80 protein-coding genes and 22 pseudogenes (1 of these 102 only partly in view) are annotated in these 115,343 nt (G+C 60.3%); 77 read left to right on the top strand and 25 right to left on the bottom strand.

The features are described from left to right. On the top strand, window positions 1–235 hold the end of the coding sequence (locus IVB18_RS42820; protein WP_247986122.1) for a glutamine synthetase. 1,103 nt of this gene lie to the left of the window's left edge; only the last 235 of its 1,338 coding nucleotides appear in the window; its start codon lies off the left edge, out of view; its stop codon occupies window positions 233–235. Window positions 236–1,758: 1,523 nt separating this feature from the next. On the opposite strand, the gene IVB18_RS42815 is transcribed toward IVB18_RS42820, so the two are convergent. Continuing rightward, entirely contained in the window at window positions 1,759–1,920 is a 162-nt protein-coding gene (locus IVB18_RS42815) for a hypothetical protein (RefSeq protein WP_247986121.1), read from the bottom strand. A gap of 43 nt (window positions 1,921–1,963) precedes the next feature. On the opposite strand from IVB18_RS42815, the gene IVB18_RS42810 reads away from it, so the two are divergent. Then, window positions 1,964–2,479: a hypothetical protein gene (locus tag IVB18_RS42810; protein ID WP_247986120.1), complete on the top strand. Its 516-nt coding sequence runs from the start codon at window positions 1,964–1,966 to the stop codon at window positions 2,477–2,479. 81 nt (window positions 2,480–2,560) lie between these two features. Here the strand turns inward: IVB18_RS42810 and IVB18_RS42805 are convergent, their stop codons facing one another. The 3 genes and pseudogenes from IVB18_RS42805 to IVB18_RS42795 all read right to left on the bottom strand — a co-directional run bounded on the left by IVB18_RS42805 (window position 2,561) and on the right by IVB18_RS42795 (window position 5,015). Continuing rightward, window positions 2,561–3,622 (bottom strand): pyridoxal-phosphate dependent enzyme, encoded by a 1,062-nt coding sequence (locus IVB18_RS42805; protein WP_247986119.1) that lies wholly within the window; start codon window positions 3,620–3,622, stop codon window positions 2,561–2,563. A gap of 197 nt (window positions 3,623–3,819) precedes the next feature. Next, a pseudogene (locus IVB18_RS42800) lies at window positions 3,820–4,327 on the bottom strand (aminodeoxychorismate/anthranilate synthase component II). Window positions 4,328–4,475: 148 nt separating this feature from the next. Next, the gene (locus IVB18_RS42795; RefSeq protein WP_247986118.1) at window positions 4,476–5,015 is read right to left on the bottom strand and encodes a GntR family transcriptional regulator; all 540 of its coding nucleotides are present in this window, start codon (window positions 5,013–5,015) and stop codon (window positions 4,476–4,478) included. 45 nt (window positions 5,016–5,060) lie between these two features. On the opposite strand from IVB18_RS42795, the pseudogene bioB reads away from it, so the two are divergent. The 4 genes and pseudogenes from bioB to bioD all read left to right on the top strand — a co-directional run. Continuing rightward, a pseudogene (bioB, locus tag IVB18_RS42790) lies at window positions 5,061–5,625 on the top strand (biotin synthase BioB); the annotation flags it as partial. Window positions 5,626–5,666: 41 nt separating this feature from the next. Then, complete coding sequence (gene panD / locus IVB18_RS42785) at window positions 5,667–6,020, top strand: aspartate 1-decarboxylase (protein ID WP_247986117.1); 354 nt, start codon at window positions 5,667–5,669, stop codon at window positions 6,018–6,020. 83 nt (window positions 6,021–6,103) lie between these two features. Next, window positions 6,104–6,684, top strand: a pseudogene (locus IVB18_RS42780) (hypothetical protein). Between the two features lie 412 nt (window positions 6,685–7,096). Further along, entirely contained in the window at window positions 7,097–7,729 is a 633-nt protein-coding gene (bioD, locus tag IVB18_RS42775; protein WP_247986116.1) for a dethiobiotin synthase, read from the top strand. Between the two features lie 885 nt (window positions 7,730–8,614). On the opposite strand, the pseudogene IVB18_RS42770 reads toward bioD, so the two are convergent. Next, window positions 8,615–8,748, bottom strand: a pseudogene (locus IVB18_RS42770) (integrase); the annotation flags it as partial. Between the two features lie 548 nt (window positions 8,749–9,296). Here IVB18_RS42770 and IVB18_RS42765 point away from each other — a divergent pair. The 20 genes and pseudogenes from IVB18_RS42765 to IVB18_RS42670 form a co-directional block, all read left to right on the top strand. Further along, window positions 9,297–10,395 (top strand): annotated as a pseudogene (locus IVB18_RS42765) (nickel-dependent hydrogenase large subunit); the annotation flags it as partial. A gap of 212 nt (window positions 10,396–10,607) precedes the next feature. After that, window positions 10,608–11,699: a hydrogenase small subunit gene (locus tag IVB18_RS42760; protein ID WP_247986115.1), complete on the top strand. Its 1,092-nt coding sequence runs from the start codon at window positions 10,608–10,610 to the stop codon at window positions 11,697–11,699. 30 nt (window positions 11,700–11,729) lie between these two features. After that, window positions 11,730–13,520, top strand: a complete 1,791-nt coding sequence (locus IVB18_RS42755) for a nickel-dependent hydrogenase large subunit (RefSeq protein ID WP_247986114.1) — start codon at window positions 11,730–11,732, stop codon at window positions 13,518–13,520. Between the two features lie 16 nt (window positions 13,521–13,536). After that, entirely contained in the window at window positions 13,537–14,280 is a 744-nt protein-coding gene (cybH, locus tag IVB18_RS42750; RefSeq protein ID WP_247986113.1) for a Ni/Fe-hydrogenase, b-type cytochrome subunit, read from the top strand. A gap of 7 nt (window positions 14,281–14,287) precedes the next feature. Continuing rightward, window positions 14,288–14,881, top strand: a complete 594-nt coding sequence (locus tag IVB18_RS42745; RefSeq protein WP_247986112.1) for a HyaD/HybD family hydrogenase maturation endopeptidase — start codon at window positions 14,288–14,290, stop codon at window positions 14,879–14,881. Window positions 14,882–14,906: 25 nt separating this feature from the next. Beyond that, window positions 14,907–15,203: a HypC/HybG/HupF family hydrogenase formation chaperone gene (locus tag IVB18_RS42740; RefSeq protein WP_247986111.1), complete on the top strand. Its 297-nt coding sequence runs from the start codon at window positions 14,907–14,909 to the stop codon at window positions 15,201–15,203. A 238-nt stretch (window positions 15,204–15,441) separates the two neighbouring features. Further along, entirely contained in the window at window positions 15,442–15,885 is a 444-nt protein-coding gene (locus tag IVB18_RS42735; protein ID WP_247991868.1) for a hydrogenase accessory protein, read from the top strand. After that, a complete protein-coding gene (locus IVB18_RS42730) occupies window positions 15,882–16,745 on the top strand; it encodes a hydrogenase expression/formation protein (RefSeq protein WP_247986110.1) in 864 nt (287 codons plus the stop codon). Before IVB18_RS42735 ends, IVB18_RS42730 begins: the two co-directional genes overlap by 4 nt. Further along, window positions 16,742–16,951 (top strand): rubredoxin, encoded by a 210-nt coding sequence (locus tag IVB18_RS42725; RefSeq protein WP_247986109.1) that lies wholly within the window; start codon window positions 16,742–16,744, stop codon window positions 16,949–16,951. The genes IVB18_RS42730 and IVB18_RS42725 overlap by 4 nt, the downstream gene beginning before the upstream one ends. Then, complete coding sequence (hybE, locus tag IVB18_RS42720) at window positions 16,948–17,463, top strand: [NiFe]-hydrogenase assembly chaperone HybE (protein ID WP_247986108.1); 516 nt, start codon at window positions 16,948–16,950, stop codon at window positions 17,461–17,463. Before IVB18_RS42725 ends, hybE begins: the two co-directional genes overlap by 4 nt. Further along, window positions 17,460–18,554, top strand: a complete 1,095-nt coding sequence (locus IVB18_RS42715; protein ID WP_247986107.1) for a nickel-dependent hydrogenase large subunit — start codon at window positions 17,460–17,462, stop codon at window positions 18,552–18,554. The genes hybE and IVB18_RS42715 overlap by 4 nt, the downstream gene beginning before the upstream one ends. Then, a complete protein-coding gene (gene hypA / locus IVB18_RS42710) occupies window positions 18,547–18,888 on the top strand; it encodes a hydrogenase maturation nickel metallochaperone HypA (RefSeq protein WP_247986106.1) in 342 nt (113 codons plus the stop codon). The genes IVB18_RS42715 and hypA overlap by 8 nt, the downstream gene beginning before the upstream one ends. Next, window positions 18,888–19,778, top strand: coding sequence for a hydrogenase nickel incorporation protein HypB (gene hypB / locus IVB18_RS42705; RefSeq protein WP_247986105.1), 891 nt, complete (start codon window positions 18,888–18,890; stop codon window positions 19,776–19,778). The genes hypA and hypB overlap by 1 nt, the downstream gene beginning before the upstream one ends. After that, window positions 19,775–22,030 carry a carbamoyltransferase HypF gene (gene hypF, locus IVB18_RS42700; RefSeq protein ID WP_247986104.1) on the top strand — a complete coding sequence of 752 codons (2,256 nt, stop codon included), beginning with the start codon at window positions 19,775–19,777 and terminating at the stop codon, window positions 22,028–22,030. Before hypB ends, hypF begins: the two co-directional genes overlap by 4 nt. Next, window positions 22,030–22,266, top strand: coding sequence for a HypC/HybG/HupF family hydrogenase formation chaperone (locus IVB18_RS42695; protein WP_247320217.1), 237 nt, complete (start codon window positions 22,030–22,032; stop codon window positions 22,264–22,266). Before hypF ends, IVB18_RS42695 begins: the two co-directional genes overlap by 1 nt. After that, entirely contained in the window at window positions 22,263–23,405 is a 1,143-nt protein-coding gene (hypD, locus tag IVB18_RS42690; protein WP_247986103.1) for a hydrogenase formation protein HypD, read from the top strand. Before IVB18_RS42695 ends, hypD begins: the two co-directional genes overlap by 4 nt. Beyond that, window positions 23,402–24,442: a hydrogenase expression/formation protein HypE gene (gene hypE, locus IVB18_RS42685; RefSeq protein ID WP_247986102.1), complete on the top strand. Its 1,041-nt coding sequence runs from the start codon at window positions 23,402–23,404 to the stop codon at window positions 24,440–24,442. The genes hypD and hypE overlap by 4 nt, the downstream gene beginning before the upstream one ends. Before the next feature lie 8 nt (window positions 24,443–24,450). Continuing rightward, the gene (locus IVB18_RS42680; RefSeq protein ID WP_247986101.1) at window positions 24,451–26,154 is read left to right on the top strand and encodes a hydrogenase maturation protein; all 1,704 of its coding nucleotides are present in this window, start codon (window positions 24,451–24,453) and stop codon (window positions 26,152–26,154) included. A gap of 25 nt (window positions 26,155–26,179) precedes the next feature. Next, a pseudogene (locus IVB18_RS42675) lies at window positions 26,180–27,637 on the top strand (sigma-54 dependent transcriptional regulator). Continuing rightward, on the top strand, window positions 27,612–27,809 hold the full coding sequence (locus IVB18_RS42670; protein ID WP_247986100.1) for a hypothetical protein: 198 nt from the start codon (window positions 27,612–27,614) through the stop codon (window positions 27,807–27,809). Before IVB18_RS42675 ends, IVB18_RS42670 begins: the two are co-directional and overlap by 26 nt. 90 nt (window positions 27,810–27,899) lie before the next feature. Here IVB18_RS42670 and IVB18_RS52075 read toward each other — a convergent pair. Together IVB18_RS52075 and IVB18_RS52070 are read right to left on the bottom strand one after the other, a co-directional pair. Beyond that, window positions 27,900–28,159 (bottom strand): annotated as a pseudogene (locus tag IVB18_RS52075) (ATP-binding protein). Continuing rightward, window positions 28,117–28,266 carry a hypothetical protein gene (locus IVB18_RS52070; RefSeq protein ID WP_346732593.1) on the bottom strand — a complete coding sequence of 50 codons (150 nt, stop codon included), beginning with the start codon at window positions 28,264–28,266 and terminating at the stop codon, window positions 28,117–28,119. Before IVB18_RS52070 ends, IVB18_RS52075 begins: the two are co-directional and overlap by 43 nt. A gap of 333 nt (window positions 28,267–28,599) precedes the next feature. Between IVB18_RS52070 and IVB18_RS42660 the strand changes: the two genes are divergently transcribed. From IVB18_RS42660 to IVB18_RS42590, 15 genes and pseudogenes are all read left to right on the top strand, one after another. Then, window positions 28,600–28,824, top strand: a complete 225-nt coding sequence (locus tag IVB18_RS42660; protein ID WP_247986099.1) for a hypothetical protein — start codon at window positions 28,600–28,602, stop codon at window positions 28,822–28,824. Between the two features lie 48 nt (window positions 28,825–28,872). After that, window positions 28,873–29,016 (top strand): annotated as a pseudogene (locus IVB18_RS42655) (transposase domain-containing protein); the annotation flags it as partial. Window positions 29,017–29,876: 860 nt separating this feature from the next. Continuing rightward, window positions 29,877–31,166, top strand: coding sequence for a cytochrome P450 (locus IVB18_RS42650; protein WP_247986098.1), 1,290 nt, complete (start codon window positions 29,877–29,879; stop codon window positions 31,164–31,166). A 1-nt stretch (window position 31,167) separates the two neighbouring features. After that, the gene (locus IVB18_RS42645; RefSeq protein ID WP_247986097.1) at window positions 31,168–31,476 is read left to right on the top strand and encodes a ferredoxin; all 309 of its coding nucleotides are present in this window, start codon (window positions 31,168–31,170) and stop codon (window positions 31,474–31,476) included. Then, a pseudogene (locus IVB18_RS42640) lies at window positions 31,463–32,312 on the top strand (SDR family oxidoreductase). The gene IVB18_RS42645 and the pseudogene IVB18_RS42640 overlap by 14 nt, the downstream one beginning before the upstream one ends. After that, complete coding sequence (locus IVB18_RS42635) at window positions 32,312–33,655, top strand: cytochrome P450 (protein WP_247986096.1); 1,344 nt, start codon at window positions 32,312–32,314, stop codon at window positions 33,653–33,655. Before IVB18_RS42640 ends, IVB18_RS42635 begins: the two are co-directional and overlap by 1 nt. A 148-nt stretch (window positions 33,656–33,803) precedes the next feature. Then, window positions 33,804–34,802, top strand: a complete 999-nt coding sequence (locus IVB18_RS42630) for a polyprenyl synthetase family protein (protein WP_247991867.1) — start codon at window positions 33,804–33,806, stop codon at window positions 34,800–34,802. Between the two features lie 308 nt (window positions 34,803–35,110). Next, window positions 35,111–36,661: a hypothetical protein gene (locus tag IVB18_RS42625; RefSeq protein ID WP_247986095.1), complete on the top strand. Its 1,551-nt coding sequence runs from the start codon at window positions 35,111–35,113 to the stop codon at window positions 36,659–36,661. Further along, window positions 36,658–37,550: pseudogene (locus IVB18_RS42620) on the top strand (hypothetical protein). The gene IVB18_RS42625 and the pseudogene IVB18_RS42620 overlap by 4 nt, the downstream one beginning before the upstream one ends. A gap of 85 nt (window positions 37,551–37,635) precedes the next feature. Then, window positions 37,636–38,685, top strand: coding sequence for a type 2 isopentenyl-diphosphate Delta-isomerase (gene fni / locus IVB18_RS42615; protein WP_247314241.1), 1,050 nt, complete (start codon window positions 37,636–37,638; stop codon window positions 38,683–38,685). A 418-nt stretch (window positions 38,686–39,103) separates the two neighbouring features. Continuing rightward, a complete protein-coding gene (locus IVB18_RS42610) occupies window positions 39,104–39,937 on the top strand; it encodes a hypothetical protein (RefSeq protein ID WP_247986094.1) in 834 nt (277 codons plus the stop codon). 2 nt (window positions 39,938–39,939) lie between these two features. Then, entirely contained in the window at window positions 39,940–40,284 is a 345-nt protein-coding gene (locus tag IVB18_RS42605) for a hypothetical protein (protein ID WP_247986093.1), read from the top strand. Window positions 40,285–41,190: 906 nt separating this feature from the next. Continuing rightward, the gene (locus IVB18_RS42600; protein ID WP_247986092.1) at window positions 41,191–41,493 is read left to right on the top strand and encodes a hypothetical protein; all 303 of its coding nucleotides are present in this window, start codon (window positions 41,191–41,193) and stop codon (window positions 41,491–41,493) included. Next, window positions 41,490–41,936 (top strand): type II toxin-antitoxin system VapC family toxin, encoded by a 447-nt coding sequence (locus IVB18_RS42595; protein ID WP_247986091.1) that lies wholly within the window; start codon window positions 41,490–41,492, stop codon window positions 41,934–41,936. Before IVB18_RS42600 ends, IVB18_RS42595 begins: the two co-directional genes overlap by 4 nt. 65 nt (window positions 41,937–42,001) lie before the next feature. Next, window positions 42,002–42,268, top strand: coding sequence for a hypothetical protein (locus IVB18_RS42590; RefSeq protein ID WP_247986090.1), 267 nt, complete (start codon window positions 42,002–42,004; stop codon window positions 42,266–42,268). A gap of 168 nt (window positions 42,269–42,436) precedes the next feature. Here the strand turns inward: IVB18_RS42590 and IVB18_RS42585 are convergent, their stop codons facing one another. The 4 genes and pseudogenes from IVB18_RS42585 to IVB18_RS42570 form a co-directional block, all read right to left on the bottom strand. Then, window positions 42,437–42,613, bottom strand: coding sequence for a hypothetical protein (locus IVB18_RS42585; RefSeq protein WP_247986089.1), 177 nt, complete (start codon window positions 42,611–42,613; stop codon window positions 42,437–42,439). A gap of 259 nt (window positions 42,614–42,872) precedes the next feature. Then, window positions 42,873–43,936 (bottom strand): annotated as a pseudogene (locus IVB18_RS42580) (IS630 family transposase). 632 nt (window positions 43,937–44,568) lie between these two features. Further along, a complete protein-coding gene (locus tag IVB18_RS42575; RefSeq protein WP_247986088.1) occupies window positions 44,569–44,904 on the bottom strand; it encodes an Mpo1-like protein in 336 nt (111 codons plus the stop codon). A 1,081-nt stretch (window positions 44,905–45,985) separates the two neighbouring features. Then, window positions 45,986–46,267 (bottom strand): helix-turn-helix transcriptional regulator, encoded by a 282-nt coding sequence (locus IVB18_RS42570; protein WP_247986087.1) that lies wholly within the window; start codon window positions 46,265–46,267, stop codon window positions 45,986–45,988. Window positions 46,268–46,367: 100 nt separating this feature from the next. Between IVB18_RS42570 and IVB18_RS42565 the strand changes: the two are divergent. From IVB18_RS42565 to IVB18_RS42495, 15 genes and pseudogenes are all read left to right on the top strand, one after another. Continuing rightward, window positions 46,368–46,523: pseudogene (locus tag IVB18_RS42565) on the top strand (DUF2285 domain-containing protein); the annotation flags it as partial. A gap of 18 nt (window positions 46,524–46,541) precedes the next feature. Beyond that, a pseudogene (locus IVB18_RS42560) lies at window positions 46,542–46,697 on the top strand (IS3 family transposase); the annotation flags it as partial. A gap of 1,000 nt (window positions 46,698–47,697) precedes the next feature. Further along, window positions 47,698–49,041: an NtaA/DmoA family FMN-dependent monooxygenase gene (locus IVB18_RS42555; protein WP_247986086.1), complete on the top strand. Its 1,344-nt coding sequence runs from the start codon at window positions 47,698–47,700 to the stop codon at window positions 49,039–49,041. Window positions 49,042–49,075: 34 nt separating this feature from the next. After that, entirely contained in the window at window positions 49,076–50,773 is a 1,698-nt protein-coding gene (locus IVB18_RS42550) for an ABC transporter substrate-binding protein (RefSeq protein ID WP_247986085.1), read from the top strand. Then, entirely contained in the window at window positions 50,773–51,735 is a 963-nt protein-coding gene (locus tag IVB18_RS42545; protein ID WP_247986084.1) for an ABC transporter permease, read from the top strand. The genes IVB18_RS42550 and IVB18_RS42545 overlap by 1 nt, the downstream gene beginning before the upstream one ends. Next, window positions 51,732–52,595 carry an ABC transporter permease gene (locus IVB18_RS42540; protein ID WP_247986083.1) on the top strand — a complete coding sequence of 288 codons (864 nt, stop codon included), beginning with the start codon at window positions 51,732–51,734 and terminating at the stop codon, window positions 52,593–52,595. The genes IVB18_RS42545 and IVB18_RS42540 overlap by 4 nt, the downstream gene beginning before the upstream one ends. Before the next feature lies 1 nt (window position 52,596). Continuing rightward, the gene (locus tag IVB18_RS42535; RefSeq protein WP_247986082.1) at window positions 52,597–54,306 is read left to right on the top strand and encodes an ABC transporter ATP-binding protein; all 1,710 of its coding nucleotides are present in this window, start codon (window positions 52,597–52,599) and stop codon (window positions 54,304–54,306) included. A gap of 426 nt (window positions 54,307–54,732) precedes the next feature. Further along, window positions 54,733–55,008 (top strand): hypothetical protein, encoded by a 276-nt coding sequence (locus IVB18_RS42530; RefSeq protein WP_247986081.1) that lies wholly within the window; start codon window positions 54,733–54,735, stop codon window positions 55,006–55,008. A 278-nt stretch (window positions 55,009–55,286) separates the two neighbouring features. Further along, window positions 55,287–56,597, top strand: coding sequence for an MATE family efflux transporter (locus IVB18_RS42525; RefSeq protein WP_346732592.1), 1,311 nt, complete (start codon window positions 55,287–55,289; stop codon window positions 56,595–56,597). Window positions 56,598–56,815: 218 nt separating this feature from the next. Then, complete coding sequence (locus IVB18_RS42520; RefSeq protein ID WP_247983193.1) at window positions 56,816–58,612, top strand: IS1634 family transposase; 1,797 nt, start codon at window positions 56,816–56,818, stop codon at window positions 58,610–58,612. Window positions 58,613–59,771: 1,159 nt separating this feature from the next. Beyond that, window positions 59,772–61,259 (top strand): pentapeptide repeat-containing protein, encoded by a 1,488-nt coding sequence (locus IVB18_RS42515; RefSeq protein WP_247986079.1) that lies wholly within the window; start codon window positions 59,772–59,774, stop codon window positions 61,257–61,259. A gap of 208 nt (window positions 61,260–61,467) precedes the next feature. Continuing rightward, window positions 61,468–62,346, top strand: a complete 879-nt coding sequence (locus IVB18_RS42510) for a pantoate--beta-alanine ligase (RefSeq protein ID WP_247991866.1) — start codon at window positions 61,468–61,470, stop codon at window positions 62,344–62,346. A 1,925-nt stretch (window positions 62,347–64,271) separates the two neighbouring features. Continuing rightward, entirely contained in the window at window positions 64,272–65,183 is a 912-nt protein-coding gene (locus IVB18_RS42505) for a TauD/TfdA family dioxygenase (protein ID WP_247986078.1), read from the top strand. A gap of 1,343 nt (window positions 65,184–66,526) precedes the next feature. After that, window positions 66,527–68,200, top strand: coding sequence for a ThiF family adenylyltransferase (locus tag IVB18_RS42500; RefSeq protein ID WP_247986077.1), 1,674 nt, complete (start codon window positions 66,527–66,529; stop codon window positions 68,198–68,200). Then, window positions 68,182–68,682 (top strand): Mov34/MPN/PAD-1 family protein, encoded by a 501-nt coding sequence (locus IVB18_RS42495; protein WP_247986076.1) that lies wholly within the window; start codon window positions 68,182–68,184, stop codon window positions 68,680–68,682. The genes IVB18_RS42500 and IVB18_RS42495 overlap by 19 nt, the downstream gene beginning before the upstream one ends. Before the next feature lie 347 nt (window positions 68,683–69,029). Here the strand turns inward: IVB18_RS42495 and IVB18_RS42490 are convergent, their stop codons facing one another. Together IVB18_RS42490 and IVB18_RS42485 are read right to left on the bottom strand one after the other, a co-directional pair. Then, a complete protein-coding gene (locus IVB18_RS42490) occupies window positions 69,030–69,422 on the bottom strand; it encodes a hypothetical protein (RefSeq protein WP_247986075.1) in 393 nt (130 codons plus the stop codon). A 22-nt stretch (window positions 69,423–69,444) separates the two neighbouring features. Next, window positions 69,445–69,756: pseudogene (locus IVB18_RS42485) on the bottom strand (ATP-binding protein); the annotation flags it as partial. Between the two features lie 306 nt (window positions 69,757–70,062). Between IVB18_RS42485 and IVB18_RS42480 the strand changes: the two are divergent. Beyond that, on the top strand, window positions 70,063–70,245 hold the full coding sequence (locus IVB18_RS42480; RefSeq protein WP_247986074.1) for a hypothetical protein: 183 nt from the start codon (window positions 70,063–70,065) through the stop codon (window positions 70,243–70,245). Beyond that, window positions 70,226–72,295: a recombinase family protein gene (locus tag IVB18_RS42475; RefSeq protein WP_247986073.1), complete on the top strand. Its 2,070-nt coding sequence runs from the start codon at window positions 70,226–70,228 to the stop codon at window positions 72,293–72,295. The genes IVB18_RS42480 and IVB18_RS42475 overlap by 20 nt, the downstream gene beginning before the upstream one ends. Here the strand turns inward: IVB18_RS42475 and IVB18_RS51865 are convergent. The 3 genes from IVB18_RS51865 to IVB18_RS42465 form a co-directional block, all read right to left on the bottom strand. Continuing rightward, complete coding sequence (locus IVB18_RS51865) at window positions 72,189–72,482, bottom strand: ATP-binding protein (RefSeq protein ID WP_276581206.1); 294 nt, start codon at window positions 72,480–72,482, stop codon at window positions 72,189–72,191. The genes IVB18_RS42475 and IVB18_RS51865 overlap by 107 nt on opposite strands. Continuing rightward, on the bottom strand, window positions 72,473–72,679 hold the full coding sequence (locus tag IVB18_RS51860; RefSeq protein ID WP_276581205.1) for a hypothetical protein: 207 nt from the start codon (window positions 72,677–72,679) through the stop codon (window positions 72,473–72,475). Before IVB18_RS51860 ends, IVB18_RS51865 begins: the two co-directional genes overlap by 10 nt. A 653-nt stretch (window positions 72,680–73,332) precedes the next feature. Beyond that, entirely contained in the window at window positions 73,333–73,707 is a 375-nt protein-coding gene (locus IVB18_RS42465) for a DDE-type integrase/transposase/recombinase (RefSeq protein ID WP_247986072.1), read from the bottom strand. Window positions 73,708–74,427: 720 nt separating this feature from the next. On the opposite strand from IVB18_RS42465, the gene IVB18_RS42460 reads away from it, so the two are divergent. From IVB18_RS42460 to IVB18_RS42450, 3 genes and pseudogenes are all read left to right on the top strand, one after another. Continuing rightward, window positions 74,428–76,350 carry a UbiA family prenyltransferase gene (locus IVB18_RS42460; RefSeq protein WP_247986071.1) on the top strand — a complete coding sequence of 641 codons (1,923 nt, stop codon included), beginning with the start codon at window positions 74,428–74,430 and terminating at the stop codon, window positions 76,348–76,350. A gap of 88 nt (window positions 76,351–76,438) precedes the next feature. Further along, window positions 76,439–76,678: an FAD-dependent oxidoreductase gene (locus IVB18_RS42455; protein ID WP_247986070.1), complete on the top strand. Its 240-nt coding sequence runs from the start codon at window positions 76,439–76,441 to the stop codon at window positions 76,676–76,678. A 69-nt stretch (window positions 76,679–76,747) separates the two neighbouring features. Further along, a pseudogene (locus tag IVB18_RS42450) lies at window positions 76,748–77,734 on the top strand (IS3 family transposase); the annotation flags it as partial. 1,143 nt (window positions 77,735–78,877) lie between these two features. On the opposite strand, the gene IVB18_RS42445 reads toward IVB18_RS42450, so the two are convergent. Then, the gene (locus IVB18_RS42445; protein WP_247986069.1) at window positions 78,878–80,704 is read right to left on the bottom strand and encodes a hypothetical protein; all 1,827 of its coding nucleotides are present in this window, start codon (window positions 80,702–80,704) and stop codon (window positions 78,878–78,880) included. Between the two features lie 293 nt (window positions 80,705–80,997). Here IVB18_RS42445 and IVB18_RS42440 point away from each other — a divergent pair. The 3 genes and pseudogenes from IVB18_RS42440 to IVB18_RS42430 all read left to right on the top strand — a co-directional run. Then, window positions 80,998–81,590, top strand: a pseudogene (locus IVB18_RS42440) (transposase); the annotation flags it as partial. Between the two features lie 99 nt (window positions 81,591–81,689). Further along, a complete protein-coding gene (locus IVB18_RS42435; protein WP_247986068.1) occupies window positions 81,690–82,973 on the top strand; it encodes an IS256 family transposase in 1,284 nt (427 codons plus the stop codon). Between the two features lie 46 nt (window positions 82,974–83,019). Continuing rightward, window positions 83,020–83,403, top strand: a pseudogene (locus IVB18_RS42430) (transposase); the annotation flags it as partial. Window positions 83,404–83,562: 159 nt separating this feature from the next. Here the strand turns inward: IVB18_RS42430 and IVB18_RS42425 are convergent. The 5 genes and pseudogenes from IVB18_RS42425 to IVB18_RS42405 all read right to left on the bottom strand — a co-directional run bounded on the left by IVB18_RS42425 (window position 83,563) and on the right by IVB18_RS42405 (window position 90,257). Further along, window positions 83,563–84,108 carry a hypothetical protein gene (locus IVB18_RS42425; RefSeq protein ID WP_247986067.1) on the bottom strand — a complete coding sequence of 182 codons (546 nt, stop codon included), beginning with the start codon at window positions 84,106–84,108 and terminating at the stop codon, window positions 83,563–83,565. A gap of 102 nt (window positions 84,109–84,210) precedes the next feature. Continuing rightward, complete coding sequence (locus IVB18_RS42420) at window positions 84,211–84,573, bottom strand: hypothetical protein (RefSeq protein ID WP_247986066.1); 363 nt, start codon at window positions 84,571–84,573, stop codon at window positions 84,211–84,213. Between the two features lie 1,373 nt (window positions 84,574–85,946). Next, window positions 85,947–86,788: pseudogene (locus IVB18_RS42415) on the bottom strand (IS5 family transposase). A 234-nt stretch (window positions 86,789–87,022) separates the two neighbouring features. Then, a complete protein-coding gene (locus IVB18_RS42410) occupies window positions 87,023–88,258 on the bottom strand; it encodes an IS701 family transposase (RefSeq protein ID WP_247983811.1) in 1,236 nt (411 codons plus the stop codon). 604 nt (window positions 88,259–88,862) lie between these two features. Beyond that, a complete protein-coding gene (locus IVB18_RS42405) occupies window positions 88,863–90,257 on the bottom strand; it encodes an FAD-binding oxidoreductase (RefSeq protein WP_247986065.1) in 1,395 nt (464 codons plus the stop codon). 1,624 nt (window positions 90,258–91,881) lie between these two features. Between IVB18_RS42405 and IVB18_RS42400 the strand changes: the two are divergent. The 10 genes and pseudogenes from IVB18_RS42400 to pimD all read left to right on the top strand — a co-directional run bounded on the left by IVB18_RS42400 (window position 91,882) and on the right by pimD (window position 107,490). Then, a pseudogene (locus IVB18_RS42400) lies at window positions 91,882–93,674 on the top strand (ABC transporter ATP-binding protein). A gap of 1,096 nt (window positions 93,675–94,770) precedes the next feature. After that, window positions 94,771–94,965, top strand: coding sequence for a hypothetical protein (locus IVB18_RS42395; protein WP_247986064.1), 195 nt, complete (start codon window positions 94,771–94,773; stop codon window positions 94,963–94,965). 75 nt (window positions 94,966–95,040) lie between these two features. Continuing rightward, window positions 95,041–95,245 (top strand): annotated as a pseudogene (locus IVB18_RS42390) (acetyl-CoA C-acyltransferase); the annotation flags it as partial. 337 nt (window positions 95,246–95,582) lie between these two features. Further along, window positions 95,583–96,443: a MaoC/PaaZ C-terminal domain-containing protein gene (locus IVB18_RS42385; protein WP_247986063.1), complete on the top strand. Its 861-nt coding sequence runs from the start codon at window positions 95,583–95,585 to the stop codon at window positions 96,441–96,443. Window positions 96,444–97,604: 1,161 nt separating this feature from the next. After that, entirely contained in the window at window positions 97,605–98,453 is an 849-nt protein-coding gene (locus tag IVB18_RS42380) for an acyl-CoA thioesterase II (protein WP_247991865.1), read from the top strand. Between the two features lie 482 nt (window positions 98,454–98,935). Continuing rightward, window positions 98,936–99,808: an acyl-CoA thioesterase II gene (gene tesB, locus IVB18_RS42375; protein WP_247991864.1), complete on the top strand. Its 873-nt coding sequence runs from the start codon at window positions 98,936–98,938 to the stop codon at window positions 99,806–99,808. 763 nt (window positions 99,809–100,571) lie between these two features. Beyond that, window positions 100,572–101,634: pseudogene (locus IVB18_RS52065) on the top strand (phosphotransferase family protein). 1,201 nt (window positions 101,635–102,835) lie between these two features. Then, window positions 102,836–103,969 (top strand): mandelate racemase/muconate lactonizing enzyme family protein, encoded by a 1,134-nt coding sequence (locus IVB18_RS42360; protein WP_247986060.1) that lies wholly within the window; start codon window positions 102,836–102,838, stop codon window positions 103,967–103,969. 1,090 nt (window positions 103,970–105,059) lie between these two features. Continuing rightward, entirely contained in the window at window positions 105,060–106,247 is a 1,188-nt protein-coding gene (gene pimC, locus IVB18_RS42355; RefSeq protein ID WP_247986059.1) for a pimeloyl-CoA dehydrogenase large subunit, read from the top strand. 67 nt (window positions 106,248–106,314) lie between these two features. Next, window positions 106,315–107,490 (top strand): pimeloyl-CoA dehydrogenase small subunit, encoded by a 1,176-nt coding sequence (gene pimD / locus IVB18_RS42350; RefSeq protein WP_247986058.1) that lies wholly within the window; start codon window positions 106,315–106,317, stop codon window positions 107,488–107,490. On the opposite strand, the pseudogene IVB18_RS42345 reads toward pimD, so the two are convergent. Then, a pseudogene (locus IVB18_RS42345) lies at window positions 107,482–107,727 on the bottom strand (IS481 family transposase); the annotation flags it as partial. The gene pimD and the pseudogene IVB18_RS42345 overlap by 9 nt on opposite strands. 338 nt (window positions 107,728–108,065) lie before the next feature. On the opposite strand from IVB18_RS42345, the gene IVB18_RS42340 reads away from it, so the two are divergent. Next, complete coding sequence (locus IVB18_RS42340; RefSeq protein ID WP_247986057.1) at window positions 108,066–109,340, top strand: IS256 family transposase; 1,275 nt, start codon at window positions 108,066–108,068, stop codon at window positions 109,338–109,340. Window positions 109,341–109,513: 173 nt separating this feature from the next. On the opposite strand, the gene IVB18_RS42335 is transcribed toward IVB18_RS42340, so the two are convergent. Next, the gene (locus IVB18_RS42335) at window positions 109,514–111,166 is read right to left on the bottom strand and encodes an MFS transporter (protein ID WP_247986056.1); all 1,653 of its coding nucleotides are present in this window, start codon (window positions 111,164–111,166) and stop codon (window positions 109,514–109,516) included. A gap of 467 nt (window positions 111,167–111,633) precedes the next feature. Beyond that, window positions 111,634–112,110 (bottom strand): Lrp/AsnC family transcriptional regulator, encoded by a 477-nt coding sequence (locus IVB18_RS42330; protein WP_247986055.1) that lies wholly within the window; start codon window positions 112,108–112,110, stop codon window positions 111,634–111,636. A gap of 130 nt (window positions 112,111–112,240) precedes the next feature. Here IVB18_RS42330 and IVB18_RS42325 point away from each other — a divergent pair, with 130 nt between their 5' ends. Further along, window positions 112,241–113,776: an NAD-dependent succinate-semialdehyde dehydrogenase gene (locus tag IVB18_RS42325; RefSeq protein WP_247986054.1), complete on the top strand. Its 1,536-nt coding sequence runs from the start codon at window positions 112,241–112,243 to the stop codon at window positions 113,774–113,776. A gap of 10 nt (window positions 113,777–113,786) precedes the next feature. Further along, window positions 113,787–115,184, top strand: coding sequence for an aminotransferase (locus IVB18_RS42320; protein ID WP_247986053.1), 1,398 nt, complete (start codon window positions 113,787–113,789; stop codon window positions 115,182–115,184). Window positions 115,185–115,343: the final 159 nt, after the last annotated feature.

The following is a 115,343-nucleotide window of genomic DNA, read 5'->3' as shown; positions in this document are numbered from 1 at the left end:
TGTGTTGGCAGCTCCAATTGTTGGTGATGCAAGCGAGGAAAAACAGTCTCCGTTTGAACGGCTTCCCCGAAACTTATCTGAGGCCACATCCCGGTTTGAACAATCTCCAAAGGCGATGGACGTTTTTGGAGAAAGGTTTGTTGAAGCGTTCTCCCGTTCCCGGCGATGGGAGTGGGAAGCCATTCAACATCGAGTCTCCGACTGTGAACGCCAGCGGTACTTCGAAGCTATTTAGCAGGTACGCCGGTCGTCCGTCCGAACCGCGGTTCATGTCGGGGCTATCATGTGACACTCGAGTGAGGCTGGCACTGTGGTTGAATACTATCGCGAGCTAGCGAGGAGTTCGTAGCATTCGAGCGTCGCCATCACTATGACGGCGCATGACCCACGTTGGCCGGATGCCCGGTCGAGTGATTTGAAAGAGGTACGCTTCGCGCGACGGATCCACAACGGTGAAAAAGCGGCTGTTGTCACAAAACAGAACCGATTTGGCCGAGCGCGGTACTGCCTGTCCAGGTTATTTTTATCTATCCAATGGTCCGAGAACAGAAGTATATCGCCTCACCGGAGAGCGTAAGGATGATTGGAAGAAAGCGACGAGAGAAGATCTCGCGTGAGCACGAGGCCTAGGAGGCCGCTTGTCAATCGGCGTTGGATTGGGAGCCGTTATCGGCATCCCATGCCGAAACACAGACACACAGCACAAGCGGTTCGCCGCCGTTCTGCGTGGGCATTATGGCTACTATGGCAGGCCGCACGATTATCCAGCGCTCAACGGCTTCTACCGCGAAGTACGTCGGGCTGGCTGCGTTGTCTGAGACGGCGGAGCCAGAAAAGTCGGCGCATGGGCTGGTCCGAGTTCGAGACCCTGACGGCACGCTTCCGTCTGCCCGTTCCACCATCACTCGCACTTGGGCACAGGCGCGGATATGACGCGGATTACCCCCGGGAAGAGCCCGGGTGCGGGAAAGCCGGCTGCCCGGATCTGTGAGGGCAAAGCCGAATGGCCGAGCTACTCGACCACGATCATAAGACTAGGGCACGTTGACTGGCGGCATGGACGCGGTCAGCCGCGGGACAAAGCCATCTTGGTGCCGGCCGCGTGCTGCCAAGACTATTGTAAGCGCGACAAAAACGATCAGAAGTCCACGCATTCCGAAGAATTCCCCGCCAACTCCATCGCAATTATGAAACGGCTGACACCTGATGCGCTTGCTCTTAGCTCGCCGCGAAAATGCCGCCGCGTTCAATGCAGCCTGTTAGGCTTGCAAAGTCGAAAAGATAAGCCCACTCAGTCGTCAAAAATCAATATTCCTTGTATTTCCGAGTAAGTCTGCGAACTGTCGGGTGGTCACGCTTGAAAAATGCACCGCGTGCGTATGATGTCCTTGTGGCGGTAAGACGTGGCCCGCTACGATGCCGATCTCGCGATGCCAGCCCATGCACCGGTAAATTCCGGCATAGGGAGCCGTGGCTCCTGGCTCATGATCCTGGTCAAATGGCTCGCTGTTAGACTCGCGCAGATAACGCCCGTTCTGATAGATCGCGATTCGTCATCTCTCAATCGGCTAGCTTAACTTTGCCTAAGCCATCCATTCGGGCGCAGAGTTGATCTGAGAAGCTAGCTGAGCCCGCCTTCTGCGAGCGTGCTTGTTTATCTTTCGACAGTGCGCCCCGCAGATTGCCGCCAGTGCGGAGGAGCCCGCGCCATCGCGAGTGTACTTAGAGCTATGGCCGCGATCGTATCGTGCGTTTTTTTCATTGCCTGTGCAGCGTTAATGCGCCGAGTGCCTGTTGGCGCGGTAAAATATCGATTCGTTGAACGAGTAGAGTCGTGTTGGACGCTGAAGCGGCATGATCTTTCCCGATATCTTTCTGCGCATGACCAATTACTTTCGCATGGACGCTCTTGACCGTCATCTACTATCGCGGCAACGAGAGCCATTATAGATCGAGAGAAAGAATGATGGATGTGATTGATCAAGCGAACGGTTCGGAGTTGCCGCCCGTCTTGCAGAAGTCATCAAGACGCCTTCCGTGGGTTTTTGGATTTGTCGCCGTCTTCATCGGGCTATGCGTTGGGGGGGCATTTTACTGGCCCCATATCGACCGAATGATCGAGGCGTCAACGGCACGTGAAGTCGTCCCAATGCCGGCGTTGTCACCTGAAGACAAGGCGGCCCTTTCGGAGATTCGGTCGGGGCAACAGGAGGTGAGCGAGGAGATTTCAGCGCTTAACCGCAACATCGATGCGCAGCAAGCCGATTTGAACCGGATGTTAGATCAAATCGCAGCCCTGACCTCAAGAATTGAGTCTCTGCAGAACATTGCTGCGCCTCTTCCTGCAGATATTCGTCCGCCAGCAGCCCAGGCCGCTTCAAAGCCGACTACAAGAGCCACTCGCCCGCCTAAACCAGAAGGGCCGGTTTCCGTCGGGGGCGCGCCGCTGGTTCCCGAGCCGGAGACGGACCGCCGATGATCCAATCATGAAGCCTCGAGCCTGCCAGACATCGCGTCACTGAGAGGATGCAAGTCGAACTAGGAGCGAAGATCGCGGTGCTCACGTTCGGTCCTCCCAGGCGCGTTCGGTGAGGAGGACGAGAATGCGGCTCGACCGATCGAGTCCGAGATCGCTTGTATGCCTCGGGTCTGCGAGGGCAGCCATGGCACCCGCCAGGCCCGCTGCACCGGACGGCGTGGTGGCGAGGCCAACATGGGCGGAGAGTACGCGAACAGCATCCACCAATTCCGCCTCGGGCACGGTGATGGCCCGAGCGCCGTGACGCCTGAGCACCGCAACGGCGGGCGCACTCGCCTGGCCGCAGGAGAGCATCTCCGCGGATGTTCGGAGATCGCCCATCACCCGAATCGGGCGACCGGCCGCGAGCGCGGGTGCAAGACACGCGGCGGTTTCCGGCTCGACCGTCACGATGCATCCCGGAGGTGCCAGCCAGCCCGAGAGGCCCTCGGCGATGGCAGCGGCGAGTCCGCCGACACCAGCTTGTATAAAGGCGTGTGTCGGACGCCCATGGCCGGCGAAATCTACTTGATCGCGGATTTCCGCCGCCGTGACGCCGTATCCCGCCATGACGTCGCAAACGATGGGGTCGTACGGATCGTCGGTCGTGTCGGCGACAAGAATGCCGGCGCCTTGGCAGGCCGCGGCTGCGGCCGCATCAACTGCATTGTCGTAGGTGCCCGGCACCCACACGATCTCGGCACCCTGATTCTCGATGCGGCGCGCGCGCGCGTTCGGCACGCCCTCGTGCAGGAACACGCGGGCGGCCGCCCCGGCAAAGCGCGCGGCGGCAGCTACCGCGAGCCCGTGATTACCGTCACTGGCGCAGACCAGGGTCGGCTGCCCCTTAGGTCGGGCCGCGAGAAGGTCGGCCACCTGCATGCGCGAGGCCCGGGCGAGCGCGCGCAACCCGGCATAGGTGCCACCAAGCGACTTGAAGCTGCCGAGCATGCGGCGGCCCTCGTCTTTCGCTAGCACCTGCGCCACTCCGAGCCGCTCCGCCAGCGCCGGAAGGTTCAGGAGTGGCGTCGGCGCGTATGCGGGATCGAGGCCGCCAAGCTCGGCTGCGATCGCATTGACTGGTGAAGAAGAGGTGCTGTTCATGCGTTGATCTTGCCCGCTACAGGTGACGGCTGCTGCCGGAGCGTTGCACAGCAACTGTTTCCGCCGATCATAACCAGCTGTACCTGCGAGCACCACCCTCGACGGCTTCGATCGCGCGCTTCTCGCGGAGGCCCTTTTCGCGCTCGCGTCCGCCTTCGCAAGTTTAAATTGTGCATCTGCGCAATGATCTGAGAGTTTTATCGGCAGGAAGTCTCTGCGAGCCGTAAGAAGTGTGTGAGCAGCACGTGCCCTCGTTGCGTAAGTATCGATTCGGGGTGAAACGGCAGGCCGTAAGTTGGTTGATAACGATGTGCGAGAGCCATGACCTCGCCCTCTTCCGAACGCGCTGTCACCATGAGATCCCGCGAGCAGACCTCGTCGAACTCGACGACAAGAGAATGGTAGCGGCCGACGCAAAGTGGGGACGGGAGTCCTGTGAAGAGCCCCCGGCCGTCATGGCTAATATGCGAGGCCCGTCCATGCAGACCTGCGCGCACGACGCGTCCGCCGAAAACGCTCCCAATACACTGATGTCCGAGGCAGATGCCGAGAATTGGGATGCGACCCATAAGCTCGCGGAAGCTCAACAAGGTCACTGACGTTGACCACATCGTTACGAATCACCTGGGCTGATTCGCCAAGGTTCTTGAAATAGCGGGCAATGTTGAAGACGAAGGAATCATAATTATCGATGATGACTATCAAGTTGCGATGTGGGCTTTGTCGTTGGCGGTGAACAAGACGATGTGACGAATCATGGCTGGCCGTAGGGTCATATCGAAATTGGATGCATGACTATCTTGGGACGCAGCCCGCCGCAATGCCGACGCCACGTATCGATGGTCATCATTGGTCAGGACGCAGGCAGGGCAAGGCGCTCGATCGTCTGAATGTGACGCGCGAGCAGGTTGCAGGCTTGATCGATGTTGCGCGCACGCAGTGATTGCAGAATGAGGCGGTGATCCTGACTAGGCCGCGGTCGCCAGCCGGCGCTGCGCGCGGCGCGGTTGGCCGTTTCAAAATCCTGAAGCGTCTCGGCATTATCTGCTTCAATCGGCGCGAGCTCGATCCGTGCCAAATGGGCTGATGTGAGCCTTGGAGCTGCATTGCGTAATGCGACCACTTCGAGCGCGGCACGCATCTCGGCGATCTCCTTTACCGAATTGATATCGAGCGGCGCAACCCGTGCCCCGCGACGAGGCGCAGCAACGACAAGATGTTGAGCCTCGAGTTGCCGAAATGCCTCGCGCAACGTGACGTGACTCGCGTGGAATTCTCGCGCGACATGATCCTGGCGGAGTGGGACATCCGGCTGCAGTGCGCCGGTGATAATGCGCTCGCCGATTGACGCGGCGATGCGGTCAGCTGTCGTTAAGTTTTCGTCATCAGCCATTATAGATTATGTATCGAAAAAGCGAGTGCACTCGCGGGAGACTTCTGCGTCACTCTCGGCATGCTGATGCCGATGCAGGCTGCAAGGCTCTACGAGGCGGGGCTCGATTTTTACAATCACAACGTCGATACCTCGCCGGAGTTCTACGGCAGGATCATCACCACCCGCACCTTGCAGGATCGCATCGACACGCTCGCGCATGTGCGCGATGCGGGCATCAAGGTCTGCTGCGGTGGCATTCTCGGCATGGGCGAGCGTGTCGAAGACCGCCTCCTGATGCTCGTTCTGCTCGCTAATCTCGCATCCGGAGAGCGTGCCGATCAACGTGTGGAACGAAGTTCAGGGCGTTCCGGTGAATGACACCGCGGAACTGCCCGATCCGATTGCGACGGTGCGCCTGGTGGCGACGGCCCGGATCATGATGCCGAAGAGCGTGGTGCGGTTATCCGCGGGACGGCAGTACATGACGGATGAGCTGCAGGCGTTTTGCTTTTTGGCCGGTGCGAATTCGATCTTCATCGGCGATGTGCTGTTGACCACCAAAAATCCGCAACGTGAGCGGGACGCGAGTTTGTTGAACCGGCTTGGCGTCACATCTGGCCTTGCCTGATTGAAAAAAAGCCGGCGCGCAAGCTGCAGTGTAGGTAAAGAATGCAAATTACCTTGATGAAGGGAAAAATCCATCGCGCCTCGGTCACCGAAGCCGATCTGCACTATGAAGGCTCGGTCTCGATTGATCGTGCCCTGCTGGACGCTGCAGGATTTTTGATCAACGAACGCGTCGAGATCTACAACGTCGAAACCGGAGCGCGCTTCGCAACCTATGTCATCGAGGCGCCCCGAGGCTCCGGTATAATAAGCTTGAACGGCGCGGCAGCGCGACTCGCGATGCCCGGTGACAAAGTTGTCATGGTTGCATACGCCTCATTTGACGAGGCGGAAGCAAAAACGTTCAGGCCACGCGTTGTGCTGGTTGACCGAGACAATCGCATCTTGCCGGGCTGAAAGCTGCATGCCCAATCCTCCAGTTTCGTTCTCGCGACCATCAAAAATGGTTCGTGGCTGTTGGGCTTGCCCCGGAGTGAGCGATGAATCTAATCCACCTCATGAAGCTTGACGCCTACGTCACGGCCTTGCATGCCCTGAAAGAAGACGACCGGCTGCGCGGCCTCAAGCCGCGCACGGGCATCGATTTCGCCTCGAACGATTATCTCGCGCTCGCAAGCGCGCCGCGTATGAAGAAGGCTCTTCTGGCCGCGCTCGAGGCTGGCACGCCGATCGGAGCCGGCGGGTCGCGCCTTCTGCGCGGCAATGCGAGGAGCACGAAAGTCTCGAAGCAGAAGCTGTCAGTGTTTTGGAGCAAGAACGGCACTCTTCTTTGGCGGCGCTTATGTCGCAAATTTCGCACGCATCGGCAGATGCGCAAACGCGGCTGGCAAAGTCCTTCGGGCTCGCAGATTGTGCCCTATTCGTTAGCGACAATGCGCGCGCAATGCGGCTTGCCTCTGCACTGCAGGCTCGCGGCTTCGATATCCGCGGAATCCGGCCGCCAACGGTGCCAGTTGGCACGGCTCGTCTACGAATTTCACTGACGCTCAACGTCGCCGAGGAGGATGTGCTTGCAATGCTCGATGCTCTTATCGAGGAGACGACAAATGAGGCTCGATGAGCCAGCAGATCGTGTTGACCGGTACGGATACCAAATCCGAAGAGCGGTTTTTTCCGCAGTGTCGGTCGATCTCATGCGCGCGAAGTTGGAAACCTATTCAGCCTGGCCGCGAAGGAGAGACCAGCGAGCTCGTTGCACGGCTGGGCGATCTCTAGCTTTGATCGTTCCAAACCTCAGATCGCCTCGCGTGCTTTGCTTGAGCAAGCTCGAGATCCGCCTCGCATGAAAAGCTTTGTATACGACTGATCGGGTGCCGAAATTCGGCAACAAGCGGCCAACAATTAGGCAAATTAGGCTCATGGCTCAGGCAATAAAGAGTGCGAATATGGATACTTTCCGTCGATTAGGGTCGAGCAAAATGACAGCATTCAATGCTCGATGCGCTCACTGACAGGACGAGAGGAGGCGCTCGATGAGTCAGCGGATCGTGGTGACCGGTACCGGTACCGGCATCGGAAAAACGGTGTTTTCCGCGGGGCTCGCCGATCTCCTCGGCGCCAACTACTGGAAGCCAATTCAGGCCGGCCTCGAAGGAGAGACCGATACTCAGATCGTCGCACGACTGGGCGGTCTGTCGGCCGATCGCATCGTGCCGGAGCGTTACCGCCTGACAACGCCTGCTTCGCCCCATCATTCCGCAGAACTTGACAGAGTTCGCATCGACGCGGACTCGCTCAATGTGCCGGACACTGCGGAGCGGCCGCTCGTGATCGAGGGCGCCGGCGGGCTAATGGTGCCGCTGAGTGGCGATACACTCTACATTGATGTCTTTGAGCGATGGCGGCTACCAGTCGTTCTCTGTGCGAGCACAGCGCTTGGCACCATCAATCACACACTGCTCTCGATAGAGGCACTGCGAAAGCGCGAGATCTGCATTCTTGGGATTGCCTTCATTGGCGAAAAAAATGCTGAGGCGCAGATTGCTATTCGCGAGATTGGGCGGGTGCGTTGGCTCGGGCGATTGCCCTGGCTTTCTTCCCTAACCACGGACACGCTGCAGACCGCGTTCAAAGCGTCATTCCGCTGCGATGATTTCAAACAATAATGGCCGTTGGCAATCTCCCCATCTTGCCTCTGTCTCATCGAACGCAGACGGGGGCTCCCAAGGCGGGATTCGATCTGCTCCGCATGCTTTTCTGACGAAGGCAGCCGCTTCGGCTTCGCCAAAGCAGCCCTCAAATCTACATCTCACCGACCTCCTGGCCAGGGGATATCGGATTTCGCCACTTAAGAAAGACGGGCGCACACTGGCGCCAGGCAGCTATACGCGCCCTATTGGGCTCGATCTGCTGATTTGCGTCGAGAATGCGGGTCAGAGCGCAGGATTTCGCAGTTAAGGCCCTGTTTGTTGCATCAATTAAGCTTCAGGTATCGTTAGGTTCAGGCAGTCACGGCGAAGCACTCAAATTGAATGTTCGGGTCGCAAGGAGGGCGCATCGGATTCAGGCTCTTGCGCCAATCGTACGCCGCGAGGCTTGGCATCGTCGTCCCGTAGTTCAGTGCTGCGGTGAAGAAAATGCAGGAGGCACCCACGTAACGCCGACAGGAGGCGAGAATGCACGATAGCTCTTATCGTTCCCAGCACAGTTCAGTAAAGTGCTGCGCATTGTGCGGTCGAAGGTTTGGGCTCGTACGCTACTACAGCTGGCGAACGGCACTTTGCTCCAAGAAATGCGTCGACCGGTTCAGGGAGCGGCGGGAAGCCGACCATAATGGCTTCGTCGGTTGCGGACGGCTTGAGACTGTCGAGATCAGTCCACAAATCGATGATATGCAGTCGGCCCGTAGGTTCCGTCGCAATCCAGAAGATCGGCGGCATCATAAGCCGGGCCTCGGAAATCTCATCGGCGATCGCGTCTGCAGTTGAGAGCAGCGGGTACGCTAACGAACGTTTGGCGATTGGCCATGAGTCAAAACGACTGAGCGACTCTTCCCTGTGTCCGGCATCCTCCGCTTTGGTCGCGAACCAGCGTCTGAAGCTATGGAAGTTGACTTTTGAGCGCCGCGCACCGGTCTCTTATCATCGACGCCGAGCTTTTTGCGATAGTAGGTGAACCGTTTGGAGAGTGCCATCGTACGGTTACCCGAGAACGCGCTGCCTCCGATCCTGCAGATGATGATTGGGGAAGACATTGTGCCACAACGTAGGGGGCGGCGCTGAGGGCAGGCCTTGCCAAGGGGCGTTCAATGCCCGGGGCCGCACGCGTTCCGCAGTTTTCGGAAGCTCGAAAACTGATTCGGTAAGCGTAGTCCATGCTTCTGTCCGAAACCACACGTGCCGAATGTAAGTAAATTGCCCAGGTGTCTGCACACGAGACATTCGGCCGAGAAATTGCGACCAGATTCCTCTGGTTCGCACACTGGCCCAAAACATGCAGTGGCTACCGGCGAGAACGCAGAATGGGAGGCGCCTTAGTTGCAACCAGCCATCGAGATGACGTCGTGCCGCTGAGAATGCGGGCAAAATTTAAGTCGTGATCCGAAATCCGACCTCGACCGGGACGGGGCGACCTGATGGTCTTGGAAGCTCCGTCTTAGGTCCGATCTGGCTGAGGTGCGCATCCGCAACCTAGATGCGCACGCTCACGCGAGGCAGGCATCTGGTACTCGGATCTGCGTGGGATGCCGCCGATCATCTCACGCACTTCTACATCTTCTTCATGCCGGACTTCGCTCGCGAGGCCTTTGCCGCGCACGCCTGACATGAGGAGACACGGGACCGTTTCGCAGCGACGCGCGGACTGCGGCACGCGATGCCTTTCCGGCGCGGGCGCGGCTGCTCGAAACCATGGGCATCAGCGCCGGAAAATGGCCGCATAGTCTGGCCTTCCAGCCGGGCGGCACCACGCGCTCGATCGATCTCGGCGAGCGCGTCCGGCTGCTGTCGATCGTGACCTCCTTCCGATCCTTCCTGGAGCGCGTCGTTTTTGCCGATGCGCTGGAGAACGTGCTGGCGATTTCGACGGCGGAAGAGCTCGATCGCTGGCGCGACGGCCACAACGGCGATTTCGCGCATTTCCTGCGGCTCGCAGACAGCCTCGCCCTGGCCGAACTCGGAAGGGCCGGGACTTCTGATGAGCTACGGCGCCCATCAGCCGCGCGCGGCGATCGAACCTCTGCCGCTGGACGTCTCGCACGCCTGGATGCGGGGAGTCCTCCGCCGATCCGGCCCACAACAGCACGGTTCCAGATCCCGACAAGCGGAAGGCCTATAGCTGGTGCAAGGCGCCGCGGCTTTCGGGACAGCCGATCGAGGTCGGGGCGATCGCGCGCCAGACGGTGGCAGGGCAGGCGTTGATCGCGGACCTGGTGTCGGCCGGCAGCACCAATGTGCGCAACCGCGTGATCGCGCGGCTGATCGAGACGGCCCGCATCGCGCTCGCCATGGAGCAGTGGACGCGGGCGCTGCGGCTATCGGAACCGTTCTGCCACAACTCGCGCGACATGCCCGATGGCGGCTATGTCGGCCTGGTCGAAGCCGCCCGCGGCAGCGTTGGGCATTGGATAGCGGTGCGCGGCGGCAAGATCGAGCGCTACCAGATCATCGCGCCGACCACCTGGAATTTCTCGCCGCGCGATTCCTTCGATGTCGGCGGCCCGCTGGAGCAGGCGCTGATCGGCACCGATGTCGGCAACGCCGGCGCACGCTCGGTCGCCATCCAGCACGTCGTGCGCTCGTTCGATCCCTGCATGGTGTGCACCGCGCATTGAGTGCTCTCTCGCGCGGGGGCGGAAACTTCGTTCGCTTGAAAATCGAATTGTTTCCGCTTTTCTCGGTCGGGGCATGCGCGCGCACCGCAATTCGAGCAATTCAAATCTGCAACAATTTGGAAACACTCTACTTTCCTTACGCTCCCAGTGCTTGGCCTGCTTCTTGCTGTCCTTGGCGTCATAGACAAGTCAAAGCCGAGGCGGGAGGATTCATGGGCGCGGCGACGGAAACGTTTTACGGCGTGATCAGACGACAAGGTATCACGCGTCGGAGCTTTCACAAATTTTGCAGCCTGAGTGCGACGAGTCTCGGCCTCGGGCCGCTGGCGGCGAGCCGCATCGCGAACGCGCTCGAGACCAAGCCGCGCGTGCCGGTGATCTGGATGCACGGCCTCGAATGCACCTGCTGTTCCGAGAGCTTCATTCGTTCCGCGCACCCGCTGGTGAAGGATGCCGTGCTCTCGATGATCTCGCTCGACTATGACGACACCATCATGGCGGCCGCAGGCTACCAGGCGGAGGCGATCCTCGAAGAGACCCGCGCCAAGCACAAAGGGCAATACATTCTCGCGGTGGAAGGCAATCCGCCGCTGAACGAAGGCGGCATGTTCTGCATCCACGGCGGCAAGCCGTTCGTCGAGAAGCTGAAGATGATGGCTGAGGATGCGATGGCGATCATCGCCTGGGGCGCTTGCGCCTCGTGGGGCTGCGTGCAGGCGGCCAAGCCCAATCCGACGCAGGCGACGCCCATCGACAAGGTCGTCGCCAACAAGCCGATCATCAAGGTGCCGGGATGCCCCCCGATCGCCGAAGTGATGACCGGCGTCGTCACCTTCATCATCGCTTTCGGCAAATTGCCCGAGCTCGACCGTCAGGGCCGGCCGAAGATGTTTTACTCGCAGCGCATCCACGACAAGTGCTACCGGCGGCCGCATTTCGACGCCGGCCAGTTCGTCGAGGAGTGGGACGACGAGGCGGCGCGCAAGGGCTATTGCCTCTACAAGATGGGCTGCAAGGGCCCGACCACCTACAACGCCTGCTCGACCGTGCGTTGGAATGGCGGCGTCTCCTTCCCGATCCAGTCGGGCCATGGCTGCATCGGCTGCTCGGAAGACGGATTCTGGGACAAGGGTTCGTTCTACGACCGTCTCACCAACATCAAGCAGTTCGGCATCGAGAAGAACGCCGACCAGATCGGCATGGTGGCGGCCGGAGCCGTCGGTGCGGCAGTCGCCGCGCATGCAGCGGTGACCGCGGTGAAGCGGCTCGCCGGCAAGCGCGAAGACGCGGACCACACCAGCTAAGCGCCAAAGAGATCCAAGGGCAGGAAAATCATGGGTATCCAGACTCCCAACGGCTTCAATCTCGACAATTCCGGCAAGCGCATCGTCGTCGATCCGGTGACCCGTATCGAAGGTCACATGCGGGTCGAGGTCAATGTAGACGCCGACAACGTCATCCGAAACGCGGTCTCCACCGGCACGATGTGGCGCGGGATCGAGGTGATCCTGAAGAACCGCGATCCGCGCGACGCCTGGGCGTTCACGGAACGGATCTGCGGCGTCTGCACCGGCACGCACGCGCTGACGTCGGTGCGCGCGGTCGAGAACGCGCTCGGGATCGCCATTCCGGAGAACGCCAATTCGATCCGCAATCTGATGCAGCTTGCCTTGCAGGTGCACGACCACGTCGTTCACTTCTATCACCTGCACGCGTTGGATTGGGTCGATGTGGTCTCGGCGCTTTCGGCCGACCCGCGGGCAACCTCGACGCTCGCGCAGTCGATCTCGAGCTGGCCGCTGTCGTCGCCAGGTTACTTCAAGGACCTGCAAACCCGTCTCAAGAAGTTCGTCGAGTCGGGGCAGTTGGGGCCCTTCAAGAACGGCTATTGGGGCAGCAAGGCCTACAAGCTGCCGCCCGAGGCCAATCTGATGGCGGTCGCGCACTATCTGGAGGCGCTCGATTTCCAGAAGGAGATCGTCAAGATCCACACCATCTTCGGCGGCAAGAATCCGCATCCGAACTGGCTCGTGGGCGGCGTGCCCTGTCCGATCAACGTCGACGGCACGGGCGCGGTCGGTGCCATCAACATCGAGCGCCTGAACCTGATCTCGTCGATCATCGATCGCCTGATCGAGTTCAACGAGCAGGTCTACCTGCCCGACGTGGCGGCGATCGGTTCGTTCTACAAGGACTGGCTCTACGGCGGCGGTCTTTCCGGCAAGAGCGTACTCTCTTATGGCGACGTGCCGGAACACGCCAACGACTACTCCTCCAAGAGCCTGAAGCTGCCGCGGGGCGCCATCATCAACGGCAATCTCTCGGAGGTGCTTCCCGTCGATCATGCCAACCCCGATGAAATCCAGGAGTTCGTGGTTCACTCCTGGTACAAATATCCCGACGAAACCAAGGGACTGCATCCCTGGGACGGCGTGACCGAGCCGAACTACGTGCTGGGGCCCAATGCGAAAGGCACCAAGACCGCGATCGAGCAGCTCGATGAGGGCGGAAAATATTCATGGATCAAGGCGCCGCGCTGGCGGGGTCACGCGATGGAGGTCGGCCCGCTGGCGCGTTGGGTGGTGGGCTATGCGCAGAACAAGGCCGAGTTCAAGGATCCTGTCGACAAGTTCCTGAAGGATATGGACCTTCCGCTGTCGGCGCTATTCTCGACGCTCGGCCGCACGGCGGCGCGCGCGCTGGAGTCGGTCTGGGCCGGACGACAAATGCGCTACTTCCAGGACAAGCTCGTCGCCAACATCAAGGCCGGCGACAGCTCGACCGCGAACGTCGACAAGTGGAAGCCGGAGAGCTGGCCGAAGGAGGCCAAGGGTTTTGGCTTCACCGAGGCGCCGCGCGGCGCGCTCGCGCACTGGATCAAGATCAAGGAAACCAAGATCGACAACTACCAGTGCGTGGTGCCGACCACCTGGAACGGCTCGCCGCGCGATCCGCAAGGGAACATCGGTGCATTCGAGGCCTCGCTGATGAACACCCCGATGGTCAATCCCGAGCAGCCTTTGGAGATCCTGCGCACGATCCATTCCTTCGATCCGTGCCTGGCCTGCTCCACGCATATCATGAGTCAGGACGGCCAGGAAATGGCCAGCGTCAAGGTCAGGTGAAGCAGGGGGAAACGCCATGATGGATGTAGCTGAACGTCCGGCGGAAGCCGAGCCGGACCTCTCCGCGATCGCGGACGATGCGGTCGGCGAACATGGGGTCGGCCGTCCCACCGTCTATGTCTACGAAGCGCCGGTGCGGATCTGCCATTGGGTGAACGCGTTCTCGATCATCGTGCTGATGGTGACCGGTTATCTGATCGGAACGCCATTGCCGTCGGTCGAGGGCGAGGCCTCGGCGAACTTCGTGATGGGCTATATCCGCTTTGCCCATTTCGCGGCGGGGCAAGTGCTGGCGGTGTTCTTGCTTGCCCGCATTCTGTGGGCCTTCGTCGGAAATCACCATTCCCGGCAGATTTTCTATCTGCCGGTGCATCGTAAGCAGTTCTGGAAGGAAGTGCTGCATGAAATCCGCTGGTATGCGTTCCTGGAGCGCGAGCCGAAGATGTATGTCGGCCACAACCCGCTGGCGCAGACCGCGATGTTCACGGGCTTCACGCTGTTCGTGGCGTTCATGATCGTTAGCGGCTTTGCGCTCTATTCGGAAGGTGCGGGCATCGACAGTTGGCAGCACAAGCTGTTCGGCTGGGTGTTCGCGATCTGGCCGAACAGCCAGGACGTTCACACCTGGCATCATCTCGGCATGTGGGCCCTGGTCGTGTTCGTGATGGTGCACATCTACGCCGCGGTCCGTGAGGACATCATGTCGCGCCAGAGCATCATCTCCTCGATGATCTCCGGCGAGCGGCAATTCCGCGACTGAAACTGGAATGATACCGACGCCGACATCTTCGCAAGCAAACCGCATCCTGGTGCTCGGCATCGGCAACATCCTGTGGGCCGACGAAGGCTTTGGCGTGCGCGCGGTGGAGGAATTCCACCGCCGCTACGCCGTGCCCGACAACGTCACCATTCTCGATGGCGGCACGCAGGGGCTCTACCTCGTGAACTACCTGGAGGATGCGGATCGTTTGATCGTGTTCGACGCGATCGACTATGGGCTCGAGCCCGGGCAGTTGAAGCTCGTTCGCGACGACGAGGTGCCGCGTTTCACCGGCGCCAAGAAGATGAGCTTGCACCAGACCGGCTTCCAGGAGGTCATCAGCGCGGTCGACCTGCTTGGCCGTTGTCCGCGACATCTCGTATTGATCGGCTGCCAGCCGCTCGATCTCGAGGATTGGGGTGGGCCGCTGACGAAGCCGGTGTGCGATCAGATCGCGCCGGCGCTCGAGCTTGGTTGCGAGATCCTGGCCGAATGGGGCGTCGAGGTGATGCCGCGCACCGCGCCGTTGGCAGAATCGGAGCGGCTGCTCGCCAACGACATCGATCATCAGCATTACGAGATGAGGGGGCGGCCGGCCTGACCGGCTGCACCGTCGGAGATCCGCCATGTGCCTCGGCTTGCCGATGACGATCGTTGAGACTGACGGGATATCGGCGCTGTGCGAGTTCCGAGGCGAGCAGCGGCGCGTTTCGATGCTGCTGCTCTCGAACCCGCCGGCCGGTGCCAAGGTGCTGGTCTTTATCGAAACCGCGGTTCGGCTTCTGCATGAGGCCGAGGCGCGCCTGATCGGCGCCGCGATCGACGGTCTGGGCGCAGCGATCAATGGCGAGGACTGCGATCGCTTCTTCGCCGACCTCATCGACCGCGAGCCGCAACTGCCCGAGCATCTCCGGCTTGATTAGGGCGGCAGCCCGCTCCGCGAGAGCCCGCGTCCTCGCTGGAAGATAAATTTCTATCTGCTGAGTTCATTTTCATCCGATATGGAAATTAGCTTTCCGTCTTGGAATTGATGCATCTCCTGTCGTGGAAATATATGATTCAAATCAATTAGATAAATCAGGAAAGGTGATAACCGATCTTGGCACGTACCTTGCTGATCCCTATTCCCAGCAGAATCATAAGCTTGTCAGGGGAGGTCTGATGAAATTCCAGCAGGGAAGGCAGAATCTGGCGCGGCGTGGCTTGCCGGAGGTGGATGCTGCGAGGGTCGATCGCTTTCTAAATACGACCGACGAGGCCGGCGCCATCGCCGTGTTGCTGTCGGCGGGAGACCCCGCGCGTTTTCCGGAGGCGATCGACGTCGCGGTCGTGCTGCCGGAGCTGATTGAGGCATTCAAGGGTCGGTTGCGTGCCGCGGTGATCGCCCGCGGTGCCGAGAGCGAACTCGGCCAGCGTTTTGGCGTGCGCGTGCAGCCGACGCTGATCTTCGTCGCCAAGGGCGAAACACTCGGGCTGATCGCGAAGATCCAGGACTGGTCGATCTATGTCGACCGCATCACCAAGCTGATCGACCGTCCGCGCGGCACGAGCGCCGTTGTCGTGACAACCATCGTTTCCCAGCACCGCCAAGGTGTCGAACTATGAAAGCGGGTTTCTGGACTGCGCCCGAGGGCGCGGAGCAGCCGATCAACGTGTTTCCGATCGGCGATGAGAGCCTGAACGCGACGAGCGGCAGCCTGACCGCGGCTGGTGCCTTGGCCAAGCTTGCCATGCTCGACAGCGCGGAACTCGCCAGGATCTGTCCGAACGCCATCGAGCTGTTGTCCAAGGTGGCCGCGGCGATCGCGAGCCAGAAGGCCGACATACCGACGCAACTGTTCCGGCTCGGCAATCTCAACGATCTCGAGCGCAAGCTGATCGCCGACGTGATGGGCGAGGGCGAAGTGGCCGGCGTCGTTGCGCTGCCCGATGGATCGTTGGCGCAGATCCAGGAATCTGTGCTGGCCGGGATCTGGCGCGTGCGGCTCGAGAGCGACGCCAATCACGAATATCTCGAGGTCGGGCCGATCCCGGAGATCGTGAAGCGCGCCGCTGCCGATCTCACGGCTGCGGATTTCGAGATCGGGCAGGCCCCCGAAGGTGCCATGAACGTGCTGCCGATGCTTGCGGAAATCCGCGAGCGGGCGCTCGCATGGCGGCCGGGCATCCGCTCGCAGATCATCAATTTTACGCTGCTGCCGATGAGCCCGGTCGACATGAGCTTTCTCCAAGACACGATCAAGAACGGGCCGATCCAACTGGTTTCTCGCGGCTATGGTACCTGCCGGGTGCTCTCCACGGGCATCCGCAATGTCTGGTCGGTGCAGTTCTTCAACGCCATGGACACCATCATCCTCGATACGCTGGAGGTCGGCGGCGTGCCGACGGTGGCGATTGCGGCTGACGAGGACTTCGAGGACTCGGCTGAGCGGCTTCAGGAGATCATCGAGGCCTATTTCAAATGAGCGGGTTCGAGAATTTTGGCGTGCGCCAGGACGTCGCCGATGTCACGCGGCTGGAATGCGGCATCTGCTGGACGGTCTATGATCCCGCCGATGGCGACGGGGTGGCACAGATCGCGCCCGGCACTCCGTTCGCGGCGTTGCCGGAAGACTGGCGCTGCCCGAACTGCGACGCTCCAAAATCCAAGTTCATGGCGATCGGACCATGACAGCTGATGCGCAAATTCCTGCCAGCGACGCCGACGCCGAAGTGTGGGGCGAGCTCTTGGCAGGAAGCTATCGGGAGATCGGCGAGCGCGCGATGCGCGATCTGCCGATCTACAACGACGCGCTCGGCGTCGAAGCGGTCGGTTTCCGCTGGTTCAACGGCACGACCATCGGCATCATGGTCACGCCCTGGTTCATGAACGTGGTGATGCCGGCGAGTGCGATCGCGCGGGATACGTCGGGCCCGAGCCTGCGAATCCGCTTCCCTGCGGGCGATATCGAATTCACTCTCAGCGAGGTCGAACAAATGGGCCTGATCGCGAGCTGCTCGCTGTTCTCGCCGATGTTCCAGTTCGCGGACATGGTCGCCGCGCGGGCGACCGCCGAAGCGACCCTCGCCGAGCTGATGCTGCCGGCCGACAGCGAGGAGGCGGTCCGTCGTCGCGAGCCCGCAACAAGCCCGATCGATCGGCGTAACTTCCTGCGCGGTGTTCTGACGGAGCGGTGCGGATGAGCCTGACCTTCCGCAACGAGATCGACATCACGGTGTGGCTCGCCGGCGGCACGATCGCCCACGTCGCGATCCGGCCGCGCAGCCGGCCGCCGTTGACGCGCTTGTTCGCGGGAAAGCCGGCCTCGTCACTGCCGTCGGTGCTGCCGCGTCTGTTCTCCCTGTGCTCGATGGCGCATCAGGTAGCTTTCCTGTCCGCGGTCGAGGCGGCGCGGGGCGAGGATGCCAGTCTCGAGATCGAGCACGGTCGCGTCGTCGCTGTCGTCGCCGAACGCCTGACCGAATTGTTACGCGGCCTGTTCGTTGGCCGTCTCACGCTTGACGGCGCCGGCGCCGCAGCCGTTCGTGCCATGATGGAGGCCACGGCCGTTCTGGGTGGCAGCATCGCCGAGCGCGGGGAGGCGGTCTCGCGCCGCGAGGCGGTGGCGAAGATCAGGGCATCGCTCGCCGCGCTCGGGATCGCGAGCGAGGAGCAAACCCCCGGGGCCGGCAGCGCGCTGGCGGTACATCTTGCGAATTTCGATGGCGATGCCTTGCTGCCGCCGGTGGTCGAACAGTCATTCCTGTCGGCAGCCGACGATCTCGAAATCGTCACGCGGCTGCTTGCCGATGGCGCGATATTCTCCGATGCGCCTGATCTCCTTGGCCGGATTCCGGAGACCGGCGTCTGGGCGCGGCGGGTTGGGCGTGAGCCGATCCTGCCGCCGGGCGCGGGGCCCGCCGAGCGTCTGAAGGCGCGAATCGCGGAAGTGGCGCGGCTCTGCGCCTTCCTCGAGGCGGACGATGGGACAGTCGAGGACGGTGTCCTCCAGAGCTACCGGCTGGGGACCGGCAGAGGCGCGGGTGCCGTCGAATGCGCGCGGGGCCGGCTCTATCATGCCGTCGAGCTCGACGATGAAGATCGCATCGTCCGCTTCGAATTCTTGGCGCCGACGGAGTGGAATTTCCATGCCCGCGGGCCGTTGGTTCGCAGCCTCCAGGGCTCCGTTCTTGCCGGGGGCCGGCAGGGGCTGGATGCGGTCCGCACGCTCGTCGGCTCGTTCGATCCGTGCGTCGGCTTCAGCCTCAGCTTCCGCGAGATCGGCCATGCATGAGATGGCGCTGTGCGAGGGAATCATCGAGATTGTCCAGGAGGAATCGCGCAAGCGCGCCTTCGCTAGGGTGAAAGTCGTGTTCCTGGAGATCGGTGCGCTCAGCCATGTTGCGCCTGAGGCGATAAAGTTCTGCTTCGAGGCCGTCGCCGCGCGCACCATTGCGCAAGGAGCAAGGCTCGAGATCGTCGAGACACCGGGAGCGGCCTGGTGCATGGCCTGCTCCAAAGGCGTCGAGATCAAGCAGCGCTATGAGCCGTGTCCGTCCTGCGGCAGCTATCAGTTGCAGATGACCGGCGGCGAAGAGATGCGCGTGAGGGAACTGGAGGTCGACTGATGTGCACGGTATGCGGTTGCAGCGATGCCAAAGCGTCCATCCAACACACCCATGATCATTCCCATGATCATTCCCATGGGCACGATCATTCGCATCATCATGGGCACAGCCACGACCATCACCATCATCATGATCACGCGCCCGGCGATGCCGGGCTGGTCGATTGCAGCGCCAACCCGGCAGGCCAGCAGATCGCCGGCATGAGCAGCGACCGCATCATCCAGGTCGAGCGCGACATACTCGGCAAGAACAATCGGCTTGCCGCCGACAACCGCGCGCGCTTCCGCACCGACGACGTGCTCGTCTTCAACCTGGTCTCGAGCCCCGGCGCCGGAAAAACCTCGCTTCTGGTTCGCGCCGTGTCCGAGCTGAAGGACAGCTTTCCGATTGGCGTGATCGAAGGCGATCAACAGACCTCCAACGATGCCGAACGGATCCGCTCGACCGGCGTGCCGGCGATCCAGGTCAATACCGGCAAGGGCTGCCATCTCGATGCCGCCATGGTCGGCGAAGCCTATGACCGCTTGCCCTGGCTTAACGGCGGCATCCTCTTCATCGAGAACGTCGGTAATCTCGTCTGTCCCGCGGCGTTCGATCTCGGCGAGGCCTGCAAGATCGTGGTGTTCTCGACCACGGAAGGCGAGGACAAGCCGCTGAAATATCCGGACATGTTCGCAGCCTCCTCTCTGATGCTGATCAACAAGATCGATCTTGCGCCCGTACTCGACTTCGATCTTGCAAGGACGATCGAATATGCGCGCCGGGTCAGTCCGAAGATCGAGGTCTTGACGGTGTCGGCGTGCACCGGTGAGGGTTTTGCTGCATTCTATGCCTGGATTCGCAAGCGGGTTGCACAGATGAAGCCGACCGAGATGGCCGTGTCGGGATGAGCATGAGCGGCGAGGTCATGGCGCGAGACCGAAGACGGCTGCGCCTGCATGTGCGCGGCGCCGTGCAGGGCGTGGGCTTTCGTCCCTACGTCTACGGCCTCGCCGCGCGCTATCGGCTCGGCGGCTTCGTTGCCAATGATCCCGATGGCGTGGTGATCGAGGTCGAGGGCGACCGCGCCGCCGATTTTGTCGATGCGCTGCCGCTGGAAAAACCGCCACTGGCTCGGATCGACGAGATTTCCGTGCAACCGGTCGGCATCACCGAAAGCGACGAGTTCCACATCCGCGCCAGCGAGCAGGGCAAGGTCTCGACCCGGATCGCCGCCGATGCCGCGACCTGTCCGCAGTGCCTGAGCGAGCTGTTTGATCCGGCGAGCCGCTTCCATCTCTATCCCTTCGTCAACTGCACCCATTGCGGCCCGCGCTACACCATCGCCGAGCGGCTGCCCTATGACCGCCGTACCACCGCGATGAGGCGCTTCGCGATGTGCACGGCCTGCGCAGCAGACTATGCCGATCCGGCGAGCCGTCGCTTCCACGCCGAAGCAATTGCCTGCCCGCGATGTGGGCCAAGGATCAGTCATGGTACCGAGCAGATCGCCACTGCGATCGCCGACGGAAGGATCGTCGCGATCAAGGGGCTCGGCGGATATCAATTGCTGTGCAATGCCCGTGAAGATGCGGCCGTGTGGCGTCTGCGGCACCGGAAGCATCGCGATCAGAAGCCGTTCGCCGTGATGGTCGGCTCGACGGAAGTGGTCGGCGAGATCGCTGAAATCGACGCGGTCGGGCTCGCGCTGCTGGAATCCTCGCCGCGGCCCATCGTGCTGATGAGATCCCGCAATATGCTCGCGCCCGCGATTGCGCCGGAGCTGTCGCGGATCGGCGTCATGCTGCCCGTCGCGCCGCTGCATCATCTGGTGCTGAAGGCGCTCAATTCGGCGCATCCGCGAGCGGACGGCGCAAGTTGGGCGATCGTTGCAACCAGCGCCAATCCTGGCGGCGAGCCGCTGGTGATCGTCAATGACGAGGCCGAACGGCGGCTTGCCGGCATCGCCGACCTGATCGTCATGCATGACCGCGACATCGTCACCCGCGCGGACGACTCTGTCGTGTCGGTGGTCGCGGGCCGGGCGCAGTTCATCCGCCGCGCCCGCGGCTATATTCCCGAGCCGATTAGGCTCGCGAAGTCCGTCCCGTCGGTGCTTGCGGTCGGCGGCGCGCTGAAGTCGACGGTCACCGTCATCCGCGGCAACGAAGCCTTCGTCTCCCAGCACATCGGCGATCTCGACACCGCGGAAGGCATTCGCTTTTTCGAGGAGACGGTGGGTCACCTGCTCTCGACGCTGGACATCGAGCCGGTCGTCATCGCCCACGACCTGCATCCGAACATGGCCTCGACCCGTTTCGCCGAAGCCAGCGGGAGGCGGCTGATCGCGGTCCAGCATCACCATGCCCATGCGGCATCCGTGATGGCGGAACATGGCGTTGCAGGGCCGGCGTTGGCGCTGGTGCTCGACGGCTTCGGCCATGGCAGCGACGGTGGCAATTGGGGCGGCGAGTTGCTCTCGTGCGATGGTGCACGCTTCCGGCGGCTCGGACATCTGGCGCCGATGAAGATGCCGGGTGGCGATCGCGCGACGCGCGAGCCGTGGCGCATGGCCGCGAGCGTGCTGCACGCCTTGCGGCGCGGCGACGCGATTGCGAAGCGCTTTGCGATGCAGCCGCAGGCTGCGCGTCTCTGCGCTATGCTCGACCAGCCCGGCGTGCCGACGACGACCAGCGCCGGCCGGCTGTTTGACGCGGCGGCGGGGCTGCTTGGTCTCTGTCCGGTGCAGAGTTACGAGGGCGAAGCCGCAATGAAGCTGGAAGCGCGTGTCCGCACACCGCGCCTCGTGGAGGACGGCTGGACGATCGAGAATGGCGTGCTGTCTCTTTTCCCCTTGCTCGAGCGCCTTGCGGTCGATCCGGTCGATGGGGCCGAGCTCTTCCATGGCACCTTCGCCGCCGCCTGCATCGACTGGATCGCGCGCGCGGCACTGGAGACCAGCGTCACGACCGTCATCCTGAGCGGTGGCTGCTTCCTCAACGCGATCCTCGCAGACGAGATCGGGCGCGGCTGCGTCGCCGCCGGGCTCTCGCCGTTGCTGCCTCGCCAGGTGCCGTCCAATGACGGCGGCCTCAGCCTCGGGCAGGCTTGGGTCGCCGCGCTCCAACTCCTCGAACAGCAAGGCCCGGAAGGAAACGCCTGATGTGTCTCGCGATACCTGCTGAGGTCACAAAGCTCCTGCCCGACGACATGGCCGTCGTCTCGATCGATGGCGTCAGCAAGGAGATCTCGGTGGCGCTGATCGAAAACCTCGCCGTCGGCGACTACGTGATCATCCATGTCGGCTACGCCTTGACCAAGATCGATCCGGAGGAGGCGCAGCGGACGCTGGAGCTGTTGCGTGAAATCGGCGCCGAAAGCCGGGAAGCCGCGCAATGAAATATGCCGACGAGTTTCGCGACAAGGAGATCGCGCTGGGATTGGCGAAGGCGATTCGCTCGGAGGCCGATCCGGAAAAATCCTATCGTTTCATGGAATTTTGCGGCGGCCACACGCATGCAATCTCCCGCTACGGGCTGGAGGATATGCTGCCGAAGAACGTGCGGATGATCCACGGTCCCGGCTGCCCGGTCTGCGTCTTGCCAGCGGGACGCATCGACATGGCGATCCGGCTCGCCGAGCGGCCGGACGTGATCCTTTGCGTCTACGGCGACCTGATGCGGGTGCCGGGCTCGCAGGGTGCCTCGCTGCTGAAAGCGAAGGCGCGCGGCGCCGACGTCCGCATGGTTTATTCCACGATTGATGCAATCCGTGTTGCGGAAGAAAATCCCGGCCGCGCGGTCGTGTTCTTCGCCATCGGCTTCGAGACCACGACGCCGCCGACCGCCGTGATGATCCGGCTCGCCGAGAAGAAACAGCTCAAGAACTTCAGCGTGTTCTGCAATCATGTGCTGACGCCGCCGGCGATGCAGAACACCCTGGAAAGCCCCGATATCCGCAATATCGGCCGCGTCGAGATCGACGGCTTCGTCGGGCCGGCCCATGTCTCGACCATCATCGGCACCGAGCCTTACGAGTTCTTTGCCGAAGAATTCGGCAAGCCGGTGGTGATCGCGGGCTTCGAGCCGCTCGACATGATGCAGGCGATCCTGATGCTGGTGCGGCAGGTCAACGAGCACCGACATGAGGTGGAGAACCAGTATAGCCGCGCAGTGACCCGTGACGGCAATCTGCGCGCCAAGGAGGAGGTCTCCGACATCTTCGAGCTGCGCGACCAGTTCGAGTGGCGCGGTCTCGGCCTAGTGCCTTATAGCGGGCTCAAGCTGAAGCGGGCCTACGCCAAATACGACGCCGAGGTCCGCTTCGACATGAACGAACTTCGCGTTGCCGACAATCCGGCCTGTGAATGCGGCGCCATCCTGCGCGGCGTGAAGAAGCCGGTTGACTGCAAGCTGTTCGGCACGGTGTGCACGCCGGAGACGCCGATGGGGTCCTGCATGGTCTCGTCCGAGGGTGCATGTGCGGCACACTGGACTTACGGCCGCTTCCGCGATCATCAGCAACGGCGGGCGTCATGAAAGCCCATCAGCGCAAGCTCGACATAAGGAACGGCTGCGTCGACCTGTCCCACGGATCCGGTGGCCGCGCGATGTCGCAACTGATCTCGGGCCTGTTCCACGAGGCCTTCGGCAATGAATGGCTGGCGTGCGGCAACGACCAGTCTGCGTTCGATGTCAGCGCCGGGCGCATGGTGATGACGACCGACGGCTATGTGGTCTCGCCGCTGTTCTTTCCGGGCGGCAATATCGGCTCGCTCGCCGTGCATGGCACGGTCAACGACATCGCCATGGCCGGCGCGCGGCCGCTCTATCTCTCGGCGAGCTTCATCATCGAGGAAGGTTTTCGTTTCTCCGACCTGAAGATGATTGCGGATTCCATGGGCGAGGCCGCGCGAGCCGCGGGCGTCTACATCATCACCGGTGACACGAAGGTCGTCGAGCGCGGCAAGGCCGACGGCCTGTTCATCTCGACAGCCGGGGTCGGTGTCGTGCCTGCCGGGCTCGACCTCTCTGCCGGGAATGCCCGCGTCGGCGATCGTGTCCTGATCTCTGGAACGCTCGGGGATCATGGCGTCGCGATCATGTCCAAACGGCAGAACCTCGCTTTTGACACCGAGATCGTCTCGGATTCCGCGTCGTTGCATGATTTCGTAGCGAGCATGCTGGCGGCCGGCGGCAAGGGCATCCGTTTGATGCGCGATCCCACCCGCGGTGGGCTCGCCGCGACGCTGAACGAGATCGCCCAGCAGTCCGGCCTTGGCTTCCGACTTCAGGAGGCGGCGATCCCGGTGAAGCCCGGTGTTGCTGCGGCCTGCGAACTGCTCGGGCTCGATCCGCTCTACGTCGCCAACGAAGGCAAGCTGGCAGCGATCGTGGCGCCCGAGGTTGCAGCAGCCGTGCTTGCGGCGATGCGGGCGCATCCGCTCGGCCGTGATGCCGCCGAGATCGGCGAGGCCGTGGCGGACGACCACCATTTCGTGCAGATGGCGACGAGCTTTGGCGGCGGAAGGATCGTCGACTGGCTGTCGGGCGAACAATTACCCCGGATCTGTTGAGGCTCAGGATGCGCATTCTGCTTTTGTCGCATTCCTTCAACAACCTGACGCAGCGGCTGCATGTCGAACTCTGCGAGCGTAGCCATGAGGTCTCGGTCGAGCTCGATATCCATCCCGACGTGACCCGCGAAAGTGTTGCGCTGTGTCGGCCCGACCTCGTTATCGCGCCGTTCTTGAAACGGGCGATCCCGGACGATGTCTGGCGTGGCGTGCGTTGCCTCGTCGTGCACCCCGGCCCGCCCGGTGACCGCGGTCCTGCGGCTCTCGACTGGGCCATTCTCGAGGGCGTCGCGGAGTGGGGTGTCACGGTGCTGCAGGCGGATGGCGAGTTCGACGCCGGTCCGATCTGGGTCCATCGCACGTTCCCGATGCGGCGTGCCGCGAAGTCCAGCATCTACCGCAACGAGGTCACCTCCTGCGCGGTGGAGGCGGTGCTCGAGGCCATTGCCGCGATCGAGGCCGGACACGAGGCGGCGCCCGCGCCAATGGCGAGCGACGATCCGCGCATTCGCGTGCGGGGGCCCTGCCGGCAAGCGGATCGCGCGATCGACTGGCAGCACGACCCAACCGTCGAGGTGCTTCGCAAGATCGACAGCGCCGACGGCATGCCCGGCCTGACCGACAGTCTGTTCTGGCAGGACGTCCGGCTGTTCGATGCGCATGAGGCCCATGGCATCTCCGGCGTGCCCGGCACCGTGGTGGCGCAGTGCGACGGTGCGCTGGCCCGGGCGACCGTCGACGGCGCGGTCTGGATCGGCCACGTCCGGAGTGTCGCGCCGAAGAGCTTGAAGCTTCCGGCGACGAAGATCTTCGCGTCGGAAGCCGCGCATCTGCCGCACAGGCCAGGATGCGGCTACGGTCCGATCGAATATCGCGAGCATTGCGAGGTTGGCGAGCTGCAATTCAACTTCTACAACGGCGCCATGAGCTCCGACGACTGCAATGCACTGCTCAGCGCCTATCGAACCGCGCTTGCGCGCGCAACCAAGGTGCTGCTGCTGACCGGCGGCCGTGATTATTGGTCGAACGGCATTCATCTTGCCGAGATCGAGGCCGCCGACAGCGCGGCGGATGAGTCCTGGCGCAACATCAACGCGATCGACGATCTCGCGCGGGCCATCATCGAGACCACCGATCGGCTGGTGGTTTCCGTCGTTCGCGGCAATGCCGGCGCAGGCGGCGTGTTCCTCAGCCTCGCCGCCGACGAGGTCTGGGCCAGCGATCGGATCGTGCTCAATCCGCATTACAAGGACATGGGCAATCTCTACGGTTCGGAATACTGGACCTATCTTCTGCCGCGGCGCGCGGGTGCCGCGAATGCGGCCAAGATCACTCAATGCCGGCTGCCCATGGGCGTGGCTGAGGCCGGGCGCCTCGGCATCGTCGATCGCGTGCTGACGGCCAGGGGCGCGGCAACGGACGATCTCGTGAAGCTCGCCGCCGCGCTTGCATCGGATCCCGACTATGCCGCGCGCCTTGTCGACAAGCAAAGGCGCCGCGCCGCCGACGAAGCCGAGAAGCCGCTCGACGCGTACCGCAACGAGGAGCTGCGCCGCATGCGGCTCAACTTCTACGGCTTCGATCCAAGCTACCACGTGGCGCGTTACAACTTCATTCACAAGGTCCCGAAGTCGCGTACGCCGCTGACCATCGCTAATCACCGGTCGCGGCGTGAGCGCGCACGACCCACCTGCATGGCGGTGCGATCATGAGCATGCCAGAAAACCCGCAGGAAACGTGCCAGGAAACGTCCAAGGAACCATTCTCGTCGTCGACGACGAGATTCGCTCGCAGGAGGCTCTGCGGCGCGTCCTCGACCAGGATTTCGAGGTATTGTGCGCCGGCAATGCGGCCGATGCGGAGAAGCTCCTGGAAGGCGATATCGTCCACGCCATTCTCTGCGACCAGCGGATGCCGCACGAATCGGGCGTCAGCTTCCTGAAGCGCGTCCGCGAGATATGGCCGGATCCGGTGCGGATGATCATCTCCGGCTATTCTGACTGCGAAGACATCATCGCTGGCCTCAACGAGGCCGGCATCTATCAATACATCACGAAGCCATGGCAGCCGGACCGGTTGGTCGACATCGTCAAGGAAGCAGTTCAGCTCTAGCGGCTTCAGAAGGAAACGGAAACGGCGGGGGTCGACGTCAAGGCGACGCCCGGGCACGTCAAGAAGGTCGTCTCGGTCAAGCGCGGCGCCGCAAAGCAGCTTTACGACTTCAACCGTATCGTGCATTCGCCCCATAGCCCGATGCATGACGTGATCGAGCTCGGCAGACGCGCCGCCGACTACGATATCTCCGTGCTGGTCACCGGGGAGTCCGGCACCGGCAAGGAGCTGCTCGCCCGCGCCATTCATTATGGCTCGGCCCGCGCCAACAAGGCGTTCGTGGTCGAGAATTGCGGCGCGCTGCCCGATGAACTGCTCGAAAGCGAATTGTTCGGCTGCAAGAAGGGCGCCTTCACCGGCGCCTATCAGGACCGCATCGGCCTGTTCGAGGTGGCGGACGGCGGCACCATCTTCCTCGATGAGATCGGCGAGACCTCGCCGGCGTTCCAGGTCAAGCTGTTGCGCGTGCTGCAGGAGAGCGAGATCCGTCCGCTCGGCGCGCAGCGGGTGCGCAAGGTCGACGTGCGCGTGGTGGCCGCGACCAATCGCGATCTCGAAGCCGAGGTCGAGGCCGGCCGGTTCCGTCGCGACCTCTCCTGCCGCCTGGCGGCGTTTCCGGTTCACATGCCGGCACTGCGCGAGTGGCCCATGGACGTCCCGTTGATCGCCGAGGGCGTGCTGTCGGCGGTGAAGACGTCCTTCAACCGGCCGAGCCTGCGCTTTGCCGCGTCCGCGCTGGAGGAGTTCGCCAGATATCACTGGCCGGGCAACGTGCGCGAGCTTCAGAACGAGCTCCAGCGCATGGCGGTGCTGGCCGACGAGTACGAGCTGCGTGTGCCGCCGCTGCTCGGCCGCCGCAACGGAAGGCGGCCGGTCGCGATGCCTGCTCATGGCAAGCTTAACGGCTCGGCCACGCTGAAAGACAAGGTGGAAGATCTCGAGAAGTCCGTTATCATCAACTATCTGGAGAAGTATGAGGGTAATATCAGCCGGATTGCGAGCGAGCTTGGGCTATCGCGCGTGGGCCTCAAACTGTCCAGATACGATTTGAGAAAAAATGCCAAAGGCGACGCATTCTCCTGAGATCGGCGAAACGGAGACGCTGCTCAAGCTGATCACCGATCGCGGCGAGTTCGAGTTCGATCGCGAGCGCGAGGGCGCCTGGATCGAAGTCATCCGTAAGATAGCGACCTGGAACATGGGTATGCCAGAGCAGGAGAGGGCGGGTGAACTGCCCCCACATTCGCGTTCATAATGTCGGTTGAAGGTTGGCTCCGCCGGTGACGGGACGGAGGAGGCGGAGCCGACCGGTGGGCCGTCATCGGCGGCGGCTTGATGAGGCTGCTCATCCGCTTGGCGCGGAGCGGTAGCTGACGACGCGGATAGTCAGCACGTGGCTGTGGTGCAGGAGCCAGTCGAGGATCGCGGTGGCGACCACGGTGCCCCATTCGGCAACGCTGCGCTTCGACGTGATCAGCATAGCGCCAACCGCCGGCTGACCAGCTGGAAGAACAGGTGCGCAGCGTCGGGCGCCAGCGGCAGGTAGCCGAGTTCGTCGACGATCAGCAGCTTTGGCTTCGCCAGCGCGAGCAGTTTCTCGTCCAAGCGTCGCTCGCCGTACGCCTTGACGAGCTCAGCGACCAGCGTCGTCGCCGTGGTGGACGCATCGTATATCCGGCCAGGATCGCCTCTCGCCCGAGTGCGATCGACAAATACGTCTTGCCGACGCCCGGCGGACCAGCGTCATAATGCCGGGTGTCTGGGATCTGAGGTGGAGATCCTTTACCCGTTCCATCCGCGATGCGGGGTGTCAGTCGTCGTTGTCGCCTGCAAGCGACTTGGGGGTGAGACGCATTTTGTTATCAGATAACCTGACGCCACGTTAACGCTGCTGCCGGCATGGATGGCGGCTCCCGCCGCCGCTTCCTTCCATCTCAAAGCTGAACCGCGGCTTCCGGTGGATCGTCTACTGGAGGCGCGTCTTCTTGTCGACGCGCTCTTAGCCTCCTCTTCCAGGGAATCGTCCCATTCGCGAGGAGGCGGTCATGGCGGACGCATCACGTCGTCAGGGGGATCTGTTCGAGAGCCCTCCGACATACAGCAGCATTCCAATCGAAGCCCATCAGCAAATGCTGGAGCTCTTAAAGGAGCTTCTGACCGAAGCGCTCGCCGACAGCGCAGTCGAGGCACACGACGTGAACCGGGAGGACAGCGGTGAGCAAGATCACAAGACAAACTATGCCGAGCCAATTACACGCCGCTCACAGTGAATCTCAGGGAAAACAAGCTCGTTCGGCATAGTTCGGCAGTCGGCATAAACCGCGAAGATGAAGGACGTAGACCCTCAAGCCTGGCTCGCCGACGTCCTGGCGCGCATCGCCGCACATTCAGCCCAAAAGCTCGACGAACTGCTTCCGTGGAATTGGCGTGACCGAAACAAGCGAGCCGAAAAAGCTGCCTGAGTGACCGCTACGCGGTCTTCACCGGCTTCACCGGACGCTTGAGAGTGGCGACGCACATGGATTAACTCCTGTCCAGTTTTTCGAGCGAAGATCAAGTCCCCGGAACGTACCCGGGGCAGGTCAGTACCACCCAAGTCACTCTTGTCGATCCCCAGCACTTTTGCCTCGTTATTTGTAGATGGTCGTAATTGTGAACCTCGATGCGAGATCGTAGTGCTTGCTCATCTCAATCAGAGTTCGATGTTGATTTAGATGTGGGGCTTCGACCTCTCTATGCAGGTCACAGATGGATACGCATCGATGTCGCGAACCTGACAAAATGTTGCGACCATTCCAGCGGACATGTTGGCGCGCATGCGTGTTTCACTCTCGCTATGCGGGCGAGCACGGTATTCGACGTGGCACGCGGATTGCTGGGATGATGAGCAAAGAACCTAGCGGCAAAAGCGGCTGTAGCGACTGCATCCTCATTTCGTGGATGACACCGCGATCGATGGAACGAAGAAAGAAAAGCAAAATGTCAAATCCGCATCAGATAGCATTCTATGGGAAGGGGCCTCGGCGAAACCGCCCCCTACCAAACAGGCTCGCCGCCCTTGTCGACCCTTGCGCAGGAAATCTTGATGGCCGGCTGCGACTCAAAGGCCCACCACACTCGCCCCTGAACTCGAAGGCGCAGGATAAAGTTCTGCATCTCGCCGCGCGGTATGCCTAGACAGTTACACGTTGGCCGATCTTGATAATCGAGTAGGGCTACGCCGCGGAGGACGTCGTCTACATGCCGTCTTACGTCATTCGCTGCCCGCAGCGCCTGCCGGTCACCTTCCGCCCTTCCATCGCTTAGAGAGTGAAGTGCCACCATGTCCGAACAACCCTTGCCGACAGCATGCCGGGACGCTTTCGCCGAACTGGCGTCGCCAGCGCGCATCCACGACCCGTATCCGTTTATGCGGTGGTTGCGCGAGCACGATCCGGTGCATCGCGCGGCGTCGGGCCTCTTTCTGTTGAGCCGCCACGCCGACATCTACTGGGCGCTCAAGGCCACGGGCGATGCGTTTCGGGCACCGGCGCCGGGCGAACTGGCGCGCTATTTTCCGCGTGCGGCGACCAGCCTGTCACTCAATCTGCTGGCGTCTACACTAGCGATGAAGGACCCACCGACGCATACGCGTCTGCGCCGGCTGATCTCCCGCGATTTCACCATGCGCCAGATCGACAACCTGCGGCCGAGCATCGCGCGCATCGTCGCAGCGCGCCTGGACGGCATGGCGCCCGCGCTGGAGCGCGGGGAGCCGGTGGACCTGCATCAGGAATTCGCGCTGGCCTTGCCCATGCTGGTCTTGGCCGAACTGTTCGGCATGCCCCAGGACGACATGTTCGGGCTCGCCGCCGTCATCGGCCCCATTCTGAAAGGCCTGGGCCCGCACGCCAGCGACCCCCAGCTCGCCGCGGCGGACGCGGCCAGCGCCAGGGTGCAGGCCTACTTCGGCGACCTCATACAGCGTAAGCGCACCGATCCCCGCCACGACATCGTGTCGATGCTGGTCGGCGCACACGACGACGATGCCGACACGCTGTCGGATGCGGAGTTGATCAGCATGCTTTGGGGCATGCTGCTGGGCGGCTTCTCAACCACTGCTGCGACCATCGACCATGCGGTCTTGGCGATGCTGGCGTATCCCGAACAGCGGCACTGGCTTCAGGGAGACGCCGTGGGGGTGAAGGCATTCGTCGAAGAAGTCCTGCGCCGCGATTCGCCCGTCATGTTCAGCACCACTATGCGTATCGCCCAGCGCGACATCGAATTGGGCGGCGTGGTGATCCCGAAGAACGCGGACGTGCGCGTGCTGATCGCGGCCGGCAATCGCGACCCGGACGCCTTCGCCGATCCCGACCGCTTCGATCCCGCGCGGTTCTACGGCACCAGTCCTGGCATGTCGACCGACGGGAAGATCATGCTGAGCTTCGGCCACGGCATCCGCTTCTGCGTCGGTGCGCAACTGGCCAGGGTGCAGTTGGCCGAGAGCCTGCCGCGGATCCAGGCGCGCTTCCCCACGCTGGCATTGGCCGAGCCGCCGACCCGGGAGCCCTCCGAGTTCCTTAGGACGTTCCGCGCGCTGCCGGTGCGGCTGCATGCGCAGGGGGGCTGAGATGCGCGTCGTGGTCGACCAGGATCTGTGCGCAACCAGCGGACAGTGCGTGCTGACGCTGCCGGGCACCTTTCGCCAGCGCGAACCGGACGGCGTGGCCGAAGTGTGCGTGGCGACGGTCCCGCAGGCGCTACACGCCGCCGTGCGGCTCGCGGCCAGCCAATGCCCGGTCGCCGCCATTCGGGTCATCGAAAGCGACGTTGGCGATGACGAGCGCGCCAGCGCCGACCCTGCGCCTTCTCCGGCGGAGGCCGAGCGGCATGCCGCGAAAGACCAACGCGATCCAGGAGGACACGATGGCACGGTTTGAAGGCAAGGTGGCCGTGGTGACCGGCGCTGGCGCCGGCATCGGCAAGGCAGCCCCTCGCCATCGCGCGCGAGGGCGGCAGAGTGGTGGTGGCCGACATTGATGGCTCGGCGGCCATTGCCTGCACCGCGCAGATCGCGGCCGAAGCGGGCCACGCGCTGGCCCTGGCCATGGACAACGCCGATGCGCAGGCGCTGGCAGCGCTGTTCGAGACGGCGGAGCGGCACTTCGGTGGAGTCGACCTGCTGGTGAACAACGCGAGCGACATGCATCTGACCCCGCGCGACCGCGCGATCCTCGACCTGGACCTGGACCTGGCGGTCTGGGATCAGACCATGGCGACCAATCTGCGCGGCACGCTGCTCTGCTGCCGGCAGCCCATCCCACGGATGATCGCCCGCGGCGGTGGCGCGATCGTCAACATGTCGTCGTGCCAGGGGCTCAGCGGTGACACCGCGCAGACGTCCTACGCCGCGTCGAAGGCGGCGATGAACATGCTGTCGGCCTCGCTCGCCACCCAGTACGGTCATGCGCAGATCCGCTGCAACGCGATTGCGCCGGGTCTCGTCATGACCGAGCGTCTCCTCGCCAAGCTGGACGAGTGCATGCAACGGCATCTGCGCCGGCACCAGCTCCTGCCGCGCGTCGGCCGCCCCGAGGACGTGGCCGCGCTGGTGGCGTTCCTGCTCTCCGACGATGCTGCGTTCATCACCGGCCAGGTCGTGTGCATCGACGGCGGCATGCTGGCGCATGTGCCGACGTACGCCGACGGTGGCAACAGCCGCGCCGCGCGGCCTACCGGCGACACCGCCGAAGCGGCCACGGCGCCGCGCTGCTGATGGACATGCTGCTCAACCCGCTGAACCGTCGGCACCGGCTGCGGTACGACATCCCGGTCGTGCCCGGCGCTTTCCCCCTGGTCGGGCATCTTCCCGCCATCGTCTGCGACCTGCCGCGCCTGCTGCGGCGCGCGGAACGGACGCTGGGCAGCCACTTCTGGCTGGATTTCGGCCCTGCCGGGCACCTGATGACCTGCGTGGATCCGGATGCGTTCGCACTGCTCCGGCACAAGGACGTGTCCTCGGCGCTGATCGAAGAGATCTCGCCCGAATTGCTTGGCGGAACGTTGGTTGCCCAGGACGGCGGCGCGCACCGGCAGGCGCGCGATGCGATCAAGGCGGCGTTCCTGCCCAAGGGGCTAACCCAGGCCGGCATCGGCGACCTGTTCGTGCCCGTCATCCGGGCGCGGGTGCAGGCGTGGCGCGACCGCGGCGACGTAACCATCCTGCGCGAAACCGGCGACCTGATGCTCAAGCTCATCTTCAGCCTCATGGGAATCCCCGCGCAGGACCTGCCGGGATGGCATCGCAAGTACCGGCAACTGGTGCAGTTGATCGTCGCGCCCCCGGTCGACCTGCCCGGACTGCCCTTGCGGCGCGGCCGCGCCGCCCGCGATTGGATCGACGCGCAGTTGCACCAATTCGTCCGCGACGCGCGCGCGCATGCCGCGCGCACCGGGTTGATCAACGACATGGTGAGCGCCTTCGATCGCAGCGACGATGCGCTCTCCGATGACGTCCTGGTCGCCAATATCCGCTTGCTGCTGCTTGCCGGTCACGACACCACTGCCTCGACGATGGCCTGGATGGTGATCGAGCTGGCGCGGCAGCCTGTGCTGTGGGACGCCCTAGTCGAGGAGGCGCAACGCTTGGGCGCGGTGCCGACCCGGCACGCGGACCTGGCGCAGTGTCCGGTCGCCGAGGCGCTGTTCCGCGAGACGCTGCGCGTGCATCCGGCGACCACGCTCCTGCCGCGTCGCGCGCTGCAGGAATTGCAACTCGGCCAACGGCGCATTCCCGCGGGCACCCATCTGTGCATCCCGCTGCTGCATTTCTCGACCTCGGCGCTGCTGCACGAGGCGCCTGATCAGTTCCGCTTGGCGCGGTGGCTGCAACGCACGGTGCCGATCCGGCCGGTGGACATGCTGCAGTTCGGTACCGGCCCACACGTCTGCATCGGCTACCACTTGGTATGGCTGGAACTGGTGCAGTTCTGCATCGCCTTGGCGCTGACCATGCACAAGGCCGGGGTGCGGCCGCGGTTGCTGAGCGGCGTCGAAAAAGGCCGGCGCTATTACCCGACCGCACATCCGTCCATGACAATCCGCATCGGATTCTCATGAGCTGGCATCGCATCCCCGTGTGGCGAGGCAGCGGCGCCGGCGACGCGCGGCATTGCTGCACTCGGCGCGTGCGCTCGGTGCGACGCCGGCAACACCGCGGCGGCTCGGCGCTCGCCGTGGCCGTGTCAGGTACAAGGACATGAACAACATGCAGACCGGTTCCACGCTACACGACGACCGAACTGGCGTTTCCGCGCTCGGCGGATTGGGCGCACAGGCGCGCGGCGCATCCGGCAGGCTGGTGCCGGAGATCTGGATGCAGGACGGCGCAAAGCGGGTCGAACAGGCGCTGGCGCGTCTTCTCTGCGCCGAAGACGACGGTGAGACCGAGCTGATGGCGGCGATGCGCTACGCCACCTTGAATGGCGGGAAGCGCACCCGCGCCTTGCTCTGTCTGGCTGCCGGCGCACTGGCCGACACGCCGGCGCACATGCTCGACGAGGTCGGCGCCGCCATCGAGATGATACACGCCTGTACCCTGGTCCACGACGATCTGCCCGCGATGGACGACGACGTGCTTCGCCGCGGCCTTCCGACCGTGCACGTCAAGTTCGGCGAAGCCACTGCGATCCTGGTCGGCGATGCGCTGCAGGCGCACGCCTTCCTGACCCTGGCGAGCCTGGATGCGCCGGGCGACAACCGTATCGCGCTCGTGCGCGAACTAGCGCAGGCGGTGTCCGCCGAGGGTGCCGCAGGCGGGCAGGCCATGGATCTGTCGCTGGTCGGAAAGCACGTCGAGCTGGACAGGATCGTGGCGATGCACCGGATGAAGAGCGGAGCGCTAGTGCGCGCGTCCGTTCGCATGGGCGCGCTATGCGCCATCGCGGAGGATGCCGCGCACGCTGCGCTGTACTGTGCGCTCGATCGCTATACCGCCTGTTTCGGCCTGGCGTTGCAGGTGGTCGACGACATTCTCGACGCGACAGCGGATACCGCGACGCTGGGCAAGACCCCCGGCAAGGACGCGGCGGCGCAGAAGCCGACCTGCGCGTCGATCATGGGGCTGCAGCCAGCGCGCCAGTTCGCGCTGGATTTGTTGCGCGACGCCGGGGAGGCCATCGCCCCGCTGGGGCCACGTGCGGAACGGTTGGCGCAGATGCTGCAGCGGGCCAACGCGTATCTGTTCAAGCACGCGCCATGCGCATGAGCGCGCTCGTCCGCATGGAGTCACCCCCTGTACCGCTGCGATCGGCCGGCGGCAGCGGTGCATGCTGCACTGTGTCCGAGTCCGCGGCGCCGATCGCAGCGGTTGCCCAGCACGGCCGCGGCGCACGCGGCGCGCTGCGCGCAAGCCTATGCGGCGGACCGGCGCCAGCATCGGGGCGCGTCGCCGCGCCGGAGCAGGGCGGCCGTCCGGCGCTGCCCATGCGCCGGGCCGCGACGGGGCTGCGGCGACGTGCGCGGCGTCTGCCCGATCCTGGTTCTCGTCGACCGTCTGCAGAAGGAACATCCCGCGTGAACGCGCTGTCCGAACAGATCCTTTCCGAATTGCGCCACCTGCTGAGCGAGATGAGCGACGGCGGCAGCGTTGGTCCGTCCGTCTACGACACGGCGCGAGCTCTGCAGTTCCACGGCAACGTCACCGGTCGGCAGGACGCATACGCGTGGCTCATCGCGCAGCAACAGGCCGATGGCGGATGGGGAAGCGCGGACTTCCCGCTGTTCCGCCATGCGCCCACGTGGGCGGCGTTGCTGGCATTGCAGCGTGCCGATCCTCTTCCCGGCGCTGCCGACGCAGTCCAGGCTGCAACCCGGTTCTTCGAGCGCCAGCCCGATCCCTACGCGCATGCGGTGCCGGAAGACGCGCCGATCGGCGCGGAGCTGATCCTGCCGCAGTTGTGCGGCGAGGCCGCATCCTTGCTGGGCGGCGTGGCGTTTCCGCGCCACCCGGCGCTGTTGCCGTTGCGGCAAGCGTGCCTGGTCAAGCTGGGGGCGGTGGCGACGTTGCCGAGCGGCCATCCGTTGCTGCACTCCTGGGAAGCCTGGGGGACGTCGCCGACCACCGCATGCCCGGATGACGACGGCAGCATCGGCATCAGTCCGGCGGCCACCGCCGCGTGGCATGCGCACGCCGTGACACAGGGGAGCACGCCGCAGGTCGGGCGCGCCGACGCGTATCTGCAGGCGGCATCGCGGGCGACGCGCAGCGGCATCGAAGGTGTCGTTCCCAACGTCTGGCCGATCAATGTGTTCGAGCCATGCTGGTCGCTGTACACCCTGCATCTGGCCGGGCTGTTCGCGCATCCCGCGCTCGCCGAGGCGGTGCGCGTGATCGTCGCGCAGCTCGACGCCCGCCTGGGTGTGCGCGGTCTGGGCCCGGCCTTGCACTTCGCGGCCGATGCGGACGACACCGCCGTTGCGTTGTGCGTCCTGCGCCTTGCAGGCCGCGACCCGGCGGTCGATGCGTTGCGCCATTTCGAAATCGGCGAGCTGTTCGTCACCTTCCCCGGCGAGCGCAATGCCTCGGTGTCGACCAACATCCATGCCCTGCATGCGTTGCGACTGTTGGGAAAGCCCGCCACCGGCACCAGCGCCTACGTCGAGGCCAATCGCAACCCGCACGGCCTATGGGACAACGAAAAATGGCACGTTTCGTGGCTGTATCCCACCGCGCATGCGGTCGCTGCGCTGGCGCAAGGCAAGTCCCAGTGGCGCGACGAGCGCGCGCTGGCGGCGCTGCTGCAGGCGCAGCGCGACGACGGCGGCTGGGGCGCTGGTCGCGCGTCCACATTCGAGGAAACCGCCTATGCGCTGTTCGCGTTGTACGTGATGGACGGGAGCGAAGAGCCGACAGGGCGCCGGCGCATCGCGCAGGCGGTGGCGCGTGCGCTGGAGTGGATGCTCGCCCGCCATGCGGCGCATGCATTGCCGCAGACGCCGCTGTGGATCGGCAAGGAACTGTATTGCCCCACCCGGGTCGTGCGCGTGGCCGAACTCGCCGGGTTGTGGCTGGCGCTTCGTTGGGGGCGGCGCGCCCTGGCCGAGGGAGCAGGAGCGGCGCCATGATCCAGACCGAACGCGCGCTGCAGCAGGTGCTGGAGTGGGGGCGTTCCCTGACCGGGTTCGCCGACGAGCATGCCGTGGAAGCGGTCAGGGGCGGCCAGTACATCCTGCAGCGCATCCACCCGAGCCTGCGCGACACCAGCGCCCGCACCGGCCGCGATCCGCAGGACGAAACGCTGATCGTGGCGTTCTATCGCGAACTGGCGCTGCTGTTCTGGCTCGACGATTGCAACGACCTTGGCCTGATCGCGCCGGAGCAGCTCGCCGCAGTGGAGCAGGCGCTGGGGCAGGGCGTGCCGTGCGCGCTCCCCGGATTCGAGGGCTGCGCTGTGCTGCGCGCTTCGCTGGCCGCGCTCGCCTACGATCGTCGCGACTATGCTCAGCTTCTCGACGATACCCGGTGCTACTGCGCGGCGCTGCGCGCCGGACACGCGCAGGCGGAACGCTGGTCCTACGCCGAGTACCTGCACAACGGCATCGATTCGATCGCCTACACGAACGTGTTCTGTTGCCTGTCGTTGCTGTGGGGGCTGGACATGGCGACCTTGCGCGCGCGTCCGGCGTTTCGCCAGGTCCTGCGGCTCATCTCCGCGATAGGGCGCCTGCAGAACGATCTGCATGGACGCGACAAGGACAGGTCGGCCGGCGAGGCCGACAACGCGGCGATCCTGCTGCTGCAGCGCTATCCGGCTATGCCTGCGGTGGAGTTCCTCAACGACGAGCTGGCCGGCCATACTCGCATGCTGCACCGGGTGATGGCGGAAGAACGCTTTCCCGCGCCGTGGGGACCGTTGATCGAGGCCATGGCGGCCATCCGCGCGCAGTACTACCAGACCTCGACCAGCCGCTACCGAAGCGACGCTGCGGGGGAGGCCAGCGTGCGCCGGCCTGAACGCGCGGGAGGCGGCGGTGTGCGCGCGCTGCCGTCGGTCCGATCCGACGCAACGCCGTCGCGCGATGCGACGGATGGAGCGAGCATGAGCGACACCGCCCTGAGCCGGCGCAAGGACGACCATCTGGACATCGTGCTGGATCGGCGAACGGCGCCGGCCACGGTCGCCGCCGGCTGGGAGTACATCCGTTTCGAACACTGCGCATTGCCCGAGTTGGACCTGACGCAGATCGACCTGCGCGCCTCGCTGCTGGGTAAGACCATGCGCGCGCCGCTGCTGATCAGCTCCATGACCGGCGGCATGCCACGAGCCGATGCCATCAACCGGCATCTGAGCGAGGCAGCGCAAGCCTTGGGGATCGCCATGTGCGTCGGTTCGCAGCGCGTGAGCCTGCAATCCCGCAACTCCCAGGGGCTGACGCGCGCGCTGCGCCGCCTGGCCCCAGACATTCCCTTGCTGGCCAATATCGGCGCTGCGCAACTGCGCGAGGCCGACGGCCTGGACCTGGCGCGCCGGGCGGTGGATGCGCTGGAGGCCGATGGACTCATCGTCCATCTCAATCCGCTGCAGGAAGCGGTACAGCCGGAGGGCGACCGCGACTGGCGCGGCGTCCTGGCGCAGATCGCTCGCGCCGCGCGCAGCGTGGGCGTGCCGATCGTGGCCAAGGAAGTGGGGTCGGGCCTGTCCGCCTCGGTGGCCTGTGCGCTCGTCGAGGCGGGCGTGGCGGTGATCGATGTCGCCGGCGCCGGCGGCACCAGTTGGGCCGCGGTGGAGGGCGAGCGCGCCCGCGATGCCGCCGACCGTGCAGTGGCGATGGCGTTCGCCGATTGGGGGATTCCGACCCCGGCCAGCGTGCAGGCGGTACGTCGGGCGCTGCCAACGGTGAAGCTGATCGCGTCGAGCGGGATCCGCGACGGCGTCGACGTGGCCAAGGCCATCCGCCTGGGCGCGGACATCGCCGGGCAGGCGGCCGGCGTGCTGCGCGCGGCTACGGTATCCACCGAGGCGGTTGTCGCGCATTTCGAGATCGTCATCCGCCAGTTGGCCGTCGCCTGCTTCTGCACCGGCTCGGCTGATCTGGCGGCGTTGCGTCAGGCGCGCTTGTTGCCCTCGGCGCATCTGCCCGCCGGTTGATGCCGGCGTCGCCCGCACGTGGCGGCGGGCGCCTAGTCCTACTGAGTCAGAAAGTCGCGGATGCGGGGGGATTCGCGCTGGTCGCGGATTTGTTAGGGGGCTGCTTCGTGATCAGGGAAGCGCCCCGCCATGCCCGACTGGACAGCCGAGAGTGAAGCCGCATTCGACGCCTATGTCGATGCTTTGATCGGGGTGATCGGCCACGCCGAATGAGCTGAGCCCCTGAATGGGTCGGAACAAGGTGCGCCGGGAGACCGGCAAGGAGTAGATGGTGCAAGTCCATTGCAATGAAAGAGTAGCGATCCACATTGACCCCGAGTCATGCGCGGTCGGTCGTGAGGAGACCGGTAACTTCTCTGGGGTCAAACACGGGTTGTTAGGCTCGAGCAGTCCATCAGCATCGTTTTGAGACAAAGCGATGGCGGTGGAATGGACGGTTACGATCGAGGGCCGGAACGAATTTGGCGACACATGCCGGAAGGAGGTCCGCATAGACAATAGCTGGGAGAGCCTGTTCGACGGCGACATCGGCTTGTCGATCGGCGATAGCAAGAAGATCATGGCAGCGCTGCAGAACGCGGTCGTGAATCATGAGGCGGAGACGTATGCCCTTCTTCGCCGGGTTTGCCCGGATTGCCATACGTTCCGACCGGTCAAGGACTACACGACACGCCGGATCCGAACCGTCTTCGGCACCGTTGAGGTTCGCAGTCCCCGATGGATGCTGTGCCGGGAATGCCATCCAGGGATGGTCGGTGCCTTCGCGCCGCTGAAGGAAATTTGTCCCGATCGAGCGACACCGGAGCTGATGGAACTGACGGCGCGGCTAGGAAGCATGCTGCCCTACCGGCAGGCGGCGAAGGTGCTGGCCGATTTCCTGCCCACTGAACCGACTGAGACGCATGCGACCGTGCGCAAGCGTACCATCAGGATCGGCAAGCGGCTCGACGACCAGGTCATGCAGCAAACTTGGCGCGCGAGGTCCCAAACGGATGACCGATGCCAGCTTGAGATGCAGCTTCCCGGAGATCGGCGCAAAGAGTTCGTCATCAGCATTGATACGGCGCACGTTCGTAGCGCTATCAACATTCGGCGCGAAATTTCGAGCTCGTCGTGGCCAGATGCGGCCGCGGGGGACGGGGAGAAAGGGACGGTCGCTATTTCGTCACCGGCAGCACCGACCAGCAGGCAATCCGCGATCGTGCTCTTCACTCTCTCCAGGAAGTCGGATATCGCGGCATTGGGGATCTGACGGTGATCTCGGACGGGGCCGAAATCCTAAAGCGGCTGCCCCGCGCCATGCCGAAACCAACGACCCACATCATCGACTGGTTTCATATTGCCATGAAGATCCAGCCCATGCAGCAGATCGCCGATCACATCGTACGATCCCGATCAGGCCCCTTTGAAGCGCTTCCAACCATCGACAGGGACATCAGAGCCGTGAAGTGGCGTCTGTGGCACATGGGCGGGTCGGCCGCGCGATCCGCGCCTGGAGCAACTTCTAGCACTACTTTGGCAGAATCGTTTTGTGCTGAAGTCCTTCACGGATGCGCTTCCGACAATTTGGGCACCGTTGAGACGGCGGCCAAAGGATGAGATCGACGATGGCGTAACGTACGGCGGGCATGGTTGGCTGAGGCGGAGGTCCGTTGAACTAATGCAGCCACCAAAAATCAAGCGGCCAAGCGTTGCCCGGCCCAGGCTCGCGGGAATATTCCGAATTCGGTGTTCTCCGGACAAAGTGGTTGGTAGATTCGATACGCCGAGCGCGTTGCGCAGGAAGTGCACGTAGGGGTCGTTGAAGAAGTGGCCCGCAGAGTCCGCGCTAGCAGCAATCAGCCCCATTGTAGAGTTCATGTGAAGGCCGCCAAAGCCGCAACTGGTCCTCGATGGAGGCATCTCGCTGATTCTCTGATGAATAGCGGGCGTAGAGCGCGACCTTCACGAGGCGACGTCCTTACTCCGGAGGGCGGTCTCGCGTCCGGCTATCAGTTTGGGCTCGAACGAAATCCCTTGCGGCCTGTCGCGACAGCAGTCGGACCAGATTGACGAGGCGAGGATCGGGCTTCGATGAGGCGAGCGCAGCCGGTTCGTGGGTCGCGTCGGCGACCACGCAAAGCTTTTGGGCTGTTGTGCGTCTCGGTCGCGCCACGATCGCGTCCTTGTCCTCGCGCGGGATATCCTGCTGCGCGACAATGATGCCAAGGGACGGTGTATTGGTAAGGCAAAGATGCGTTGTAAATCAATGCCTTGTGGCGCATATGAGCAAATGTAGGCGAGGGGCAGAGTAGTGCCGGGGCACGGGTCGACCGTTGTCGTAGCAATAATGTTTTTGTGATCGCCCCCCTTTGAACAGGGGGAATCTCATCACGGTGGCAACCCCCCGGCACCTAAATGCCCTGGAGAGGCCGTCTCTATCTGCCGGGATCGATATCAACTCCATCAGCCTTGTGCTCCAAAGAAAACGCGGCTATATATCTGGATATAGCACGGAGGCACGCGATGAGCAACAGTGCGCAGAAAAGAGCCCTCGAGAATTATCGGTCCCGCCTGACTAAGCGTGGCATCGCGCGGTTCGAGATCCAGGCGCTCGACGCTGACCGCGATCTACTCCGATCCCTTGCCCGAAAACTGACGGAGGAAAGTCCGGAAGCCGGGCAGCTTCGCCGAACCATACAGCAGGCAGTGGCGGGTGAGCGTCCGAAAGCGGGCGGCATTCTCGCCGCGCTACGTCGCTCACCTATGGTCGGTGCGGATCTCGACCTTAGCCGTTCGCGAGAAGAGGGGCGTAAGATCGAACTGTGACGCGCTACCTCCTTGATACCAATATCATCAGCAACGTCATAAAGCCGGAGCCGTCGGCCTCGCTGCTGGCTTGGATGGGGGCTCAGAAAGACGACGACCTCTTCATTGCTTCGCTTACCGTCGCCGAAATCCGCCGAGGCATCTTAGAGAAACCGAAGGGCAAGAAGCGCAGCAGCCTTGAAACGTGGTTCGCCGGCTCCGAAGGTCCGCAAGTGCTGTTCGCTGGCCGCGTCCTATCGTTCGACGAGAAAGCTGCCCTCGTGTGGGCGCGGCTGATGGCCAACGGCAAAGCTAAAGGCCGTTCGCGAAGCGCGTTAGACACAATCATTGCTGCTGTAGCCGAAGCCAACGAGTGCGTCGTCGTGACCGACAATGAAAAGGACTTCGAGGACGTTCAGATCATCAACCCGCTCCGTAGCTCGGGGAGCCAGGTAGGCAGGTGACGATAGCGCGAACCGTCCGGCCCATTCGTTTCGAGGATTTTAGCGGGACCGAGTTTGAGCGCCTTGTGCTCGCCTTTCACCTTTGTGACGGCTGGGCCGATCTCGCGTGGTTCGGCCAGACGGGAAGCGACCAAGGGCGTGACATCATCGGCACACGTCCGTTCGACGACCAACCGGACGAGCGCACCGTAATTCAGTGCGTCAATCGTGGCAGCCTGACCCAAGCAAAGGCGGAGAAGGATATGGCCGCGGCGGTGAACGCGGTGACCGGCAAACCTGACGGCCTTCAAGTTCGTATGCCGCGGCAGTGTCTCGGCCCAACGTCGCGATGAGGTTCGATCGGCCGCCGTGAAACTGGGCGTCCCTAACGTGGTGATATGGTCCGGCGCGGAGTTCGAGGAGCATCTCCGGCTTCGGGCCGAATTTCTGCTGCGGCGCCTCGTCGACGGAGTTCCGTTCCCAGACAGTGAAGTCGAGCTGCGCAATTTCGTCGATACGTTTCAGGACGTTGATGACGGGCAGGCCCTGCAATGTTCGCCCGGGCATTCGATCGCCCAGCGTTTCGGACGCCATTTCAGCAGGAGAGCAATCTCCACGCGTTCCAACAGGCCATCGACGACACTATCAGAGTGCTCAGCATAGGCATTTGGCAAACGCGAGAATGTGTCGAAATCCACCGACTTCCCTCGTTACACCATATCCGCGATGCGGGTATCCGCAGCGCTCTGGAGCTGACGGTCCGTAAACTGGATCAGCTTCGCCGCCGATTAAAAGAGCTGCTGTCCCGGAGAAATCAGGCTCTGCGGCTGCGGCAATCCCACTTGCCCGACCTTCGTGCTTACCGACGCTGCGGCTCGCGAGATGGACCTAGCGCGCGATCGCTTGCTGCTTTCCGACGACCGTTTCCTTCCTTCAATGTCGTCCTAGTACCCGGAATCAGAGCTGAGTGATACGGCGGCCTTTGAAATGGCGTTGACGGACCTTTTTCTTGGTCCAGACGAAGGGCTCGGCTTTGTCGTTGTACGCGTTGACGTAGGCATCGATGTGTTCCTGAAGCTGCTTGAGGCTTGTGAAGGAGGTGCCGCTAAGCGACTGCCCCTGCAAGATCGAAAACCATACCTCGACCTGATTGAGCCAGGGACGTACTTGTCGGCGTGAAATGAAATTGCACGTTGGGGTGGGCCTTGAGCCAGGGCTCGTTCTTCTTGTGGGTGTTGAGGTTGTCGAGGATGACGTGAAGCTTTCGGCCCGGAAAGGCCGCGGTGACGCTGTTCATGAAGTCGAGAAACTCGACGCGGCGACGCCGTTTTGAATGAGCCGCGATGATCTTTCCAGTGGCGACCTCGAGCGCCGCAAACAGTGTTGTTGTGCCATGCCGCTTGTAATCGTGGCTCTGGCCGGTCAAGGCGCGGCCATTGGGCAACTTCAGATAGCTCTGCGCTCGCTCCAAAGCCTGGATCGAGGGCTTCTCGTCCACGCACAGTACAATGGCCTTCGCGGGCGGGGCGACGTAGAGGCCAACAACATCGGCAGCTTTGGCCGTAAAGTTCGGGTCGTTGCTCTCGCACCAGGACTTGCGAGCCGCGAGGTCAATCTTGTGGCTGCGCAGGAACCGCCAGACATATTGGTTGTCAACATCGCCCAGCGCCTCGGCCAGCAGAGGGCCGGTCCAGCGCGCAGACCCTTGCGGGGGCGGCTTATCCAGCAGCTTCAGAATCCGCTTGTCGGTGACCTTCGTATAAATCGGCTGCTTGCCAGCCGCGGCTTGTCTTGCAGCCTTCAAGGCCTTGGTCGGCATAGCGATGCCGCCAAAGGCTGACAATCCGCGGCTGGACCCCAACTTCCTTGGCTATCAAGCGGGTGCTGCGCCCGTCCGCCGCCAACAGAACGATCCGCGCCCGCTTGAAATCGCGCTGCAACGTCACCGGCGAGCGACAACACGCCTCAAGCACCTTGCGATCTTTCCGCGAAAGGTGGACTTCTCTTGCTTCGGGGATCATCCATATCTTGAATCACGACTCACGATCCAAGAAAAGTGGGTACTAGCGCCCCTAAACGTTGATGTGGTGCCACACCCATTTTGCGAGCAGTGGAGCTTGCGGAGCGTGAAGCGAATTGCCAACTCAACAGGATATCAGGCTAGAACGCGGCCCGGTTTGGAAGTGGTCAAGGGCCATTCGTGCGCGGCGCCTTGGGGTCAATTCCAGCAAAAATCGGACAGCGCGGCCGAATCTTCCTCGGTACCTCCATCGCTTAACGCCAACCTGTTCGACGAAACCGGCGAAGGCTATACGCTCCTCTGGTCGCGGCCACGCAAGACCGGCGAGAAGCCTCGCTCCGCTAACGCCCCTCCCGATCTCATCGGGCGGGGCGGCTCTTGAGGCGTTTCCATGACAGCAATCCATAATGTGTAAGCGGTCAAGACTGATAGTGAGTTTCACATATCGCTCTCCATGAGACTGCAAGGAGAAGGATATCCGGATCTTTTCACCCCTGATTTCGAATGGACCTTGGACTGGGTGCGGGTAGCCCACAAGCTGATCGAGACCTTCGCACCGACCTCAGTTCTCGCTCACAAGCTCTCGGAGGTCCTATCGATTGAACCCTTGCTGCGGGAACAAGAAAGCATGGTTTACCGGGAAGATACCTGGCGAGGCTTCCCGACGAGGATGCCGAGATCGTGCCGAAATCCGAGCGCGACAACCAACTTCGCTGCGACGAACATCGGTCCGACCAACAGATCGGCAGGATTGTCGATCATCGCGGGCCGCCGGCGCTCGAACACCAAGTGATCAATGGTCAGCAATGCAGCGCCGGTGACCATCAGGATGGCAGTAAGCGACCACATCCCGGCGGTCGTAAAATGGTTTAGGATCACGTCCGCAACCTCAAGCAATGCGATCGCCGCGCCAAGAATAGCAAAACCAAGCGCGAAGTCGAGCACGAGCCAAAAGATCAGCGCCGGCACGAGTGCGCTGGTTGCCACGCGGATATTGATCCCGAATACTGTGAGGACCACAGGCTAAGAGGAAGAAGGGTAGCCAGGAACAAGAACAGGGTGCGAAAGACGTGCATCGCGCAATTCCAGGGGGCGCGATGATACTCCGGCGTGGTCCGCAAGCCAGCGCCGGAAAATAGGAGTTCATGCGATGCTTGCCTCGTCCATCGTGTCGGCAGGCACGGCACAATTACCATCTACCAAGCGCATATGCTGGCGCCCCCGTCGAACACATACCGGTGCTTAACCGGGAGAGCCTCGCGTCAAATCTCCCAAAAACAGCATGTGTTAGATTCGTGTACCTGATTCCTCAACTAAGCCGAACCTGTTTGACGGCGAAGGACACGCACTCGTTCTGTCGTGGCGTGCAAGGTCGGTGAGTACGCCTCGTGCGTGACCCCCGCTCGATCTACTCAGGAGGAGCGTTCTTGAAGCCGACAGCAAGGCCCGCAGCTCAGTTTCTCTTGTTTCGATCGGCGCGGCAGGACGACTAGAACTCGTCCGATTGGAGAACGCAGCCGTCGGACTGCCAGCAAAGGCGTCATGACGGACCGTCGGCAAGCCTGCAATTAGCACAAATTGAGGAGCTTGGCGGTAATCCAGGGGCGAACACGCCCGCGTCCCGCCCTACGGCAATTCAAAGTCTGGCATTGGCGCACCTGCGGCTGCGCCGGGTGGCACGGCGAGCGCGGCCTTGTACGGTAGAGCGCCGGCAATTCCGCCATAAGTTGCCTCAGCCATCGGTGGGCGGCGGAATGATGGGGCGATGACGATTGCTGCCGTTGGGAGGTCCTGAAAACCAGATTGTCCGTTGGCTACCCTGGCGATGCCCGGATCCCAACTGAGCCCACGCGAACCGCCTTGCCTAGCGTTGCTTGCGAGCGCGAACAGATTCACACAGTGGGATTGCGTCGACACTCCAACCCGCTGATGTATTGTTGCCGGAGGCCTATGCGAATCTCTCCTGCGTGAAGCCTTTGCGCTTCCGCAGCTTTCGAAATTCCCGTCCAGCAAATTACAATATTTTCAGCGAACTCACGCGAGCAGAGCGCTATTTCTTCTTGTGATGTGGACGAGCCGGCTTGCGACCTTTGCGCAATGTCTTATGGGACGTTGCTCCTTTGGGCGGTTGGAGAAAGAACTCAGATAGATGGACGCCAAGCGATTTACCGATCCGATCGAGCAGATCGATTGTTGGATTCGCATCTTGCCTCTCAACAGCGCCCATATATGAGCGGTCAATGTCCGCATCGTAAGCCAATTGCTCCTGCGGAATACCGAGATCCACGCGGATTCGCCGCACATTCCAGGCCACAAGCGCACGAGATTTCATGCGCCAAAGCAGCCATTCTGCAGGCCATCAAACCACTGGCTATAACCGGTCTATTGTCTCAAGTTTCGCAAAAGATAGCGAACTCGCCGCGTGAGCTTACATGAAAGAGCCGGCGTTAGACCCAGATGTCGGGCACGCGGCGCCGAATGAGTTGGTGCTGACTTCCTATGACGAACAGCATCTGTTGACGTATTGGCGACTGCTCGATGCGCAGGCCGACGGCGCCAACTGGGAAGAAGTCGCCCGGATCGTATTGCTTCTCGCTCTGCAGCCCCGGTTCACCTTCCGCGGCAGCAACGTCGTGGCGATCCTGGAAAGCGCCTGCAAGGAAGTGGGATTCCCGGCGACGATCCGCGTCGACCAGGGCAGTGAGGTCGTGTCGCGCGATTTTGCCCTTGACCTGTGGGTCTGGCAGCGCGGCGTCACGCTGGCTTTCATGGGTGGTCAGCGCACTCGGCTATGAGGCTGTGGGCATCACGCGCTCTCTGGCCTGCACGGAGCATGTCGGCACCTCTGGGCGGGCAAAAACGTGGCGACGTCAGACACCGCGGTGTGCAGGACCGAATAAAGATCCGGAACGCATTGCGAGCCACGAGGGTCCGATAGTGCTGCCAGTTCTCACACAATACATCGCAAAAAGAAGCGCATTCAATCGCATTATTTGATGTTGCCGTCGGATCCATACTGCCCACGCTTGCAACTATTCGCCAGCGTCAAAGTTCTGCTCCACACTGTCGACTCAAATGCACGTCTCACCATCAGAAGTTTGTGCATCGATCCTGCCGTTACGTTTCGAAGTAAGGATGCGAAAGAACGAAGGTCACAGCATCAGCGGAGTTCGCGCAACTTGACGGTGCGGCCAATGCGTTCAAATGAATCGAACAAGAGCTCGTCTTAGAAAAGGATACCAACTGGCGGCAGTAGATTGAAATACTCAACTATTGCGTTCAAGTGCTCGTCACAGCTACACGTTGTCCTATAACGAGCTACCTTTCGTTGGCTGCCGAATCCAAGGACACTGTTTGTTATGATGCAATTTGCGATGCAATTGGGAAGCACGGCCTTGCGCACGCAGTTGGTCATCGTCTTCTCGTGCGGCATGTGCGTCCCGCAGACTGTTGCTGCGGGCGCTTGAGTGGAAATCCGAATGGAGTGCGCCGCTGCAGAGCCAGATCAGCACCACAATCAGGTCTGGCTTCACTTGATGCCTGTCCGCCGTGCCAAGCGGCTGAGTATTGGCCAGCGCAATGCCCAAAGTCTTACCTTTGAGGTTATTGTCTCGAAACGTGGTCGCTCGCGGCCCTTCTTCGGGCGCACTCTGGCCAAGCCTCCGCCAGGGGCGAGGTCAGTAGCCGAACAGCGTGATCAACATCAATTTGTCATTGAAGGCGTTGCCGGCAGCTTCGAGGTCGCCGCATTTGGGAGTGTCTATGTCTTCCGTCATCCGCACGCTTCGTCTTGGCCTCAACCTTCACGGCGCGGGCGGTCACTCCGCAGCGTGGCGTTGGCCGGGTACCAACCCAAGCGCCTTCTTCGACATCGGCCATTACGTTCGTGCTGCGAAGATTGCCGAGCGCGGCCAGTTGGATGCGGTGTTTCTAGCGGATACCCCCGCGGTGCCCTTCGACATCACTCGGCAGCCGCCACTCAATGGGCTTGAGCCTACGCTTGTGCTTTCCGTAATCGCGCGCGAGACAACGCGCATCGGGCTGATCGCAACGGCGTCGACGACCTACAATGAGCCATACAATCTGGCGCGCCGTTTCCAGTCGCTCGATGTCATTAGTGGCGGCCGAGCCGCCTGGAATGCGGTTACGACATCCAGCCCAGCGACGGTAGCAAACTTTGGTGGTCGCCAGATCGGACGCGAAGAGCGCTACAAGCGCGCCGAGGAGTTCGTTGAAGCCGTCCGTGCTCTCTGGCTGAGCTGGGGGGATGAGACCATCATTGCTGATCAGGCATCTGGAGTTTACGCCAATAACGATCATTTCCGGCTGCTCAATCCCAGCAAGAATGCGTTCGCAATCCGAGGCCCGCTCACCCATCCCGGCTCGCGCCAAGGCTATCCCGTTATCGTTCAGGCTGGAGGTTCGGATCCTGGCGTGCGCCTCGCCGCGCGCAGCGCCGATGTCGTTTTTTCCGCAGCCGGCGACTTGACGACGGCTATCCGGGAATCCGAGCGCGTGCGTGCGCTCTCGCGACAATTTGGCCGCGTTGCAACTCCACTCATCCTTCCCGGTCTTGTCACCTTCATCGGCGACACGGAAGAAGAGGCACAGCGCCGAAAGAAGGAAATTGACGCGCTCCTTGATCTGAAGCGCGCCATGATCGCTCTCGCACGGGACATGGAAGTGCCGGTCGAGAAACTCAGTCTCGACCAGCCCATTCCCGAAAAACTCTTGCCCGACCCGCAGAATGTTCCGTTTTCGGTCGGTCATCACCGCACGATGGAAGCTCTGGCACGCGAAGGCCGCACGGTCCGCGAGATCATCGGCAGCGTTCAAGCCTTTGGTCATCGCCTGGTCGTGGGCGCACCCGAACAGATCGCCGATTCGATCGAGTCATGGTTCCGCGCTGGTGCAGTTGATGGCTTCAACATCATTCCAGACGTCCTGGAAGACGGCGCGGCGGCCTTTGTCGACCATGTCGTGCCGATTCTACAGAGCCGCGGGCTGTTCCGCACTGAATACCAGGGTGAGACGCTGCGCGAGCATCTTGGAATCCCTCATCACGGCGTTCCTGCGGAGAAGTTGGCGACTCCGTCGTCGGTGTGACGCACGGTTTGTCCATATTCACTGGAGTTTGAATATGTCTGTTATCGCACGCACGAGCATTGGGCGTCTCGCCATCCAACCGAACGGTCGAAAAAGGCAAAAGGCGACGGCTATGCTGTTCGCGCTCTCAAGCCTGTCGCAGATCGCGACTATGACGAGCGGCTATGCCCAAGACGCTTCAGCCGGCAGCTTGAAGCGAGGAGGCGTTATTCGTTATGGGCATTTTCAAGAGCCGCCATGCCTGTTCGGAGGATGGGTGCAGCAATGGTATCTTCAACGGCAGTATAGCGACAATTTGGTCGCTCGGAGTGAAGATGGAAACATTGTGCCCTGGCTGGCCACCTCGTGGACAATCTCCGGCGACAAAAAAGTATACACGTTTGAGATCAAGCCGGATGTGAAGTTTACCGACGGGACGCCCCTCGATGCACGAGCCGTTGCCGAGAACATCAACGGATGGCTCGGCAATGATCCGGATCGTCGCAACCCTACTGCCGCTCCTTACCTCGAAGACAGCTTTGAATCGGCGACAGCAGTTGCGCCGCTCACGTTGCGGATAACGCTGAAGACCCCGTTTCAGCCGCTGCTCAACGTTCTCGCACAGTCCTCCCAAGGCATCTTGTCACCAACTGCGCTCAAGCGCGGACTTGCTGTGAACTGCAACAGCCCGGTCGGATCAGGTCCGTTCATAGTTGAGAAGTGGAATCACGGGCGAAACGTTGTGTTCCGCCGCAACCCGAATTACAATTCGGCGCCGGTCAACGCAAAGCATCAGGGGCCGGCTTACGTTGATGGCATCGACTGGCGGTTTCTTTCGGATCAGACGGTTCGTTATGGCTCGCTGCTTACGGGCGAATCTGACGTCGTCTATGATATTCCGGCGGTTGCTTGGAAGGACGCCAATTCCCGCTTCACCGTCTTGCGACATATTACGGGCGGCACCCCTTTACGCTTGGCGTTGTATACGGCACGGCCCCCGTTTGACGATGTGCTCGTCCGGCAGGCTTTTGCACACTCTGCCGACCGAAGAGCCGCTGTTGAATTGTCCTTCCTGGGCGCTTTGCCATTCGAGGCCAATGGTGCGCTGAGTCAGAGTTCGCCGGAATATATCAGCGGGCTCGGGCGGTCCTATGCGTATGACGTTGGAAAGGCCAATCAGCTCCTGGATCAGGCGGGTTGGACTGAGCACAATAATGCCGGCATTCGCCTCAAGAATGGCAAGCCCCTTGTCGTGCGTATCTCCTATTCAAGTGCGTTTCTAAAGCCCGATGGCGAGCAGGCATTGCAGGTCATCCAGCAGCAGGCAAAAGCTGCCGGATTCGACGTGCGCCTTCAGCCGACAAATCAGGCGGATTTCTTTGCCGGGAAGAATCTTGGTCCGAACGACTACGAGGTTGTGCTCCTCTATTGGGTTGCACCCGGCGCAGAGATCTTCCGCATTTCTTGGAAGCCTGACCAGAACGGCGAGCGTAATCGCTTCAATCCGTCACGCTACCAGGATGAGGCGTTATGGGATGTCATCCGGAAAGCAGAACAGGAATTCAACGATGGCGGGCGGACTGCTCTCTATCAGCAGGCGGAACGCAAAATAGTAGAGAAAGCCGCCGTACTTGGCTTCACAGTGCTGGATGTCACCTTGGCGACCAGCCCAAAGTTGAAAGATGTCTGGCTGGACCGTGGGTCGGTCGGCGAACCGGTCTTTTATGACGCTCATTTCGCCGACAAGAAATGATGCCCGTCAATATCCCATCTCATAATTGGATAGGTTGGCTTGCGGGCCGGCTCGTGTCCGCTGCGTGCGTCGTGTGGCTTGCTGCGACTTTCACGTTCCTTGTTCAGTGCCTGCTGCCCGGCGATCGCGCCCAGATCATCATCAACATGACCAGTGGCAACGTTGGAGACGCCCCTCCCGGAGAGCTTGCGGCGGTCAACGCAAAATACGGCTTTGATCAGCCACTTGTTCTTCAATACGCGAGATACATCTGGGGTATCCTGCACGGAGATCTTGGCCAGTCGTACCAGCAGCATCGGCCCGTCGTTGACATCATCGCAGAACAGATTGGCCCTACGATTATTCTGGCGCTTGCGGCGCTGATTGCGGCATGGGTCATTTCCATCCTCACAACCGTGCTTATAGCCGGCAGAGACAACATATCGTCGACCTTGCTCAGCGGAATGCAGGTGTTCTTGGCAACTGTGCCGCCCTACTGGCTAGCTACAATTCTGCTCGTTGTCTTTGCGGTACAGCTTCGCATTTTCCCCGTCATCGGAGGGAATTCCCCGATCGGTCTCGTTCTTCCAACGACTGCGTTGGCGCTGGAATTGTCGGGATTCCTGGGGCAAATCGTTCGCAGCGAATTCACGCGTGTCCTCGAGCAGCCATTTGTCATCTCCTCTCGGGCGCGAGGTATGGGTGAGGTCGGCGTCAGGTTTCGCCATGTCCTGCGTCATGCAGCGTTGCCCGGTATTACTTTGTCAGGTTGGGCTATCGGAAAGCTTCTTTCCGGTGCGATCCTAATTGAGGCCGTTTTTGCGCGTCAAGGCCTTGGCGGAGTCCTTGTCGCTGCGACGTCCTCTCGAGACGTTCCAGTCGTCTCGGGGGCTATTTTGATTTCCGCCGGCCTGTTCGCCATCTCCAGCATGGTCGTCGATCTCACCTACCGGATCGTAGATCCAAGGATCAAAATGACATGAGCAGGGTCGGCGACTTGAGCGTGTCTTCGCAGCTAGGAGAGGCACCGCAGATCGTTCGTCATGCTCCTCTACGAGTTTACGTCGCTCTGATCATCACTGGAGTCTTTATAGTCGCGGCGACTGCGCCGGGTCTGCTGCAGACGCACGACCCGCTCGCTATTGATTTGACGGCACCATTGCAAGCTCCCTCGTTAGCGCACTGGTTCGGAACGGACCAATCGGGCCGGGATCTTTACTCCCGAATTGTGGAGGGAGCAGGCGAGTCTCTCACGATCGGTTTTGGCGCAACCGCGCTGAGCATCGCTATTGCGTTGGCTTTCGGCCTGGTCGCCGGACTTTTGGGCGGCGCGCTCGACAACGTTCTCAGCCGCCTTTTGGACGTACTGTTCGCACTTCCCACGCTTTTCCTCGCGCTTCTGTTGGTGAGCGTATTCGGACCGTCAGTGCTGACCGAGGTCATAGCGGTCGGAATCGGCACAGCACCGGGCTATGCTCGCATGATCAGAGGCCAGATCCTCTCGGTAAAAGGGGCGGCCTATGTGGAGGCTGCCAAGGCACTTGGTCATCCTTATTCGCGTATCCTGTGGAGGCATATCATTCCCAACGCGATGAGCCCGCTCACTGCGATGATGACGCTTGGTGTTGGGCAAGCCATCATCTGGGCCGCAGGTCTTGCGTTTCTCGGCCTCGGCGTTGCTCCCCCGGCGCCTGAATGGGGCGCGCTGCTGAATGCTGGGCGCAACTATGTGATCTATGCATGGTGGCTTGAGATCATGCCGGGCGTTGCCGTTGTGGTTTTTGCTCTCAGCCTGACCATCCTCGGACGCTATTTCCAGGACCTGTTAGAAGGAAAGATCTGAAATGCTCCACGTTCCCCCTCGGCAGGTCCCCCCGCAGGCGGACCTCCTTACTGTCGATTCGCTCTGTGTCTCATTCGGGCGGGATCTTCCTGAGGGAACAGCCGTGCGCGGTGTCTCTTTCTCTCTCCAGGCTGGCCGCTGCCTCGCAATCGTCGGCGGGTCCGGCTCCGGCAAGAGCGTGACCTCGCGCGCCATTGTCGGTCTTGCCGGCCGCCGGGCTCATGTCCATGCGCGTCAACTGAACTTCGCAGGCACCGATCTCATAGGTCTTGATGACCGCAGCTGGCAGCGCGTCCGTGGCAAGGAGATCGGGTTCGTTCTGCAAGATGCGCTCGTGGCGCTCGACCCGCTACGCCCGGTGGGCAAGGAGATCGGCGAAGCATTGTGTCTCCATCATGCGATTACCTCCCGTGAGGAGCTCGAAAGGCGCGTCATGGCACTCCTTGAGCTCGTCGGGCTCCCTGAAGCCGAGATTAAGGCCCGGCAACTGCCGCATCAGCTATCTGGTGGCCAGCGCCAACGCGCGCTCATCGCCGCCGCTCTGGCGCTAGATCCACGCATCCTGATCGCCGACGAGCCGACCACGGCTCTCGACGTCACCGTGCAGGCACAAGTGCTGGGACTACTGGAAGAGACCAAGGTTCGGGGCAAGGCGCTCATCTTGATCAGCCATGATCTGGCGGTGGTCTCCCGGATAGCCGACGAGGTCTTGGTCATGCATGAAGGCGAGGTCGTCGAGCGCGGATCGGCAGACCAGGTTTTCCAGGACCCGCAGCACGCCTATACGCGCCAGCTTCTGGATGCTGTGCCCTCTGCTCGCCCGCGCGGCCCTGGTCTGTCGTTATTGGCCGCTGCACGGCCGCCGCAGCCGCAGTCACACTCTCTGGAGCAATTACCATCGACATTCCCTCCCATCGTGCTCAGCGCGGCAAATCTTGTGAAGCGGTTCAAAGGGCCCGACGGCGTGCTGCGGACTGTCGTCGACGATGTCTCGTTTGAGCTGCGATCTGGCGAGACTCTGGGCGTCGTCGGCGAGTCCGGATCTGGCAAGTCGACGATGGCACGAATGGCGCTGGCGCTCGACCTGCCCGACGATGGGGCCGTTCTGTTTCAAGGACAGGCCTGGACCACGCTCACTGATCGCGAGCGCAGAGCGCGGCGCCGGGCAATCTCCGTCATTTACCAGGATCCCCTCAGTTCCTTTGATCCTCGCTGGACTGTGGGACGCATCATATCCGATAGCCTCACCAGTGACGTGTTGACCAGAGGCGAGCGCGATCAGCGCGTTATCCAGCTCCTTGATTTGGTCGGACTATCGCCAGCCTTCCTGAATCGCCGACCTCTCGAACTCTCGGGCGGTCAGCGCCAGCGCGTTGCGATCGCCCGCGCGATCGCTCCAAGGCCCGCCGTGATCGTCTGTGATGAACCGGTCTCCGCGCTCGACGTCTTAATCCAGGCACAAGTGCTGGTCCTCCTTGCCGATCTGAAGGCGCATCTTAACATGAGCTACATCTTCATTTCGCATGATCTCGGTGTGGTCCGCCATCTCAGCGACCGCGTCATGGTCATGCGGCAAGGGCGCGTCGTCGAGACCGGCACCAGGGACGAGATATTCGTCAATCCGCGTACCGACTACACCAAGCGCTTGATCGCCGCAGTCCCAAGTCTTGCGCGCGGCGGGGCCGTCAATCGTTCATTCAGACGCCTCTAAAGACGATCGCATAAGTGCGCTCATTCCCAATCCTGTGATGAAGGCCGTTTCGACGATCGGGCCAAGACCTTTGGCGATTGAAACGCGTAGAGGCCACATCCTCTTCAGCAAGCGAGGCCCTTGTCATTGCGTGCAGCGTTACTGCCATTCGAGTCGAGAGTTCAGTCTAGCCGATTTGCGGCGCTGGTGAGCTCGGAGGGGTTGTCATATCGGCGTCCGTCTATTGGGATTCCTGCGGTGCAGAAATTGCAGGATGTCTGCGGGCTTTGGGCTCGTCTTTGATGCCGACTGTGGGATTTGCGACATGTTGTCGGACGAGGACACGCCCGCTAAGGCAAAATAGCCCTACAAATCAAGCTATCGCAGTTGGCACGAGCCTTGAAAAGTAGCTGTCATCCAGCATGGCATGCTCAAGGAATCGTAGTGATGGCTCATAAGATCATAGCCTCTCAGTTCACGTATGCGTCGCGTGCGATTGCGACTCCCGAACGCCACTGTCCGACTCAGTGCGCGCTCGCGCACGCTTTCGCCAAGGTGATCGACCAAGCCTCGATTGCCGTCCACGCCCGCACCCATCGCGATGCCCCAGCCACCTGCCGCGTCTTCTTTGCGCTTAAAATGCGCCAAAAAGTCGATGCGCTGGCGGAGGCCCTGATCAAGCCGCGCATCAGCGGGCGAGTAGTCGCCAAACCCCAGGCTTAACGGTAAGCCCAGGCCGATGCGCGCCTCCTCTGTGAGGCGCAGCTGCCCAAGCGGGCCGATTCCGCATCGGCAGGCAATCGCGACTTCAGGGCGGCAAAGAGCATCATCTCGGCGGAACAAGAGTCGTTTGCGGCCGGGGCAAACCGAGTAGATAGATTTCCATGGACAAAATAGTCGAAGCAAAACCAGTATCAGTTTTGCGGCAGGGGGGCACGAGACGGGCGGCTGGCCGACACCTCACGATCGAGCTCAGCGAAACTGTGAAGCTCGCGTGGCCGATGGTGTTGACACAGCTTGCGCAGGTCGCGATGCTGACGACAGATCTTGCCTTTATCGGGCACATCGGGCCTGAGGCACTCGCCGCGGCCGCCCTGGCCGTCACGCTCTATCTCGTCAGCTTCACCTTTGGGGCGGGCCTGCTGGCGCCGATCGCACCTTTGGCGGCGCAGGCCTATGGGGCCGGGAATCTTGCTATGGTACAGCGCGCACTGCGCACGGGGCTGTGGGCGGCGCTGATGCTATCGTTCCCGATCATCGCGTTTGCGTTTCGCGGAGAGCAAATATTGCTCGCTTTCGGTCAGGCGCCAGACGCGGCGCGGCTCGCCCAGCAATATCTGTTCGGACTGGCCTTGGGCGTGTTGCCGGCGCTATGGCTTCAAGCCATCCGTAATTTCATGAGTGCGGTCAACCGGCCGGAGCCGATCTTGTGGATCACGCTGGCGGCAATCCCCCTCAACGCCCTGCTCGTGTATCTGCTGGTCTATGGGAAGTGCGGGCTGCCGCGGCTTGAGCTGTTCGGGGCGGCGCTTGCGAGCACGCTGGTGAACTGTGCGATGTTCCTGGCCGGTTTGTGGTTTGCCACAACGCGTCGTCCTTTCCGTAACTACCACGTGCTTGCAGATCTCTGGCAATTCGATTGGCCCTTCTTGCGACAGCTGATCGTGATCGGAACTCCGATCTCAATCGCCTCCCTGATGCAGTACGGAGTTTTGTCGGCTGCCGCGCTCCTAGCGGGCCTGATCAGCACCAGTGCACTCGCTGCTCATCAGATCGCGCTTCAGATCACCGTGATTACATCCATGATCGCTTTCGGCATCAGCATGGCGGCGGCCGTACGCGTTGGCCATGCGGTTGGCCGCAACGACGATCCCGGCATCAAGCGGGCAGGCCTGGTCGCGATGCTGCTCGGTACCCTCATCGCTGCCTTGCTGACAGTTGCGGTGATCGTCGCTCGTTTTGAGATCGCCGAGCTGTTTTTAGACAAATCGGCCGAAGATGCCGACGCAACGATCGGACTGACTGCAGAGCTCCTTGTGGTCGCCGCGAGCCTTTTTGTCACTGATGCCGCGCAGAGCATTGCGGCGGGAGGTCTCCGCGGACTGAAGGACACTCGGGTGCCACTTCTGTTCGTCGGCATTGCTTATTGGCTGATCGGCTTCTCACTTGGCTACGTGCTTGGTTTGAAGATCGGGCTTGGTGCGACTGGTGTCTGGATCGGCTTGTCAATCGGGACGACCATGTACGCGGGGCTCCTCGTCATGCGTTTCCATCGGCTGGCGAGCAGGCGTGCTCTCAGAGCGTTCACTTGATTGCGCAAAATCACAATTATCGGCGTGAGAATCAGGAATGCGAAGCGACTTAACCCGACTTCGCGGATTCGCGCTCGAAATCGCGGATTTTGAGATTTTTTGCTCGGCTAAGTGATTGATTTGCAAGGAGCGAGGTCGTCGGATTCGGCCGAAAATGGCTGTAGTGAAGACCTACCCGATTCCCAAGGGCGGGATGATGCGGATAGATTCTGCGCGTCATGTTCCTGCGACGCACCGAGCGAAAGAAGAACGGCAAGGCGCACCATTACTGGAACGTCGTCGAGAGCAAGCGGCTCGACGACGGACGCGTGGTACAGCGGCATGTGCTGTATCTCGGCGAGATCAACTCTTCGCAGGCGGCGGCCTGGCGCAAGGCGATCGAGGTGTTCGACGAGGATGCCGGCCGCCCGCGGACACTGGCGCTATTCCCGGAGGATCGATGCGATGCGGTCGCAGGCGATGCGTCTGTCGTTCAGCTTCGCCTGTCCGAGATGCAGCTTCGTCGCCCACGCCAATGGGGCGCGTGCTGGCTGGCCGGGCAGTTGTGGCAGGAACTTCAGCTTGATCGGTTCTGGGCCGATCGGTTGCCCCCGAGCCGCAAGAAGACGAGGTGGGATCAAATCCTGCAAGTGCTCGCGACCTATCGGCTGATCGCGCCGGGCAGCGAATGGCGGCTACATCGGCAATGGTTCGGCAACAGCGCGATGGCCGATCTCTTGGGGACTGACTTCGGCCTGGCTGAAGAGCACAAGCTCTATGCCTGCCATGACCTGTTGCTCGAGCATAAGGAGGCGCTGTTCTCGCATCTGGTCGGGCGTTGGCGCGATCTGTTCAACGCCGACTTCGACGTGCTGCTGTACGATCTGACCAGCACCTACTTCGAGGTCAACGCCTCGGACTTGCCGCAAGGCAGCAAGCGCCGCCACGGCTACAGCCGCGACAAGCGGCCGGACTGCCCGCAAGTCGTGATCGCGCTGGTGGTGACGCCGGACGGCTTGCCGCTGGCTTACGAGGTGCTGCCCGGCAACACCGCCGACAGCAAGACGCTGCGGATGTTCCTGGGCAAGATCGAACTGCAATATGGCAAGGCGCGGCGGGTCTGGGTGATGGATCGCGGCGTGCCGACCGAGGCGGTGCTGGCCGAGATGCGCAACAGCGATCCGCCGGTGCAGTATCTGGTGGGAACGCCGAAGGGACGCCTGAACCGGCTGGAGAAGCACCTGCTGCAAAAGCCATGGCAGGAGGCGCGGGAGGGCGTGAAGGTGAAGCTGTTGGCCGAGGACGGCGAGCTTTATGTCTTCGCGCAAAGCGCCGATCGGGTCACCAAGGAACGCGCGATGCGGCGGCGGCAGTTGAAGTGGCTGTGGAGGCGGCTCCGGCAAATCGACGCGATGGAGGTCACGCGCGAAGAGCTGCTGATGAAACTCGGCGGCGCGCGTTCGAAGGCGCCGGCCGCCTGGCGTCTGGTTGATATCGAGATCGACAAGGAGCGCCCGAGCTTCACCTTCGCGCTCAATCGCAAGAAGCTGCGAACGACACGGCGGCGCGAAGGCCGCTACCTGCTGCGCACCAATCTCAGCGACAACGATCCCGCCCAACTATGGCAATACTACACCCAGCTCGTCGCCGTCGAAGAGGCCTTCCGCAATCTCAAAGGCGACCTGGCGATCCGTCCGGTCTTCCATCAGGACGAGAAGCGGATCGAAGCCCACATCTTCATCGCCTTCCTGGCCTACTGCATGCAGATCACGCTGACCCGTCGCCTTCATGCGCTGGCGCCCGGGCTGACCGCGCGCAGCGCGCTCGAAAAGTTCGCCGCCGTCCAGATGATCGACGTCCATCTGCCGACCACCGACGGGCGCGAGATCCTGCTCACTCGCTATACCCACCCAGAACCCGAACTGCAGCTCCTGATCGACCGGCTGAAACTCCGCCTGCCACCGCAGCCGCCGCCCAGGATCACCACAGCCGCCGTCACCCAAGCCAACCGCCGTAGTGAAGACCTTTTGACATAAGCCTTTGATTTACAACGACCGGGTATCTTCAAAACCCGCCAATCCGCGAAGACGGGTTAAGGGTTCGCTTCGCCTTCATACCAAGGCAAGCCGTTCGATTCGGAAGAAGATGCTAAACCGCGCAGTCACCAGGAGTTGCGTGCCTTTCTAAGGCACATCGAGACTAATTTGCCGGCCCGCCTGACATCCATCTCGTCTGGCAACCACGCCACCCACAAGCATCCAAGATCAGGACTTGGCTCGCCCGACGTCCGCGCTGGCACATTCACTTCACACCAGCCTATGCTTCCTGCCTCGACCAGGTCGAACGCTTCTTCACGCTCATCACCCGTCACGTCCATCCGGCACCTCCGACGTCGTAAAAAAAGCGACAGCCTATCCGCGCCTACAATACAATTGCGCGCCCCTTCATGTGACTCCTGACCCGAACTCCGCCCCCAGAACCTCGCGCGACGTTGTCGGCGAATTTCCGGGACGGAACTGCGTCGCCGGGACGAAAACTGAGGAACGCAGGCGGCGAATTGTGGCTCAATAGTACGACATCTGGAGAATGCGCCAACGTGCATTGAAGGCAACGTCACTCGACGGTCATGGAGAGGGACATCGCACTTGTGGTCGAAGCGATAGAGAACAAGCAGGACCCGCCGTTACGAGCGTTGTGAATGATTGTCCGGTTTGTGACAGGACGCAAGTCCTTGTCAGTTACCAAAGCCCAGACGGCTTCCGCCGAGCGCTGTTTTTAGACAATAATTCAACGTCTATCAGGATAGATGAGGGACTGGCACAGACGTTGCTATTGAAGTGCATCGTGAGGCCAACTGTTAGAAGCACGAACTCGGGGGTAGCCGAAGTTGCGGCGTTTTTCGCTCGACTGTCGACAGACTGATTAAGTACCCAAGGGTGACGTCCTGGGAGATCAACTCCGTCTGCTGCAACTTGCTCAGGCTTTTCGTGCGTGTCGGTTCGTGATCGCACAATTCAAGAGGCCCGGTCAGGTAAGTTAGATCCTGATGAGGGATGATGCTTAAGTCGCAGAAAGAAATCCCAAAAGGCGCTCGCGGCAAACCTTGGCTACTTCAAACCGGCGGGCCATGCAAAAAGCGCCCGGCAAACGAGGCTGAGAAAGTGCGCTCTCATCGAGAATGGAAGAACGCCGGCAATGACGCAAGCTATCGACGCCACTAGCCATTTCAGCGTGCCTGAGGAGTTGGGAATCCGTGCAACGGCGATAAGCCAATCTTCGGCAGATGGCGACTTTGTTCGCTACTGGAGCCGAAACGGTGATCGGGCGTCTGCGTTGGCTGCGGTGGGAAGGCGAACCGAGGACGCGATCAAGAAGACCGGCATCGGCCTGCGGCTATCTTGCGAGAACTTCACCGGTCACGATCTATCCGGATTTCCGTTGCGGCGATGCATCCTCAATCGTGCACAACTTCACGGAGCGAAGCTGGATGGTGCAGATCTGTCCGAGGCCAACCTTGTTTGCCCGGGATTAGAGCGAGCAAGTTTCCGCGGAGCCAAGCTCGACTTTGCGTATATGCATGCTATTGCCGCGCAGGTCTGCAATTTCGATGATGCAAGTTTGCGCAATCTCATCGATGCAACCGGTAGCCTGTTCCACGGGTGCAGCATGCGAAGGACCCGTCTCGACAACGCAGTTCTAAGTGGCGTCCTCTTCTATCAATGTGACGCGAGCCAGGCTGTCTTTGATGGCGCCGAACTGCAAGGATCGGCCATCAATGAATGCTACCTGCCTTGCTCGTCCTTTCGTTTTGCCAAGTTAAACCAAGTTACGATGACGAAGGCGCATCTGACCGGCAGCTCGCTCTCGCAGTCAAGGGGTGAGTTTCTATCAATCGTGCGCCCCACTTCGATCGATAATCTTGTACTAGAAAATGCTCATCTTCCTTATCTCAGGCTTTCAAAGGCGAGCGGCCGCATTCTGGCCAAAGCGCTGAGCGCCCCCTTTGCGGATTTCAGCCTCTCGAATCTTGCGAAGGCGGAGCTTGAAGAGGCAGACCTATCGGAGGCGCGACTTCTGTCCGTAAACCTCGCCAATGCCAACCTCGTCGGCGCGGTGTTGAACGGAGTATCCGTTCGTTCTTGTCAGCTCGATGGAGCTGATCTATCTCGCGCATCAGGGGAAGCCATTTCGATCTTCGAGAGCACGATGCGATCCGCCCTATTGCGTGGCTTTCGTGCGCGCTGTGCGTTTATACGCGATTGCGATATCGATGATTCAGATTTTTCGCAGGCGTACCTATATCGCTCAATGATTACCGGTGATCCTCCGCAGTCCATGGCATTGAAGCGCGCAAATTTCGAGGGAGCCAACCTTGTTCAGTCATATATTGCGGCAGGAATGACTGGCAGCAACCTGGAAGCCGCCCGTACCGCATACGTTCGAATGAATCAATCCTCGCTCTGCAAGACTAACTTGAGTGGAATTGTGCCTTTCCAGGCAAGCTTTGTAAAAACCGACTTCTCGGACGCAATGATAACCACGTTTGAACCGCCGTTTTTTGCAGACAGATGTCCTGGGCTCAAGGATGCTTTGAAGGGCGTGGAAGATCAGAAATGCGAACCTTCAGAGTATCTGGCTGAATTCTTATCGCTAATGAGGCGCGGTCGAGAAGGATCGAGCTGATTGGGCTAAAGGACGCATGCCGATCTGGGGCAGCTGTCATCTCAGAGAAGGAAAATGAAGAAGCGGGATGCGTCCCCGCCTTGGCCGGACTCCAGGCGCTCATGAGCTCATTCGCCGCGCGGCACGATCTGGCGGGCGGCGCTCACAATGCGTCATGTCTGATCGGGCAGCAGGGCTACTGGGCGATCAACAAGACGGATCAGGAAATATGCATCTAGCGTCTCTTTCAGCTGGCAAGACCTTCATTACGGACGTAGCAAGAAGAGGTCAAACTATCGGCACAGTACACACTTTAGGTGCGTTGCATCTAGGGCACGCTGAGTTAATCAGAAGGGCCGCAGTCGAGAACGATGTGGCCATTGTCACAGTCTATCCGAACAAGATTCAGCTTAGGCCAGGTGCTGACTACGAGTTCAATTTGGAGGATGACATAGCGCTTGCGCTAGGGGCGGGCGCTTCTGCCGTGATTTCGACGAGCGACGCGGAGATGTTTCCGCCAGGATTTCGAACGTTTGTGTCTCAAGGGGAGTATCCGCTGCGTTTGAACGGGCCTCATGGGCTCCTAAAGGAAGCTGTCACCGGATGCATCCGCTGGATCTGTTTCGCGCGACCATTTCGTAGTTATTTCGGTTTGAAGGATATCGGACAGGCCCTGCTAGTGAAGCGAGCGGTCGCAGACCTGCTTCTTGATTGCGAGATACGATTTGTGCCGACGGTACGATACAAGAACGGGGTGCCTATTTCGTCGCGTTTGCGACACTTCAATCCTTCCGAGCTCGACGAGCTTTCGTCCCTCTTCATGGCGCTGAACCATTTGAGAAAAGAGGTCGCGAGGGGAGTGTCGTGCGCCCAAGATCTGATAGATTCGGCAAAACCACTGATCACGTTCCGACAGTTTGAATTGGAATCTCTTCGAATTGTTAGCGCGGACAGCTTCGAAGATCAGGAGCAGATCGAACTTCCCTTCATAATCAGTGGCGTTGCCCTTGGTCACGGCCTCAGAGTGTTTGATAATATCTTTGTGCCGGATCAAGATACACTTCTGAATGGTCCTGCAGATGTATGGATCGATTTGCCCGAAAGGTAGGATTCTGATGTCCATGCACAATCGCAAGCTTGGAGAGACCGGCTGCGGTTCGCGCATTGGCTCTGAATCAGGAAAGACTCTTTTAGGGAAACTCCTCGGGCCGAGTCGCAATGGGCCTTCAACATCTTCCGAAATCGATCCTTATCGTCCCGGAGTTGCTTCAAGAAATAGGAGCTCTCGTTTGAACGATTTGTTCAGACCCGGACGGGATCAGGCACAGGTGCTGCTGGACGGGTTCCTGCGGCGTGTTGGTATCTCAACCGTGATCCCGCTGCAGTCCGATGCTTGGAATGGGTCTGGGCTTTCGGTAGCCTGATGCGAGGTGAGGACAAACTAGGGGACATCGACGTCGCGCTCGAAACAACGTGGCGTCCAGAAGATTTGGCCGCTTATGCTGGAATGAACGGCAGTTCAAGGAGCTTCTGTCGTGCCGCGGCGAAGTCGCAGCCATCCTTGCCCTCATCTGGCCAGCAGAGACATGGATAACCAAGCGCACCATTTATGGAGCTCGGCGGCATCCGTTCCTCGCCGGCGTTCAAGTGATGCAGCGATCTTGCCGAGCAGCGTCCTGCCGCCTCAGCTTCGTGGTAACAAAAGATGAGGGTGAATCGCTTCCTTCATCGGACTCTGATCTATCTCCGCGGTGGTGGCGCGAGATGGAGACGTCGATTGCGCTCTTAAGCCGCTCGCTTTGTTGCCCATCTTGGCGCTTTTCGCTGCCCCTTTTCCTGAAAAATCGCGATGGCAAGAGGCTCAACATTGATTAAATCAAGACTTTTTGCCGACGCGGCGCAGATCGCGAACAGGTAAGCGGACCCATAATTCCACCGAAGGCGCCCGTAGGGCGGCTAAGTGAAGCTTGCACGTGGCGGCGCGCCAATCGACGACCGCGGCAAGCATTTGTAAGAGAAAAACTCCGGATAGGACGCTCATTGAGCCGAGACTGATTAGCTCTTCTTGGGGTGTGTTGCGCGCACGAGTCACTCGCCCAGGCATTGTCGTTGGCGGCTTGGCGGTGCTTGGCCACTCCCGATTTCTCGAGAGGAAACATGTGACGGCGCTCACCTTATCGTGACATTTATTGCAAGCGGATCCTCGCCAAGTCGCTATACGTTACTCCAATCCTTTTGATTTCGCGGCGATGATGATGTTCCACCTCAAAGCAAGTCCGACTTCAGGTTGCATCGCGACGTTCCTCGTGTTTGGGAAGCCCGTCGCGCAAAACGGGTGATATAGCCCGTGTTAAACCGAAGCGGGAACTGTTAAAGCGCACGGGTATCGATCTCTCGCTTCGCGAGCAGTCGGCACCTGCTCCATCTGTGACAGACGGGTGAAACAGCCGCACACATTGAAAATTCGATACGGCGAAAATCTTGCCTAACGTGGAAATTGCGCGTGAAGGTATCGACAATCGAAGGTATAGTAACTTTGATCGCACCGATTGGTTAAGACCACGAGCTATTCATTTTGTCCTGACCACCGCGATTGTACCTGTTGCGACGCGTGAGAAATCGTCTTCCTAAAAATAGCTCGGTGCCTGGGCTCGCCGACAAAATGAACATTTCTCATCGTCGAAAAGAAAGCTGGTTTCGTTTCATGGACTAGACATCGATTGACCGTATGATTGAGATGTAAGAGCGAGGGAATTCATCATGCTGCACGTCGATCCCGGCAGCGTTGCCGGCCTTTTCCGTCGTCTGATCGGAGCCGATGCAAGAGTGGCCCTGATCGTGACAGAGCGGGGCACATGATGATGATGGTGGTGCGTGCCGACGACCCGGCGTGGCTCGTTGTGGCGGATGCTGGAGCACATTGCGGCCGAGTAGGATCCGTCAACAAACCGATTTCCTTGGCCTCCCCCATTAGTCTCGCGACCAAATATCGCGCAGCTTTGTTTTAGGCATCACCATAGTGAGAGCATGATCATGAGCAACGTGACGACCATGGATAATGTCATTCCGCGATCGGACATCGTCAAGTCCGCGGCCCGGCTTGGTGCCGAGATCAAGAACATCAGGCTATCGGACGGATTGTCCGACGAGGTCATCTGCGCCATTAGCCAGTTGCTTCTCGAGCACAAAGTCATCTTCTTCCGTGATCAGGGACATCTCGATGATGCCGAACAGCAGCGCTTTGCCGTCCGCCTCGGCTCTCTGATCCCGCGTACCATAAAGGGAACATTGACCCCGGACATGGCGCCGGGCCGCGGCAGCGGTCGTGCCGACCGGATGCACATGGATCTCAGCTTCGGTGACTCATGTCCGAAAATCTCGGTACTGCGCGGCGTCGTGATCCCGCTTGATGGCGATGACATTATTTGGTCAAACACTGCGGCTGCATATCTTGATCTTCCCGAGCCGCTGCGAATGCTGGCCGACAACCTCTGGGCGGTGCACTGCAGCGCCTTTGATTGCACCGTGACCAGGCACGCCATCGAGATGGACGCGCAGCAATTCGATGATGTCTTCACCGGAACAATCTGCGAAACCGCGTGTCCGGTTGTCCGCGTCCATCCCGAGACGGGCGAGCGCTTGCTCGTGCTCGGACATTCTGTGCAAAACTTCGTTGGCCTAGAAAAATATGCCAGCCAGAAGCTGTTCGACCGGCTTCAATCCTACCTCACAGCGCGGGAAAATACCGTGAGCTGGAGCTGGAAGTCGGGCGACGTCGTAATCTGGGATAACCTGGCGACCGAGCGTCGCTCCCTCAAGGAATCCAGCGATCGAGATCGCGTGGTGAGCCGCATCGCCATCGATGGCGATGTGCCGCTCAGTATCGGTAGTCCTCGCAGCGTGGCGCGCACCAAGTCAAAGCCGCAGGCCGCCAAGGCTGCCTAGTTGGGCCCTATGAAGTGTGCGTCGCAAGACGGCATCCTGTCACTGGCAAAAAGCTACAGCGCCGATCTCGTCGATGCGAACTGCCGGCGCGGCATTCTGATTCCAGGGCATCCGTCGCCTCGATCCTGCTCCATCCTCGAAAACGACCTGGATCGCACCTGTTCGACGAGCATTCCGAACACCAACCCCTGCGCTAGGGCGACATCGATAACTAGGACTATTTCCACTGAAGCCAAAGAGTGCTGGATGCTCACCATCCCACCCACGAAGCCTTAACGAGCTCGGCTTGAACGGCATGGCCAACTCCTTCGAGGAACAGTGACGAATGTCTGATCTCAAAGCCTTGCCGTTCGAAGATCGCATCGACCCTGCTGGTCGACCGGAAAGCCGCGGAGCGCATAGTTTACCAAGCCCCCCGAAGTAGGGGCAATGTTGAAGACAAAGGATTCGTAATTAGAAATGAAGCAGACGTTTCGGAACAAAATGCGTCAGCGAATCGCTGCGCCGTGGCGAGCGTCTTCTCGTATTTGGGCCTCTTTCGACGTCGCCATTATCTCGCCACCTGCATAAAAACGGCCAAGTTCTCGTCGATTGTGACAGTTTGATCGCAAAATTCGTATCCATGTGCCCGTTTAACCCGATGAAAGCAGATCGTCCCGCAATGGACGTCTCGCGCCACCTGTTCGAAATTTCCATCGACCGCACTTTTGGCGCGCCCCCAATGGAGCCGCCGGGAAAGCAAGCTCAAGCAAGATTTCGGAGTGGCACAGCGCGGACGGAGCCGCTGATCAACGCCCTCATCAGAGGGCGAGGTCCGGCCTGGCTAATCCGCGTGTACATGCTGAACTTGGCTCGGGATCGTCCTTCTTGTTCGCTCAAATCCTGCCTTACGTCCGAAAGATCGCTGGATTACTGCGACCGTGGGTGGCTGATCGCAGGCTTTGTACCGCTTCTTCCGATTAGAGGAGGGGCAAGCACGGAGATTGCAAATGGAGCCGGCGATCGCCTGCAAATGTTTGGAATTGCGGCGTGTGCCTCGCTTAACAGGTCAATTCTCACCGAAGCCGTAACTGGCTCAGCGGATCCCAAGAAAGGTAAAGGATGCCTGGAAATTCAGGAAACGCGGGCGGTCAGCGCCCCAACCACCCGGGGCACGGTCCGGGTGGCGTACCGCCCGCCGGACGGTGTTCCACCGGGGCCCCCCAACGGTGTCCCCCCGGGCCCCGTCGATCCTCCGGTCCCCCCACCACGTAGGGTAGGCTGTGATTCAGCCGATAAGTGAAATTCCCTCCTGTCTTCGGCCGATTTGGGAGCGGTCAGCGCCGCGTCGTTACGACTTCGAGATGCGCGCGCTCACGGAGGTTGTCGGGGACAGTCTTCGAGTCGACGAGGAGGCGCTCGCCAAGGGCGTTTTGATCGTCGAGTTCGACTGGCCTCTCGAGGGCGGACCTATTCCGTTGCGGGTAACTTACCCGGACAGTTTTCCGCGCCTGCGGCCAATCGTCCAACTCCGCGGTGACCGTTCAACTTTTCCGGCGCGCCACTGCAGTCCCATTGACGGAAATCTCTGTCTGCTCGGTCGGGACACCCGCCAGTGGCGACAACAATGGACCTTGCGCAAGCTTCTCGAATCCCAGCTACAAAGCGCTGTGGCCGGTACCGGCGAAGAGGACCACCAAGGCGAACCAGCGGAGTATTGGTGGAATCATTATAGGCTACGTGACTCCTACTGCCTCGTCGATACATCGTGGACCCTGGGTTCGGTAGCCAATGGCACGCTTCTTCTGCGCTATCGGCTCCGCAAGACCGATCAGGTGGGAGTTCAAGCCATTGTCACCGAGATTAGGGATGGCGCGGGCACCGCAATTCAAAATTGGTCCGGAGCCATCCCCGCTGGACTGGAGGCGGAAAAAGAGATCACCATTCCCTGGATCTTTATCAATGAGACCATATTGCCCGACGGAACAGCGCAAAGCGTCAGTAATCTTATGGGGCGGTTCGCTACCACCCCGCGGTTTACCCAGCTAGGTTCTGTATCCGCCCGTTGGTTTGCGGTGCTCTACAAGATGGAAGTCGGCTTTCAGACCGAGGGCGTCGGTTGGTTGTTTCCGTTCCTGTTTGGCCCTAAGAGAGTATTTAGGCCCGCGAAGCCGGGAAAGCGTGAGCAGGCGCCGCGCGATGCCGTCCTCCCCACATACCGCGCAGGCGAACCCGATCTAGGCATGCGCGTTCCTGCGATTGACATCATCCGCGACAAGAGGATAGCGGTGATCGGGGTCGGCGCAGTTGGAGCACCAGTCGCTGTCGAGCTTGCGCGAAACGGATGCTGCAAACTACACTTGCTTGATCATGATGTCGTCGAGCCGGGCAATTCAATTAGATGGCCACTTGGCACTAGTGCATGGGGCCGCCGAAAGACCGAGAGTCTTTCTGTCTTCATTCGGCGGGAATATCCAAGAACCGAAGTGAACGAGCACCCTCATGCTATCGGCAGTTTCGATAGCGATCGCCCCGAGGCAGGTGATGAGAGCGTTTTCGAATCCATTCTGCCTGATGTGGATCTGGTGGTGGACAGCACCGCATCCTATGGCGTCTCCACGTTCTTGAGCGATCTCTGTCGTAGGAGGGGCATCCCGCTAGTTTCTCTCTATGCCTCGCCGCCAGTGGAAGGGGGCGTCGTTGCGCGGTTTGCGCCTAAATCCGGATGCCCGACCTGTCTTGAGTTCGCATACCACGCCGGCACAATTAAACGGCCGCCCGGATTTGACGGTGAAAGAGGACTTCAGCAACCACCCGGCTGTGCCGAGCGGACCTTCACTGGCGCTTCGTACGATCTTCAAGAGCTGTCACTGCAAGCCGTACGGCTTATAATCGAAACCTTGGAAGCGTCCGAGGGGTGCGAAGAATCCGTCGTGCAATCTTTGGGGCTCGTAATCGATGGTCGGCGCTCGCCCCCAATCTGGCGCGTGGACCCGCTTCCGAGGGCGGATAAATGCTCATGCGCAAACCCCCGGTGATCTGGCTGCCTATACGCCTCTTTAATCATTGCGCCACCGATGCCGATCGCTTTTACAATCTCGAAACGGGTGGAGCGCTGATGGGGTACTGGTACGGTGACACGGCGGTGATAACCGCAACTATCGAAGCCGGTCCCGCAGCGCTTCATCAACGTTACAGTTTCGAACCGGATCAACATTGGCAGGTCGAGCAGATCGCGCGGCACTACGCACGATCAGGCCGCCGTGAAACCTACATCGGCGACTGGCATACGCATCCGGCTGCAAAATCCGGCCGTTTAAGCCGGACTGATCGCAGCGTGCTCCGGCGCATCATCGCAACACCCGCAGCAAGAGCACCTACTCCCATCATGATCGTGCTTCACGGCGCTAAGGGCGCGTGGGAGGCGACGGCATGGGTCGGCGCGTTCAAAGCGCGACGGATCTTCTTTTCGAGCTTGCTGCTCTCGAAGGTAACGTTACGGTTGCACGATCTCGCATAGCCCAACGAACGTGCCGGGCATCTCTCCAGCATACGATAAAGCTAGATTTGGAGCATCCTCCTACATTACGATAGCTCGGATCGTGAGCGCGATGCGGACAATGGGAGCGGGCCGCTGGCTCGCGATAGGTTGCAGGGGCGCGCGGGGGCCCTTTTCCTCGAAGTGACTCGACTACGGGACATCGTGATGGTGCGTGACGAGCTCCTTGTCGATATCGAATAATGCCTGGTTCCCTAAACGTCCCGCGAATTTTCGAAGGCTGGCCTATTTTCATGGTCGAAATACGTGGTCTCATCCCACGGATCGCAGTTCGCCCTTTGTATTTAACCGGCCAGCGTTCATACTCATCATCGAAGACCTTCTGAAGGATTGTCGCGCATCATGAAATTCACTCGTTTCATGAGCCAAGCGGTCCATGCCTCACGTGATAAAAGCCAGATCAACTGGCGATCGCGTGCCCGGCGCTCCTTTAAATCTTTCCAAACCTCAAAGAGCGTTTCAGCCGCCTTATTATCCTGGCTCAGGTCACAGTGCAGGGCGGCCCGCCGAATCGCCCGCGCAGCATCGTCGCCCTTCACGGAGCCGATGGATGCGGCAAGGCCCGTAAAATTCAGCTTATCCCGGCAACGCAACGCGCGCTCGTAAGCAAGCGCCTCCTTCACCCTGGATGAATTTTCAATGGCCGCGGCAAGGCCTTCGAACGTCTCCCAATCCCGGCGGCGCCGCGCGGCGCGAAGCAATCCCGCAGTACCTTTAAAGAAGCAAGGTGCCCCATTCGGCAACGCTGCGGTTCGACGTGATCAGCATGGCGCCGGTTTCGTAGCGCCGACTGACCAGCTGGAAGAACAGATGCGCCGCGTCGGGTTCCAGCGGCAGGTAGCCGAGTTCGTCGACGATCAGCAGCTTTGGCTTCGACAACGCGAGCAGTTTCTCGTCCAGGCGTCGCTCGCCGTGCGCCTTGGCGAGGCCAGCGACCAGCGTCGTCGCCGTGGTGAACTGCACCGTATACCCGGCCAGGATTGCCTCTCGCCCGAGTGCAATGGACAGGTGCGTCTTGCCGACGCCCGGCGGACCAGCGTCATAATGCCGGGTGTCTGGGATCTGAGGTGGAGATCCTTTACCCGTTCCATCCGCGATGCGGAGTGTCAGTCGTCGTTGTCGCCTGCAAGCGACTTGGGGGTGAGACGCATTTTGTTATCAGACAACCTGACGCCACGTTAACGCTGCTGCCGGCATGGATTGCGGCTCCCGCCGCCGCTTCCTTCCATCTCAAAGCTGAACCGCGGCTTCCGGTGGATCGTCTACTGGAGGCGCGTCTTCTTGTCGACGCGCTCTTAGCCTCCTCTTCCAGGGAATCGTCCCATTCGCGAGGAGGCGGTCATGGCGGACGCATCACGTCGTCAGGGGGATCTGTTCGAGAGCCCTCCGACATACAGCAGCATTCCAATCGAAGCCCATCAGCAAATGCTGGAGCTCTTAAAGGAGCTTCTGACCGAAGCGCTCACCGACAGCGCAGTCGAGGCACACAACCGGGAGGACAGCGGTGAGCAAGATCACGCCTGAGCACCTTGCTCGCCAGGCCGTCGTCTACATTCGTCAGTCGACGGCCGACCAGGTTATCAACAACCGCGAGAGCCAGCGCCGCCAGTACGGCTTGGCCGACCGTGCGCGGCAGCTGGGCTGGAGCGAGGTGGTCGTAATCGACGAAGATCTCGGTCGCTCTGGTGGCGGCATCGCGCGTCCCGGGTTCGAGAAGCTGCTCGCCACCATTTGCGAAGGGCGAGTTGGCGCTGTGGTCTCGATTGAGGCCTCTCGGCTGGCCCGCAACGGCAGGGATTGGCATACGCTCCTGGAGTTCTGCGGGCTCGTTGGAACACTGATCGTCGATGAGGATGGCGTTTACGATCCGCGCCACCCCAACGATCGCCTTCTGCTCGGCATGAAGGGCACGATGAGCGAGATGGAGCTGTCTATCTTTCGGCAACGCTCGCTTGAAGCCTTGAAGCAAAAGGCACGCAGGGGTGAGCTCTTCCTCCACGTCGCCATCGGCTATCTCAAGGTCTCCCACGATCGGATCGAGAAGGACCCTGATCGGCGCATTCAGGAGGCGCTCGCACTCGTGTTCACCAAGTTTGCGGAGATGCAGACACTGCGCCAGGTCCACCTCTGGTTACGGCAGGAGCGAATCACTTTGCCCGCGGTCGGCCATGGCCCCGAGGGCCGCCACGTCGAATGGAAGTTACCAGTGTACAATACGATCTACCACATCCTGACCAATCCCGCCTATGCTGGCGCCTATGTCTTCGGGCGCTCGGGCAGTCGGGTGACGATCGAGGCCGGCCGCAAGAGGATCGTGCGGGGCTTCCGGCGCGAGCGAAACGACTGGGAGGTTTTGATCAAGGACCACCATGAAGGCTACATTACGTGGGCGGAGTTCGAGAGGAATCAGCGCCTGATCACCGACAACGCCAACGGAAAAAGCTTCATGAGTCGTGGCTCGGTCCGCCGCGGCGAAGGCCTTCTCGCGGGGCTTCTTCGTTGCGGCCACTGCGGCCGCAAACTTCACGTTGCCTACAGCGGCACGCACAGTACTGTCGGGCGCTATCATTGCCGCGGTAGCCAGATCAACCATGGTGGAGATCCGTGCATCTCATTCGGCGGTCTGCGCGCGGATCGCGCGATCAGCGCGGAGGTCATCGCGCGGCTGCAGCCGCTGGGTGTACAGGCGGCGCTGGCAGCCATGGAAGCGCGCGGGCGTGAACACGCCGACAAGCTGCGTCAGCTCGAGTTGACTCTGGAGCAGGCACGCTACGAGGCAACTCGCGCTCGTCGGCGATACGAGGCTGTCGATCCGGACAATCGCCTTGTTGCCGGCGAGCTGGAGCGGCGCTGGAACGAACGCCTGGTCGCTGTCCGCGAGCTTGAGGGCGAGCGCGAGACATTGCTGGCTACGCCGGAGATGACCTTGAGCGACATCGATCGCGATCGCTTACTTGCGCTTGGTGCCGATCTCGAGAGAGCTTGGGAAAGTCCGGGTGCAACAGCTGCGACGCGCAAGAGGATCATCCGAAGCTTGATCCATGAGATTGTTGTGCGCATCCGCGACGAGGTGCTGGACTTGATTGTCCACTGGCATGGCGGCGATCACACGGCATTGCAGGTGAGGAAGAACCGCACCGGCGAGCACCGCTGGAGCACCGCGGCAGATGTGGTCGATCTCGTTCGTGTCCTCGCGCGTCAGATGCCCGACAGCACCATCGCCGCGGTTCTCAACCGCGGCGATAAGTCGACGGGGCGGGGCAACAGTTGGACCCGTGTCCGCGTTCGCAGCCTGCGCAACCAACACGCCATCGCGGCCTACCGAGAGGGCGAGCGCGCCGAGCGTGGAGATGTCACTTTGGACGAAGCTGCAACTGCGTTGAAAGTCAGTCCTTCGACGGTTCGCCGTCTGATCGAAGAACAGAGCTTGCCTGCGCAGCAGCTGTGCAAAGGCGCACCGTGGATGATCAAAGCGGTTGATCTGGAACATCCCGATGTCGAGCGCGCCGCGCATGCGCGGCGGTTCCGGCGGCCATCGTCTGGCGATCCGGGTCAAAAAGAGCTTCAACTCTAAGGGGGCAGCGAGATGGGCAGTATGAATCTGACTCGGGCGGGCCAAGCAGCAGCACGTTCTCTCCGTTGGCGATCCAACGTGACGCGGCAAGATCACGGATCTGCTTTGGATCGATCGACGGTTGCGCCTCGAAGTCGAAGCCAGCAGGCTCCTTCACGGCCGGGAAGTGTGCGAGCTTCAGCGCCATCTCGATGCGGCGATGACCTTGCGTGCGATCTCGCCCTCGCACAGCAGGATCAGCGTCTCACGTGCCGACAGGTTCGCGCGCGCCGCCTCGTCGAGCAGGTTGTCGAGGTGGTCGCGGATGCCGGAGAGCTGCAACCGCACCAGCATGGCCTCGAGCCGATCGATTGGTGCTTCGGTAGCCTTCTTTGTGCGCGCCATCAGAAGCTCCCTCCGACCGCTGCTTCGTGTTCGGCAAGAGGACGCAACAACGAGGGTAGTGGAGAAGGCGCCGGCACTGTCGGTGTCGCGATTGCCGGTCGGCAGACCGCGCCATTGCGACCGGCAATCCCGTCGAGGTGGGCGGACTCGATGATCCGCAGCCGGCGACCTTCCGATTGCTTATGGACCGCAACCTCGCGCATGGCGTGGCGAATGCGCACCTCGCCGGCCGCAACCGTCACGCCACGCGCTCGCCGATCAGCCGCCACGGCACCGAGTAGCTGTTCGTGTCGATTTCGACGGCACAATCGTTGCCGACGACGCGGGCCAGTTCGCGCAACGATCCGAACGACGGCTGCCCCCGAGCGGCTTCAACCGGTGTGCCTCGTCACGCTCAAAGCGTGCGATCGGCGCCTCGCCAGTCGTGCCGTGGATACGCATGTTCGCCACCTCACGCTCCCACTCGGCGAGATGCGCCTCGAATGCCTCCCAGCACGCGAAGGAATGCCCCGCGATTGCGTTCTTCTTCACGTAGCCGACACCATTCTCCGTCTTACCCTTCGTGCGCGCCCGATACGGCGCGCAGGCCCGAGGACGGAACCCCCAATGCTTCGCGAACGCGATGAGCTTGTCATTAAACTGAACCGACCGGCTCACCGCGTCGTGTCGCACCACGAGCGCGCGTGGTTGTCCATCAGCACTTCCTCCGGAACGCTGCCGAAGGTCGTGAATGCACTCTCGAGCCCGGCGAACGAGTGCTCTTGCTTCTCGCCCCGGAACGCACGGACATGCAGCCGCCGCGAATGCCCGAGCGTCGCCACGAACACGAATGCGTTGATCTTCACCTCGCCGATCTCGACCAGACGTTCGCCGAAGTCGATCTGCAGCTGCCGGCCGGGGGGCGTCTCGAACCGCGTCGTCGCCAGCGCTTCGGCCTTGAGCGCCTGGCGATAGGGCTGCACGGCGCGTTGCAGCGTTCGCCGGCTGACTGCCACGCCTTTTTCGGCCAACAGGTCCTGGCGCACCACATCCGCATTGCCGCGATGCCGAATGAACCTCTCGCGCAGCCAACCTTCGAGGCCATCGAGCCGCTTCGGGCGCTCAGGCGACCTGAACGGCTTCACCCCGCCCCCGCCACGTAGTCCTTCAGCGTGTGATGGCTGCAGCCCAGCTGCCGCGCAATCCGCTTCAGACCCTACCCGCAAGCCCTCAGGCGCAACATCTCCGTCACATCATCCGGCGTCTTCATCACCTGCCCCCGTGGATCAATCCACGACGAGCCTTCCGTGATTCGTTCCTCGTTCATTCACTGTCTCCTCGGCTATCCAAGGAGGGGGCAATTCCTCGTGACGCCGAGGGGGCAGTTTTCCATGGCGCGCGACATGTAACGCTATGTTTGAAATCAATGAATTATCGAGCCCGGTTTTTGAAACTGAACCACGATCGTCTGACGGCGCGAAGCGCACAATTCGTGTTCAATCTCTCACACCGGCACAAAGCCCGTCTGCTTCAAGACACCGCCGGTTTTGGGGAGGGGCAAGTTTTTAAAGGGTACGAGGTGCTTTAATACGCGCTGACGGCGCTGGCACGGCCGTTGCTATTCAGATGCAGCAACACTGAGTGAGGCTGAGTGCACGCAGGCGCGCAGACGAGCGATGCTCTCCTTTCCTAGTAACAGTGTGTCCCCTGAGAAAAGCGAGCTCGTGCCTAACGTCGTGCAGTGTTTGTTAATAGCAATGGAGAGCAACATGGTGCTGCGCATCGAACCCCCGGCGCCTCCGATCAAGGTGGGGAGCTGGCTGCGCGGCCAACCCCTCATGAGCTTGCAACTCGGAACAGTGTACATCGTTGAGTTTTGGGCAACTTGGTGCGGATGTGTGGCGGCGATATCCCATCTGGTACAGCTGCAAGAGAAGTATAAAGACAGCGGACTCGAGGTTATCGGGGTCGCAGCTTGTGAACGAGCTCCAACGCCGGATGAGGCCCGGCTTAAGTTTGACGAATGGTTGACGAAAAAGTTCCCGGATCTGAATTATCGGATCGCCTGGGACGACACAGGGGAAATGAACAAGTTTTGGATGGATGCCGCTTCTTCTTCTTCTTCTTCTTGCGGGATTCCCGCCTCGTTCCTTATCGATCGTGATGGCTACATTGCGTTTATCGGTCGTCCGAGGCAACTCGATGACGTTTTACCGAAGGTTCTCAACGGCATTTGGCACCCCAGCCATGATGCTAAAAGCGCCGATACGGAGTTACCGCGCGACAAACCGTTGGTAGTAGATCTCGACGGATCTTTGCTGCTAACGGATGTTCTATATGAGTCTTTCTTAAACGTCTTGCCTCTTGGGTTCCGCTCGAATTTTGCAACGGTCCGGGGTCTAGCCAATGGCAAAGCGGCCGTAGAGCATCATCTTGCCCAAGCGTCCGAACTGGATTATGCGACTCTCCCGTACAACACGTGTGTTATCGATCTAATCCAGACAGCGAAAGCGCGGGGCACTCAAGTTTACCTAGCTACGGCAGCCAACGCGAAGCACGCAAAGGCCATCGCAGATCACTTGGGCATCTTCGATGGTTGGTTTGCTTCTGACGCAAAAACGAGTTTGTCGGGATCTTTCAAGGCCGAGATGCTCGCTGCTGCCTTCGGTGAGAACGGATTTGATTACGTTGGCAATGGTTCCTCAGATTTGCCGGTGTGGGAGATTGCCGATAAAGCCTACGCCATCGGGCCTTCCAAGGCGGTAAAGAGGCGGCTCTTCGCGCTCAAGGGTAACTGCGTCGCGTTAGATGACGGGACTGCGGGGAGGCGGGCGTGGTTCAGGGCCCTTCGGGTCCACCAATACGTCAAAAATCTTCTCATTTTTGTACCATCGCTGACCTCGCATCGATTTACTTTGGCTAACATCATCACAGATGTGATGGCCTTTCTAGCTTTTTGTGCTTGCGCGTCAGCCGTCTACATCCTCAACGATCTGCTAGATCTTAAATCTGATCGCGCGCACTCTAGCAAGCGTGCTCGACCCTTTGCGAGTGGCCATCTCCAACTTCGGACCGGCTTGCTTATGGTCCCGGCGCTCCTGCTATTTTCTCTGATGCTGGCAATCACAATCTCACTTGAGTTTGTCGGCGTATTGGTTGGCTATTTTCTGCTAACGAGTGCATATTCTGTCTATCTGAAACGCAAGATGCTTCTGGACGTCGTCGTGCTTGCAATGCTCTACACGACACGGATTATTGCAGGTGGTGTAGCTGCTGAAATTCAAATTTCGCAGTGGCTTTTCATCTTCTCTATGTTCATCTTCACATCACTCGCCCTAATCAAGCGGTATGTTGAACTGGCGACGAGTCTAGACCGCCGAGTCCCGGATCGTTCAGGCCGTGACTATAGGATGGGCGATCTTGACGTCGTTGCCGCTTTGGTTGCTGCGGCGGGCTTGAACGCTGTCACGATCTTTGCCCTCTATATTACATCGCCCGATGTGCAGAGACTCTATCGACATCCCAAAGCATTATGGCTCATCTGTCCAATTCTTCTCTATTGGATAGGCAGGGCGCTCATGATGGCGCACCGGCGTCTAATGGACGACGACCCTATTGTCTTTGCACTGAGGGACCGTATTAGCGCGATTGCCATTGCCGCGATCGTTGCCGTAGTTATAATCGCCATTTAACGCATTCAAGATTTTCCAGGTGCGTCGAAGATCCTCTTACGACCTGAATGAGGACCGAGGAGCTGAAGATATTGACGGCGATTTCGGGGTGGGCCGCTATCCCATCATCGCCGCCGAAATGATTCATCCCCGCACAGCTGATGCCGCCCAACGCGCGTCGGCCCAGGGCGATCACGCAATTGCCCGCGGCAATGGCAGGGCCTACGAGGACGCAGCCACCGGGTTTCGCCAGACGATCGCGCTTGATCACCTTAACCGGATGCGAGCTTTCGACTCGAAGATGGGTCGGGTGACCGTAAAAATAGGCCTGCTTCTTTCTGTGCTCTGAGGTCGGCAAACTGGAGATTGTTGGCTAGAGTTTTTCGCACCGATTCCTGGATGGGAGGAGCGAAGAACGATGAAGGCCTCGAAGTTTTCAGATGCCCAGAAGGCGTTCATTCTCAAGCAGTGCCCCCCACGGCGTGCCCGTTGCGGAGATCTGCCGCAAGGCCGGCGACCTATTTCAACTCGAAGACGAAGTATGACGGGCTGTTGCCGACCGAAATGCGGCTGAAGCAGCTCGAGGACGAGAACGTCAAGCTGAAGAACCTGGTCGCCGTTCTCTCGCTCGACAAGGAGATGCTGCAGGGCGTGATCCGCCGAAAGCTATGAGGCCTGGCCGAAGCACAAGCTGGTCGACGAAGTCCGTAGCGAGTGCAAGGTGTCGATCCGCCGGGCCAGCGCGGCGGTCGAGTTTGATCGATCGACCTACCACTACAATCGCGTCGCTCCGGCCAGGCTGCCCCCGAACATCGGATCAAGGAGATCTGTCATACACGCGTTCGCTACGGTGCCGCCGCGCTCACGTCCTGCTGCGACAGTTGGCGCCACGGTCAGAGCAAGGCACGGCGCATCTATCGCGAGTGGGCCTGCAGTTACGTAACAAGACGCCGAAGCGCCGGTCATGGCCAAGCTGCGCAATGATCGCCGGCGGGCGACGCGGTCGAACAAGACCAGGGCGATGGATTTTGTCCACGATCAGTTGGCGACGGGCATAAGCTGCCCGTGCTCACGATCGTCGATATCTTCTCCCGCGTCTCGCCGGCGCTGCAGCCCCGGCTCACCTTCCGCGGCAGCGACGTCGTGGCGATCCTAGAAAGGGCCTGGAAAGTGAGACTCCCGGCGACGATCCGCGTCGATCGGGGCAGCGAGTTCGTGTCGCGCGATCTTGACCTATGGGTCTACCAGCGCGGCGTCACGTTGGACTTCTCGCGGCCCGGCAAGTCGAGCGACAATGCGTTGATCGAGGCCTTCAACGGACGCTTCTTCCGGGCTGAATGCCTCAAACACCCACTGGTTCCTCAGCCTTGCGGACGCCCAGGAAAAGGTGGAGATTTGGCGGAGATAATACAACCGCGCACCTGTCTATGTTGTTGAAGAGAAGAGACTTTGCTGATCGGGATGTGATCCCGTGGCATATCTTGGATTCTGTCGCGCTCGTTCGGCGATAGATTTAGCAGCAGCTGTTATCAGCGAGGCGCATTGCTAGAGACGTGTCACTCCTAGCCACGATTGTGCGCTTCGAATCCGGCGACCGTCATCCTGGCGTAGCTCGCCGCACCAGCTGCATCGGATCAAATTCAAACGCAGCAAGCATCGAAGCAGGGATTACCGGTACGAGTCGCGCTGATCGCAGTACGAGCATGCGCGCATGAGCCCCGGCACAGTCACGCAATACGCCTCAGCAGTGAACCTCTCCTATTCGGGCGGAGGGACATGGTGCATCACGCAAACCATCGAAAACTGTCCATCGCCCGTATGGCAGCTGGCTGCGTCGCACGTTCAGTAGCGCACGAATGATGCCGCGCCGTCACCAATGTGATGATTTGGGCAGACACGAACGCCGTCTAGGTCGTGAAACTTGCCCTCAAGTCTGGATGTTACAAGCTAAGTCCGCAGCCATCATACAGTACGTTCTACATTACGTTCAGAGCTACGAGATCGTGAATTGTACTTGGGCCCAAACCCAGGATTTGTTCGCGTTTCTCGTCATCCACCAGCAGGCCAGTTATTTTCGACGACGCACTAAGAAGCCGCCATTAATCATCCCCGTCACGCACGGGTTTTCCTTGAAAGCGGAAGGGTGATCAGCACGAATTTCGAGAGCGCGAGCCTACCATGGCGAGGTGGAAGACGATCAATGCCCCTATGTCGAATGGCTCCCACACCATCGCCATAGGTGAAAGGCGTCATCATCGTTCAGGTAGTTAGGAACTCGCTTAAGCCGACCACGAGTTATGATCTTCTCGCCGGTCCGCCACCTTCCGGGGTTCGCCACGGAGCTTGTGACCCATGCGATTACTTTTCATTTCCAGGGTGTCATCCGACACGTGCGGGCATTAGTTGGGATCTATTCCTTGACCATATAGCCGCAGCAGATCACAAAATCATTGACACCCTATCGCGAGTAGATTTGAAGGATGGGCCGCAGAATTGGCACCGCCGAGCTCGATCTCGGGCTAAGGTCGATCACCGGTTCACGATGAGCCTATTTCTCGCTATCCGGCCGTTGTCGCCTGGCTTCAAGGCAGGATTGCTCCGCCAGCGCGGAAGGGCGTACGGGTTTCAACAAAACCTGCCTGTGAGCATTCGGATAGTACCCGTCAATGACGGGGGTTTCGAGTGTAGCGGCGGCGGCGTAGTCCACTTGCCCGCTTCCGAACGAAGCCATGACGCTGGCTTGGTCAAGATGACGCGGGCCATCTGGTGCGATCAGGATCCACGCTTTGGCCAGATCGGCGCAGTTCTCAAGTCTAAGCGCTTTCACCGCAACTGCGTTACTGCCGGGTAATCCTCCTTGCAGCCATGGCAGACCAAGCGCTCGTGTCTCGAGCACATAGAGTAGGGTCGGCGCGTTGGAGAGGTCGACCACGGGGGTACCGATTTCAAGGCCGGCCGCACGAGCCCGGGCTCTTGCCATGACTAGATAGTCGTGGAGGGGTTGCGAGAGCACTAATTTTCCACCACTTGACAGGGACGTGATAGCGGCATAGGCGCGCAGATCTTTCATCTGCGCCCACGGGTTGAGCATGCCCGCATTGACAACTGAGGCAGTGAGCAACTGTGCCAGCACCGTCAGGGGCAGAATGGTGGTGACGCTGCGGCCCCGTTGTGCCAGAGGGCTCAGGAATGCAACGAGGGCAAGCATCCAGAACAAGCAGCCTTCCGAACCAACGATCCAGTAGTTGACTCTGGAGCTCAGTGCGAGCAGGTGCGGAACGATCAAAAAGGTTAGCGCTAGAGCGATGCTGGTGGGAGTGTGGGTGCGCAGAACCATTCCCTTACGATAGAACATGCCGCCAAGGCATGTGAAGGCCGGTACAAGGAACAGCGTCGAGAGCTTGATGCTGATCAGATCGATCCCCAGCAGCGCAAGTGCTATTGTCACGATCAACACCGCAGCGAGAGCCAGCGACGTGAGCAGCTTGAGCTTAGACCCCATGAAAATATTGAGCAGAAGGGCTGTAGCCACTAACACGGCGATAGCAAGTTGCGAGAGACTGGTTTCGAGCCAATCGATCCGGAGAATGTGAAAGACCTCGTAGCCGGCATCCAGCAGGGCGACCCCCTCAGAGCCGTTGACGATACGAGTCACCAGCCCGGTGATCCCGCCGCCGATTAAATGGGCGGTAACAATCAGTAGAGCGAGAGCGACCAACGCCGCGCCAAGAATGGGCAGCAGCGACTTTCGTCGCAAAACGACGAAATAGAGCACAACGACAATGGCGATGGCTACAGCGGTGGGAGGCCTGGCCATAAAGCAGCACCAGCCGCCAACGCCGACCAGGATACACCCTAACACTTGGCGGATGCGCCCTGGGGGGCCGGTTAGCAGCAAGCCAATCATCACTATCAAGACCGATTGAAGGTTCAGTGTGTAGTAGTTAGGGGTGAGTGCTCGCCAGCGAAAGACAACTAATGCAAGGCTGGCAATCCCTGCAGATAGCGCTGCCGCATGCGGCCAGCCCACCGGCGTCCAGAGGCGCCGGACCGCCAGGAAGCTGAGAATCCAGCCCAGCGCCATGGTGAGCGCGACGTTTGCCATGCGAAGTACTGCGATATCGCCCCCGGCCCACTGATAAGGCCAGTGATGGACAAAGTCGAAAAAGGTCGGCGGAATACTGATTGAGTAGGCGAATGGGTTGGCCATGGAGGTGAGCCAGAAACCCTCGTCGCTTAGAATGAGACCGTAACTGCTGTAGTATAGCAGCCACACGAAAAGGATTGCTGTAGTTGCGGCGGACAGAGCCAGCAAAGTCCGATCTAGCAAGATCGACAAAGTCCTTTCGCTGGTAAAGTGGTTATCTCTCGACATTGGCCATTCCAGCTTCGTAGAGGAGGCCCATTCCAAAGGATATTAGCCTTGAGGAGCTTCTAACTGACCCCAGCCGCGCAATCTTCTCCAAGACTTGGTAGAGCCCGTCACTCGGATGGGGGTTGACAGAAGCCGGGCCGGTTCACGGAAGACGGATCAAGCGGGACCTTGCGGACTAGATGCCATAATGGGCCCTCCTCCGAGCAAGGGGTGATGATGGTGGCTGTCCTCCGATAGATGATGAAACGGGGTCACAACTTGAGTCGGCCCCAAGCATCTGGAGACGGAGGACAGCCGTGGAGAACTATGCCGGAATTGACGTTTCATTGGAACTGTCGAGCGTATGCGTCGTGGATGCCCAGGGTAAGATCCTGAAGGAAGCGAAGGTCGCGAGCGAACCCTACGCCTTGGCTGAATTTTCGAGACGCTTGGCTTTTGAGTGAAGCGGATCGGGCTGGAGGCTGGGCCGCTGTCGCAATGGCTGCATGCGGGCCTGAAAAGAGCGGGATTCGAGACGGTCCTGCTGGAAACACGGCATGTGAAGGCAGCATTATCAGCGATGACGGTGAAGACTGATCGCAAAGATGCACGCGGGATTGCCCAGCTGATCCGGATGGGATGGTTCCGCTCGGTGCACGCAAAGTCGATAGGGGCTGAAGAGATTCGAGCGCTGCTGGTTGCGCGCAAGCAGCTTCTTGGGCGACTTGTCGATGTGGAATTGAGCATCCGCGGGATTTTGCGTGGCTTTGGACTGAAGGTTGGCCCCGTGACGCAGAAGAATTTCGAAGCGCGGATCCGAGAGTTGGTTGCGGGGCAAGCGACATTGGAGCGCCTTGCCACAGCGATGCTTTCGGCCCGATCGGCCTTGAAGGCAGAGTACGGGAGGAGAGCTGTCGCCGAAAGTTGGTGACGGCGGGAATCGGGAAGGCGGCATATCGTGGGGGTGCTTGACGCCTCCACTTCTCCACCGAAGGAGCGATATGCCGTGTCCAACGATAACGTCATCCAACTGATTCAGCCAGGAATCTTCGACGATCAACTCACAGAAGTCTTGCGCAACGGGGCACGTGCCCTTCTCGCCAAAGCGGTCGAGGCTGAGGTCGCGGACTTTCTCGGCCAGCATGCCGATTTGAAGACCCGGGACGGCCACCAGCGCGTCGTCCGCCACGGTCACCTGCCGGAGCGCGAGGTGATGACCGGCATCGGTCCGGTCGCCGTCCGCCAGCCACGTGTACGCGATCGTGAGGTGGCCGCTGCCGATCCTGGCCGCATCCGGTTCTCGCCGTCGATCCTGTCGCCCTACATGCGCCGCTCGAAGTCGATCGAAACGCTGTTGCCGATCCTATATCTGAAGGGTATTTCGACTGGCGACTTCTCCGAAGCGCTGGCGGCGCTGCTTGGCAAGGATGCTGCCGGGTTGTCGGCATCCGCCATCGGCCGACTGAAGGACGGCTGGCTCGACGAGCACGGCGCGTGGCAGAAGCGCGATCTGTCGGCCAAGCGCTACGTCTACATCTGGGCTGATGGCATCCATCTCGAAGCCCGCCTCGAAGACGAAAAGCAGTGCATCCTCGTGCTGATCGGCGCGACGCCGGAGGGCCGCAAGGAACTGGTCGGCTTCACCGATGGCGCCCGTGAGAGCGCGCACGACTGGCGCGATCTGCTGCTCGACCTGAAGCGGCGCGGGCTCGACGTGCCCCCGCAGCTCGTCATCGCCGATGGCGCACTCGGGTTCTGGAAGGCGGCCGGTGAGGTCTGGCCGAAAACGCGCGAGCAGCGCTGCTGGGTGCACAAGACCGCCAACGTACTTGCCAAGCTGCCGAAGAGCCAGCAGCCGAAAGCCAAACGCGCGTTGCAGGAGATATGGATGGCCGAAACCAAGGCCACAGCCGAGCTGGCGTTCGACGCCTTCATCGAGAGCTACGCGCTGAAATACGAGAAGGCCGCCGATTGCCTGCGCAAGGATCGAGACACGCTGCTGGCTTTCTACGACTTCCCGGCAGAGCATTGGAAACACCTGCGCACGACCAACCCCATCGAAAGCACCTTCGCCACCGTGCGTCATCGCACGATCCGATCGAAGGGCTGTCTATCCAACAAGACCGCGCTCGCGATGGTCTTCAAACTGGTCGAGGGCGCCCAGAAAAATTGGCGTCGTCTCGATGGCCACAACCAGTTGCCAAAACTCGTTCTCGGTGTGACATTCAACAACGGGATCGAGGTCATCGCCAAGCCGACCGACGGTCAGCCCGCAACCGCCGCCGCCTGACCGGCTCCGGCCGTCACCAAAAATTGGCGATAGCTCACGGGAGGACAAAAGGCTGTGCTGGCAAGTGCGTGACGACGCGGTCTGTCGCCGGCTAATGACACTGCCAGGCGTTGGTCCCCTGCTGGCTATTACTACAAATCGGCGATTGATGACCCTCATCGCATCTTAAAATCGAAGGCGGCGGGCGCGCTGTTCGGGCTCACGCCCAAGAAATACCAGTCCGGAGAAAAGGACGTCACGGGCGGAATCACGCTGGCCGGGACGAGATCGTGCGCACGGTGTTGTATGAGGCTGCCAACGTTCTGCTATCGTGCATCACGCGGTTCTCAAGACTCAAGCGTTGGGGGATGGACGTCGCCAAGTGGCGAGGTTCGAAGCGCGCAAAAGTCGCCTGGCACGCAAGCTCGCAGTGATCCTGCATCGGATCTGAGTCGAGGGCACAACTTATCATGGTCAGAAGCGGTGCCGATCACAGCATAGAGCACTCGAGGAGATTACGAACGCAACCGGGCTGAACTGAAGCCTAGTGGCCCGAAGTCCCGTCGCCGGGACGGTGGATCCGGTGAAGCCGTTACACGCCCAGTGGCCGTCATCCGACGAACCGCGCGTATCTAGATAGGCTCACCGCTTCCTCTGACAGCATGATGTGGCGGCCAGGCGTTGACCACGGACAGAAGCATGAGCTCGGCGGCGTGACGTTCACTCGGGAGGCTTGACATCGTTCCTGCGGAAAAGCCCGCGCAGCCGCTCCGATCGCGTTCTGCCAAATCCGCGCCGACAGGACGGACGATCCTGACCCATTATGAAATGTCGTTCCGGGCGCGGCGACGAGCACTTTCTCGCTCGCAAAAGGCGCCGCATCTCTCACCAAGAATTCAATACCCGCGGCGTCGTTGACGAGGCCCTCGTCCTCGTTGAATTCCAAACCGCTGGACATGGCCATCAAGTGGGCCACCGAGATATCGGCGCGCGCGTCCCCGGTCCATTCGGAAACAGACCCTTCTGATCCAGCGAAAGCTTGCCGTCCTTGATCGCCATTCCGATCATGGCGGCATTGACGGTTTTCGTCATGACCAGCCCAGGGCGTCGAAGCGTTGAAGCCTTCATAGGTACTCGCCGACAATGCGCCCGTCATGGGCAACGACGATCGCGCGCAACCCCGGTCCCTGAAGAGCCGGATCGTTCAGCACCGCCCGCTAACGACGATCATCGGACAAATGCGCGTCTCGCCGGTCGACTAAAGGGCGTCAGCAGTCGCCAGCGCTAGCAACAGCGGTGTGGCGGCAGGAGCCCGGATTTTGTCTCTTGAAACCAGTGTGCAACCACGCCCCTCGACATATGCGGCGTAACGCTTCCCGAACAGGCCGAAAAGTGCGGCCTCGACATGCCGGTTGGCGCGGTCGACGTCGATGTTCATGAGTTTGACAATAGGTTCGAGCAGAAGATTTTTGCCGCATAGGCGGAGGCGAGCGGCAACGCTTCCGGACGAACAAAAACGAGCCAGCCGCTCGGCCCCAAAATCCCCAGAAGTGGAATCGCTACGAGGAGATTGAATAATTTTAGAACCCGACGTCTCCGCCCTTGTCGCAATGCCGAACATTGGCATCGAACCCATGAACCCTTTAGCCTTCAAGTTGGTCAGACGCGCTTGACCAGCGCTCCGATGATGTAGCCCTTGAAAGGCTCCCACCGTGTTCATCCGCGAGTGGTGACTCGAGCGACGAGCTCACAGGCATGCATTGACCACAGCCTGCGTCAATCCGTCACCGATGCGCGCGCGAAAAAGGTGCAGCCATCGCGGACTGAGCTAAGCGACGGTTGACGCGAAATGATGCAATTCGATGCCTCGGAGCCATGGGGATTCGCATATGCCGGGGCCCGCGAGGGAGTAGGGCCGCCGCAGCACCCGCAAAACTCAAACAGGCCGGCGGCGAGCGCGAAGGCGCGTGCCATTCGGGCAGCTCTTTTTGCGATGCGCCATGACGTCCTGGTGAGATTTGCAAACTTTTCGGCGATCTCCCCCTGGCGTCTTCTGACGGTCCGCAGGTGGGACTTCATCATTGATGGTGCGAAGTTGGAGGACACCTGATCCATTTCGTTTTCGGGTTGAGACGCGCCGGCTGATGCGCGAGTCCTTGACGCAGCGAAGGCACTTCCTGATCAGCTAGCCATCCATCTAGGCATTTGTTGTTTACGAGCCAGGTCCGTACGTGACCGCCCTCGTTCAGAGTTTGCCCTTTAGGCCGAGGGCGTTCATTCAGCATCCGTTGGCGTGAGTCCGGCAGCAACCCCCCGGAACAGTGGCCGCGTAGTCTTGGCCGCCGCCCGAACCAGGGCGCCTTGATGCACCATCGAGCAGCAGGGCTGCTGGTGCGCCGGAGAACCATGAGGGCTTACGCTATCCGAGCTCATTCTGCTCTAATTCGGGTTCTTGGTTGGACAGGGCCGGCAAAGGTGGAGGGGTCGGTGGCCGTGCTGGGTGGCGACGGGTTGCCGCTGCCAGCCAATGCCCGTACGACACTGGCTGTTCTTGTGAACCTATTGAAGGAATTCGACCAGCAAGTGGATGCCATCTAGCGAGAGCTGGCTCAGATCCACAAAGTAAATCCGGTGGCGCGAAATTGCTTTCCTTCATTCCGGGGATTGGTCCCATAACGGCCACGGCTCTCGCTGCGACCGCGCCAGATCCGAACATGTTCAGCGCCCGGCGAGAGTTCGCGGCATGGCACGGCCCCACGCCTAAGCATAATTCTACCGGCGGGAAGGATCGGTTCGCCGATAATGAAACGGACGATCCTATCTCAGGCAGTTCCTTGTCATCGAAGCGGCGTAGCGTCGTCTGGTAAACAAAGGCACGCTCCCGAGCCGGAGGCAGCTGGATCGAAGCTCTACTTTAACTGCCTCGGCGCATGGTCGTCGCCGGCGCGTCGCGCCGCAATACGGTGGTTCGACGCTCTAAGAGTCTGTCCGGGATCATGCTGTTTTTTGGCAGAGCTTTCGCAGCATGAGGCGGATTGAGGCGAGGCGCAAGAACGCCAATGCCTTTCGGTTGAGGCACTCCCAATCCTTGGCCAAACGGCGGCAGCGGTTGAGCCAGGCGATGGTGCGTTCGACGATCCATCGCTTGGGCAAGATCGCAAAACTCTTTGCTGTATCGGAGCGCTTGACGATCTCGACGTCGATTTGCCGGAGGATTTTGCGAACGGCGGACTGAAAGATCGGCCCCTGATAGCCGCCGTCAGCATAGAGCTTCAGCAGGAATGGATGCAGGCCAAACAGCGTGGCCATCACCAGCACCCCACCGTCACGATCCTGGATGTCCGCCGAATGCACGAGGGCGTGGAGCAGCAAGCCTTGAGTATCGACTAGGATGTGGCGCTTCTTGCCCTTGATCTTCTTGCCCGCATCGTAGCCATGCGGGTCGATCCACGCCCCCCTTTTTCCGCGCTCTTGACGCTTTGACTGTCGATGATGGCGGCGCTCGGGCTGGGTTCTCGGTTAGCCAATTCTCGACATTGTACATAGAGCGCGTGATGGATGCGATCGAGCGTGCCGTTCCAAGCCCACAAGTCAAAATAGTCGTGCACCGTGCTGCGTGGCGGCAGGTCCTTCGGGATCGCTCGCCATTGGCAACCGGTGCTCAGCACATACATCAGGCCATTGATCACCTCGCGCACATCGACCGTGCGCTTGTTGCCGCCTCGCTTGGCTGGCGCAATCAGCGGCTCCACCAACGCCCATTCCTCATCAGTCAAATCGCTTGGATAGCGTAGCCGGCTTCGGTCGTAACGACCGCGGTTCTCCTTCGTCCACATGGGCGCCCCTTCGAATCGGACCGCCACCCTTGAATCACAAATGATTCCGATGATTCAAGATGTTCCCGGACAGACACTAACATTACAGTTGCCGTTTTGCTTTGAGATGCGCGCGCTGAGCGGCAGCCTGGTGAGCTCTGCGCCAGAATGACCATGCGATGACATGCGCGGGTTGGATCCGCTTTCGAGCAAGCCTGATGGCGATGCGGCGGATTTCCTGGATTGACCAACGGATCAGCGGCGGCGTGGGTGTGCTTTGGCTTTTGCCGGGGGGCGGCGTTTGGTTTTTTTGGGCGGTGGCGGATTGGCGCGATGGCGGATCGCCGCCATCATGGCGAAGGCGAGCATCACCAGGGACACGTGGCGATGCCAGCCATGCCAGGACCTGCTCTCGTTGTGATCGAGCCCGAACTCGTTTTTCGCGGTTTCAAAGCTGTCCTCGATCGCCCATCGATGGCCTTCGACCGCGACCAGCGTTTCAATTGATGTTCCCGCTGGGCACCAGGTGGTGAAGAAGGCGAGATCGCCATCGGCGATATGGCGACGGATCAGCAGACCGCGCGTCCATAAACCATCATTTGCGCTGTTGAACTGCTCGACCTCGAGATCGGCCAGTTCGAGATAACACCAGTCATGCAGCCTCGGTCCTTTGGTTCCGGCTCCCGCCGACAAGCGCTTCCAGTCGGACGGGCGCCGCGTCCGGGCGATGTCTTCGGCCTTGCCGGCGACCGGCTGTCGCTTGCCCCAGGATCGGAAGACATGAGAGCTGCTGACCCCGAGCACATAGCCTTTGCCTGCCCGCCGTAGCTGCTGTTCGATATCGCCAACACCGTAGACCGTGTCACCGGCAACCCACTTGAATGGTACAGACGCGGCTATCGCACGTGCGATCATTCTCGTCGCAAGCTTTGGTTTGGTCGCAAAGCCGACATCGGCAGGCACGTATGCGGCTTCCAGACGATCTGGATCGTCGGTCCATTCCTTCGGAAGATACAACGCGCGATCGATGAACGCATGACCATGACGCGAAACGTAGGTAGCGAAGACGCCGATCTGGCAGTTCGTGATCTTCCCTGCCGAACCAGTGTATTGCCGCGCCACTCCGCACGAGGCCTTACCCTGCTTGAGAAAGCCGGTCTCGTCGATCACCAGCACCGCATCGTCATCCGCCAAATGCTCGATGACATAGTCCCGGACGATGTCGCGCAGGGCATCAGCGTCCCAATCCCCGCGACCCAGGATCGCCTGCTGCCGCCATGGGCCGGGATCGCCAGCCGCCTCCGCGCGCATCCAACCGGTCTTGCGCTGCTCATCTCCGAGCAGACCTTCCAGGAACAGGCCTGCATTCGTCGCCACACGCTCTTGCGTGAACAACGGACGTATCCGCTGCTTGACCTCTCGAAGCGACGCCGCCCACAACGCAAGCGTCTCCTCAACCGACGCGGCCCGCGTCCACGACATTCGAATCATGGTTGCCCATGGATTCAGAAGCCCGCAAACAAAGCAACTGTAATGCTAAGATAGTCCTTGTGGGCTGCAACGGAATTCACCAGTCTCATTCCCGTCAGGAGGTTGGAAGGGCAAGCCGCTCAATCGGTTGAATGTGGCGCGCGAGCGGGTTACGAACCTGATCGACGTTGCCCGATCGCAGTGCTTTCAGGATCAGGCGATGATCCTGATTGGGCCGTGCTCGCCAGCCGCTACTGCACGCCACGCGAACAACAACAGAGAATTTGCAAGCTGTAGCCAGTGACGAGCAGACGCGACATCGCGCAAGGTGCCGCGAGGGCGAAAGGCACCGTTAGCAGGCTCAAATTCCTGAATTGTTGGCGCATTGTCTCCTTCAATCAAGGCGAGCTCTATCCGCGCCAAACGGTGAGAGATGCAGCATTGGTAACGCGACCAGTTCGAGACCGTCGCGCATCTCGGCTATCTCCTTATGGGTATCGAACGGAGCACGCCGTACACCGTGAGGGTGCAGGGCGACGACAAGGTGTTGGGCCTCCACTTGCCCAACGACCTCACGCACGTTCGACCGTTCCGACCGAGATACCCGCGCCGCCCCCGCATCCTCTCACATCATGAAAATTCGTCCCGGGTTCAGGATATTGTTCGGATCGAGCACTCGCTTGAGCGTACGCATGGTTTCGATTTCCTCCCATGTCCTACTCATCTGCAGATAGGGCCGCTTAACTATGCCGATGCCGTGTTCCGCTGAGATTGATCCGCCGAATTCACTGGTGATCTGATAAGCAAGCCTCTCCAATTCCTGCCGCCTGTCGGGCGTGTGCTCGTGATGTAGCTCGATATGCAGGTTACCATCGCCGGCGTGGCCGAAGACGATCGTGAACGCGCCGGGGTCGATCTCCTTAATACGCGCGACAATTGTCTTCACATACTGATCCATCCGGTTGATGGCGATACTGACGTCGAGGGCGATACGTGCAGCATAAGGAAACGTCCGGGCAAGTTCTAAGCTGCAATCGCGGATACGCCATATCGCTGCTGCAGATGCATTCGACGTCGAGAGCGTCGCGTCAAGGATCATGTTCGCGCGCATTGCCGTATCGAGCAGCTTTTCGAGATCGGCGTGGACACGATGGGCATCGTCACCAGAGGCCTCGATCAAGACATAAAAGGGATAATCGACCGGCAGCGGCCGAACCATGCCGTTCACGCGCTCGAGCGCGAGGCGGTAGTACTCGTTCCACATCACCTCAAATGCTGACAGTTCTCCGCCCAGATGTTTTCGCGCCATTCCTAAGATCGAGATGACTCGTGTAAAAGAGGGCAGGGCGCAAAGCGCCACTTGCCGCTCCCTAGGGGCGGGAAAGATGCGCAAGGCGGCTCGCGTCACCACGCCGAGAACCCCCTCGCTGCCGATGAAAAGCTGCTTAAGATCGATGCCAGTATTGTTCTTGATGTATTTGCGTAAGCCCTGTAGCACCGTGCCATCGGCGGTAACGACTTCGAGGCCGAGGATCAAGTCGCGCGTCATGCCGTACCGAATCACGCGATTGCCGCCGGCATTTGTCGAGATGTTGCCGCCGATAGTACAGCTACCGCGCGCGGCGAGATCGAGCGGGAACATGTACCCTTCCTGCCCGACCCGTTCCTGAATCTTTTGCAGCGGCGTGCCGGCCTGCGCCACGGCTGCGCCTGACGAGATGTCCACCTCCTCGACCGCATTCATAAGTTCCATCGACAGCACAATTTCATTCGGATTCGGCAGAGCGCCGCGCACCAACCCGGTCATGCCGCCCTGCGTCGTCAGTGGCACTTTTTCGCCGTGACAGAGCCGAAGCAAGGCCGAGACATCTTCCGTCGTCCTTGGACGGACGACCGCTCGCGGCTGCGCGACCGGTTTACCGGCCAAATCGTGGTAATAGCGAGAGTCAATGTCCGTGCCAGTCAGCACCGAACCCTTGCGGAGCGCCTTGCAGAGTCGGTCGATGAAGCTGTCGGTCATGTCCCTCACTCGAGCTAATCTTGATGGCATGGTCCCCTGTTAGAGCGGTGCAGCGTTCTCATTGGCCTGCGGGGCGAGGTTCTCAGCAGCTTTGTTGATGTTTGTCGAGAACCAAAAATCTTCTTCGCGCATTCATTGTACCGATCTAAGCAATCTTCATCGATAACGCCGGAAGAATCCCACTGCTCTCGGGCTGCGGGGTCTGTCGCATTAGCAATCGACGTGCCACTCGTGGAATCGGACGCGCGCCTTGCTCGATAAAGGAAATACGCGTAATCCCAACGTAGCTGCGCTTGATGCTCTGGCCATGCATTGGGCCAGAGCGAAATTTCAACGATGATTGGGTCTGCCACTAGGATCAGCTCAGCCGTGCTGACAAACGCAGCAAGGCGTTCTTTCGGGTGCAAACGACCGCCCATCCTGTTCGGTTTCTGTCGTCGGTATGACGGCCGTCGCGCTCAAAACAACCAGCCGTCGCCTGCCGACGTACGGCTTTTCCAATCCCAAACAACAGCTTAACACGTTTGCAAGGTGCTGGCATGGTTATTGCTGTTCAAAGGCAGCGACAGAGGAGCCAGACGACCGATACTCTGTTTCCCCGGTGTTCGAGTCGTGAGCACATTCGTGCTGCAGCGGAGACATACCGACAAAGAAGTGCGGCCGCACTGTTGCATGGTGCTGGAGCAAGAGACGGGGCAATGGCTAGGCCGAGCAAATCTGTCGCCGCCGGAATTAGCCGGTGCGTGCACAGCGCCTTCTATCTGAAAGGAAGCGCGCGGCTTGTGTCCACGACAACAAACTGTTTGCGAACGCGACGTCGCGCACAAAACCAGAGCAGGCGATTGGCTTTCGCGGCCCCAAATCCTGCGGCCGCAAGAAAGGGGCGCGAACACGGCGTAACAGCGTCAGGCCATTTCAGCGCGTCGGTTATGTGAGCTGACGCCTAGAGCAGGGATGTCGCACTCGTTCCATCGATGGACGTGTGTGCAAGTCGGGAATATGCACCTTGTGAAAGTTTATGATGCGAACTGAAGTGCGTTTTTGGCGTGACGACACAACGGTTACGCTTGTTGCAAGCGGTACTGCCAATTCAGCGGATCTCGAGCCTGCGGTGAAGATCCCGCCTGGACTGTGGAGGTGGACCGGAGGATCTATTGGCGTGCTCGTCGGCGGCGACTGTGGCCGGAAATCCTTCGGTGACTACGGTCCATCAATCTACCGCAACGTCACCGATGCCCCTGTGTTCTTGCAAGATGGCCAGATCGGCTACAAACGAGGCCGCCACCGTGGCGGCGTCATTCGACGACGCGCATTGAGATGGATGCGCTCACGGGCTTGCCATTTGGCAGATTGCACCCAATACATCCGTAGGCTGCGCCTCGTCACTCCAACGGGCGAGGCTTTTCGTGGTCATATCTTGTTCAACGATCGCGCGCCTACGCCCGCTGTTCTTTGGGTTTTCGTCCGTGCCGTTGACCGCCGGCGTTGATCCGGACCAACGTCCCGCTCGCCCAAAGCACCCAACAACCTACTGTTTTCCGATGACTCCTCTGTCGTTCCTTGCGCCACCGCGCGTCAATTTAGATGGAGTGGCCACGCGCTGTGAGTGCGGCCGGATTGCGCCATGATTGTTTCCGACGACAAACGACCCGCCGCGATCCGCGAAGTGATCCTTTTCGTGTTCCAGCAGTGGCTGAAGCAGCCTGTCCGCCTCACGATCGTCTTCGTCGGCTTCTTAGGTGCATCGGTCGCCGACCTGTTCATGCCAGTCTATTCGGGCCATCTGGTCGATGCATTAACGTCGGGTCCGTCCGATTTGGCCGCACGGCATGCGGCGCTCGTTGCGTTCGGCGGCATCGTCGCGCTGGGTCTCATGTCGCTCATCCTGCGGTTTGTTGGCCTGCAGGCGATTGTGCTATTCACGCTTAACACGATCTCGGATGTGGTGCGCGAAGCCTTCATGCGGGTGCAGCGCTTCTCGACCGATTGGCACTCCAATTCCTTCGCCGGCTCGACCGTGCGCAAGATCACGCGCGGCATGTGGGCGCTCGACCTGCTCAATAGCATCATACTGATGGCATTGTGGCCGTCGCTCGCCGTGCTCGTGGGATCGATGATCCTGCTCGGCCTGCACTGGCCCGCACTGGGCAGCGTGATCGTTGTCGGCACCGTAATCTATGTCGCGATCACGATAGCGATGACGATCGGCTACATCGTGCCAACTGCACGAATAGCCAATGCCTGGGATACCAAGGTCGGGGGTACGCTGGCGGACGCGCTCACCTGCAACCCCGTGGTGAAATCATTTGGCGCGGAGGCGCGCGAGGATGCGCGGCTCAACGGTGTCATCAACCGCTGGCAGGCACGGGTATCGCGCACGTGGCTGCGTGGCAACGCCACCAATGTGTTGCAGCACGTGATGCTCTTGTGCTTTCGTGGTTCGGTAATTGGCGCGCTATCCTGCTGTGGATAGCAGGGCACGCCTCCGCAGGCGACGTCACCTATGTGCTGACTAGCTATTATCTGATTCACGCCTATTTGCGCGAGGTCGGCATGCACATCAACAATTTGCAGCGTTCGGTGAACGACATGGTGGAACTTGTTACAATTAGTGGCGAGCCGATCGGCATCATCGATGCACCCGGCGCCAAACCGATCGATATTCAGGGCGGAAGGATCACATTCGAGGATGTGACCTTTCACTACGGGGGGGGCCGCGCGCCGTTTTACGAGGGTTTGTCGATCGACATCCGCGCCGGCGAACGCGTTGGGCTGGTCGGCCGTTCCGGCTCCGGCAAGACCACGTTCGTCAAGTTGGTGCAGCGCCTGTATGATCTCTCCGGCGGGAGGATCCTGATCGACGGCCAAGATATTGCCAAAGCGACACAGCAATCGCTGCGCAGCCAGATCGCGATCGTGCAGCAGGAGCCGATCCTGTTTCACCGCTCCCTGGCTGAGAACATCGCCTACGGCCGGCCCGGCGCCACCATGGCGGCGATCGAGCAGGCAGCGCGGCTCGCCAATGCGCATGACTTCATCCTGCGGCTGCCGAAGGGTTATGGCACGCTGGTCGGCGAGCGCGGCGTTAAGCTGTCGGGCGGTGAGCGGCAGCGGATCGCGCTGGCGCGGGCGTTCCTCGCGGACGCGCCGGTGTTGGTTCTGGACGAGGCGACGTCGAGCCTCGATTCGGAATCGGAGGGGCTGATCCAGCAGGCGATGGAGCGGTTGATGAAGGGACGCACTTCGATCGTTATCGCGCACCGGCTATCGGCGGTGCGCGACCTCGATCGCATTCTGGTGTTCGATCGCGGTGAGATCGTCGAGCAGGGCACCCACGCCTCCCTGACTCGGGCCGGCGGCATCTATCAATGGCTGTTCGAACGGCAAGCCAGCGGTAGGGTCTCGGCGACGAGCTAGCCGGTCACACCAGACCCATGCGAAGCATCGAAACCCGACAATCGGACGCCTTTTGGTCACGCCTATATGGTGCGTCAGACTTGAGTACGATTATCAGGAGCTGGCAGGCCGTGTGCCCCGAGGAACTATGCGGATGGGTGTTCCGAACGACGTTCTTCGTGCTTCCACGCAAACGCCTGCGACAAGGGTCGCTCGCCTAGCATGAACATTCGTCTCAGCGAGATGGATCATCATCCTCTCGGACAAACGGGACGATCCTAGCGGCGTCACCGAGCCGTGCAGAAGCTGCAGGCTATTGCCATCCGCCCTCTGATCCGCGCGACCTGTTCGGCGAGCTGTTCAACGAACTGCTCGTGGAGTTGGCACCACCTGATCCGGCTCGATTATCATAAGAACGTACGGAGCGAGGGGACTTTGTCCAATAACTTCATCCCGTTCCGTGCCTCCGTCTGGGTCCATGCGCTTTGGTTACCTGGCAAACATGTTTGTCCGCTCAGTTACTTAATGGAGAGGGCGCGCAGAGTGGTGCAACTTCCCGTGGACTGTGTCTGCAATTATCCGCGTTGGTCATTCGCCTCCGTTTGCCGCGTCTACGCTACGTTCGGTTTGCCTCATCCGGGTGCCGACATTTCCCGGCTGCGATGAGGTTGTCCGATTTGTCAATCAAGGTCCATCAGCTGCATGCGCATGCTAACAGCTTGAGGGAAAATCACTCCAATTTAGACCACCAACTGGAAAGAACGCCTTCACAGCTTTCAGGACCATGGGTGCGATCGGCGGGCGGTGCGATTCGCGCCTGGTGCCGCCAGGTAGGAAACGTCAGTATATATCGCCGTACGAAGGCCAAGGCTGCGACGCTGCGCTCAAAGTGGCCTAGCACGGATTGGAAAAGTTGCGCCGGGAGAGCGGCGGAAAATTGAAGGTCAAATCCATTTCGCTGAGCCTTTAAGCCGCGTCCTGGCGGCGCCGAGCGCTCGGTTCTTGTCCAATTTCTGACAGGCACAAGCCCCCGTTAGGTTCAGAACACTGGGGGACTTGGATGTTGTCGGAGTTTCGAATGCGTGATCAGACGCTTAGATAGCGGTGAGACGCTGGCATGGCCGTTGCTATTGAGATGCAGCAACACGGTTGGGGCGCCAATCTCGCACGGAAGACGATGGATGCTGTTCCCTTCAACCTGTGTGTCGCCGGTCCTGAACAAAAAAGCTCACGCACAAAGCCGCGCAGCTTTGGCAATAGCTTCGGAGTGCAACATGGTGCTGCGCATGGAATCGCTGGCTCATTCCATTAAAGGGGAGAGTCGGCTAAGAGGCCAGCCCGTGGCGAAGTTCCAGCCTGGAAAGTGTATAACGTGGAACGGCAACGCCGCTTCGTAGCGCTGAAAGTGGGACTAGATGAAGCCATGCCTGAGGTGCAGATCAGTCTGTTCTGCGCCTTCGGCCTCGATGCGGTGGATCCCGCCGAAGTCCAGATGATGAGCGGCCAGCATGAGCATCGCGATCCGCGGCGGCGCCAACTCTTCGCGCGATTATGTCGATACCTATGCCGTGGAGAGCCAGCGAGCAGCCAAGCCTCGAATTGGGGTCCGGCTCAACTTCCGCCGTCAGAGGCGTCGCCATCACCGCATGCAAAAAGCGCTGTCAGCCAGCGCCGATCTTGCGACGCCCGAGCGCATGAGCCGCACTTATGTGCGCGTGTTGAGAAGGGGCGAGGTCGCGATAACAAGGTTCTGTTCGAGCAGAGCCGCCACTTCTCGGTGCCGTTGCGACATAAACCTCGCCAAACCTTGGGCCATGGCCATCAACGGCCCGCTCGCATGTACACAAATGGTGATCGAACGTGGACCTCCACTGCCGCTCTATAAGATGGCCTGACGTCAAAGCGTAACGACAACGAGGGAGCGGCCCGATGCCGATCGATTATCCCGCCATACTCGATCTCAAGACCGAAGCCGCTCCCTATTCGTGGAGCGATCGCGAGGTGATGCTTTATGCGCTTGGCATAGGCATGGGCTCCGATCCTCTGAGCCTAAAGGAGCTGCAGTTTGTCAACGAGGCATTTGCAATATCGAAGCCGCTGAAGGTGGTGCCCACCTTTGCGTCGGTCTGCGTCTGGGGGGCTCGACCCGGATTCATCGACATCGACCGCGTCATGGTCGTTGATGGCGAACGCGACATCACATTTCACAAGCCGATGCCTGTCGCGGCCAGCGTTACGGCGGATGCGCGCGTGCGCGGCGTCTACGACAAGGGCGAGGAGAAAGGCGCGATCATTCAGAACGAAGTCGTCGTCAAAGATGGCGAGGGTGACAGGATCGTCACGATCGCTTCTTCGATTTTTGCCAGGGGCGACGGTGGCTTCGGTGGACCATCAGAGGGAATGCCCGAGCCGCACCAAGTACCTCGGCGAGCGCCGGACAGATCAGTCGATATCCCGATCCGGCCCGACCAAGCACTGCTCTATCGTCTATCGGGTGATCGAAATCCCTTGCACAGCGACCCGGAATTCGCGCGTAAGGCCGGTTTTCCCAAGCCCATTCTCCACGGTATGTGCACCTATGGACTGACCTGCAGAGCCGTGTTGCAGACGTATGCTGACTACGATCCCTCTGCCTTCCATCGTCATCGCGTCCGCTTTTCTGCCCCGGTGTTTCCGGGTGAGATCATTACGGTGAATCTATGGAAGGACGGCGATTCGATTTCGTTCGAAGCTCATGTTCGGGAGCGCCAAGTTACCGTCGCCAGAAATGGGCAGACGCTGCTGGGCTGAGCTGTCTAGGTGAAGATGCCAACGGAATCGGCGACGCCCGTGCGGGCCTTAGCGCCCGGGAATCGACGCCTGCCGGTATGGCGAGGCGGCGCTTGGTGCCAGCGTTGCTTTGCCCCAATCACGATCCCGCAAGGCGAAGGCGCAAATCTGAAAAGAGCCGTTCCCTCTGCTGCCGCCTGGTGATCCGCCTGAACGACCGGCCGCGCTTGGTGGTCCGCCAAGCCGCGGAAAGTGAGATGTGAGCGGCTATCTACTACTCATATTTTACGGCGGGCGTGCTGCGAGTGTACTGCAGTACTGCTTCAGAGCGGGCTAGCGGTGTGAGCGTCGTAGGAGAAGAGCCGCGCCGGCCATCGAGGATGGAGCTTCCGCCGAGCGCGTTGTCGCAACACTGACCTTGCTGGCCGCGCTGCGCAGCCGTTGCCAGATGCAAACCGCGGGTGGCGCCAGCTAGCGCGCGCACCTTTGGCGCGGAGGATGAGTAGACCATAGCGCTCGTCAGCTGGGCAACAGCTCGCCCAGCGGAGAAGCCGGATGGAAGGCGATCCATTGCAACGATCGACCTCGAAGCTCCTTTCCCGGACTGCCTTGGAGACGCAGGGGGCAGAAGGGCTTGCGAGATTAGAGGCCGCTGTAGGCTTATTTCTGCGCATGACAGCGCGGACGCGTTTCTTTGTTCTAATTGCGAAAGTGCAAGGGACGTCGAATCTAATACGAAGCGTCACCTGTGAGATAATTTCGAAGGACCGTCATCGCCAAACGTTCGGCGAGGCGACGGGTGTCCTTCGCGTCGTTGTCGTGCTCAGCCGTGTCCGGTTTCATATCTATGTTCGGAGCGCGACGCTAGGGTGTAAGTATTTCGTCGGCGCGGCACAAAGTAGATGGATTTGCATCTCCTCTGGCATGCACAGCGTTTTATGGCACGCCGATTGCTGTAGCGAGCGTAAAGCATCGTTGCGAAATGCCGACAGCCCGGAGTTCATGAGAAGGTCTCGATCTATCCAACTCAATACCATAGACAGTTGCACTGTCGCGTGCCGTCCCGCAAATTTGCGTTTGCATTGTGCGGTTCGAAAGAACGCCCTGAAATCTCGAAATTTTTTGGTTCACGGCTGTGTGCCATGCCCGGGAATGATGCCAAAGAAAACCGAAAGCACATCAATGTCCGAAAGCCTGATCGACCTGCTCGCTATCTTCGACGTGGAACCGATCGAAACGAACCTATTTCGTGGCAAGAGTCCGAACACCAACGCGCAACGCGTGTTTGGCGGCCAGGTGATCGGGCAGGCGATGATTGGGGCATGCCGCACGGTCGAGGGTCGGCTACCGAACTCGCTGCACGGCTATTTCATCCGGCCCGGCGACCCCCAGGTGCCGATCATTTACCAGGTCGAACGGTTGCGTGAGGGCAAGAGCTATTCGACGCGCCGCGTCACCGCAATCCAGCATGGCAACGCAATCTTCTCGATCGTGGTATCGTTCCATGCCGGGGAGGAGAGCGCCTTTCACCACCAGGACAAGATGCCCCGAGTGCCGCTGCCGGAAAAGCTCATGGCGGGGAAACTGCCTAAGCAGCCGATGTATTGCGAAACGACGGAGTTCATCCGCCGCTATTACGCGATAGAGTTGCGCCCGGTCGAGATCGGCCGTTATGTCGGTCAGAAAATTGATGACGGTCGCGTTCATATCTGGATCAAGGCCGCAGCGAGGTTGCGCGACGATCCAGCGCTGCATATGTGTGCGCTGGCCTATGCCTCCGATTACTCGCTGCTCGATGCGGTAACGGCGCGCTACGAGCGCCCACTGTTCGACAAGCGGATGATGATTGCAAGTCTCGACCACGCAATGTGGTTCCACCGCCCGCTTCGGGCCGACGAGTGGCTACTTTACGCCAAAGAGTCGCCGAGCGCGCAAGACGGACGCGGTCTCGTGCGCGGCTTAATCTTCAAGCCTGACGGCACGCTGGTCGCGTCTGTCGCCCAGGAAGGCTCGGTTCGCGAGCGACGCTGAGCCTTCACGTCAGTATAGACGTGATGATAATTTCGAAGATCCCAGCGCCGTCGATCCTCCGGCACGAGATGCGTTCATGTCTCTTTCATGTGCGTTGTCGTGTTCGGGCCGTGTCCGGTTGACGTCTATGTTGGCAGTCCGACAGTAAGCGCAAGTGTTATTGCCGGCGCGGGATGAGCACATCGATTTCGCATCTGTTCAAGTATACCCTCGTGGCACGGTGATTGCTGGGGGGAGCATCATTGGAAATGGTCGACGCGGTAGTCCCGGTCGCAGGAGTCCAACTAGGACTTCTCGATCTGTCCAAATCAATGTCAATAGACTCAGCATAGTCGCAGTTGGGGGTCCTTAGCTGCGAAAAGATGGACGAAAAACAAGAACCCCTCTGGGTGGCGCGAAAGAATGCCAGATCTCGAGAGCTCGGCTTCGTCACTGGGCCGCCGTGCCGGGGAATGATGCCGAAGAAGAACGAAAGTGCGTCAATGTCAAAAACCTCAATCGATCTATCCGCCATCTTCGACCTTGAACCGATCGAGGTGAACCTGTTTCGCGGCAAACATTCGAACACTCGCTCGCAGCGGGTGTTCGGCGGGCAGGTGATAGGGCAAGCGATGGTCGCGGCATGTCGCACCGTCGAAGACAGGCTGCCGCATTCGCTGCATGGCTATTTTATTCAGGCCGGTGACCCGCAGGTTCCGATCATCTACCAGGTCCAACGGCTGCGCGATGGTAAGAGCTATTCGACACGGAACGTCACCGCGATCCAGGCGGGTAAGGCAATCTCTTCCATCATGGTGTCCTTTCATGCAGGCGAGCAAGGCGCCTTCGACCACCAAAACGACATGCCCGATGTTCCGCCGCCAGAAGGGCTTACCGCCGAGGAACTATCCAAGCGGCCGATGTTTCCTGACATGCCGGAATTCATCCGGCGCTATTATGACTTCGATCGACCGATTGAATTGCGTCCGGTCGAGATTGGCCGTTATGTCGGTCAGAAGATCGACGACGGCCGCTTTCATATTTGGATCAAAGCCGCAGCAAAGCTGCGCGATGATCCTGCGCTGCATATGTGCGCGCTGGCCTATGCCTCAGATTTGTCGCTGCTCGATGCGGTAATGGTGCGCTATGGCCGCACTCTGTTCGACGGGCACATGATCTCGGCGAGCCTCGATCACGCAATATGGTTTCATCGCCCGTTTCGCGCCGACGAGTGGCTACTTTACGCGAAAGAGTCGCCGAGCGCGCAAGGCGGACGCGGTCTTGCGCGCGGCTTGATCTTCACGCGTGACGGCACGCTGGTAGCGTCCGTCTCTCAGGAGGGCTCGGTGCGCGAACGGCGTTCGGTTTCCAAGTGAACAAAAGCGTTCAGCGACCGGCAGTCATGCGCCTCATCCACGTCAGCAGGATTGCGATCGGGCCCATCAGCATCTGCGACTGCGTGGATCTTCTTGCTGTCCCTGCGCGCAAGCGGCCAATAACCTGGTTGCGCTCCCAATCGTTCCGCTCGCTGGCAAGCGGTGCCATTTGACGTGCGTGGCGTCGATAATTTGCGTATCCGTAGCGCGCGCCAGGCGGCAGCGACGTTTCAAAAGATGAACGATGCCAGTGATCACGCGGAGATCATCTGAAGGCTGCTCCCGTCGGTAATGAGAGATGTTCCGTTCCCCCCGTCCGACTATTGGTCGTTCAACAAAATGGAATATTGCGCAAGGTCGCACCCCTTCAACGCGAGACAGGATCGTATTGTGCGCAGAGAAAAAAGTCTGCTAGCTCCGGCCCGTTCGCACCGCCGCAAACATTCAATTCTCCTCGAGCCCAGCGGCTTGAGGTCCGCACAAGAGGTTCGACAACGAGGGACTACTGCTGAATTGGCGTCTGAAGACAAACCAGCCTGTGAATCAGCGACCGGAGGGACGCAGAGCTTGCGCCCGCGCGTCCAAGAGGTGTGCTTTATCCGCCGCGACTAAGCCTCGACGCGTACCATGCGTCTGACGGATGAGCCGATGAAAAGCAGTGCCGCCCCGTTGTCAGACTGGAACCTCGGAAGTATGCAACTGTTCGGGTGATTAATAAGAAGCGGCCACGCGGGACGCTTCAAGAAGTGCGAGGAGCGTCACATTGGCCGATGGCGTCGGGAATGACGAGGAGTTTTCGGGCACGAAACCCGTCGAAGAGCGACATCGCATCGACGAGACCCGCCTCGATTGTTGGATGCGCGAGCATGTCGAGGGCTACGCCGGCCCCTTGACCGTCTTACAGTTTAAGGGAGGCCAATCCAATCCAATCCGACCTACAAACTCGAAAGCCCCGGCCGCTCTTACGTCATGCGCAGAAAGCCGTTCGGCAAATTGCTGCCGTCGGCGCATGCGGTGGATCGCGAGTTCCGTGTCATCTCTGCGCTCGGCCATCAGGGCTTTCCGGTCGCGCATGCATTTGCGCTCTGCACTGACGATGCTGTCATTGGCTCGGCCTTCTACATCATGTCGATGGAGGACGGGCGGGTCTATTGGGATCCGACCTTGCCGAGCCAGCCGTCCGGGATGCGACCGAAGATCTTCCGCAGCAAGATCGAGACTCTCGCAAAGCTGCACATGTTTGATCCCGATAGGATCGGCCTTGCCGACTTCGGAAAGGCTGGCAATTATTTCGCGCGCCAAGTCGATCGCTGGACCAAGCAGTACCGCGCTTCGGAGACGCAACATATTCCGGAGGTTCAAAAGCTGATCGAGTGGCTGCCGATCACGGTCCCCGAGCAGAAGCGTATCTCCATCGTGCATGGCACTATCGGCTCGAAAACATTATCTTCCATGCAAGGCAGCCGCGCGTGATCGCCGTGCTCGACTGGGAATTGTCGACGCTCGGCGATCCCATGTCCGATTTTACCTATCTGTTGATGCAATGGATTAGGCCGGGGCTTGCGACCGCCGACCTGAAGGCGCTCAATATTCCTAGCATGGACGAGGCCGCGCAAATCTATTGCGACTACACGGGCAGCGAGCTGCCGGATTTGAACTGGTATTTTTCGTATAATCTCTTTCGCTTAGTCGGCATGACCCAAGGTATCGCAGCCCGCATCCGAGACGGCACAGCCGCCAATGCCAAGGCGATCGAAGCTGCCAAGCGCACCGTGCCGCTCGCGAAAGCGTCATGGAAATATGCGCAGAAGGCGGGTGCGAGGTAATGGAAATCGTTGAAACGAGCTCGATGTTAGGAAAGTTCTAAGTGACCAGTTCTTGGCATCAAGGTCAATAAAGTCGGCCAAGGGGCGTTGTTGGTCCGTTGAACCTCGGCTGAAGCTCGTGCGCCGCGGTTCGCGTCGAAATAGTAATAGCCCTTCTATCAGATGTACTCCTTATCAGAGTAGGTAGTGTCCCGATTCTTGTTGACGGTGTACAGCAATACTATTCGCAGGTCACAGCTGGACGGAGTACAGACATGAGTATCCTAGTTGATCCGCTGCACGTCCCATTGCTGCAAGTATATGATCATGCCGCCGCCGCAAGGGGAAAGACAGGATCCGATTTCCTTAAGTCTATCGTGATCGCGCTGACTAGATCAGCAAAGGCGCCCACGTCTCCAACTTTAAAGCTTGATCGCTCCCCAACAAAATCACGAGATAGAGTTTGGTGGTTTCGACAAAAACAACGAGGTCGCGTTTTACGAGTTGTTCGAGGGTATGAGCTTTGTCGCGCCAACTCTACAGATCATCTTGCAGAGGTGCGCTGACCCGCTCCAGAAGGCACATCTTCACGACTTTATATGGCGCCAAGCGCGAAAATGATGACCTTTGAAGTAGCCTTCCATGGGGATGGTTTGGCTGCGAACAGCATCTTCAAAGATGAAACCCCAAAATGATGGCAGGATAGCATTCGACCGCTCTTTTTTTCATGGCTTCGTATTTCGCGTTGTAGGATCCATGGCAGCTGGACCGGTCCTTGCGCAATACGGATATGCGCATCAATGAAGCCGGAGATGTGGGCTGAGGCTCTCAAGGCGTCCGGTACTAACTACCGCGGCGATGATTGTGTCCACGAGCACCGCGCGGCTCAACGGGGATTCCAACTCAGGCATCTAGGACTTGCGGGTGTCCGGTGATGCACAGCGAGAGGCAGTGCTTCGCTGCTCCCCTGCCGCTGCCTGGACGACGGCCATTGGCCACCATGGTGAATACCGGCGCTCTTCATGCATGAACGGCCGGTATTTTGTCCGGTTTCTGACAGCTTAAAAGATCCGGCCTTCGATGCATCGATCATCGTTTCCTATGTGCGAATATTGTCAAAGCAAAAGCTTAATGCGTTTGAACGCCGCAGCACGGCCGGTACCCATTTAGAAGCGACTGTTCTGAGTGAGGGGCGCAGCAGGACTGGAACAAGGCAAAGCCGATGAAGATTACGAGCGTTCGCACTCATATCCTTCAAGCCGCGCTGTCGGAGCCTCTTGCCTCCGCGCGTGGCTGGTACGATACGCGTACAGCGATGCTGGTCGAAATCGAGACCGACCAGGGTCTTGTTGGCTGGGGCGAATGCTACGGACCGGCGGGGATGACGGCCGCCGTGGTCGAGAGCGTCGCGCCATGGCTAGTTGGCGAGGATCCGCTGCGCACAGAGTATCTCTGGCAAATGATCTATGCGCGCCTGCGCGATCACGGCCAGAAGGGTGTCGTGATAGAGGCGTTGAGCGGTATCGATATCGCGCTCTGGGACGTCAAGGGCAAGTGTTTCGGCGTTCCCGTGCATCAGCTGCTCGGCGGCGCGCAGCGGAGTCACATCGTCGCCTACGCGACTGGCCTCCACCGACGCAAAGCTGAAGACCCGAGCCGGTATCTAGCCGAGGAGGCAGCGCGCTACGTCGCGGAGGGATTCTCGGCGGTGAAGCTCAAGGTCGGCTTCGGTGTGGAGGAGGATGCGGCCGCGACACGCGTCGTGCGCGAGGCGGTAGGGCCGACTGTGTCGCTGATGGTGGATGCCAACCACGCCTATGACAGCGTCGCAGCGATCCGTCTGGGGCGCATGATCGAGAAACACGATATCGGCTGGTTTGAGGAGCCGGTACCGCCAGAGGATCTAGCCGGCTACCGCGCGGTAAAAGGGGCAATTTCGATCCCGATCGCAGGCGGAGAATGTGAGTTCACCCGCTTCGGGTTCCGTAACGTGTTCGTCTCGCGCGCGCTCGATATAGCGCAGCCGGACATTTGCGCGGCCGGCGGTTTGACCGAATGCAAGAAGATCGCCGATATGGCAGAAGCGTTCGGCGTCCGTTTCAATCCGCATGTTTGGGGCACCGGGATTGCAATTGCCGCCTCGCTACATTTGCTCGCCGTTCTGCCGCCGCACACGCGGTCCTCGCCCATATCCGTGGCGCCCTTGCTGGAGTTCGACCGAACCGAAAACCCGCTCCGGCAGGCGATTTTCACCGAGCCCATCGAGCACACTCGCGGCATCGTCCCCGTGCCTAACGGGTCGGGATTGGGCATCGAGATCGATCAGAAGGCGCTGGCCCGATTTGCTAGGCGGTGATGCATCAGCCGCTGCGCGCGACCCCAGCATTGCTGATTGGCTCGAGTCTCGCGATCCCTGCCACACATCTGACGTTTCGGGCAGACGGCGAGCGATGCTTCCGCCGTCCTTGCTCACGTTCACGGTCATGCCCGGTGTTGGATCAGCATTGATAAGCAAACGGATCGAAGAACCGTTGGGCTGGATGATGATGGCGGTGGTCTGCTTAGGACAAACTATTGCGGCAGACTGCTCGTCGAACCTGCTGACAGGTCGGCTATGGCAGCGTCAAGCTGCGCGCGTCGGAAGCCGTTCTGGACTGTCCTCGCAGGGCCGTCGTGCCGAAAACGCCTCAACTGCGCGTCCGCCAGCATTTCGGCAAACCTGAGGCTTCTGCTCCGTCCGTTCTCATGACCACAGGGCTCGAACGGCAGGCGAACGTTAGTCCACATCCATTCGCATCGAGCTGAGAGATAATGAAGGCTAGCAAATTTGGATCCGCCAGCTGTGCGGCAATCGAAACAACGGTCCACTCTCGATGATTGTCCGATCTCTGACAGCGTACCATTTCTGTTCGGTTCAAAACGGAGGTCGTTGTTTACGAGGTACGAGCCATTCTCAAAACGAATCAGAGGTTTAAAGCGCTCGAACGCGGCTGGCACGAGCGTTGCTACAGAGACGTGGCAACATTGAGAAGGGACGGTTGAATGCATTTAGGAGCGCAGGATGAGCAATGCTTCGCTCCCGTAAACCAGGGTGCCCGATTCCTGACGGAGATAGAATGCGGGAATAGCTGCGCAAGCTTTGACGCTCGCTTGATGGGGAGCAAGACGCTAGTGGGACAAGTCACATTTTAGGACAAATCGAACAGCGAGAAGTCGAACGCGGACATGGGGCATCTAACGGGTTCGCAGGGGCCAGGAAGGGCGAATGCTCGGTATCGCCACCCAAGGACGCTGGAAACAGGCGGATCCTTTGCCCCTCGACAACCCTCTCGATACGTTTTGCGTTCGGTTCCACCTTACGTCGAGGCCTTTTCCTATTTGGCATGCATTGAGAGGGTTTCACCATCTTAGCGCGAACCGAATTAATTCGGTTGCAGGAGAATCCGATGGATCTTGTATTCACCGAGGCAGAACAAGCCTTCCGACAGGAAGTGCGGCAGTTTCTGCGCAACAATGTATCGCCGCAGATGCGGCACAAGATGATCGAAGGTCGCAATGTGTCGAAGGAGGAAATGGTTAGGTGGTGGCGCATCCTCAACAAGAAGGGGTGGAACGTTAGTTCCTGGCCGAAGGAATACGGTGGCACAGGCTGGAGCTCGGTCCAGCACTACATCTTCAGGGAGGAACTGCAGATGTATCCGGCGCCGACGCCGCTCGCCTTTGGCGTGGGCATGGTCGGCCCGGTCATCTACACCTTCGGTAATGAGGCGCAGAAAAAATATTACCTACCGCGCATCGCAAACGTGGATGATTGGTGGTGCCAGGGCTTTTCGGAACCCGGCGCTGGCTCGGACCTCGCCTCGCTCACGACCAAGGCCGAACGCAGAGGCGACAAGTGGATTATCAATGGCCAGAAGACCTGGACCACGCTCGCGCAGCATGCCGACATGATCTTCTGCCTCTGCCGCACCGATCTCCGCGCCAAAAAGCAGATGGGCATCTCCTTCATCGTGTTCTGCTTGAATTCCAAGGGCGTGACGGTGCGTCCGATTCAGACCATCGATGGTGGCCATGAGGTCAACGAAATCTTCTTCGACGACGTCGAGGTGCCATACGAAAACCTAATCGGCGATGAGAACAAGGGCTGGGACTACGCAAAGTTCCTGCTCGGCAACGAGCGCACTGGCATTGCACGGGTCGGCGTCTCCAAGGAGCGCATCCGGCGCATCAAGGATGTGGCTTCTGACGTCAAAAGTGGCGGCCGGCCTATGATTGAGGATCCCGCGTTCCGGGAGAAGCTCGCCTTAGCCGAGATCGAGCTGAAGGCACTGGAGCTCACGCAACTACGCATTGTCGGCGACGAAGGCAAGCACGGCAAGGGTAAGCCAAATCCAGCGTCTTCCATGCTTAAGATTAAGGGCTCACAAAGCCAGCAGACTGCGACTGAACTCTTGATGGAGATGATCGGGCCATTCGCTGCGCCCTACAACGAACATCCTGAGTCTTCGTATGAAGCGATGGACTGGACCGCGCAGATCGCGCCGAGCTACTTCAACAACCGCAAAGTCTCGATCTACGGCGGCTCGGACGAAATCCAGCGCAACATCATCGCCAAGGCGATGCTGGGACTCTAGCTCTTCTTTCATCCCCGCAAATGCGGACCCGCAAGAGTCCAGATCCGTCGTCAGGAGAAGCTGAGATATGGATTTCAATTTATCCGAGGAGCAGCGGCTCCTCAAGGAAAGTGTCGATGGACTCTTGACCGATGTCTACGATTTCGAGCAGCGCAAAAAATATTCGAAGGAGAAGGGCGGCTGGAGCAGATTGATCTGGAGCCGCTTTGCTGAGCAGGGACTGCTCGGACTTCCCTTTGTCGAAGCGGATGGCGGGTTTGGTGGCGGCGGCGAGGAGACTATGATCGTGATGGAAGCGTTCGGCCGAGCGCTTGTGGTCGAGCCCTATCTCGCCACGGTTGTGATCGGCGGCGGCTTCCTGCGCCGTGGCGGTTCGAACGCGCAGAAGGCAGCTCATCTGCCTGGGATCATCGACGGCAGCAAGACCTTCGGATTCGCGCAACTCGAAAAGAACTCTCGCTATGATCTGAACGACGTGACTACCTCCGCCAAGGAGAGCCGAGATGGATGGGTCATTGACGGCGAAAAATGTGTTGTGCTCAATGGCGAGAACGCCGACACGTTGATCGTCACCGTGCGCATCAAAGGCGCTCAACGCGATAGAGGCGGTATCGCGGTGCTTCTGGTGCCTGCCGACGCGAGAGGCATCTCCAAAAAGAGCTATCCGACCCAAGATGGGCTGCATGCCGCCGACATCAGCTTCACAAGGGTCGAGGTGGGCAGCGCAGCGGCGATCGGCGATCCCGAGAACGCGTTGCCATTGATCGAGCGGGTGGTTGACGACGTCCGCACCGCGCTTTGCGCGGAAGCCGTGGGCCTAATGGACGAATCGCTGAAGACCACAGTCGATTATATGAAGACGCGAAAGCAGTTCGGGGTGCCAATCTGCTCGTTTCAGAGTCTGCAGCACCGCGCCGCCGACATGTTTGTGGCGCTCGAACAGGCGCGCTCGATGTCGATGTTCGCCACCATGGCCTCGGATATCGAGAATGCTGCCGAGCGTGCAACAGCGGTAGCCGCAGCTAAAGTGCAGATCGGGAGGAGCGGAAAATTCATCGGTCAGCAGTCGATCCAGCTTCACGGCGGGATTGGCATGACCATGGCGGCTAAGATCGGCCACTATTTTAAGCGGCTGGCCATGATCGAGAACACGTTTGGGGATGCCGATTATCACCTTCGTCGGGTGAATGAGAAGGGCGTGTTGGGTGTGATTGGTGGCACACTTAGGAAGCTGGGTGTTTAGTCCTGGCATTTGCTGGAGCGGGTTAAGTTTGAATCGTTTTTGCTGGGAAGTCCAGCAATTGCAGATGTAGTCGTAAAGTGTAAGACACCTTCAGTGTCTTCAGCCGCCGAGTGTAGTTGTTGGCGTTGATGAAGTCGGCAAGGTGTGCTTCGAGCTGATCGTGTCGGTCGTAATGATGGCCTTGGACGGTTGCTTCTTTGACCGTGCGTTCATACGTTTAAACTGGCCATTAGTCCAAGAAACAAAAGCTTAAGCGACAAGTAGTGCTAAAGAATTTGGGGTTCATATTAATACCGATCGCTTTTAGCCGATCGTTCGTCGGGCCTGTATTTGCTAGACCGCACCCCAGATTGCTCTCGAGCTTTTCAAGATCCTGCTAGGGGTAGTAGAAAGAGCATCACAATAGTTGGCGATGTCGGTCCGCGTTAAATCTGACTGACATATGTCCGGTGAGTATCTTATCTGGGGGAAGTGATGGGGATGTCCCGGGTTCTGTTGAATTTCTGAAGAGGTCGGCGTTGCCCACCTTGAGCCGGTAGGCTCGGGGTGCTGATTCCACAAAGGAGAGCAACGCCATGACGAGAGATATCACACCGGCTGGTTGGCCGGCGACCGGGGCTGTGGACGAAGCGTTTGCGGAAGTGCGAGCGAGCTTCGATCGGTTCTGCCTTGCGGCAGGGATCGAGGCGCTCGGCACGATGATGGAGGCGGATGTCACGGCGGCCTGCGGGCCGCGCCACGGTCGCGACGCGGCGCGGCGGGCGCACCGTTGGGGCCGAACGCGGGGACGGATCGGCTTCCACGGCGGCAAGATCGAGGTCGAGCGCCCGCGGGTCCGGGGCGTGGACGGCCGCGAGGTCACGATCCCGAGCTGGGAAACGGCGGCGCAGGAGGATTGGCTCGGTCGCTGGGCGATGAACCTGATGCTGATCAATGTGTCGACGCGCCGGTTCGGCCGCGCTGTCCGGCTGCCCGAGGGTGACGTGCCGGCACCGCCCGGATCGGGGGTTTCGAAGTCGGCGGCCTCGCGGAGGTTCGTAGCGCTGTCGGCGGCGCGGCTGGCCGACTTCATGGCTGCCGACCTGTCCGCGCTCGACCTTCTGGTGGTCCAAATCGATGGGCTGCATCTCGGCGACGATCTCGTGCTGGTCGCCGCGATCGGGGTTGACGGCGAAGGCAACAAGCATCCGCTGGCGCTGGTGGAAGGGGCGACCGAGAATGCCGCAACGGTTCAGGCCCTGCTGGACAACCTGGTCTCGCGCGGGCTCGACCCGACGGTGCCAAGACTGTTCATCGCCGACGGCGCGAAGGCGTTGTCGAAGGCGATCCGCCGCACCTTCGGTTCGGCCGCTGCGATCCAGCGCTGCCAGATCCACAAGGCGCGCAACATCATGGAACGCCTGCCGAAAGAGCATCATGCGGCCACCCGTCGGGTGCTGCGCCAGGCCTGGGAGCTCGATGACGCCGACAAGGCTGAAAAATTGATCCGCAATCTCGCGCGTCGACTCGACCAGCAATGGCCCGGCGTAGCGGCCAGCATCCTCGAAGGCCTCGACGAAATCCTGACTGTCGTCCGGTTGAAGCTGCCGAAGGAGCTTCGTCGATCGCTCGCCTGTACCAACATCGCCGAGAACATGATGGGCACCATTCGCCGCGTCACGCGCAACGTCAAACGCTGGCGGGATGCCGGTATGGCCTTGCGATGGGTCGCGGCCGGCATGATCGAGGCCAACAAGGGCTTCCGACGATTGAAGGCGCATAAGCAATTGTCGGTTCTGCGTGCGGCCCTTCAAGCTCGCCACAATCGCATGACGATCAACCCCGTTGCCCACGTCACGAGGGCCGCGTAACATCCATTCCGGCAACGTCGGCCCGACCTAGTTCAACAGCGAGCGGGACATCCCCGAAGTGATGACGGCGAGGGGTTAGCCAAGCGCAACGGCGTCATCGCATCCAGGGGTCTTGAATGCGGTGCAATCGAAGGGACGACGGTTAGTGCTTGCGCCGCGCTCCCGACCAACAACTAGAGCTCACTCGCGGCGCGGTCGGGCACATCATCCTTCCAGCGTACCGATCCAAACGGACGCTCCAGCATACGACGGATACGCACGGGCTGGGGCCCGATATGGAAAGCCATGGCCTTCTCGTCTAATGCACGTTCCGACTGGGTCCAGCGGTTGCGTTGGCGCAAATAATCGAGCCATGTCGGGCAGTGATAGCGCTCGGTCCACAGCTCGGGGTCGGCGATATCACGCGCAATTGACCAACCATAGGCCCCGTTGCGTTGCCGGTAGAGCTGCACATCCTGCATGACGTTGTGGAAGGCTCGGGCATTCTCCAAGGCCACCCGATATTCGAGCTCAACCACCAGTGGGCCGCTCCGGTAGGTCAGCGGGAGCCGCACCTTAGGATCGGCAAGCATCTCGGCGCCCTCCCCGCGCTCGGTGATGGCCGGCATGCGCAGCCAGCGTCCAAGCAGCGGCAAGAGCAGCATCAGTCCGGCAGAGATGAGTAGCGTGATGTCGACACCGACGGCATCGGTGAGGCGGCCCCATCCCCAACTGCCAACTGCGAGGCCCCCAGAGAACGCAGCCTGCCAAGCCGCAACGGAGCGGCCCGCAACCCAGCGCGGGGCGGAGAGCTGCACGCCAATGTTGAACAGCGTCCAGACGATGGTCCATACGGCACCCGCTAAAACCAGAGCTGCGGCTGTCAAGACCGAATTGTGACTGAGCGCGACCGCCGCGATCGCGCCGCTCATGGACAGTGTGCAGGCACGAACCGCAGCCTCACCACTCATACGCCTGCGCAGTTTGCCGATGTTGAGAGCTCCTACTACCGCGCCCAACCCGAACGCACCTAGCATGATGCCGTAAGTCTGAGCGCCCCCGTGCAACAGGTCGCGAGCGACCAGCGGCATTAGCGCTTGGAGCGCGCTGCCGACGACGCCGGTTATCATAGTGCGCGCTACCACAATCTTGATTGAAGGCGAATTGGCGATGTAGCGCACGCCCGAGACAATGGCGCGCCTCAGGTGTTCGCGCGGCAGCCGCGACGGCTCCGCGATACGGTTCCAGAGGAACAACGCCACGATCAGTGGTAGATAGAGGAATGCGTTGATTGCAAAGGCCGCACCCGCGCCCGCGGTCGCAACAACAATTCCCCCGACCGCGGGCCCAAAGCTACGCGCGATGTTGTAGCTAATGCCATTGAGGGCAATCGCCGCCGGCAGCGTCTTTGGCGGAACCTGCTCGCTAACCGAGGAGCTCCAGGCCGGCCCCATCAACGCCATGCCGCCGCCGACTACAAAGCAAAGCGCCAGGAGTAGATCCGGCGTGGTAAGCCCCGACCAATCGAGCGCAGTCAACGCTGTCGCGCCGCAGAGCGCGATCGAGAGCGCAACGAGCGTCACAATTCGGCGGTCATACATGTCAGCGATGGCACCGGCCGGCACAGCGATCAACATGACGGGCAGCAACAAAGCCGTCTGCACCAGTGCAACTTTATCGGCTGACGATGTCATCTCTGTCATGGCCCAAGCCGCGCCGACGCCTTGGACAAGTAAACCGAGGTTCGACAGGAGGCTCGCGATCCAAATCCGGCGGAAGGTGGGGTAACACAGCGGGGCCGCAATACCATCGACGCTAAAAATCTGAGGATCGGAAAGTTTCATCATTTGGATCCACGGGCCGTGCACCACGACCTGACTAAGGTCAGTGTTTGGCGCGGAACGTTGAAGCCAAATCGGACGAGCGGTTCTGGCCCGCCCTCAAACATCTGAAATTCGCGTTGTGTGCCCAGTTCGTTTGCGAATTTGCTGCTTCTACCACGACCTGCAAAAATGATATCCAGATCAAGGAATAAATTTGTCAAGTTCTTTGACAGCTTTTTAGCATTGCTCCAGCAACGATCCGATCGGGGCGTCACAGCCACAACGGCAGTTGGATTTGCTCTCAGATGTCCGCGACGTCGCTTCACTTCGCCGCCATTCCACCTACTGGAGCAGCCATGCTCCTCTACCTTAGCGCGCGTTAACATCGACAGAGACTACAAGAGCGCTGGTGCTTGTTTCTCGCGTTGTGCGAGGATGAGCGATGAAAAAACGCGCGAGGCCTCGAAAGAACGACCGCAAAGATACGAAGATCAATCTGCGTCTGGAACCTCTACCGGAATCGCAAAACCAGCCTTTACGCGATCCATGACAACCATCGTCTTGAAGCCCTTGATGTCAGGGTTCTCATAGAAAAAGCGCCGCGTGAATTGCTCATAATCTTCCATGGTCCGCGACGTAATATACAGAACGAAGTCCGCGTCCCCAGTGACGTAGAATCCGTTGACGACCTCAGCTGACGACTTAATCGCCTTCTTGAACCTGTCTATAATATCTGCGCGCTCGCGCTCGAGGCTTACGAGCACGAGCATCTGAATAGGCCTTCCTACCGCCTTTGCCGAAACGATCGAGACGTCCGCCTCGATAATGCCGTCAGAGCGGAGCCTCTTCAATCGCCGTTGGCACGCAGTAGCAGAAAGTCCCGCAAGTTCGCCGATGATCTCGGATGTCAGGCGATTGTTCTTCTGGACGATCTCCAAGATGCGGGCGTCAGTTCGGTCATATTGCATAAGTCAGGCTCCGGGTGAATTTCGCTGCAAAATGGTGAGGTCCTGCAGGAAACCGTCCAAACGACGGTGAAAAGCGGCGCAAATCTGTCTCTGACATTAGTATCCTGATTGGCAGCAGAATTTCAACAAGATGACGGCCAAGGACTTCCAAATGGTGTTGCAAGCTGCCTGGCCCAAAAGTCCATCTCTGGTCGGGCTAGCTAAGGGGCATATCGACCATCTGCGCCGTCGAGATTTTATCACGGGGGCTGCTCTGGTCGATGGTCGCTGGATCGAGGGCGACAAAAGAGATGTTGTCGTCGATCCAGCAACTGGCGAAGTGATCGCTGAAGTTGCTCGTTGCGGCGCAGCAGATATGAATCTTGCCATCGACGCAGCGCAGCGATCCTTTGCTCAATGGCGAGAGCTGCTGCCAGAGAGGCGCGGCGAAATTCTCAGGACTTGGGCGTCGTTAATGCTCGCCCATTCGGAGGAGCTTGCGGTCCTCATAACTAGCGAGCAGGGCAAGCCGCTCGCGGAAGCAAGGTACGAGATTGGATATGGTGCCGGATTTCTCCAGTGGTTTGCCGCAGAGGGAGATCGCGCCTATGGCGAGACGATCCCGAGCCATAAGCCTGGAAGTCTGCTGCAAGTAAGAATGCAGCCCGTTGGTGTTGCTGCGGCAATCACTCCTTGGAATTTTCCTGTCGCTATGATTACGCGAAAGGCCGGTGCCGCCATGGCGGCTGGCTGCCCGGTCATCGTGAAGCCTGCGCCCGAGACGCCGCTCTCGGCTCTTGCCCTAGCCAGGTTGGCTGAAGAGGCTGGAGTTCCACGTGGTGTGTTTCAGGTGCTCGTCGGCAATCCGATCGAACTTTCAGCGCCCCTGTTGCGGGATGCGCGCGTGCGAGCCCTTTCGTTCACGGGGTCTACGGAAGTCGGTCGTTTGCTACTGGAGGGGGCCGCGCAGAGTGTGAAGAAGGTGTCGCTCGAGCTCGGCGGGCACGCTCCCTTCATTATCTTTGATGATGTCGATCTGGATAAGGCCGTTAAAGGCGCCATGGCTGCAAAGTTTGCCACGTCGGGGCAGGACTGCTTGGCGGCTAATCGCATCTACGTACAGAGGAGCATTTATAGTGCCTTCGTCGAGAAATTTGCTGCGGCAATCGCTCGGCTCAGAGTTGGCCATGGCCTGGAGGCTGCGACTGATATCGGGCCGATGACGAAGCTATCCGTGGCCGAAAAGTGCAGGGCTCAGATTAAGGATGCGGCGGCAAAAGGGGCGCGGGTTATTTCTACGAAGCAAGACGGGGTCTTCGGCGAGAACTTCGTCTTTCCAGCGCTGCTGAGCGGTGTCACTGATGACATGCTCATTTCGAGCGAGGAAACATTCGGTCCAGTCGCCGCGGTGCTTCCGTTCGATTCTGAAAAGGAGGTTCTGGACCGAGCCAATTTCAGTGAAATGGGCTTGGCCGCCTATGTTTACACCGACAGCTTGCGCCGAGCGCTGCGACTGTCTGAGAACATCGAGTACGGAATGGTTGGCATCAATACCGCCTCATTCACTGGGCCGCCAATTCCGTTTGGAGGTTGGAAGCAATCCGGGCTCGGTCGCGAAGGTTCGCGACATGGCATTCAAGAATACATGGAATTGAAATACGTCTGCTTCGGCGATCTGGTGGCTTAGGAGAAGTGGTATGAACGATATCAAGACGACCGCCGAAAAAGATCGCGCGACTGTTCTGCATCCTTTCACCCAACTTAAGGATTTCGCCACTGGCAAGATTGGTGATCCGACAATCGTCAGCGGGGGCAAGGGTATCCGCATTGAAGACGCGCAGGGCCATAGTTACATTGACGGCTTTGCTGGTCTTTACTGCGTCAACATTGGGTATGGCCGGACCGAAGTGGCTGAGGCGATTGCGCGGCAAGCCTACAAGTTGGCTTATTACCATACATATGCCGCCCACACGACGGATGAGCTGGCTAATCTATCGGATCGCCTCGTGCGAATGGCGCCAGGTAAGCCAAGCAAAGTCTTTTACGGGCTATCCGGATCGGACGCCAACGAAACGCAAGCTAAGCTTGTTTGGTACTACAACAATCTACGCGGTCAGCCGAAGAAGAAGAAGATTGTCTCGCGCGATCGCGGTTACCATGGTTGTTCGGTTATTTCCGGTTCTATGACCGGCATGTCGTTCTACCATGATCACATGGATCTGCCCTTTCCAGGCATTTTGCACACAGGCGCGCCTCACCACTATTGGGGTGCCGAGCCAGGTGAGACGGAGGAGGCGTTCTCTCGTCGACGAGCAGCCGAACTAGAAGAGATGATCGTCCGTGAGGGACCGGAAACGATCGGCGCCTTTATTGCCGAGCCGGTGCTGGGTACAGGAGGGATCACGCCCCCGCCGGATGGTTACTGGCGTGAAATTCAAGCCGTGCTTAGGCGCTACGACGTTTTGTTGATCGCCGATGAAGTGATTTGTGGGTTCGGCCGGACCGGCGCTGAGTTCGGCTGCACTCTTTATGGAATGGAGCCTGACCTTGTAACAGTGGCCAAGGGTCTGACGTCCGGTTATATGCCGCTCTCGGCAGCAATCGTCGGGGAGAGAGTCTACGCGGTCATGGAAGAAGCAGCCGACCGTGTCGGCGCATTCTCCCACGGATATACCTATTCCGGTCATCCGATTGCGGCTGCAGCTGCTAACGCGGTCCTCGATATTGTCGAGAAGGAGCGACTAAGTGAGCGAGCGAGAACCGTGGGTTTGCATTTTTTGAAGCGGCTGAAGGAGCGGTTCGCCCAGCTTGAGATCGTGGGTGAGGTAAGGGGAGTGGGCCTGCTCGGTGCCGTTGAGTTTGTCGCCGATCGGCAGACTAAACGACGCTTTGATCCGCAGCTCAAGATGGGCGCCCGCATCTCCAAGGCGGCGCGCGACAGGGGACTCATCGCGCGAGCAATGCCGCATGGCGACATTCTAGGTTTCGCTCCGCCTCTCGTCGTTTCCGAATCTGAGATAGATGAGATCGTCGAGATCGCCTATCGCGCGACGAAGCAAGTGATGGACGAACTTGCGAAAGAAGCGGCAATTTGAAACGTCGCTTCTTGTATTCCGATCTGAACCAACAGGCTTGTTCATTCGCGCACCTTTGATAAGTGTGTTGCAGCTGAAACGAGCTCAGCTGAGATCGCGTAGCAAGGTTCCCCCTAGCGCTCGATAGCATTCGCGCGCAGGCAGGAAGTATCATGATGG

This window comes from Bradyrhizobium sp. 186 (assembly GCF_023101685.1).
GTDB lineage: Bacteria > Pseudomonadota > Alphaproteobacteria > Rhizobiales > Xanthobacteraceae > Bradyrhizobium.
Note: the sequence above shows the minus strand (reverse complement) of the source record. Positions and strands in the feature narration are given on the sequence as shown.

Coding starts and splice junctions, on each gene's coding strand:
- IVB18_RS42815 (WP_247986121.1), bottom strand. CDS start 1,920: ATGACGGTCAAGAGCGTCCATGCGAAAGTAATTGGTCATGCGCAGAAA.
- IVB18_RS42810 (WP_247986120.1), top strand. CDS start 1,964: ATGATGGATGTGATTGATCAAGCGAACGGTTCGGAGTTGCCGCCCGTC.
- IVB18_RS42805 (WP_247986119.1), bottom strand. CDS start 3,622: ATGAACAGCACCTCTTCTTCACCAGTCAATGCGATCGCAGCCGAGCTT.
- IVB18_RS42795 (WP_247986118.1), bottom strand. CDS start 5,015: ATGGCTGATGACGAAAACTTAACGACAGCTGACCGCATCGCCGCGTCA.
- panD (WP_247986117.1), top strand. CDS start 5,667: ATGCAAATTACCTTGATGAAGGGAAAAATCCATCGCGCCTCGGTCACC.
- bioD (WP_247986116.1), top strand. CDS start 7,097: ATGAGTCAGCGGATCGTGGTGACCGGTACCGGTACCGGCATCGGAAAA.
- IVB18_RS42760 (WP_247986115.1), top strand. CDS start 10,608: ATGGGCGCGGCGACGGAAACGTTTTACGGCGTGATCAGACGACAAGGT.
- IVB18_RS42755 (WP_247986114.1), top strand. CDS start 11,730: ATGGGTATCCAGACTCCCAACGGCTTCAATCTCGACAATTCCGGCAAG.
- cybH (WP_247986113.1), top strand. CDS start 13,537: ATGATGGATGTAGCTGAACGTCCGGCGGAAGCCGAGCCGGACCTCTCC.
- IVB18_RS42745 (WP_247986112.1), top strand. CDS start 14,288: ATGATACCGACGCCGACATCTTCGCAAGCAAACCGCATCCTGGTGCTC.
- IVB18_RS42740 (WP_247986111.1), top strand. CDS start 14,907: ATGTGCCTCGGCTTGCCGATGACGATCGTTGAGACTGACGGGATATCG.
- IVB18_RS42735 (WP_247991868.1), top strand. CDS start 15,442: ATGAAATTCCAGCAGGGAAGGCAGAATCTGGCGCGGCGTGGCTTGCCG.
- IVB18_RS42730 (WP_247986110.1), top strand. CDS start 15,882: ATGAAAGCGGGTTTCTGGACTGCGCCCGAGGGCGCGGAGCAGCCGATC.
- IVB18_RS42725 (WP_247986109.1), top strand. CDS start 16,742: ATGAGCGGGTTCGAGAATTTTGGCGTGCGCCAGGACGTCGCCGATGTC.
- hybE (WP_247986108.1), top strand. CDS start 16,948: ATGACAGCTGATGCGCAAATTCCTGCCAGCGACGCCGACGCCGAAGTG.
- IVB18_RS42715 (WP_247986107.1), top strand. CDS start 17,460: ATGAGCCTGACCTTCCGCAACGAGATCGACATCACGGTGTGGCTCGCC.
- hypA (WP_247986106.1), top strand. CDS start 18,547: ATGCATGAGATGGCGCTGTGCGAGGGAATCATCGAGATTGTCCAGGAG.
- hypB (WP_247986105.1), top strand. CDS start 18,888: ATGTGCACGGTATGCGGTTGCAGCGATGCCAAAGCGTCCATCCAACAC.
- hypF (WP_247986104.1), top strand. CDS start 19,775: ATGAGCATGAGCGGCGAGGTCATGGCGCGAGACCGAAGACGGCTGCGC.
- IVB18_RS42695 (WP_247320217.1), top strand. CDS start 22,030: ATGTGTCTCGCGATACCTGCTGAGGTCACAAAGCTCCTGCCCGACGAC.
- hypD (WP_247986103.1), top strand. CDS start 22,263: ATGAAATATGCCGACGAGTTTCGCGACAAGGAGATCGCGCTGGGATTG.
- hypE (WP_247986102.1), top strand. CDS start 23,402: ATGAAAGCCCATCAGCGCAAGCTCGACATAAGGAACGGCTGCGTCGAC.
- IVB18_RS42680 (WP_247986101.1), top strand. CDS start 24,451: ATGCGCATTCTGCTTTTGTCGCATTCCTTCAACAACCTGACGCAGCGG.
- IVB18_RS42670 (WP_247986100.1), top strand. CDS start 27,612: ATGCCAAAGGCGACGCATTCTCCTGAGATCGGCGAAACGGAGACGCTG.
- IVB18_RS42660 (WP_247986099.1), top strand. CDS start 28,600: ATGGCGGACGCATCACGTCGTCAGGGGGATCTGTTCGAGAGCCCTCCG.
- IVB18_RS42650 (WP_247986098.1), top strand. CDS start 29,877: ATGTCCGAACAACCCTTGCCGACAGCATGCCGGGACGCTTTCGCCGAA.
- IVB18_RS42645 (WP_247986097.1), top strand. CDS start 31,168: ATGCGCGTCGTGGTCGACCAGGATCTGTGCGCAACCAGCGGACAGTGC.
- IVB18_RS42635 (WP_247986096.1), top strand. CDS start 32,312: ATGGACATGCTGCTCAACCCGCTGAACCGTCGGCACCGGCTGCGGTAC.
- IVB18_RS42630 (WP_247991867.1), top strand. CDS start 33,804: ATGCAGACCGGTTCCACGCTACACGACGACCGAACTGGCGTTTCCGCG.
- fni (WP_247314241.1), top strand. CDS start 37,636: ATGAGCGACACCGCCCTGAGCCGGCGCAAGGACGACCATCTGGACATC.
- IVB18_RS42610 (WP_247986094.1), top strand. CDS start 39,104: ATGGCGGTGGAATGGACGGTTACGATCGAGGGCCGGAACGAATTTGGC.
- IVB18_RS42600 (WP_247986092.1), top strand. CDS start 41,191: ATGAGCAACAGTGCGCAGAAAAGAGCCCTCGAGAATTATCGGTCCCGC.
- IVB18_RS42570 (WP_247986087.1), bottom strand. CDS start 46,267: ATGAAATCTCGTGCGCTTGTGGCCTGGAATGTGCGGCGAATCCGCGTG.
- IVB18_RS42555 (WP_247986086.1), top strand. CDS start 47,698: ATGTCTTCCGTCATCCGCACGCTTCGTCTTGGCCTCAACCTTCACGGC.
- IVB18_RS42550 (WP_247986085.1), top strand. CDS start 49,076: ATGTCTGTTATCGCACGCACGAGCATTGGGCGTCTCGCCATCCAACCG.
- IVB18_RS42545 (WP_247986084.1), top strand. CDS start 50,773: ATGCCCGTCAATATCCCATCTCATAATTGGATAGGTTGGCTTGCGGGC.
- IVB18_RS42540 (WP_247986083.1), top strand. CDS start 51,732: ATGAGCAGGGTCGGCGACTTGAGCGTGTCTTCGCAGCTAGGAGAGGCA.
- IVB18_RS42535 (WP_247986082.1), top strand. CDS start 52,597: ATGCTCCACGTTCCCCCTCGGCAGGTCCCCCCGCAGGCGGACCTCCTT.
- IVB18_RS42530 (WP_247986081.1), top strand. CDS start 54,733: ATGGCTCATAAGATCATAGCCTCTCAGTTCACGTATGCGTCGCGTGCG.
- IVB18_RS42525 (WP_346732592.1), top strand. CDS start 55,287: ATGGTGTTGACACAGCTTGCGCAGGTCGCGATGCTGACGACAGATCTT.
- IVB18_RS42520 (WP_247983193.1), top strand. CDS start 56,816: ATGTTCCTGCGACGCACCGAGCGAAAGAAGAACGGCAAGGCGCACCAT.
- IVB18_RS42515 (WP_247986079.1), top strand. CDS start 59,772: ATGACGCAAGCTATCGACGCCACTAGCCATTTCAGCGTGCCTGAGGAG.
- IVB18_RS42510 (WP_247991866.1), top strand. CDS start 61,468: ATGCATCTAGCGTCTCTTTCAGCTGGCAAGACCTTCATTACGGACGTA.
- IVB18_RS42505 (WP_247986078.1), top strand. CDS start 64,272: ATGAGCAACGTGACGACCATGGATAATGTCATTCCGCGATCGGACATC.
- IVB18_RS42500 (WP_247986077.1), top strand. CDS start 66,527: ATGCGCGCGCTCACGGAGGTTGTCGGGGACAGTCTTCGAGTCGACGAG.
- IVB18_RS42495 (WP_247986076.1), top strand. CDS start 68,182: ATGCGCAAACCCCCGGTGATCTGGCTGCCTATACGCCTCTTTAATCAT.
- IVB18_RS42480 (WP_247986074.1), top strand. CDS start 70,063: ATGGCGGACGCATCACGTCGTCAGGGGGATCTGTTCGAGAGCCCTCCG.
- IVB18_RS51865 (WP_276581206.1), bottom strand. CDS start 72,482: ATGGCGCTGAAGCTCGCACACTTCCCGGCCGTGAAGGAGCCTGCTGGC.
- IVB18_RS51860 (WP_276581205.1), bottom strand. CDS start 72,679: ATGGCGCGCACAAAGAAGGCTACCGAAGCACCAATCGATCGGCTCGAG.
- IVB18_RS42460 (WP_247986071.1), top strand. CDS start 74,428: ATGGTGCTGCGCATCGAACCCCCGGCGCCTCCGATCAAGGTGGGGAGC.
- IVB18_RS42445 (WP_247986069.1), bottom strand. CDS start 80,704: ATGTCGAGAGATAACCACTTTACCAGCGAAAGGACTTTGTCGATCTTG.
- IVB18_RS42425 (WP_247986067.1), bottom strand. CDS start 84,108: ATGACGGGCGCATTGTCGGCGAGTACCTATGAAGGCTTCAACGCTTCG.
- IVB18_RS42420 (WP_247986066.1), bottom strand. CDS start 84,573: ATGTTCGGCATTGCGACAAGGGCGGAGACGTCGGGTTCTAAAATTATT.
- IVB18_RS42410 (WP_247983811.1), bottom strand. CDS start 88,258: ATGATTCGAATGTCGTGGACGCGGGCCGCGTCGGTTGAGGAGACGCTT.
- IVB18_RS42405 (WP_247986065.1), bottom strand. CDS start 90,257: ATGACCGACAGCTTCATCGACCGACTCTGCAAGGCGCTCCGCAAGGGT.
- IVB18_RS42395 (WP_247986064.1), top strand. CDS start 94,771: ATGGCCGTTGCTATTGAGATGCAGCAACACGGTTGGGGCGCCAATCTC.
- IVB18_RS42385 (WP_247986063.1), top strand. CDS start 95,583: ATGCCGATCGATTATCCCGCCATACTCGATCTCAAGACCGAAGCCGCT.
- IVB18_RS42380 (WP_247991865.1), top strand. CDS start 97,605: ATGTCCGAAAGCCTGATCGACCTGCTCGCTATCTTCGACGTGGAACCG.
- tesB (WP_247991864.1), top strand. CDS start 98,936: ATGTCAAAAACCTCAATCGATCTATCCGCCATCTTCGACCTTGAACCG.
- IVB18_RS42360 (WP_247986060.1), top strand. CDS start 102,836: ATGAAGATTACGAGCGTTCGCACTCATATCCTTCAAGCCGCGCTGTCG.
- pimC (WP_247986059.1), top strand. CDS start 105,060: ATGGATCTTGTATTCACCGAGGCAGAACAAGCCTTCCGACAGGAAGTG.
- pimD (WP_247986058.1), top strand. CDS start 106,315: ATGGATTTCAATTTATCCGAGGAGCAGCGGCTCCTCAAGGAAAGTGTC.
- IVB18_RS42340 (WP_247986057.1), top strand. CDS start 108,066: ATGACGAGAGATATCACACCGGCTGGTTGGCCGGCGACCGGGGCTGTG.
- IVB18_RS42335 (WP_247986056.1), bottom strand. CDS start 111,166: ATGATGAAACTTTCCGATCCTCAGATTTTTAGCGTCGATGGTATTGCG.
- IVB18_RS42330 (WP_247986055.1), bottom strand. CDS start 112,110: ATGCAATATGACCGAACTGACGCCCGCATCTTGGAGATCGTCCAGAAG.
- IVB18_RS42325 (WP_247986054.1), top strand. CDS start 112,241: ATGACGGCCAAGGACTTCCAAATGGTGTTGCAAGCTGCCTGGCCCAAA.
- IVB18_RS42320 (WP_247986053.1), top strand. CDS start 113,787: ATGAACGATATCAAGACGACCGCCGAAAAAGATCGCGCGACTGTTCTG.